Genomic DNA, 115,343 nt, shown 5'->3' with positions numbered 1-115,343 from the left:
AACGTTCGTAAGTAGCGGAAAATGCCGTACGTCAATGCGGCGCTGATGGCCAAATACACGAGAGCCCCACCGAGGACAAGTTCATTGCCGCCGGAGCGGACGTCATCGATAGCACCAAGGAAGGCGTCGACGATGACGTATAAGAGGACACCGTACTGGAACAAGATGATGAGCGGTTCAATCAAACTTTTTCCGAACGGGAACCGCTTGTCGGTCGTCAACATATAGACGCCGGCTCGAAGCGAAATCCAGCTCATGATGACGCTCAAAAACGAGTAGATGCCGTCAAATAAAATGAAAGCGGAAGACAGCCAATAACCGACAACGATGCCGGCGATAGCGAAAAAGAACGAGCAAATGACGGAGACGCGCAAGACGTAGCGCTCGAGTTGAGGGTCTTTTGGCATATGGGGCCTCCCTTTGAGTCGGACAAACGATAGCGACTACTCCTATTTTCCCGCTTCTACACAATCTTATGTTTCGAACATACAGTGTCGACAAAAAACACGCCTGACCTCATGTGTGAGGACAGGCGTGTATGAATTAAAGTGATTTGTAGCCGAGGAAGTGAGGTCGCCACTGCGGATCATGAATCGAGTTGATTTGCAGCATCTCGCCTCCGGCATGAATGAACGTCTCGTTGTCGAGCATGATGCCGATATGAGACGGTCCGTTGCGATACGTCCCGTGGAAGAAGATGATGTCGCCTCGTTTTCCGCTCGAGATGTTCGTCCGGCGATTCTTGAAATGGTTGCTATGCCAATAGCCGCTCACGTTCGTCCGTCCACCGATCTTACCGGCTTGGTTGCTCGCATAATGAATGAGCCCGGAACAGTCAAACCCACCATTGAGTGGAGACTGTGAACCCCATGTGTATGGTGTCCCGAGATGTTTGGCGGCAGCTGCAATCATGCGCTCGGTTTTCGTATTACCTCGTAAAGTCAACAACGGGTCTTGCTTGACCCGGATGGCCTGTTTCTTGACATAAACGGGTCGCCAGCTGTCTTGAATCAAATACGAATCGCCGTGAAGGGAGCGCGGATAGATTCGTCGATTCGCATCGAGGTAGCCGATCGGTTTTGTATCGTACGGATTCGCATAGAACGGTGTTTGTTTGACCGTATGGTAGTGGGCTTTGACGGAAACCGCCTTTTTTGCCACGGCTTTCGGTTTCGTTTTGGCAATATACGGGTTCAATACATATACTTTTTTACCGGATGCGAGACGGACTTGCCAAAAGTCGTCATCAATCGAGCGAAGGCCGACAAGCTTGGCACCGCGCGCTAACTTACCGGCTGGGCGAGTGTAGGCGATATCGCTCGAGAAGTAAGGCGTCTCACTGATTTGGGTATAGAACACGGTCCCGACCTTTGATTTCGGGAGCGGTTTATTCAGGCTCAAGTATGCCGTCGGGACGAAATAATACTTTGTCCCGATCATGACGCGTGTGTAATGTCCGCTCGTTCCATACGTCTCAATCAAGCGCCCACGATTGAAGTGAGTGATTTTCTTCGAAAACGTGGATGTAGTTTGGTACACGTCGACATCATTGAATTTAACATAACGTTTGCCCATCGCGTCATAGAGCGGGGGTTTCTTCGTGCTGGTCATACTTGTCAAGACGAATCGGTACTGCCCGCCCGTGAATACGCGCGTGTACTTGCCGTGCGTCCCGTAAATCGTCACAAGCGCGCCGCGTTTTAACGTTCCGACGGGTTTGAATGACTCGCTGTAAAGAGTGGTTGATTTGGTGATGTAGCGCTGGCCGGTCTTCAACGGGGCTGGTTTTTTCGTGCTCGTATGGCTCGTTTCAACAAATCGATATTGTCCGTTTACGAAGACACGGGAACGATTTCCAACCTGGCCGTAAATACTGATGCGTTGGCCTCGCTTGACGATGCCGACTCGAGTCGTCTGAGTCGCATCTGCGTACAAAGACGTATCTTTTGCGATGTACCGTTCCGTCGTTTTGACGGGGCGACTTGAAAGCGCACGCGCCGGTACATAGCGATAGTGTTCACCCGATTGGATGCGGAAATATCCGTTCGTTTGTCCAAAAACGGTGATGGTTTGTCCGAGTGGCAATTGACCCACGATGGGACCCGTACGCGGCGATGCATACAAGTCAGCATTCGATTTCACATAACGTGTCTCCTCAAGAAGCGGAGGCGCCGTATCGGCAAGCGCAGCACGTTGGACGAATCGAGCCGTCTCGCCGACGACGCGTAAAAGTTCGGCCTCGTCCCCTAAATCGTAGACGCTCACGGTCGCACCGTATGATAAAAATTCGACTGCATTCCCTGCTTCATCAAGTAGGTCCGTTTCAGAGATGACGGTTTTGGTGACCGATTCGACGAGGACCTCGTTCGGGACGTACCCGCTTTGTTCACCTACTGATATGTGGGCATGGGTATCGGACCGATCGAGAACGGTGACGGCTGTGCCTTTCAGTAACGTGACCAAGCTGTCGCTGTCTTCAATCGACACGAGGAGAGGTGTGTCGACCTTGATTAAGCGTGTGGTCGCTTCTGCAGAGACGGAAGCCACCAGTAATAAACTAAATAAGACAAGCAAACTGAATAAACGTTGATACATGATGTAGCCACCTCAGGTCTATAGTTTTCATTTATTATTATATCGACTCAGAAAAGGAAAATGTTAGAAAATGAAGTGGGATATTGTATCTTCTCTCCGATTTAGCATGCTAGAATAACAAAAAGCATTCGGAAAGTAGGGGAGTAATGAAATTTGTAGTCTTATTTGGTCCACAAGCCGTCGGCAAGATGACAGTCGGGCAAGAGCTCGCACGAATCACCGACTTAAAGCTGTTTCATAACCATATGACGATTGACCTCGTCAGTCCGTTCTTTAGTTATGGGACGGAAGAAGGACGCCGCCTCGTCCAACTGTTTCGCCATGAGCTGTTTGAAGCAGTCGCAAAAAGTGACTTGGACGGAATGATTTTCACGTTCGTCTGGGCGTTTGATTTAGAAGAGGATTGGGCGTATATCAAACAAGTGACCGATTTGTTCGAGACGAACGGGGCCGACATCTATTACGTCGAGCTCGAGGCGGACATCGAGGAGCGCCTCATCCGCAACCAAACGGAGAACCGGCTGACACATAAGCCGACGAAGCGGGACATCGCCTGGTCGGAAGGCGAATTGAAGCAGACGTCGACGCTGTACCGCTTGAACTCACAGGACGGGGAGCTCGACGTCGACAACTATTTGCGCATCAACAACACACATCTCGATGCGGCGACGGTCGCCGAACGAATCAAACATCACTTCCAGCTATAACGAAAACGAGCCCCGTAAAGGAGCTCGTTTTTGTTATGCCCACCAATCGGGGCGTTGATAGGATGTGAGTAGTTCTTTCTCGATGAGACGTTCGTCGAGGTAAGACGTGACGCTCGGGAGCACGGGATCGAGATTGGCCGGGTGGACCATCACTTCAATCGAGTCGCCCGGTTGAATCGAGTTGAGCGTCGCTCGTGATACGCCGTCACCGTAGAACAGGTCACTGAACCGTTCGGTCACCCACAAATCCCGGCGTGCGTCGAGTGTCGTTAAGGCCCGAAACGTCGTGCCATATTCTTCGGCGAGACGGACGATGACGTCTTGAATCGCCGGCCAGCCATGGACGTGATGATGACTGTCGAGGTGGTGGAGCGGAAGACCCGTCGCACGGAACGCCTCGATTTGGGCTTTCCATTCGAGATAGACAAGTTCCGGGTCTGGCGCCGCTTCGGTCAGAAAACGGTTCGTGTAGCGGAACGTGCCGTCTTCTTTCGTGAGCGGTGTGCTCGTCTCGGCGAGCGGCCGGCCCCACGTCAAGGCGAGATGTACCCCAACGTGTAGGGAAGGGTATTGCCTCGCGAGCACCACGGCCTCTTCAACGGCGTGACCGTTCATGATCATCGTCGCTGAATTGACGATGCCATGGACATGGCTCTCGATGATGCCGCTGTTCACCCCGGTCGTCAGTCCGAAATCGTCAGCGTTGATCAAGACAAACGTCTTATGCATTTTGGACGAGACCGAGCGCTTGATCGAGCACTTGGTCACCTTTCATGAGGCCGTATGCCATGTTGTCGATGACGGCGACCGGTACCGACACGGACGACTTGATTTTGCTTTCAAGATAGCGGACTTGTGGACCGATCAAGATGACGTCCACGTTCGTTTGTTCTTTCAAACGTGATTCCGGGATAGCGTCAATTGTCGCCTCTAAGCCACGGTTTGCGGCTTCAGTACGCATTTTTTCTACAAGGATCGATGTCGACATGCCTGCTGAACAGACGAGTAAGATGTTCATTTCGTTTCCTCCAATCGATTGAGTCGAGTGATCATGTCAATCATCTCGATGGCGAGTTCTTTGACGGTCATCGCCGTCATGAGGTGATCTTGGGCGTGGACGAGCAAGACGCTCATGTCGCTCGCTGTGCCGCGAGCTTCTTCTTGCAGCAGCTCGGTCTGCATCTTATGTGCTTCGAGAAACGCCGCATCGGCTTCCTTCATTTTTGCTTCCGCGGTTTCCACTTCACCGCGCTTGGCGGCAGCGATCGCCTCGAACGCCGACGAGCGGGCGTTGCCGGCGTGCAAGATGATCATGAATGATAGTTGTTGCATCGTTTCAGTTTTCAAGAAATTTTCTCTCCTTCGTTGACTTCAGCTTTATTCTTATTGATTTCGGCTGTCATCGCCTTGGCTCCTGCCATGACGAACGGGATATACATCGCCGTCGCGATCGTCAAGTTGACGAGTTGGAGCAAGACGCCGCGGACGCTACCGCCGGTGACGAGATAGCCGCTGATGATCGGTGGCGTCGTCCATGGTACGATGGCGACCGTCTTCGGTACCATACCGGTCGTCAAGGCGACGTACGACACGATGGTGAGCGTGACCGGGACTAAGATGAACGGGATCAACATGACCGGATTCAACACGATTGGGAGACCGAAGATGACTGGTTCGTTAATGTTGAACAGTCCAGCCGGTGCCGATAATTTCGCGACTTGGTGGTACGGGTGATTGCGCTGCTTCCGGACGACGATGAAGATAGCGAGCAGGAGTGCGAACGTCGTACCTGATCCGCCCATGAAGACGAACGTATCGAGGAACGGCTTTGTGACTGTGAACGGTACGTCATATGCCGACGCACCTGCTTGGAACGCGGCCAAGTTTTGCTCGATGAGCGGCAGATAAATCGGCTCGATGACCGAACCGATGATGTTCGTGCCGTGCAACCCGAAGAACCAAAGGATATGGTTCAAGAACGCGATGACGAGACCGGCCGCGAGCGAATCGCCGAACCCTTGGAGCGGTTGTTGGATGACTTTGAAGATGACTTCAAAAATACTGAGTTCGATTTGAAGCGTCATGAACAGCTGTACAGCGGCGACGAGCGTCAAGATGAGCATGGATGGGATGAGCGCCTGGAACGAACGGGTGACCCCGCCCGGCACACCGTCCGGCATCTTGATTGTCAATTTCGTGTTGATGAGATAACGGAACAGCTCGGTGACGACGATGGAGACGATGATGGCGACGAACAGTCCTTGCGCGCCGAGCCAAGCGAAGTTCAGCCCCCAGTCCTCGGTGACCGGAACGAGCATGATGTACGACGCGACCGAGAGGATCCCGGCAGCGAGTCCGTCGACCCCATACGACCGGGCCAAGTTATACCCGATCGAGAAGGCGACTAACAGCCCTAATATGGCGAACGAGGCGGTCCAAATGTTGCCGCCGAGTCCTTGCCAGTTGCCTTCACCGAAGGCGTTGTTCATCATGTCGACGAAGTCGAGCGAGAGGCCACCTAAGTTGATGGCAGGGAAGTTGTTGATGAGGACAGCGAGCGAGCCGACGATGATGAGCGGCATGACCGATACGAATCCGTCGCGGATGGCGACCAAGTGACGCTGGGAGCCGATGCGCCCAGCGATTTCGATAAATTTGTTCACGAATAAACCTCCTTCTGGAATTGTGGTAAGTACGCTTCATGTGCATCGAATAGCTCACGAAGAAGCGGATCGATTTTTTTCTCATCTTGGATGAGCGGGTTCATCAAGCAGGCGAGATAGGCGTCATGGTATGAACCCGAGATCGCCGCTTGAATCGCAAGTTGTTCAAACGTCTTCAAATTGGTAATGAGTCCTTTGATCGGGAGCGGGAGCGACCCGATGGCGATTGGACGCGGTCCCGACTTCGTGATGACGGCGTTCACTTCGATGACCGCGTCGTCTGGTAAATCGCGGATTGTGCCTCGATTCAGCGTGTTTACGGTTTGGATATCACCACGGTCGTTATAGATCGAGTCCATCAAGTTGCAGGCAGCGTCCGAATAATAGGCACCCCCGCGTTTTTCGAGCTCGTCCGGCTTCACGTCGAGCTCGATGTCCTTGTACTTCTCGAACAGTTGCGACTCGACTTGTTGAACGACCTCGGCCCGTGTCCCGTTCTGTTCGTATGCCGCTAAGTCTTTCGCGAGCACGTCCTTCGTCTGGAAGTAGTACTGGTGATACGGGTTCGGCAACATGCGGAGCGACTTCAAGAACGATTCGCTCCAACCGAGTCCGACGATGTTCGCGGGTGAATAATCCGTACCAGCGTTCAGTGACGCGAGCACATGGTCCGTGCGGTCAACCCCATCGACCCAGACGTGACGGCCGAACACGAAATGGTTTAATCCGATAAATTCGATCGCGACGTGTTCGACCGGTGTGTCTAAAATCTCAGCGACCGAGTTGCGCATATTGAACGGGATGTTGCAGACACCGATGACCTTGTTGTGCGCTGAATGGTTTAACACGGCTTCGGTGACGATGCCGGCCGGGTTCGTGAAGTTGACGAGCCAGGCGTCCGGGCAAATCTCGGCCATCTCATTGGCGAGTTCGATTAAGACGGGGATGGTTCGGAACGCTTTGAACAAGCCGCCGGCACCGTTCGTCTCTTGCCCGATAAAGCCGTGCTTGAGCGGGATACGTTCATCCAAGGCACGAGCTTTCAAACCGCCGACGCGAATCTGTGTCGAAACGAAGTCCGCGCCGTGCAGTGCCTCTTTTCGATTCAGTGTCCAACTGAGCGAGATGTCCGCTCCAGATTTTTGAATCATCCGTTCGGCGAGACGGCCGACGATGTCTAATTTTTCCCTCCCTTCCTCGATGTCGACGAGGACGATCTCCCGAACCGGGAACGTCGCTTGCCGCTGAATGAATCCTTCAATGATTTCGGGGGTATAACTCGAACCTCCACCGATGATGACAACCTTGACTGCCATAGTGCCAACTCCTCCTTTTGTGAAAGCGATTTCTTTTTGTTGTAACAAATATAACAAATGATACAACTTGTCGCAATATAAAAAGTACAAATAATACAAATTGTTTTTTGTATTTGCATTTGTATGTTTCCTGTATCACAATAAAGGAAAGAAGGATGATAGAAGGGGTGACAGCATGTCGCAATCGACGCTTCAAACCGCAATTAAAGAAGAGTTACTAGCCCGCATCAAGAGCGGCCATTATACAGAAGGGGAGAAATTCCCGACCGAGTACGCCTTATGCGAAGAATTCGATGTCAGCCGGACGACCGTACGCGGCGCTCTTAATCAGTTGACGACCGAAGGGTATCTCGTCCGCCAACAAGGGCGCGGCACGTTCGTCGCCGGAAAAAAAGTGCGACAGACGTTGTCGCACACGCCGAACAATTACGCGGCCCAGCTCGCCGTCCAAGGGAAACGTGGGCAAGTATCGCTCATCGAGTTGTCCGTCGTCTCGGCGAACGCGCAGCTCGCGAACGTGTTCACGCTCGACGAACAAGCGCCGATTCAAAAGATCGAGCGAATCCGTCACGCCGACGGGGAGCCGACACAGTACGAGGTGTCGTTCATCCCGTGGCAGATCGCGCCCGGTATCACGAAAGACCAGGCCGAGCACTCGCTCTTCCAAACGCTGTCGCAAGTGCACGACGTTCACGTCGCCAAGACGACCGAGTCACTCGAGATCGCACTCGCCGATGAGCGGGTAAGCAACTTACTCGACTGTCCGCTCGGCACGCCGTGCTTCTATATCGAGACGGTGACCGAGGATGTATCAGGGATAACAATTGAGTATTCACGGTCTTATTTTAGAGGGGATAAAACGAGCTTCGTCATCGAGCGGAGTTACTCCTGAAAAACACGCCGAGATTGGCGTGTTTTTTTCAGGTATTTACAAAAAGAGCCTTATATACATTCGAGGTTAGAATGTGTACAAGGCTCTTCATATTTGACTTGAATAAATAGGTTGAACAGATAGATGATTCATGTAGACAAGATTATTTCTTTCTTCGAACAAAATTACTCACAAATCAGGTATGAAATGAAATCAGTTTTCAAAGAGTTCAGCTTTCTCTTCTTTTGTAAGACCGCTGAAAAACTTCTTATGAATTTTCAAGCGTTTTTCTTTTATCGGGAACAGCTTTTCGAACCACGTGACGGCCATTGGCGTATGTTCTGGTTGAGCGTTGATTGTCGTTAAAAATCGTTCATATTCCTCGATGATTTCTTCAGTGATCGAGGAGAAGTCTTTGTTTCGGCTCACGTAGTCAGCTTCGGCAAGATCTCTTGCGGTGATGCTTGGTGAAATCGTTTTGACAACCCCATACTCGGACGGCATTCTTTTTTCATCTACAGAGACAAAATAGTAAATGTAATTTGGAAGGCGGAACAATCCTTTTTTTGTGTCTTTCGGTTGCGCGACATAGAGCCAAGCCCCTTTATCAGCATGGCAGTTCCAGTCAGGTTCATGGATGGCGACGAGCATTTTGTCATATGTTTTCACGATGCACCTCTGAGAAGGTATTTGTTTTATCATTTCGATTATAAAAGATATGATGAGAAGTAACTAGGGAAAGGCGGGATACGGTGCTATTCAAAAAGAAAACAGCAGAAGCGGCGGCAGGATCGAAACGGTTTCACGTCAAGTTGACGGAACAGTTGCCAGAATTCGGACAAATCACCATCATCGTCGACACGGCGACTGGCGTGAACTACGTCCAGACATGGGTCGGGACAGGTGGCGGTATTACGCCGTTGCTGGATCCAAACGGGGACGTCGTGGTCGACGACGTGTCAACAGATTGAGAAAGGATTGAAGACGCATGCACATCATCGAATTCAAAGACGTGAGTCACAACGACATCTTACATAACATCACCGGTTACTTTCGTGAAGGACGCATCACGACGTTTGTCGGACCGAGCGGAGCCGGGAAGACGACATGTTTGAAACATATTAACGGGCTGTTGTCGCCGGATGCGGGTGACATCTATTTCAAAGGTGAGAACATTCGAGACATCGACATCATCGCGCTCCGGAAACAGATCGGGATGGCATTTCAAAGCGCCCCGATGATTGACGGGACCGTATATGACAATTTGAATTTGCCGAAAGCGATCTTCGGCGAGGCACTCGACCGAGGCAAGGCCGAGGAGTTGCTCCGTAGTGTCGACTTGAACGACGCGATGCTCGATAAAGCCGTTAAGACGTTGTCGGGTGGGGAACGGAGTCGGGTCGCGATTGCCCGGACGCTCGTCAATAAGCCGGATGTGTTGCTGTTAGATGAGATTACGGCGAGCCTCGACTATCGGACGATGAAAGAAATCGAGCGGCTCATTCTCAAGCTCCAAAAAAACTTTGGCGTCACCGTCATTTGGATCACTCATGACCTCGATCAAGCACGGCGGGTCAGTGACGACATGTGGTTTTTACGTAACGGGGAATTGATCGAGTTCGGGGACGCATCGTTCATCGACACGTCGGACAATCCGATGATCGGGCGCTTCGTCAGGGGGGAAGAGCTATGACGTTCGTTGAATTGATGACGTCGCTCATTTTCGTGGCGATTCCGCTCGGACTGGCGATTTATTTAAAACTCGGACTCGAACGAGACATCGTCATCGCGACGGTGCGATCGATCGTCCAACTGCTCATCATCGGTTACATCTTGACGTTTGTCTTCGAGAGCGATAGCCCGGTCTTCATGTTGCTTATGATTCTCTTGATGATCGGGGCGGCGACGCAAAACATCATCAAGAAAGGCGATGGGATTCCGGGGATCACGGGCATCATCGTTCTCACGCTCGTCACGGTCGAGGCGTTGACGATGGGCCTCATGCTTGGGCTCGGTATCATCCCGTTCGAGCCGGAGAAAGTCATCCCAATCAGTGGGATGGTCATCGGCAACTGTATGGTGTTGTCCCTCTTATTTTTGAACAAGTTTAAAGACGAGGTCGAGCGGAGTGACGAAGTCATCGAGCTGATCTTGTCGATGGGCGGGGCACCGAAAATCGCAATCGAGCGGAGTTTAAAGAACGCTATCCGGACGAGCATGATTCCGACTGTCGAGGCGCAGAAGACGATGGGGCTCGTTCAACTCCCGGGTATGATGAGTGGACTCATCATCGGGGGGTCCGATCCGATGGAAGCGGTGCTGTACCAACTGCTCATCCTGTTCCTCATTTTAACGACGGCGACGATTTCAGCCGTCATGGTCGGCTACCTGGCATATCCACGTCTGTTCAACCAAAAACTGCAGTTTATCGGATTGACGTATCGGAAGGAGGAAACGACATGATTACAGGCATTCATCACGTACAAATGACAATCCCAAAAGGTGAAGAGGCGCGAGCGCGGGCGTTTTACTGCGGAGTGCTCGGACTTCGTGAAATCGACAAGCCGGAGTCGCTTCAAGGTCGAGGTGGATTTTGGCTCGAAGTCGGCGACCAAAGCGTCCATGTCGGTACCGAGGACGGAGTCGACCGAATGAAGACGAAAGCACACGTCGCCTATGCGGTGACGGATTTAGCGAAGTGGGGACGAAAACTCGAAGCAGAAGGAATCGAGCGGATTGAAGGGATTCCAATCCCTGGTTTCAATCGGTTTGAGTTCCGCGACCCGTTTGGCAACCGAGTCGAGATGATTCAGGCGATATGAGAAAAGGGAGCGCCCAGTGGGTGCTCCCTTTGTCGGCTTATGAGAGGCCGAACTGTTCCGTCGTTACTGTGCAGGCGTGCCTTGATGAAACCGCAGCTTCCAAATGCCGTCAATCTTGACCCAAATCGAGCTGCGGAGAGCGGCGCGACCGCTTTGATGGTTTTCCGTCCGATACGTAGCCAAAACGACATCATCACTTATGACCTCGAGGTTGAAGTCGGAGAGTGTGATGTCAACCTCTCCAAGATCCATCGTATTCGTGTCATCTGCTTTGTATAAGACGCGACCGGAGCTCCCGATTTCAAAAAAGTCTTCGGTCAACAGTTCACGCAACCGCTCTGGCGACGTCCGGACGGCAGTCGTCAACAACAGCCGTTCTTTCTCTTCGATCAATGGTGCGAGCATGCACGTCACTCCTTTCTAACAATGTTAGCCGTGTACCGTATTCATTTTCCCGACATTCATGACGATGACACCGAGCACTATGACGATGAGTCCGATGCTGTTGACGGTCGACAATACCTCTCCATAGACGAATACCCCAATCAGGCCCGTCGCGACCGTACCGAGTCCGGCCCAGACGCTATAGGCGATGCTGAGTGGGATCGTCTTCAAGACGAAGCCCATGAGCGTGAACGAGATGGCGAAACTCACCAAGAGAATCACGCTCGGCCACAAGTTCGTGAAGCCGTCCGACAGCTTCAGCATCGACGTGCCGAGCACTTCGAACGAAATCGAAAATAGTAAAAGTATATACCCTTTCACGCGTGTCCCTCCTTCATACTTTCATCAAGACGAGCCCGACGATGACAAGTCCAATGCCAATGACGGTCTGAATTCGGACTTGCTCCTTAAAGACGAGAAAACCGATCAACGCCGTCGCGGCCGTGCCGACCCCGCTCCAAAACGCGTAGGCGAAGCTGAGCGGGATGGATAGGAGGGCGAGTGACAACAAGTAAAACGCGGTCACATAGCCGAGAGCGACACCGAGGATTGGCAGTCGGTTCGTCGACGTCGCGTTCAGTTTTAACATGCTCGACCCGAACACTTCCGAGACGATGGCCCCAATCAAATAGACGAAGCCCATGTTAACTCGTTCCTTTCGACAACGCGTCGCACTTGTCACGAATGATACAAGCAGCCCGGTCTTTGAACGAGTCGCTATAGCCGTACGTCAGTGCGAACCAAAATCCGTCGCACAAGAGACGTAACTCGAGCACGCGGTCGGGGTCGCCTCCGTCAGCGGCAAATTGTTCGTCCCATCGCAGCGAGGCGTCCGCCCACAGTTTACCGCTCAGCTTGTCTTCTTGCGACGAGAGGAAGACGGCCGTCAATCCTGCATCGTCTGTTTTCATATAGTCGAGGGTCGCGAGGGCGTAGGCGCGTGTGAACGGATAAGGCCCTTCCGTCAGATGTTGACTGATCCGTGCTTCAAACTCTGCGATGGCCATCTCATTCATCTGTCGAAGTAGATTACTTTTGCTTTCGAAATGGTAAAGCACACCGCCTTTTGTGATACCGGCCCGTTTTGCCAATCGCTCCATCGATAGATGTTGAATGCCATCTTGTTGGATGATGGCAGCGGCGGTCCGTAATAGGGCTTGTTTCTTACTCATCGATTTTCCTCCTTACTATACTGAACGGTCAGTACAGTCAATGTAGCAAACTTATGTATGGGTTGTCGACAGAAGAAGTGAATGGGATAATTAGGAAAAAGGAGGGGGTTGGATGACGCAACGTCGTTATGCACCACTCTACACCACGCTCGCGCTTTTTTTGCTAACACCGCTAACGCTGTTCACATTGAACGGCCGCGTCTTTCCGAATTTAGACTTGATGACGGCAATCTGGGTGTACCTTGCTTTGGACCTTGCGTTACTCGCCACACTCATCTGGGGCCTATTCTCAAAAGACAAATTTGTAAAAGTGTTCAGCCTCGTAGCGAACATCGGGTTGATCATGCCGTTATCGATTTGGATTTTCCTGTTGCTCCTCGAGAATGGAATTTCGGAAGCATGAGGGGTGATAAACCAAACGTGCCATTTTTGATGCGGCCTGTCCCGTTCTTCATCTTGTTTGCTCTCTGCGGACCGCTCGCGTTGGCACTCGTCGTCATCTACTGGCGCGATCTGCCGGAAGATATTCGGGGGCCTCATCTGATGATTGCGATCATCTTTTCGCTATTTTTCATCGTGAAACTGCTTCCGGACGGCCTCCTGCAAATCATCCTCTTCTCATTCACATACACGTTCGTATTATTTCTCACCTACAGTATTCTCGGGAGAAAGCGAAATCAGAAAAACTGAACGCTACCCCTGCAGAAAGTGGTCTCGCATCACTTTCTTTTAATTTTGCATTAGATAGTGGGAAAAAGATTTCCAATCCCTTTTTGTAAATTTGGCATTGCACATCCTTTTTTTGTTTGTTATGCTTCTCAATGAAAACGACAATGATAATCATTATCAGTAATAAGGCGCCGATTTCTCTACATAGAACAGAATCGTGAAACGGTTGCGGGCTCACTGAGAAGGTCGTCATTCAAAAACAGATACATAGGGAGATGGAAAGAATGGGGAAATGGAAAGTAGCAGTCATGCTCACATCACTCGTCTTTACGCTAGCCGCATGCGGTAGCACGGACGAAACGAAAGACGCAGGAAACGCAGAAGCGGAAGCGACACCGAAGACGGTCGAGATCACGGACGCTCACGGCAAAATCGAAGTACCGGTCAATCCGGAGAAGGTCGTCGCGCTCGACAACCGAACGTTCGAGACGTTAGCGGAGTGGGACGTCGAACTCGCTGCAGCGCCGGTCGGCTTGATGCCAGCTGAATCACCATACGTCAAAGACGAAGACATCGTCGACGTCGGCATGCACTTTGAGCCGAACTTAGAAGCCATCGCTGGAGTCGACCCAGACGTCGTCATCGTCGGTCAACGTTTCGCCGACTACTACGAGGACATCAAAAAGTTGGTCCCTGAGGCGGCCGTCATCGACTTGAACATTGAACTTCCGGAAGATTCAGGCACACCAGGTGAGATTTTAGTCCAAGGACTTGAAGACACGACGCTCACGCTCGGTCAAATTTTTGACAAGAACGAAGAAGCGAAAGACATGGTCGCTGACCTTGACCAGTCAATCGAAGACGCGAAAACGGCATATGACGGCAAAGCGACGATTATGTCGGTCATCGTCTCAGGCGGAGACATCGGATTCTCAGCGCCAATCAGTGGTCGCGTATTCGGACCGATGTACGACATCTTCGGTTGGGTGCCAGCGCTAGAAGTTGAGAAAAAATCAGGTGATCACCAAGGGGACGAAGTATCGGTCGAAGCGATTGCTGAAAGCAATCCGGATTGGTTATTCGTACTCGATCGTGATGCACCGCTCGGAGACGCGGAAGGCGCAGTTCCGGCTGAAGACGTCATCGATAACGCACCAGCGCTTCAAAAGACGACAGCCGTGACGAAAGACCAAATCGTCTACGCACCGAAAGACACATACTTGAACGAATCGATTCAAACGTACTCAGAATTCTTTGAGAGCGTCGCAGCAGCGCTCGCGAAGTAACGAGGCCACGTTGTGCAGAATTCAATACTAGACAGGGTTGAGACCAGTGCTCAACCCTCCTTTTCTAACGTTTGGACGAAGTCGTTCATCTTCGCGTTGCTCGTCGTCTTGACGCTTGCGATTGTATCGCTGTTCACCGGCGTATACGACATCAGTAAAGCGGACGGCTTCGATATGTTTTGGATTACGCGTGTCCCGCGTACGGTCGCGCTCATGTTGACGGGTGCCGCGATGGCGATGGCGGGGCTCGTCATGCAGTTGATCACGCAAAACCGATTGGTCGAACCAACGACGACCGGGACGCTCGAATGGGCGGGTCTCGGGTTACTGACTGTCTATCTCCTCGTCCCGGCACCGTCGCTCATGATGCGTATGACGGGGGCAATCGTGTTCTCGTTCGTCGGGACGATGGTGTTCTTCTGGTTCTTACGCTCGGTCAAACTGCGCTCGTCCTTGATCGTCCCGATCATCGGACTCATGCTCGGAGCGGTCATCTCGGCGATATCGACGTTTCTCGGATTATTCTTCCGAGCGAGCCAGACGCTCGAGGGCTGGTTCGTTGGCTCCTTTGCCTCGGTCCAAGTCGGCCGCTACGAGTATTTATGGCTTATCATCATCGCGACGTTCTTCATTTTCTTGTTGGCGAACCGGTTGACGCTCGTCGGGCTCGGGGAAGATGTCGCGACGAGTCTTGGCGTCAACTATAACTTGTTGATGATGATTGCGACAGGATTGATTGCACTGTCGGTCGGGGTTGTCGCGACCGTCATCGGGAATCTGCCGTTTCTCGGTTTGATTGTCCCGAACCTCGTCTCGATGTTCCGTGGGGACGATCTCCGCAGCAACTTGCCGTGGGTATGTGTCATCGGGATGGGTGCGATTCTCGTCAGCGACTTGATTTCTCGGACGATTATCGCGCCGTTCGAATTGCCGGTGTCGCTTATTCTTGGGACGGTCGGCTCGGTCGTCTTTATCGCGATCTTGCTTAGACAACGGAAGACAGGAGGGGTTCGATGAGTACGGTCATGGAGAGAGAAGCTTACGAAGTGGACGTTCATCCGCTGAACGGGAAAGAACGGAGTGCGTCTGCGTTTCGCTCAAAAAAAGAAGAACGGCGCTATTGGATGTTCCTGATCACGTTCATCATCGGTGGACTCATTTGCGCGCTTGGACTGCTTGTCTACAACAACCCGGTTCCGTTCGATTCCCCTTCATTTTTACCGGTCGTCGAGCGGCGTGTCGTCGCCGTCGTCACGATGGTGATTGCCGCCCTCTGTCAAAGTCTCGCGACCGTCGCGTTTCATTCGGTGACGAACAACCGCATCATCACACCATCCTTGCTCGGATTTGATGCGCTCTACTCGACGATTCAGACGAGCATGATTTTCTTTTTCGGTGCTGGGGCTTTGGTCGGCTTCAGCGGGACAGGGGCGTTCTTGAGTCAAGTCGCTGTCATGGTGCTCATGAGCCTTTTATTGTACGGCTGGTTATTATCGGGGAAATACGCCAACCTGCAACTGATGCTCCTCATCGGAATCATTATCGGAACGGGGCTGAATTCGGTGTCGACGTTCATGCGCCGCATGCTCGCACCGTCTGAGTTCGATCTCCTGCAGGCGCGCCTCTTCGGGTCAGTGACGAATGCGGATGCCGCCTACTTCCCGATTGTGATTCCGATCGTCATCATCGTTGGCGTCTTGCTGTACGTGTTCTCAAATCAGTTGAATATCGTCGCACTCGGGAAAGACGTGGCGACGTCGTTCGGGGTGAACCATCGGCGGAGCGTCATCTATACACTCATTTTGATTTCACTCCTCATGTCGGTATCGACGGCATTGATTGGGCCGCTCACGTTTTTCGGTTTCTTGGTGGCGACCCTCAGTTATCAGGTCGCCTCCACGTATGATCATAAATACGTGTTCCCGATGGCGTTCGCACTTGGTTTCTTCGTTCTGACGAGCGCGTATTTCTTTATGTACCATATTTTCAATGCACCGAGTGTCGTGTCCGTCATCATCGAGTTGTTTGGCGGCGTGATTTTCTTAGCGGTGATTTTAAGGAAGAGGTCGCTATGATACAAATCGAACAAGTGAAAAAATCATATACGGACGACGTCCACATTGGACCGATCAATCTCACGATCCCAAAAGCCGGCTTTACCTCGTTGATTGGTCCGAACGGGGCCGGTAAATCGACGACGCTCATGATGATCGGCCGTCTGCTCAATTTAGACGAAGGTCAGATTCAAGTCGCCGGGATGGACGTGTCGAGTACGAAGTCGAAAGACTTGGCGAAGATTATCACGATTTTGCGCCAAGAGAACCATTTCGTGACGCGTCTCACCGTCCGGCAGCTCGCGGGGTTCGGCCGTTTCCCTTATTCGAAGGGACGGTTGACGCAAGAGGACGAGCGCATCATCTCAAAATATATCGATTTCCTCGACTTGACTGAGCTCGAGCATCGTTATCTCGATGAACTGTCGGGTGGACAACGCCAACGGGCATATGTTGCGATGGTGCTCTGTCAGGAGACAGAGTACGTGTTGCTCGATGAGCCACTCAATAACTTAGACATCGCTCGCTCGGTCCAGATGATGGAATACTTGCGACACGTCGCCGATGAATTCGGACGGACGATTGTCACGGTGCTCCATGACATCAACTTTGCGGCGAAATATTCTGACCGTATCTGTGCGATGAAGAACGGGAACATCGCGGCATTCGGGACGGTCGAAGAAATTATGGACGCAGACATCCTGTCCGACATTTTCGAGACGAAACTTGAAATCATTCAAGGTCCATATGGGCCGATTGCAGTCTATTAAAGGGAGGACGGAATTCGATGCAGATTTACTGGACACCGATTCTAAAGGTTGAGGAGGAAGCTCGGGATACATATACGTTCAAACTTGAACTCCCGGCAGACTTCACGTGGGAAGAAGGGGCGCACACACACTTCGCGCTCGAAGGCTTCAACAAAGAAGATAAACCGAACCGGACCTTGATTCGGCATATGTCGATTTCGACCCTTCCACATGAAGGAATGATTGGGATCACGACACGCGTCAAGCCGGAGTGCTCAACATTCAAGTCGATGTTGCGAGACATGAACATCGGGGACAAGGTCGCCATCTTCAAGACGCATTCGAACGTGCCGTTGAAGCGCGTTGGAAAGAACGTCTATCTGCTGTCGGCCGGCGTCGGACTTGCAACGTTTCGTCCGCTCGTACTCGCGTATTTGGCGAACGGAGAAGGCGTTCCGCATCTTCACTCGTTGAACGTCGACTCATCGAAGGATTACTTGTTTAGCGATGTGTTCGAATCGACGGATAGCTTTACGGCTGAGTTCGTCGACAATCGTCCGGACTATTACCAGCAGGTCGAGATGCTCGCCACGGACAAGGACGGCTTGTTCTATGTCGTCGGCAGCGATGACTTTTTGCATGAGACGATTGCTCTGTTGCGCCGGAACGGCGTCACTCCAAATCAAATCATCCTCGACAAGCACGACTTTCAAGTTGAAGACTTTTTAAAAGTGTGAAGCGTCAAAAAGGTGTATACAAAAACCGCTCTTTCGATTTTAATTTCGAAAGAGCGGTTTTGTATCGATTTATTCTACTAGTTGGTTCAAAAGCGCGATCATGTCTTCGCGTACGAATGATCCAAGTGATTCACTGAATGACTTCGTCATATGGTTACTATCGCTGTAACCGACAATATTCCCTACTACAGGACGGCAGACGTCATCTTCACAGATGTAATCTGAATAATCATAGTAGTATACATTGGACGGTTTATCTTCTAGTCGTTCCCAATCACTCACGGCGGGAAGTGTTTTTTCACGTTCCACGCTACACTCTTCAGCGTCACGCCCAAATTCAGCCAGACATTCCGGAACCTTTCGATCAAAGAAAGGAGTGTCTCGTATAGCGAAGACGGGAATGTTATTTGATTCCAAGGCACGGAATTGTTCGACGTAACCTGCTGGTACTTCTTTGCTATTCTTTTGACCGATATCTGCCGTTGTGACGACTAAATCAACATCTGCTTCGACAATCGCATCAATAATGTTCTTGTTCCATTCATTACATTCTGGATAGTCGCTACGACTCTCCGTACTGAGTCGGCAAGCGCTTTTCGTCATGTTCATCAGCAGGATGTTTTCTTCTTCGATGAACGTATCGAGTGCAGGATGCCAGTGACTAGAATGAGAACCACCGACAAGTGCTACCTTGTATTCAGGGTTTTCAGTATCCCCATACTCACAAGTGACGACGTCTGTTTCAGGGACACCGATATGACACCCATCAAAAAATGGGATGGGACGATCGTTCGTAATCTCAGAGTCAAATGGAATATACGGACGTTCTGGCGTATCCTGATAGGCCTCAGTAAACACAAGCGCGCCTGGATAATCTGGAGACGAGGCTAGCACAAGTTGTTCTTGCTGTTCCGCCTCGATTTTCAATTGCCAAGCAAAATTGAGTGCGAGAACAGGGAGCATGAAGGCGAGCAATGCCCCGATGACTTTTGGATGATAGTTCGTTTTCGTCTTGATTTTGCGAATCGGTCGCTCGACAATCGAAGTTGTCACATAAGAGAGCGCGAGTGACAACAAGATGATGAGGATCCCATCCACGATCGACACACGTTCTACTCCAAAGATGGCGTAATAGAACATGAGCAACGGCCAATGCCATAAATAAAAACCGTAAGACAAACCACCTAGCTTAGCGAGTGGCTTCGAACCAAGGAAACGTTGGACGCCATAAGTGCCACCGTTCTCACCGGCAACTAGAATCATAACAGCTGCCATCGTCGGCCATAATGCGACATAGCCAGGGAACACGCCGCCAACGTCTAACACGACGCCGACAGACACAAGTGCAAGGAAACCGAACCAACCCACAACTGTCGAAACCAGAGGGGATAAGCGGATTTTTGTAATGGTTAAGAATAGAATTCCACCTAGTGAGAACTCCCATACACGTGCGAATGTGTCAAAATAGGCCCAAGGCTGATTGTATTGGGTCATCCAAATGGAGTAAGCAAGTGAAGGAATGAACACGGCCACAAAAATTTTCAATAGCGTAGGCTTGATATCTGTCGTTTGCGTGCGCTTTACCCAATAAATAGCAAGCGTGATGAGGAAGAACCAAATCACATAAAATTGCGCTTGAATGGACATCGCCCAAAAGTGTTGGACAGGGCTCTTATCATTGGCTGAATCTAAATAGTCAACGGCACTAAACGCAAGCTCCCAGTTTTGAAAATATAGTGCAGAGGCCAACAGTTCCTGTACGGTCTGATCCCATCGTATGGTCGGGAGGACCACATAACTGATAACCGTCACGACGGCTAACACAAAAAAGGCTGCCGGAAACAGACGTTTAAATAAGCCGAATAAATAATCAAAAAAGTTAACGGTGCCGAGACGACGATAGCGCGATACGAGTGAGGCAGTTATTAAAAATCCTGAAACGACGAAAAAAACATCGACGCCTCCGGAAACTCGGCCTAACCATATGTGATAGACAGCTACAAGAAAAGCTGCTACCGCGCGAAGACCCTCAATTTCAGGTCGAAACTTTTTTGGTCCCTGAGGCGCAAGGGGTTTTGTTTGCGAAGATTGTGTGTCCATAGTGACTCCTTTATTCTAAAATTAATCGTTGATTTTTCACTATTTACCATAATAGCACATTCCCACAATTCGACAATGATTGCGCCTAAATCGTTATCATTTAGAAATATATATGACGATAAATAGATTCATTGGTTATGTCTGGATTTTGGTATTCACTTCACATTGCTCAAAAAATCGTAAAAAGATATCGCGACCGTTTGGGGTCCCAATCGACTCGGGATGGAACTGGACGCCGTACGTCGGGTGCGTGGGATGCTCGAGCGCCATGATGATCCCGTCACGCGTTCGGGCCGTCACGTTGAGTTCCGTCTCCAAGACGACGAGTGAATGGTATCGCATGACTTCGTAAGGATTCCCGTCAAACAAGACGCTCGGTGTCGTCTTGATCACGGACGTTTTCCCGTGCATGACTTGTTCGGCCCGGCCGACCGTGCCACCAAACGCTTCGGCGATGACTTGATGACCGAGACAGACCCCAAGAATCGGGATGTCACCAGATAGTTCACGAACGACAGCGAGTGAGACCCCCGCGTCCATCGGGCCACCTGGACCTGGAGAAATGATGATTCCTGAGGGAGCGAGCGCACGAATCGCGTCGACTGTCAGTTCGTCATTGCGGACGACCGACACGTCACTGAGCCGGGCGACATCTTGATATACGTTATATGTGAACGAATCGTAGTTGTCGATGAGTAAAATCATGCGAACACCTCCAGGAGTGATTTGGCTTTATGCAACGTCTCTTCATATTCCGAGACGGGGTCCGAGTCGAAGACGATGCCGGCTCCGGCTTGGACGTAGGCTGTTTGTTCTTGGACGACCATCGTTCGGATGGCGAGAGCGAAATCATAACCGCCACGGATATCGAGATAGCCGACGGCTCCGGCATACACTTCGCGTTTGACCGTCTCGAGCTCATCAATGAGCTGCATCGCCCGGATTTTCGGCGCTCCGGAGACGGTCCCGGCTGGAAGACAGGCACGCAAGGCGTCAATCGGATTCAAATCGTCACGAAGTTCGCCTTCGACCTCAGAGACGAGATGCATAACGTTTTTGAAGCGCTCGATTTCCATCTGTTTCGGGATTGTGACCGAACCGACCTTGGCGACACGGCCGATATCGTTACGGCCGAGATCTAAGAGCATCCGATGCTCGGCGAGTTCTTTCTCATCTTGAATGAGCTCGGAGGCATGCCGGACATCCTCCTCGACCGTCTTGCCGCGAGGACGGGTTCCGGCAATCGGATTTGTCGACACTCGATTTCCCTCGACACGGACGAGACTTTCCGGAGATGCCCCGAGAACGATCGCTTCACCTAGGTCGATATAAAATAGGTAAGGGCTCGGGTTTTGTTTCCGGAGCGTTCGATAGAAATGGAACGGGTCCCCGGTGAACGTCGCATCGATGCGTTGTGATAAGACGAGCTGAAACACTTCGCCTGCTAAAATGGCTTCTTTCGCCTGTAAGACGCGCTCGACGAACTCATCTTTGCTGGTCAATATTCGTTCACTCGTACGGACGACGGGTGCGAGCTCGTGCGTCTTTGCCGTCTCGAGGGATTGTTGGACATGTTGAAGTCGTTCCGTGGCATCGTCATCCCCGGTGTCGATCACGATGACCCGTTCTTCGACATGATCATACAGAACGACTGTCTCGTAACGCTGGAACAAGGCATCCGGCAAACCACGAGTCTCGCTCGGAGTGTTCGGGATTGGTTCATAGACGCGCTGCATGTCATAGCCGATATAGCCGACGGCACCACCGATGAACGGATAAGGCGCGTCCGGCGTGTCTCGTGTGATCAGTTCTGACAACAAGGCGAGCGGGTCGTCCGTGTGTCTCGTACCGGATGCATCGGTCACTTCGTTGCCGTTGGCGCGAATCGTCTCGACCGGATTTGAGGCGATAATGGAGTAACGGCCGTGCCTGCCTTCTGCGCGGCTCTCGAGTAAGACTTTTCGCTCGCCTGCTAAACGGTGAAAGATTGCCACCGGTGTCAGTTCGTCGCCGTTGATGATGAGTTGTTTCATATAAATAACCTCCTTATAATTTAAATGAAAAGGGGAAACGATGATGCACATCTTAAAACCGAATCAGTTTTCAGGAGATGCGCTCACTGAGCATATCGAGCTAGAAGAAGAATTAAGTCCGTTTCTGGATCGATCGGATGAGTTGAATCAAGCGTATTTCGATGCTGTGATACGAAACGCGAAGGGGTTGTTCGACACCTTGTTTCCAAAGGGTGAGGCCTTTACGCTCGTGTATCATGTTTATGGCGGTCACCCCGGCAACACCGGTATGTTCCGATTGATTCGCGACAAATCTCTCCGCTTTCAGACGACGGTGATTCGTTCCGAAGAAGAGGAGGAGACGCTTTGGACGTATATCGTGCCGATTACAGATCGAAGCCAACTCCATACGCCTCGTTTGTTGGAGGCGATTTGTCACCAAGACTTTCAATCGTTAAGACCACGACTGCGTGGCTGGGCAACGTCGTATCCTGCCGTATCAGACAGACGGGCATGTCTTATTCGTTTATGATGACCGTGGTGCCTATATCCGCGCCACGTCGCCAATGCACCTCCAAACGCTCAAACAAAAAATCCCCCGCCCGACATGTCTAAAAAAGACATGAAGGACGGGGGACCCGTGGTGCCACCTTCGTTGGGGAAATCCCCCCACTCATCGCGAACCATCATTCGCTATCCTCGGTAACGGGAGGACCCGTCAGAGCCTACGTATCGGTCTGAACGCTCAAAAGCCCATTCACGCAAGGTACGTCACCGGTTCGCATCGACCACCGGCTTTCTGAAGACGTTCCTTCGCGCTACTCTTCTTTCTCATCGCGAGTTCGTATGAATGTTATCGTTACTTTAACGGGATGAAGCAGGAATGTCAATATCGAAACAGGGAATTGTTGTGAGTGAGAAGAATAAATGTGGAGATCGCCGCATTGCAAATCGGATCGGATGGCCTCGTCACGAGGTGGGCGACTCTGATAGACGAGTATGTTATGATGGACGCGAAAGGTAGGTATATCAATGGAAACACTTAATTTGAAACAGCTTTCTGACAACCGGGCCGAACTACAAACAAAGGGCGACCTTGACGCGATGCGTGGCATCATGCACGATGAGTTTCGCTACGTCGATTCGAGCGGACGTCAGTTTGATAAAGAAACATTTTTAGATCAGTTCGTTGACCCGGCGTCGGTCCAGTGGATTTCGCAGGACACGGTCACGTTTGACGAGACGGTTTCAGGCGAGATCGCCCTCATCCAACTATTGCTTGAAGAACGCTTCATTCTTGGTACGAACGCCTATGAAGGCCGGTTTTGGGTGTTGCACGTCTATGTGAAAGAAAATGACACGTGGCTCTGGCAAGGTGGACAAGCGACGATGATCAACGAACTATAATATGCTCTCCAAATGGCGATTATCTGATTAAAGTTAGATTTCGAATCTGATTTTAAAAGGTAATTTAAATTTGGAGTTTTTTATTTTTTGAAACATTTTTTAAAAAAAGGTAAAAGTATTGATTTAAATCATATACTATTTATTGAAAAGAAATATAATAAACGAGATAACGTTTTGTTATGGAGATAGGAGGCAACGAGAGTGAAAAAAATAATCATTCTCTTATGTGTGTTTTGGGGTTGGAATACGTATGTATCGGCTGAAGATACGCTGATTGTTGAACGAGAAATAGGAGAACCTCTTGCGGGTGAAGAAATACTTTATGAAGGCATTGATCGTGTCATCGTATCCATTCCTGCCCCTTCTATCTCTACGAAAACGAATATAGAACAGTTAGATGAAGTGTTAGACGTTTCGGAAGACGGTGTCATCAAGCGCGAAGGGGTAGTGAGTCGCTATCAACCTTACATCGGTTCTCTAAACATCTCACCAGTTTGGTCGAATCATCGCGGAGAAGGTGTGACTGTCGCGATCATCGATGATGGAATCGATGTGAATCACCCAGAGTTTCGGGGTAGAATCGTTTCGCCTTACGACGCGACGAGAGATGTCTATCGAATGGTAGATAAAGGTGTACATGGAACGCATGTGGCTGGAATAATCGGTTCAACCTTTGATGATCAAGGAAACGTCGGAGTCGCCCCGAACGTGAGTTTGATGCCGATTGATGTGTTTGAAGGTGATGACTCTTCCATCTCAGATGTGTTAAAAGGAATTCACCATGCTGTATTAAATGGTGCCCGGGTTGTCAATATGAGTTTTGGTACGTATGAACGAAATGCCGCTCTCGAATCTGCTATTCGTGACGCAAGACGTCAAGGGCTGGTATTTGTGGGAGCAGCAGGTAATGAAGATACGGATGAACGCTTCTACCCGGCTGCATACAGTGACGTGCTGGCTGTAGGAGCTGTAACTGTGGATGACCAAATTACAGACTTTACGAACTATGGCACGTTTATCGATGTCGTTGCCCCGGGCGAAGATATTTATTCAACGTTACCGAACGGACGCTACGGATTTATGTCAGGCACGTCGATGGCCACACCGATTGCTTCAGGAATAGCCGCACTACTCATCTCGAAAGAGCCGAAATTATCACCTGGCATGGTATATGCAAGGTTGAAAGCAACCGCGGTTGATTTAGGAGAACCGGGCAAAGATGTACTTTACGGTTACGGCAGAGTGACAGGGAAGGCAACTAATTTCGCGTTGTCTGATTTTAATCTTTTGCGAGACATCACGCCACCGGCCAAGCCGTCATTAGGTAAACTAACGAACAAGAGTACTGCCATTACTGGGAAATCAGAAAGCGGAGGCACCGTTCAAATCTTCTATCGTGGGAAGATGTATACGCACTCCGCCAACAATGGCTCTTACCGAATGAATGTATCAAAATTGAAAGTCGGCTCACAAGTGACGATTGTTGCCCGTGACAAAGCATTCAATCCGTCCATTCCTATTACGCGAACTGTGTTTGGCGTATTCGATAAACCGAGCTTCCAGTCCGTATCTTCCACTTCGTCAAGCATTCGAGGAAGCGGTAAAAAATACGCAACTGTGCAAGCGTTCGTTGGCAATAAACCAATTAGCCGTGTTGTACGAATTAAAGGTAACGGACAGTTCGCAATCTCGATCCCGAAACAACAAAAAGGAAAAGTCATCGTGGTGAAAATGAAATCACCGCTCTACTTATCTGAGAGTTACTCACTTGTAGTCCGGTAATCAAAAAGCGGTGATGGCGTTTATTCCGACATCTGCTGACTACACAGTCAAAAACAAATCATAAAACGTACACGTAAGATGACTCCTGATAGACAGTGAGTCATCTTTTTCAATGATCATTTTTGATCAAATCCTCCAGTCATGTACATAATTGGAGGCGAGTGAAAACAATTGCGAAAGTAAAGAAATATTTAGAAAATAAAAATAAAAAATCAAAAAAATAATAAAAGAGTTATTTTTTATTTATGCTATATTTATCATGTAAGCAAATTTTTTGGGGAGGTAGATTTATGAAGAAAAAATGGATGGTCACTTCGCTTGGCGCGACACTCTTGTTTTCAACAATTTCGCCAACGATGTCAGCTCCGGTCGAGGCCAGTCAAGTCAAGTCATCGGTTATTTCTCTAGGTTCTACATACGCTTATGGGGGGAAACTTGTATTGCCAAAAACATACAAGTCTCAACCTGTTCGTTGGTACAAGTCAAAATTCAATGCGAAGTTAATTAATCAACCGCAAGTGATCAACGGATACATCGTGAAATCGAAAAAGCCAGTTTCGATTAAAGTGACAGTGGATAACTATCCAATCAGTTTTGTGAATCGAGTCGTGAAGGTGAACGTCGAACAAGGGGAAACGGCACAACTTCCAACTCGATTGAAAGCAAAATTTGCGAAGGGTACATATTTCGTCAATGTGAATTGGGGTCAGGTTGATACGTCAAAAGAAGGCGTTCAAACGGTGACGGGGACGTACACACGAAATAACACGACCATCACGATCGAAGCACAAGTCAACGTGAAACCGATGAAGACGTTCAAAGTAAACATTATGCATACGAATGATACACACGGACGTGTTGAGGCGTTCCCGAAACGGATGACGGCAATCAAGGAATATCGTGCCACTCATCCTGATGCATTGCTTCTCGATGCAGGTGATGTCTTCTCGGGTACACTTTACTTCAATGAGTACAAAGGACTTGTCGATGCTAAGTTAATGAACTATGCCGACTATGACTTGATGACGCTCGGTAACCATGAGTTTGATTTAGGCGGAGATGAGGATGGGAACCTCGAACTTCATAACTTCGTGAAAGTACTGAAGACGCCAATCGTATCGTCAAACGTTGATTTTTCAAAAGATGACTTGTTGTCAAATCTTTACCGCGATCAAATTGCAGAAGATGCAAAAGGCGGTAAAATTTATAAAACTTACGTCAAGGAAGTAAAAGGCGAGGACATCGGATTTATCGGATTGACGACGATGGACACAGCTGTAATCGCAAGCCCAGGTTCGGTTCAATTCTTGAACTATATCGAAAGTGCCAAAGCTGCGGTTGCAGAATTGGAAGCGGCAGGCGTCAACAAGATTGTCGCGTTATCGCACCTTGGTTATAACGATGATCCAAAAGTAGACAACGACTTATTGCTTGCTAAACATGTAGAGGGTCTTGACGTCATCATCGGCGGTCATTCACACGATGAGTTGAAACAGCCTGTCATCGTAAATGAAGACACGGAACCGACGGCCATCGTACAAGCATCAGAATACGGAAAACGTTTAGGGACACTTGAAGTCGAGTTTGATAAAAAAGGAAAACTCGTCGTCGTTCATGAAGAAATCAATGGAGTCGCTACCGTCGTCAAGCCGTTCGGACAGTTGGTGAACTTGGAAGGCGCGATTGCAGAAGATGCTGGAGCGAAGAAAATCATCGCCCCATATAAAGCACAAATTGACGCGATTATGAAACAAGAGATTGGTGCGAACGCAACGGAGCCATTGGCTACTCACGACGAGAACAATGTCCGTCTCGTGCGTAAACAAGAGACTGGAATCGGTAACTTGATTGCGGACGGTATGTTAGCTAAGGCGAAAGAACTCAACCCAGAGGTATCGGTCGCCTTCACGAACGGCGGCGGGATTCGTGCGCCAATCGATGCGGGCGCGATCACAGTAGGCGAAGTCATCACGACATTGCCGTTTGGTAATACGTTGGCGACGGTAACGTTGTCAGGGGAAGAACTCAAGGAAGTGCTCGAACGATCGGTATCGAACGCACCAAATGAACTAGGTGCTTTCCTCTCTGTCGCTGGAATGCGTTTTGAGTATGATAGTTCGCTTCCGACTGGTGCACGTGTCACGAAAGTGGAAATTAACGAAGCCGGTACGTTTGTCGAACTAGATGCTGCTAAGACGTATACAGTGGCAACGAACGCGTTCACAGCAAAAGGTGGAGACGAGTTCAAGACACTCGAAAAAGCATATGCTGAGGGACGTGTGACTGACCTTGGTCTTTCGGATTGGGAAAACTTCCGGGATCATCTTGTCAGCATTGGCGAAGTGACACCGAAAGTTGAAGGACGCGTAGTCGATACAAAAACACCGTAATGCTTTAGTACCGAAGAAGCCCCTTTTCATAGTAAGGGGCTTTTTATATTGCAATTAGATTAGCCTTGCCGATGCGCACCAAGTGATGCATACGGATTACGACAATCATTATATCCAATCTATGGAGAGGATATAAAAGTGAACAGGCAAACGTTTTATATGATGTATGAACGGGCATACGACGAAGGTACAAATCATTTAAACGAAGCGAAGGAGGCATTCGACTGATGAAACCGACGGATCCATTGACTTACAGACGTGGGTATCTCGTATATGAGAAGAGGATGGCTCCTGTTTCAATACCTGAGGCTTTATCACATTGGAACGTTCACGATATGAAGGACTATGTTCTTATATACGATCCATGCGTCCCATTTGACGTGATTGTGGACAATGAAGTGTTTTTATTAGGAACAGCCTGGCATGTCCATGGTAAACCTGTCGCGGAAGTGCTGCGGTCTTCTTATGAGACGAGCGAAGACGGGCTGTTCGATGAGCTTGATTTTGTCGCTGGACGATACTTACTGTTTTATCGCTCCGGTGCTGACGATTCTTTACATGTCACACAGGATGCTTTCGGGATGAAAAGTGTGTTTTATTCTGCGGACAAACGATGTCTCAGTTCCCACTACTCGTTATTACGAGAAGTGACGGGTTGCAAAGAACCGTTTGAAGACGTCTTGTCTCTATTAAAACGAAAGATCACCAACAATATGATTCCCGGTCATTTCACACCAGACCGCAACGTTCATATGTTGACCCCTAACCAGACGATGAATTTGAACTCGTTTTCATGGCGGCGCATCTTCCCGAGAGAAGCATATGAACCCATTTCGGTTGAAGAGGCGGTCGAAGCGATTGACGGTGCTGTCAGTCAGTTACTTCACCAAATCGATCAGCGCCTACTCGTCCCGATCACTGCGGGGCTAGATAGTCGCTCCACGCTTGCGCTGTTGCGTTGTGAGTCGAGCCATCAGTACTTCACTTACGGTAAAGCGTCGGTCCGGTCACTCGGTAATGATTTGCGCATTGCCCGGGAAATTGCTCGGCAGTTCCGAATGCCTCATACCACGTTGCATCTACGTGGGGACTTTGGCAAAACAAATGAAGAAAAAGAATTCATGTCACACCTTCGGAAAGTGACGATTCGAAGACATTCGTTCGAAGTGGCGTGGCAGTATTACCACCACTTTGATGATGACTATTTACATATCCGATCGAACGGATATGAGGTGGCACGTCGATATTATCGACAAGCGTTCGCCTTAACGGAAGACTTGTCTGTTGAAGGGATGGCCCGGACTTTTTCGCGTTTCGCGATCACTGACGAGACGGTATTCGATTTGTCTAGGCAGTTCATCCAACAGTCGCAATTGGCTGAACATCTAAACTATGATCCATATGATTTATATTACTGGGAACACCGGATGGGCACGTGGCATGCTTCACTACTGCTTGAGAGTGATCTCGCCCACGACTCGTTCATTTTGATTAATTCCCGTTACGTGTTGAAGCACCTGTTAAGTGTTCCGACTGACGCACAAGAACAAGGGCTCGTGCAAAAACGCTTGATTGAACGATATGCACCACATTTACTCGACTTCGCCATCAATTGATTGAACGGAATACATCAATTGATGATACGCGTCCTGCTCGCTAAGTGGAACGGATAGTCGAGACATGTCTCGTAATATATGATGTTTCTCGTACGAATTAGTCTCCGCGTAACGTAATAGGATATTCCATTGGGCGCTTATTTTTTTGCGTAACATGGTTGTGAGAGCCCCTCGACTCGAAGACAGTAACGAGTACAACTCTTGAATGACAGTTAGACGGTCCGTGACCGCGAATAAATACGTCGGTTGTTGACGCGACAATGAGTGTTGGCGGCGATGTCGAAAATACACGGCACGAGTTGGTGCGATTCGAATCTGAAATGATCGGTGTGCGAATAACGTGGAAAAATAGACAACGTCTTCTGCGCTTCGTAAATGGTGTTTGAAGGCGACCGTCTGAGCTGCTTCGGTCGGAATGAGTTTACACGTCGTCATCGTCAAAACACGATGAAGTCGGCTAAGTGCAACATCAAAGGAAGGTCGTTCCCCCGCTTCAACGGAACGGATGTCTTGTTCGATGGGGCTCTCATGGATTGCTCCGTTCGGAAGAACGTCGGTCAAGTGAGCGATGGTGATCCCGAGCAACGAAGCGTGGTTCAATAAGTCCTCGAGATATGTCGGTGAGAGTGTGTCATCGGCATCGACGAACGTCAAAAATTGAAACGAGGCTTTCGACATGCCTGTATTTCGCGCATGACTCGCTGAAGCGACGGGACTGTATAACAGACGGAGCGGTAACGTCTCATAAGCACGAGCTATTTCACATGTTCCATCATCAGGACCGTTTACGACTAATATGACTTCAAACAATGTAGAGTCCAGTGTTTGGGATGACAAACTGGTTAACATGTTAGAAATATGTTCTCGACTTTGATACGCCGGTAAAATGACACTGACACCGAATGGACGATGGAGAGATCGCCGCAAATCATGTTTTGACTCATTCATCATCATCACCTTGCAACTGAAGGGCTGCTGCTAACGCGGCATGGAGGTGGGCCTCGGTCGCTTGTTGTTTGGAGATTTCCCGACGCAAGTTTCGAATGACTTGACGATGGTTCGTCAAACGGTGTTGTAATTGCTCATTTTCAAGTTGAAGGTGCAAGTGGTCGCTCTCTAATTTTTCTTGGGCGATTAGAAGGTCATCAATCGTGTGACGCAATGAGCGGAGCTCCAATGACAAGTTTTTTGAGTTCATAATAGCCTCCTCGTTCCTTGATGGAAATTTGCTTCACTGTATAAAATTTGCTACGATACGAAAGATAATGTAAAAAAATTCGAATGTGACGTAAAAGGAGAATTCATAGACAGATGAATTATAAAAAAATTCTCAACGATTTGACAGAACACGTAGCCTGGGCGCAAAGCGAAACGCGTCGCGTGAAGGATATGAGCCATCTAGATTCTGAATCATTGAAGCGAATCAAACGGTTGCCACGACTTGATTATTCGTTGGACCAATTTAGAAAACGTAAAGAACGGGCTCCTAAGAAGTTGGAAATCGTACAAAAATATCATAATGCCAGCAATCGACATTACCTCACTCAGTTCAAACAGTCTATGGCGCTCATCGGTGAAAGTAACGGATCCCGCTATTATAAAGGATTGACGAAACCGAATGTCGCAATCGTTTGCTCTGAGTTTATGTATGAGTTTTATAAAGATGCAATGAACCTTCATTACGTCACTCCGACAAATGCGGAAGACATTTTCGCTGAACCGATCGACTTCTTCCTCATTCTAACATCTTGGAAAGGACTATATGAGGACGAATGGCGTGGGATTTCAAATCCAGACTCCGAAAAACGGGAAGCACTCTATCGCATTATCGACCATGCAAAATCACGTAATGTGCCTGTTGTCATGCAATCGACAGAAGATCCGAGTAACTACTCTCGCTTTATCGGGATTGCTCAACGGAGCGATGTCATCTTTACTGGAGATGAAGGGAAAATCTCGGAGTATCAATTAGATTGCGGTCATGATCGCATCGGGGTGCTTGAGTTTGGGGTAAACCCGAAATTACACAACCCAATCGGTACGCGGTCTGTCGAGAAAATTGACGGTGCGTTGTTCGCCGGTAGTTGGATGGAGAAGTATGGCGAGCGGACTGAAGATATTATGAAGTTGTTAAACGGCGTTTTATTAGCGGATAAACAACTCGATATTATCGACCGGAACTATTCGCTTAACGATCCACGTTACCACTTCCCTGAAGAGTTTGCTCCGTACGTAGCGCCAAGCGTAAATTACGTTGAATTGCAGAAGCTGAGCAAGAGCTATGACTGGGTGTTAAACGTCAACAGCATCAAATATAGTCCGACGATGTGTGCCCGCCGTGTCTATGAATCCCAGGCACTCGGTAATTTGATTTTGTCGAACTATAGTGTTGCCGTGAATAACTATTTCCCGAATATCTTTATTGCGACAAATGAGGCGGATGCGGAGTCGATCATGTCTATGTTCACTGCGGATGAACGCTATGAGCATCAAATGCATGGCGTTAGAAATGTGATGTCGCAACATACCGTATATCATCGTCTTCAGACTATCTGGAGCGCTTTAGGTCATGAAGAAGCGCAACTTGAAAAATCTGTACTCGTCGTCGGTAGTGGCCAAAACAAATTGGTGCAACAAGATTTCGAGCAACAATCGTATTCAAATAAGACGTTTGTCCGCGAAGAAGAAGTGACAGCAGAGCTAGTCGCTGCCTATGATATGGTCACGTATTTTAATGATCAATTTGCGTATGGACCTTACTATTTAGAAGATTTAGTGAATGGCTTCAAATATACGGACGTCGATTTCATCACGCAAGTCGTGTATAAAGAAGGCCATGAATGGAACGAAGGAATCGAACATGTGTACACGGATTCGTTCACGAGTCGCTACACGACACTCTATTGGACGGCGTCCGTACCTTATGACGTGATTTCGGGCCAAGAGAAGAATCATGATTTAAAAGGCTATGCCGTGGATCGTTTTAATTTGGAACGACGGATTGCTCAAGATGAGTCTGAACAAGAAATTCGTACAGACTATAAGATGACGGTCGTCATTCCGGTCTACAATAACGGAAAATACTTATACAATAAGTGTTTCTTAAGTTTAAAACGTAGCTCCATGTTTAAAGATATGGAAATCATTATCGTTGATGATGGATCATCTGACATTGAAACGATTCGTCAAATTCGTCACATCGAAGACAATTATGCGAATGTCACGACGCATTTGTATGAGATGGGTGGTAGCGGCAGTGCGTCAAGACCACGTAACAAAGGTGTCGAGATGTCGACGACCGACTACATCGTGTTCCTGGATCCTGACAATGAAGCAACGGAAGACGGTTACGCTTTCCTCTATCAACTGATGGAGCAAGACCCAGACCTCGACTTTGCAACCGGTCACATGAAAAAATTAGCGGAGAAAGAATCGCCAATCATGTTACCTAAGTCGTATCAGCAAGATCAACTTGTGTTGAATGATCCTCGCCAATACCTACTGGATCATAATTTCAGCGTACAGAGTATCCAGGCGATGGTAATTCGGAAATCATTCATCGAAGCGCATCAACTTGAGCAAGTTGTAGGGGCGGTTGGTCAAGATTCGTTATTCTTTACGGAAATGATGCTCAAAGCCAAAAAAGTCTTGTTGGTGAATAAAGTGATTCATGATTACTATGCTGCAGTGAGCGGGTCGACCGTGAATGCGATTACCACCAAATATTTTGAAAAGTGTCTGTTGCGTGAAGAAGCACGGGCGAAAGTATTCAAGGAAGAACATGTGCTTGACGCCTTCAACAGTCATCGTTTCGAAGTGTTCTTTGAACTTTGGTATTTGCGCCACTTGAAGCGGAGTAATCTACAAGACTTCAAGCACAATGTCACGATCTTGTATAAAATCTATGAATTGTTCCACCCAGAGACATTGAAAAACGAAAAGGTAGCCACATTTGTCGAATTGTATGAGAAGAACAACTTAGAACAATTGGCGAAACAATTTGGACCTGAGCAATGAATATGGAGGAACGAGCAATGAATGAACAGAATGATGTGTCAACCTTACAGCGTGAAAACCAACAGTTGCGTGAAGAGAAAGTGACAGTCGAGATGGAAAAAGAAGTGATTTTCAATCACTATGAAGAATTATTGAAACGCTATGAAACATTATCCGCGCTGTCTCAATATATGGCGAAAGAGCTTTCTGAAATTGCGCCACGTTATGAAGCGTTGAACAAATCCAAACTAACCAAAGTGACCCGGAAGTATTGGGAATTGAGACGGAAATTGCGTCGGAAGTGACTCGGGTCGTTGTGTGACAGGATAGACATGACTTTGTTATTAGTTTGTAGTTGCTTCTAAATATGGCGCGGAGTATAATTGCTATTGTTTTAACGAAGAGAAAAAAATAGTATATGAAGCAATTCATTAAAAATGAACAGTACTTTGGAGGTAACGACAATGAAAGTTTGTACGATCGGATTAGGATATATTGGACTCCCAACATCAGCAGTATTTGCACAATATGGAGTAGACGTCGTTGGTGTGGATATCCATCAATCGGTTGTCGATAAATTGAACCGTGGAGAAATTCACATCGAAGAGCCTGGTCTTGGAGATGTTGTTAAATCTGTGGTCGAAAACGGTAAATTCCGTGCTTCAATGGAACCGGAAAAAGCGGATGCTTTTATCATTGCGGTACCAACACCAAACAATGATGACGAGCATAAATCATGTGATTTAACGTATGTCCTAGATGCGACAAAACGTGTCTTACCTCATGTAGAGAAGGGGAACGTCATCATTGTCGAATCGACAATCGCTCCACGTACGATGGATGACTTTGTGAAGCCACTCGTAGAAGAAGCAGGGTTTGTAGTCGGAGAAGATATTTATCTTGTTCACTGCCCAGAACGCGTTCTTCCAGGCCAAATCCTTCATGAACTTGTTCATAACAACCGTATCGTCGGTGGATTGACGCCAGCATGTGCCGAAGCAGGAGCTCGTGTATACGGCACATTTGTTGAAGGTGAAATCATTAAAACAGATGCTAAAACGGCAGAAATGTCGAAGTTGATGGAAAATACGTTCCGCGACGTCAACATCGCCCTTGCGAATGAACTCGCTAAAGTATGTAACGCCCTCGACATTAACGTTCTCGACGTGATTGAAATGGCGAACAAACATCCACGCGTTAATCTTCATAGCCCAGGACCAGGTGTTGGTGGACACTGTCTCGCTGTAGATCCGTACTTCATCGTAGCGAAACAACCTGAACTTGCGAAAATCATCAAATTGTCACGCGATACGAACGTATCGATGCCTGCATACGTTGTTGAAAACGTTCAAAAACTTGTTGGCGACTCGAAAGATGCCAAGGTTGCTGCTTTCGGCGTAACGTACAAAGGTAACGTGGATGACATGCGTGAAAGTCCTGCGGTCGAGATTATCGAATTGATGCTCGAACAAGGAATGAATGTCGCTGTGCATGATCCGCACGTAGAAGTTTCATCATCGAAGCACTTTGATCTCGTTTCAAAAGAAGCTGCGTTACAAGATGCAGACATCGTCCTCATCTTAGTCGATCACAATGAATTCAAAGAATTGAACTTTGCTGAGTTGACATCAATGATGCGTCGCCCAATGATTTTTGATACACGAAATATTGTTAAAGCCGACCAAGATGAACAAGTCGATGTCGTGAATTACGGCAACCTCTATTCTTTTGTGAAAAAGGCTAATCTCACTGTCTGAGAGGTGGGCTTATGTTAAAAGCTCCTAAGCAAATATATTCTGAAATTCGGGAGAGTCTCTATTTAATATTGAGACTCTCTATGTATGAAACAAAAAGTATGTATTCGATGCAATACTTAGGGTTTCTTTGGGAATTAGTGACACCGATTCTTCAAATCTCGGTCTACTGGTTTGTGTTTGGTTTTGGTATCCGAGAAGGAAGAGATATAGATGGTGTCGCGTTCTTACCATGGTTGGTCAGCGGAATCATTGTATGGTTTTTTATCAGCCCAGCAATTACGACAACTGCCCGTTCCGTGTACTCGCGGATCGGGCTCGTTTCTAAAATGAGCTTCCCCCTCAGTACGATTCCGGCATACGTTTTATTATCGTTGCTCTATCGACACTTCGGGATGATTCTTGTCAGTTTCGTTTTGCTTGCCTTCTTTGGTTACTACCCAGGATTGCATACGTTCTGGTTGATTTATTTGTTAATTAGCGCTGTCGCCTTGCTTTACGCGCTCGCACTGTTGACATCAGCTTTAACAACGATCATTCGCGATTTGCAAAACTTGCTCATGTCCGTTATGCGTATGATGCTTTATTTAACACCGATTTTTTGGTTACCTACGGGTTGGGTTCAACAAGTACTTCAATTGAATCCCCTTTATTACCTCGTAGAAGGCTATCGCTCCATGTTTTTAGGCACGGATTGGATTGTGGAAAATTGGGAATGGGGCTTCTACTATTGGGGCATCGTCCTCATTTTGTTCTTCGTAGGCTCGAATGTGCATATGCGTTTCCGTCGTTACTTTATCGATTACATTTAAGGAGGGTATCTGATGACGTCACAAGTGAAATTTGAAAATGTTTCTAAGCGCTATACCCTCTATCGAAAACAGAGTGATAAATTAAAAGAGATTTTTACAGGGAAGACGAATGGCACACAATTTTACGCGCTTCGAAACGTTAGCTTTGAGGTTCCTCCTGGTGAGGTCGTTGGGATCATTGGAATTAACGGTTCAGGTAAGTCTACCATGTCCAATTTGTTAGCAGATGTCATGCCTCCGACACACGGACAAATCACATTGCGCGGGAAAACCGCACTGATTGCGATTTCGTCTGGTCTAAACGGTCAACTCACCGGCATGGAGAATATTGAGCTGAAAGGCTTGATGCTCGGGATGAGTAAAGAGCAAATTGCAGCATTGACACCTGAAATCATCGATTTTGCCGATATCGGGGAATTCATTCATCAGCCTGTAAAAACCTATTCAAGCGGAATGAAATCACGTCTCGGATTTGCCATCTCGATTAATATCGATCCTGACATTTTAGTCATTGATGAGGCTTTATCTGTCGGTGACCAAACGTTTACTGACAAATGTTTAACAAAAATGAATGAATTTAAAGACCAAGGGAAGACGATTTTCTTTATCAGTCATTCCGTTTCTCAAGTAAAACAGTTTTGTACACAGGCTCTATGGTTAGAGTATGGAGAAATTCGTGAATATGGTCCTGTCGAAGAAATTGTCGGAGAATATAACAAGTTCTTAAAATGGTATCGTCAATTAACCAAGTCCCAACAAAATCAATATAAAGAAAGTAAATTGACGCAACGTACGACAATCGTCGACTCGAATGATTTAGGTGAAACGATTGTATTACCAAGAACTCAACAAACAAAGGAGATGACGGGATGATTAAGGTAATGACTGTTTTTGGAACACGTCCTGAAGCAATCAAGATGGCCCCACTCGTACTTGAATTGAAGAAACGTGAAGGGGTAGAGCCGATTGTTGTGGTAACAGCACAGCATCGACAAATGCTTGATCAAGTCTTAAACTTATTTAAAATCACACCGGATTACGATTTGGATATCATGAAGGACAAACAAACGTTGTTTGACGTGACGACACGGGTCCTTCATGGGATGGACAATGTCATCAAAGAAGCAAAACCGGACATCGTGCTCGTGCATGGTGACACGACGACGACATTTGCGACTTCACTCGCGGCCTTTTACAATCAAACGGCTGTCGGGCATGTCGAAGCAGGTCTTCGGACTTACAACTTATACTCTCCGTTCCCAGAAGAAGCGAACCGACAGCTAACGGGTGTATTGGCAAATCTTCATTTCGCGCCGACCGATGTTTCAGCGGGTAACTTAATTTCTGAAGGTAAGCAACAGGACATGATTTACGTGACCGGGAACACGGCGATCGATGCGTTGAACACAACGGTAAATGATTCGTACACGAACCCGATCCTTGATGAGATCACTGCACAAGGACGTCGTCTTGTCTTGTTGACGGCCCACCGTCGTGAAAACCTCGGAGAGCCGATGCGCAATATGTTCCGTGCCGTGCGTCGTCTCATTGAAAAATATGATGATATCGAAGTGGTCTATCCGGTCCACATGAACCCAGTTGTTCGTGAACTAGCGAATGAGATTCTTCACGACCTAGACCGCGTGCAATTGATCGAGCCACTCGACGTCTTCGACTTCCACAACTTTGCGGCGAAATCACATTTGATTTTAACCGATTCAGGCGGAGTTCAAGAAGAAGCCCCATCACTCGGCGTACCGGTCCTCGTTCTACGTGACACGACGGAACGACCAGAAGGTGTTGCAGCAGGTACGCTTAAGCTCGCAGGTACCGAGGAAGAAACCATTTTTGGATTAGCAGACGAATTGCTATCTGATGAGAAGAAGCATCACGATATGTCGATCGCTTCAAACCCATACGGAGATGGACAAGCTTCAGCACGCATTGTTGATGCGATTTTGACGCACTTCAATAAATAAGTCCTCTCATGAAGGAGTAATCACTATGATGATTCGTAAACGATATATCCGTCCAGCTATTTACCACTATTTTCCGATGGGTGATAAAGACATGATGCACGCAACGGAAGAACAGTACCGGACAAAAATCAGTTTTCGCGATTACGAGGCATCTTCCTCGTTGTACGTTCAAATGTTCGATCAAAAATTTGACGTGCCACCGAGTAAAATTTATCGTCCTGATGCAAAATTGATGGATGCCAATCGTTTACTCGTGGAAGGCAGTTTTGAAGCGAATCTTCCGATTGGAACGCGCATTGAAGTCTACTATATGCAATACAACAAAACGAAACGGATTGTGAACTTGAAGAAACGGTACAATTTGAAGAGCGATACATTCTCATTCCGAGAGGAAATCGAATTGGAAAAAGGTGCTGAGTTCTTTAAACTCGCATTCAAGTTTTATTTGACCGACTCATCGTATGAAGAGCCATATATCGTGATGAATGACGCATGGCTCTCCTTGTTCGCAGATGAACCATTAGATGAGAAGGATGAGGAAGACGAGGAGGACGACGCACATGTTATTTAGTTCATCGGTATTTCTGTTTTATTTCTTACCGATTGTGCTTGGTTTGTACTTCGTGTCTCCCCGTTTTTTAAAGAACTTCGTATTGCTCGCGGCAAGCTTGTTCTTCTATGCATGGGGCGAGCCAAGGTTCGTCATGATTATGCTCGTCTCCATTTTGATGAACTATATGTTCGGGCTTTGGGTCGATCGATACCGACATGACGCCAAGCGTTTAAAAGCGACGATGGTTGCGATGGTCTTAGGAAATATCGGTATGCTTGGCGTCTTTAAATATGCCAGTTTTTTCGTGGAAAACACGAATTCGCTGTTCGGTCTGAATTTGAATGATCCAGAAATCCCGTTACCAATCGGGATTTCATTCTTTACGTTCCAAGCGATGAGTTACGTCATCGATGTGTATCGGAAAGACGGAAAAGTTCAAAAGAATCCACTAGACTTGGCGCTCTATATCGCATTATTCCCGCAGTTGATTGCCGGCCCGATTGTTCGTTATCAAACAGTGGCCGATGAAATCAATGATCGTCGCGAAACGTTGGACGATTTCGTTTCGGGCATTCAACGGTTCGTCATTGGACTCGGTAAGAAAATGATTTTAGCAAATAGTTGTGGCTATGTAGCAGACCAAGTGTTCAATAGCCCAGCAGGCGAAATTTCAACGACGTTAGCATGGATTGGTATTATCGCATATTCGTTACAAATATACTTTGATTTCTCGGGTTATTCAGATATGGCAATCGGACTTGGCCGGATGTTTGGTTTTCACTTTCTTGAAAACTTCAATTATCCGTACATCTCAAAATCAGTCTCAGAGTTTTGGAGAAGATGGCACATTTCACTCGGAAGTTGGTTCCGGGACTATGTCTATATTCCGTTGGGTGGAAATCGTTCCGGCCCGTGGAAGACTTATCGTAACTTAGCGATTGTGTGGACGCTTACTGGAGTATGGCACGGTGCAAGTTGGACGTTCGTCGCTTGGGGTGCCTACTATGGGATTTTCATCATGCTTGAACGAGCATTTCTCGGGAAATGGTTGGCACGGATTCCAGCTGCCTTGGCGCATCTATTTACATTGTTTGTAGTTGTCATCGGTTGGGTATTCTTCAGAGCAGACAATTTCCCATACGCCATCGAGTATTTGCAAACGATGTTCGCGTTAAATAACACGCCGTTGTTTGATTCGACGTCTCAGTTTTATTTAATGCAGTATGGAGCTGTATTGTTAATCGCTATGATTGCGGCTACACCGATTCCGAAATGGCTGACGATGAAGGTTCTAAAATATGAGGTCGAATCTACGAATGTCTCGTATCGAATCTTTACAGGTTTGATTCGAGCAGCAGGGATTTCTCTTTTATTCGTCATCTCCATTTCATTTATCGTGTCCAGTACCTTCAATCCGTTTATTTACTTCCGTTTTTAATCAAAGAGGAGTGCTGATATGCCAAACTTAAAATTATCTGATGACAGAGGCCGGAGTCCTAAAGCGAGAAAAGGTCAAAAATCATCTACGGTGATCAATCTATTGATTATGATGATTTTTCTTGGCACCCTTTTGTTAGGTCTTGCCGTGTATACATTAGGAGATGACCGTGAAATCTCTCACGTCGAAGGCCGTGAATTGGCTCAAAAACCAGACTTTTCTTTTACTAGTCTCTTTGAAGGTGACTATACGGAGCAATTTGAAACGTATACGAACGACCAAGTGTTTCAACGCGATCGTTGGGTATATATTAACGGTTTTGTGAGGAAAAATGGATTGCTTCAGCCGCTGAGTAACGGCATCTATGGTCTTCCAAGTGGCATGTTGCTTGAACCGGCTGAGAAAGTTCAGAATTTCGATGGGTTCAAAGAACCGTTCGGTCAATTTTCAAATGACATGAAACAAGCAGAGGTACCAGTCTGGTTCGCATCAGCTCCTAGTAAGGCATCTTTTGCGGATGCACAAGGACTGATTCCGAGTCATATCCCTTCGTACAATGATGAATCGCGAAAGGTCATGCATGGGGTTTTAGATGAAGTCGGGATTGAAGTGATTGATTTGTATGATTCATTAAAGGAAAACGATATAGAAGATGTTTACTTTAAAACAGATCATCACTGGTCAATCAATGGAGCCTATGTAGGATATGAGCAAATTATGTCCACGCTTCAACAAGAGTTTCCGGAATTAGAGACGTTACCGAAAGAACATTGGGAGTCAAAAAGCATGACCACTCCTTATTATGGGACGTACGCGCGAAAAGCTTCGCTTCCTTACGTGAAATCAGCAGATTATTTAGAGTACTGGGAGCCGACGGAAGGGTTTAATTCGCAAGTGTGCATGAGTTTTGAGTCATGCAACCGCGAAGTGATCGATCGAAATGAATTGAAAAAGACAGATCCGTTTGAAGATTACTATGGTGTGTTCATGGGTGGAAATTACAGCCACTTAAAAATCGAGCAAAAAAGTAAAACGAATGATCGTCATATCGTTGTCCTAAAAGATTCTTACGCCAATCCATTGCTCGGGTTGTTAGCGGAGTCCGTTGGAGAAATTACCGTGTTTGATGTGCGGTATACAAAGGATATCGATATTTCAGAATATATCGTTGAAGAAGACGTAGATGGTGTCATGTTCATGCACAATGACGTCATTAGTGGACTAGCTGAAGATTATTCGAATAGTTTTTAATGTTCACAACGTGCCAATCATCCACGCGATGATTGGCCTTTTTTTATGAAGACCAGCTATACTAACAGGTAGGCAGGTGAATCAAGTGAAACGACGACATGCAGACGGCACGTATCGTTACGTCCTCGTTCTCGGTGCGAAAGTAAATGGGATTCAACCGTCCCGTGCTTTATTGCACCGGATTGAAGCGGCGGCTGCGTATGCGAACAAGCATCCACACATCGAGCTGATTGCTTCCGGCGGACAAGGACCCGACGAAGGGATGGCCGAGGCGCGCGTCATTGAACGAGAGTTAATGAAACGTGGCGTTGATGAGGCGCGAATCCATGTGGAAGCAGACTCGACATCGACGTACGAGAATTTTTTGTTCAGCCGTTCGATTTGGGATGGAGAGCCTGGGTTGACGATTGTTACGAACGACTTTCACGTCAGGCGAGCCCAACTCGTCGGTAAGCTGTATTTTGGACTTGCGACCGATGCGCTCTATGCGAAGACGCCGGCGGCAACGAAATGGAAGTACGTCGTTCGGGAACAGCTGGCCTATGTAAAATTGTTCATCAACTATACGCGCTGGAAATGGCGGCCATGACAAAAGGGACTTCGTGATGAAGTCCCTTTTTCGTGTGATCACGTACCGATAATCATTCCACCGATGACGCCGACGATGACGAGCGCCCAAGGCGGCATTTTCCAATACGCGATCATGGCGAACAAGAAAGCTGCGAAGACGAAGTCGACCGCACCATTCACTGTGCTCGTGAAAATCGGCTGATAGAAGGCAGCGATCAAAATCCCAACGACGGCAGCGTTGACCCCGATGAGTGCACCGGCGACTTTCGGGTTGCGACGGAGCGCATCCCAAAACGGCAAGGCGCCGAGAATCAACAGGAACGCCGGCAAGAAGATCGCGAACGTGGCGAGCAGTCCGCCCGGGACGCCGTTGATGACGGTCCCGAGATAGGATGCGAACGTGAAGAGTGGTCCTGGTACGGCTTGAGCGGCCCCGTAACCGGCGAGAAACGCCTCTTCGCTCAAGAAGCCGGCCGGCACGAGTTCACGCTCGAGGAGCGGCAAGACGACGTGGCCACCGCCGAAGACGAGGGCCCCGGCGCGGTAAAAGCTGTCGAACATGGCAATCGATTGATGTTCGATTGTCTCCCGTAAAATCGGCGAGATGACGAGGAGCGCACCGAACAGACCGAGGAGCGTCGCCCCGAGCCGTTTCGAGAGCGGGAACGAAGCTGATTTGACGTCGAGATTTTGTGGTTTGAACAGCAAGAACCCGGCCAGACCCGCTAGCAAGATGACGAGCACTTGACTATAGGTTGTCTGCCACAACAAGACCCCTGCGAGCGCGAAAAACGCGATCGTCCGTGTCTTTGCGTCCGGTGTCAGTTTGCCGGCCATGCCGAGAATGGCATGGGCGACGATCGCGACGGCGACGACTTTCAGTCCATACAGCCAGCCCGCGTCCGAGACGTCAAAACCAGATACGAGCAAAGCGAACAAGATGAGTGCGATGACGGACGGTGACGTGAAGCCGATGAACGAGGTGATGCCACCAAGAATGCCACCGCGGACGATCCCGATACCAATCCCGACCTGGCTGCTGGCCGGGCCCGGCAAGAACTGACAAAGGGCGACGAGGTCGGCGTAGGCACGCTCGTCCATCCACTTGCGGCGACGAACGTATTCTTCATGGAAGTAGCCGAGGTGGGCGACCGGTCCGCCGAACGAGGTCAGGCCGAGCCGGGTCGATACGAATAAAATCTCAAGTAACGTCTTAAACGTTACACGTTGGTTAGACATGTGATTCACTCCTTAATTTCCTTGAACAGTTCATACGCTTTTTGACGGGCTTCAGCCAACACACGGATCCCTTTTTCCGTCGTCGTGTAGTTTTTGCGGATATGTCCATCGACGAGTTCATTCGTTCGGACGAGCAGGCCGTCCTGTTCCATGCTGTGTAAAATCGGATAGAGCGTGCCGGCACTGATCGAGTAGCCATGCTCTCGAAGTTCTTCGACCATCCACGCCCCATATACCGGATGGTCGGCAGCATGGTGCAAAATATGAATGTGAATGAAACCGAGGAACAACTTTCGAAGGACGCGGTCTTCCACGTTCATCATCTCCTTAAAATCGGTTTTCGATATCGGTTTTCGTAATCATGTTAACAAGAGGGAACAAATGATGCAACCCGCGAGGTGTCCTTTACAGAAACTTAATGTGCGCATATTCTGAAGAATTAAATCGGGAAATCTAGGGAATATATCCAAAATGGGGTAAACTTAAGGACATAATCCATCGCGAGGAGGAGTTACCGTGCTGAACCAGGATAAATGCCATGAATCTCTATTACGTCATTTGCCCCAAGGCTATGTCGAGTTCAAGGTTCTTTACGATGAGTCGAATCGCCCTGTCGATTATGTGTTCGTGGATGTGAACGAGTCATTTGAACGGATTATGCAGTCAAATCGGCGACGATTTATCGGTGGGCGGGTCACAGAGATTTTAAAAGACTTTGAATATAGTGAGCGGGAGTGGATTGATCAAATCGCGAAATCGATAACGAGTGATGAATCGATTTCCTTTGAACATTATTCGCGTCGCAATCAAGCCTGGTTTGAGCTGAGCATCTTCAGTGAAAGAGCCGATTATATCTCCGTGATTTTTCACGATATTACGTCATATAAACAAGAAAACAATGCGTTGAAACAACTCGTGAACGTGTCACAACGCTTCATCTCGAGTGGGCGCGATTTATTGATGAACCAACAGTTTTTAGATCAAATTCGTGAGTTCACTGGCGCTAAGGCGGTCGCCCTCAATTTAATGAATCCAGACGGGAAAACGTATTCGACCGTCGCCTTGAGCGGATTGAACGAGACGGTTGAGCGGAGCTTAGATGTGTTAGGGTTTCATCCGGTAGGGAAAAAATGGGGTGTGTATCCCGAGCATATTCGATTGAATGAAGCGGTCAATCCGATTGTATACGATCAGATTGAAGCGTTGACAGAAGGGATTTTACCGAGGCGGCTCGTCAAAAATCTCGTTCGCATTTTTGATCTTGGTCAAGTTATCATCTTTAAGATTGAAAAGGACGACGTCTTTTATGGCGACTTGACGATTGTCATGAATGCGAACCGTCAGGCGAATCGTCTTGGTTTGGTCGAACTTTACATTCACCATATCCTCGCACAGATGACACCAGACCATGATCCAGAAGAAGTGAAAGAATCGATGTTCAACGGATTCGCCACGGTCGATTTGGAATGCATCATGTCGTTGAGCACTCGAGATGTCTTGTATTTGAACAAAACATGGGAGCGGGTGCTCGGGCATTCGCTTGAAGAGTTAGAGAACATGAAGTTCCTCAGTCTTGTTCATCCCGATGATCGGGAGAAAACCGAGGCTGCGTTTGATGAATTATCACAAACAGGCGAACTGTTCCGTTTCGTCAATCGCTATCGGACGATTGACGAAGATTATCGCTCCATTGAGTGGCATTGCAAAGTTCAAGGGAACTATATTTATGCGGTTGCCAAGGATGTGACGGAGCGGGTTCAACTCGAGCAAAAACTTGCCGACCGAGACCGGCTGCTCACAAAGTTGTCTGATCAAATCCCAGGGGCCATTTATCAGTTTGAATTGAAGCAAGATGGCTCTTTTTCGTTCCCATTCTTTAGTCGAGGTTTCGAAGAAATGATTGGCATTTCGTCCGAAGAAGTGAAAGCTGACGCAAACACAGTATTTGCGAAGATGCACCCGGAGGACTATCCATATGTCATGGCGAGTATCGACGAGTCTTATCGCAACTTAACGATTTGGGATGCCGAGTTTCGAATCGTCACCGACGAAGGACGCACGGTTTGGATTTTAGGCTCTTCACGACCTGAACAGTTAGCAGAAGGTCACGTCCTTTGGCACGGATACATTGGTGATGTGACAGATAAAAAGAAATATGAGATGGAAATCGAATATTTAAGTTATCATGACCAATTGACTGGCGTAAAAAATCGTCGCTATTTTGAAGAGGCGCTTTTGACTTATGATACCGAAGAATTTTATCCGCTCGCGTTGATTATCGTCGATATTAACGGTCTCAAGCTCACAAATGATGCTTTCGGTCATCTCGTCGGCGATCGACTCTTAATTGAAGCGTCAGAGGTTTTAAAGAATGAGGTACGGAATCAAGACACGATCGCGCGGATCGGTGGTGACGAGTTCGTTATCATTTTGCCAAATACGGAACTCCATGAGGCGAAGTATTTGTCAGAACGATTGAGCCGTTTGTTATTGGCACGCTCGATTGAAGGGTTACCCATCTCGGCCTCGTTCGGTCAAGCCGTGAAACTGGATGACTCGCTCCCGATGACCGAAGTGTTCAATTTTGCCGAAGATACGATGTATCATCATAAAGTATCGGAGAAACAAAGCCGGCGCCACCACTCGATTCAGTTGATCATGCGGACGCTCTATGAGAAAATCCCGCGTGAGGAAGCGCACTCGCAACGAGTGGCGGAGCTTGCCGGTAAGCTTGGGGAAGCGATGCATTTATCGAGCTCCGAAGTAAACGAGTTGAAAACGGCGGCGATCTTACACGATATCGGAAAAGTTGCCATCAGTAACGATATCCTGGACAAGTCGACCGCTTTGACAGAAGCGGAGTGGCTTGAGATTAAACGTCACCCCGAAGTCAGTTATAATATTTTGAACACGGTTCCTGAGTATGGGACTTTGTCACAAATCGTTTTGGCTCATCATGAGCGATGGGACGGAAAAGGGTATCCGAAAGGAATTCGCGGGACGGATATTCCACTCGCCTCACGCATTATTTCAATCGCCGATACGTTCGACGTTATGGTGACGGGTCGACCGTACCGGCAAGCGAAGACGCTTGACGAAGCGCTAGCTGTGATTGAAGAGGAAGCGGGTCGTCAATTCGATCCTCAACTCGTGGAAGTCTTTTTCCAAAAGGTCGTTCCAACGTTACAACATTAAAAGATGAGACGCTCTGATCGAGTGTCTCATCTTTTTTGATGTCATGTGAGCGGTCGTTTTTTCAATACGATGACCGTTACCGTTAATACGACGAACGTCATACTGATCATCATGAGAACGGATCGGATTGGAAAATGGTCTTCATACATTTGCGCGACCCCATAGTTGAACCAGTACGTCGGCAAGAAGCGTCCGACGACTTGGAGCGTATCGGGTAGCCACGTCAGGCTGATAAAAGCGCCCCCCGTGATGGCAGCGGCCATCGTCACCGACGTTTGCCAAATATTCGCTTTCTCTCGATTCGTCGCCAAGATGGCGATGAGTGAACCGATGGCGAGGCAGACGAATAAATAGACGATGAACAACAGGGTGAGGACAGGCAGGTGGGCGAGAATGTCTTGTCGATAAAGTACGGCGCTGAAAGCGAGCAGCATGAGCACGTAGAGCAGTCCGACGGCGCAAAACGACAAGAACAGCGAACCGATGTAACGCCGTGGTGTGACCGGGGCCGCGAATAGACGCGAGTAAATCTTTTCGTCCCGGTCGTCGGCGACGAACAAAGGGATAAACTGTAAGAACGCCGACATCATGACGAACGATAAGAGACCGAGGAACGCCTGCGTCCGCGCCGTCGTCGCCACGCTCTGTTGGAACGGCTCACTCGAGAGGGTATAGCCGTTCTCGGTCTCGCGTTCGGCGAGTTCGGTGAAACGTTCCTCGTCAAACTCACTTGCGATCAATAGTTGTCGCTCACGGGACAGATATGAATTGAGTGCCTGCTCGATCAAGGCGGCGTCACTTCCCTCGGTCGCGCTGAAAGATAATCGCGGCGTCTCACCATTCAAGAGCGCCTCGGTGAATCCGTCCGGGATCATTAGGACGACATCCTGTCCTTGGAGTAACGCCTCATCCGCCTCGTCCGTATCAAGCGGGGTCACCGAACCGAATCGTCCTGCTTCTTCAATCACGCGACCAGCGAGTGTCCCGCCGTCCCGGTCGAGAATGCCGATCGAGGCGTTCAAGGCGGACGTCGAGTTGAGGAAAGACAGGATGAGCGCAAATCCGAACATGGAGACGAACGTGAACACCCAGAGCCCTTTTTTCCGGAGCATGCGTTTGGCGACATGCCTAAATAGCACCACGGCGATTTCCCCCTTTCCATAGCAACAGACTGAGGGCGGCTAAGACGAACAAATGGATGGCGAGCCAGCCGAGGCTCTGCCAAAACACGGCCGTGTCACCACCGCGTAGGAGCACCTGAAGTATCCCTTCCCGCATGAAGATTGGCATAAAGACGTACTGGGCCCATGGCGCGACGCTCAGTGTCACTTGGTCGAAACCGGGGACGTAGCCGCCGGAGAGAATCATGATGATGGCGACGAACCCGTTGACGATCGCGTCTTTCGTCGCGCGCGAGATACGGGGCAAGCTCGATATGAAGAAACCGAACGCGGTGCCATATAAAGCGAGGGCGAGCCAAGATAGGAACAATAGACTGAAGTGAACGTAGTCGAGTGAGAAGCTACGATACACGAAGTGACTGAACCAAAACACGAGCACGAGTTGCAGGAAGATGAGGGTGTACCGGCTTAAGCTTCGGGCCAGGCGATACTCGATCCGTTTGACGGGGGCGGCTTGAATCCGAAGATAGCTCCCGGTCATCGGCTGCTCCTCGCTAAGCATGCCCGTGATATAGAAAGCACCGAATAGCGCCGTCATGATGGAAATCGTGACGGTGAAATATTCGAGCGACGTCGGGGTTCGTCCTGACAAGTCGACGCTCTCGCTGTCGATGAACGTCTCAGGCGTGAACGGGGAGGAGACGCCCGCCTCGGCGAGCGTGATTTGCTGATTGGCAACGTCCGTGTATTGTCGAAGAATAGCTTCGATGACATCGAACTCGATCGTTGACGGTTCCTCGTAAAGAAGACGGACATCGGGACCGTCCAAATGGAGGATGACGTCGGCGTCACCATCGTTCACGCCGGTCTCGGCAGCGGCGATGCTATCGTACGGGACGAGATTGATGAATGCTTTGATGTCGTCGTCGGCGAGGAACGTCTCGAGCGGCACCCGGTAATCGTCGGTCGACTGCTCGACGTAAGCGACGTCCGTGACCGGGAGTGAGAAGTTGCTGTTGAAGATGGCTGACAGCATCGTGCCGAGTCCAAAGATGAGAATAATCGGGAAGATGAGCATCCAAAACAGGGTCGAGCGGTCACGCAGTTGTTGTTTTACATCGAATTTGATGAACGTCCAAAGTTTCATCGCGCTCACTCCCTCAGCGTCTTACCGGTCAGGGCCAGGAAGACGGTGTTGAGTGACGGGCGGTCGACCGTGATCGAGGTGAAACGGATCTGCTCGTCGTGAAGCACGTCAAGGAGTGGGGCGAGTGGGGTATCTTTCTCGAGCGACACGTCAAGAAAAGGTTCATCGTAATCGACTTTCTTCACCCGATCAAGCGACTCGAGTCGTTCCAAGAGGCCAGGGGTGAGGGCGTCGACTTTAATCCGAGCCGTCTCAAGCGTCATGACTTGATCTTTCAGTTCATCTTGCGTCCCCTCCGCGATAATCCGTCCCTCATCGACGATGGCGACACGGTCGCAGAGCATCTCGACTTCCTCCATATAATGGGACGTATAGATGATTGTCGCCCCGCGTCGATTCAACTCGCGGATATTCTCGAGGATCGTGTTACGTGACTGCGGGTCGATGGCGACGGTCGGCTCATCCATAAAGATGAGTTCTGGTTCATGGACGATGCCGCAGGCGATGTTGAGACGACGAAGGAGCCCCCCGGATAGTTCCGGCGGACGTTTCTTTTGGTGCGGGGTGAGTTCGACGAAGTCGAGGGCGGCCACGGTCTTTTGTTTCGCCTCGGCCGGCTTGAAGCCGTACAGTTCGGCGAAAAATTGGATGTTCTCGAAGACGGTCAGCTGATCGTACACGGAGACGTGCTGCGGGACGATGCCGACGCGTCGTTTGATCGTCAGTTCATCCTTTGGCATCGAATGATCGAAAATACGGATGGTGCCGCTGTCGGCAGGATATAAGTTCAGCATGACCGAGATGGCGGTCGTCTTGCCGGCCCCGTTCGGTCCGAGCAGACCAAATAGTTCGCCGGATTCGACGTGAAGTGAAAAGTCGTTTAAGGCAATCGTCTCACCGAACCGTTTCGTGACATGGTCGAGGGCGATGATGGACACGTTGACGCAACTCCTTTCAATTCAAGAACGTGAAATAGCGTACAAGGTTTTCTTCCCGTTTGCAGGAACTTCCGAACCCGTTGCCGAATGAAATGTAATAGTCGAATTATTCAGACAATTAATGGGAGTCGAAGTGAGGGATCGTGATGAAAAAGTGGCAGTTCAATAAAGAAGAGTCGAGTGAGAAGTTTCCAGATGAAATGGCGTGGGCGTTGTTTTGTACGGTCGAGCCAAAGCGGATGGACACGACACTCCCGTTCTATTATGACGAATCGGTGTTCCGCTTCTCGAACGGAACGGAGTCGTTCTACTTCAAAATCTCACCGAGTTATCATGAGTTCGAAGTGAACGTCAAAGACGCGTCGGGCGAGTTGCTTTACTATCAGTTGCTGCGAACGGTCGGGAAAGTGGAAGTGCTCGAAGATCGACGTGACCACGGCGAGCTGTTGATCGTCATGAACGAAGATCGGAATCGTACGGTGACGACGATTGAACTGACCGTCCGTCCCCGGTTCCGGGTGCTCGTCAAAGAGCACTATGTTTGAGTTTTCCTCAGAGTGGTACATCAATTAGACATGATATCACGAGGAGGAGATTTAGATGAAAGACGGACTCAACAAAAAAGTCGATGGTTTGATTGATAAAGCGGCAGGAAAAGCGAAAGAAGCGGTCGGCAAAGCGTCGGACAATCAATCGCTCAAACGTGAAGGGCAAAAAGATCAAGTGAAGGGGACGGCCAAAGAGAAGACGGGTCAAGCCCAACAAAATCTTGAAAGTCTGAAAGACGAACGCCGCTAAGCAAAGGGAAATCGCAATCCATGCGACTTCCCTTTTTTCATTTGGTCAAAAGACTTGGACGTGAATCGTCGATTCTAATGCGTTCTTAAGGTGAGACAGCAAGGTGGGTAACTGACAAAAACGAAAGAAGTAAAAGCTAAACTAGCGTATCCTTTAGTGAATTGTAGGTATATCATTTTATCGGGGAATTGGTCTGGAGTGAAAAGGAGAAACGAAATGAATTACGAGTTATTAGAAACAAGAACTCACGCCATTGCTTCCCGGATTCAACAGTTGGGTGGAGATGTTCAGGAAGTTGTAGTTGAAAACCCCATTTCTGAAGAGCAAATTTTTCAAATGGAGAAACGGCTTGGAGTCCAGTTGCCCGAGAGTTTTAAACGTGTTTTACAAGAGTTTTCTGGGGGATTCAGCTTTTATTGGTCTCTGCCTGAGGATTTAGTCACCCCACACGAGTTTAGAGATTCGGTTAGTAGCAACTTTCATTGGAGTATAGAAAGCCTTCCGCGATTGGAAGAAGAACGAAAAGAGTGGGTCAATCAAGTGTTTCCAAATGCGGAAGATAAGTACGACAAAATTTGGCACAACAAGCTCGTCTTTTGTGAAGTCGGAAATGGAGATTACATTGCCTTTGACTTAATAGACAGTCTCGATGAAGCTCCAATTATCTATTTGAGTCATGACGATGGAGAAGGCCATGGCTATCGATTAGCAAACACTTTCATTGAACTCATTGAAAGTTGGTCAAGCTTAGGATTTGTAGGATGTGAAGATAATCAGTGGCTCCCTTTTACAATGAATTCAACAAGCGGCATTCTAGCTGAGGGGGAGACTGCCAACCGATTTAAAAATTGGTTAGGACTAAATTTTTAAAATAAAACAGAGCATTGAATGGATTTCTTCAATGCTCTGTTATTATAATTTTGAAATATCGATTTAAGTTTCATTACCCAGCCCTTACTTATACAGTAAATACTCTTTCCGAATCGGTAAGAACGCATCGCGCTCGGCATCGACTTTCGCCATGATCGCCTCGAGCGACTCGCCGGCGAGGATCATATCTTTCACATAGGCGTTGCCGGTCAGCTTCGTGATGAAGTCGTTGACGAGGAACTCGAAGTCGTCCGGATACAAGTCGTGCGCCGTCTTGACCATGGCGATGCCGGTCTTGACCGCTTCGAACTTCGTCGGCTCGGTGACGTACACTTCGACGCCGTGCGACAGTTTGCCCGCGTTCTTCGAGAACGTCGGTGTGAACGAGGCAGCGCGGAACGTGACGCCTGGAAGCTCGAGTCCGTTTAACGTCTTGGCGTAGTCATGCGCCTTCACGTACGGGGCACCAATCAATTGGAACGGCTTCGTCGTGCCGCGCCCTTCCGACAGGTTCGTCCCTTCGAACAGACCGGTCGCCGGATAGACGTTGACCGTGTCCGTCGTCGGCATGTTCGGTGACGGCATGACGAACGGGAGTCCCGTATCCTCGTACAGCATCGAGCGCTTCCAGCCCTTCATCTTGACGACTTCGAGGTCGGCTTGCAGTTGGTACTCTTTGTTGAACAAGCGTGCCAGCTCACCGACGGTCATCCCGTGCTTGAGTGGAATCGGATAGAGGCCGATGAAGCTCGAATAGGCCGGGTCGAGCACCGGTCCTTCGACGCGGAGCCCGCCTTGCGGGTTCGGCCGGTCGAGGACGACGAACGGAATATCATTTTCGGCCGCTGCTTCCATCGCGTACGCCATCGTGTAGATGTACGTGTAGAAGCGGGTCCCGACGTCTTGAATGTCAAAGACGAGCACGTCGACGTCCTTGAGCATCTCAGCCGTCGGTTTCTTCGTCGCGCCGTACAGGCTATACACCGGAAGCCCTGTCACTTCGTCGATGTACGAGCTAATCGTCGATCCGGCTTGGGCATCACCGCGGACGCCGTGTTCTGGTCCGTACAGTGCCGTCAGTTCGAAATCATCCGAGTTGTGGAACAAGTCGACGATGCTCGTCATATTGGCATCGATCCCGGTCGGATTCGTGATCAGTCCGACCCGCTTTCCAGCCAAGAGCTCAGGACTGTCCATCAAGCGGTCGACCCCGAGCTCGACTTTCGGCTTCTTTGGGACGGACTTGGCATCGGCATCGAGTAACATGACAGATGATGTGACGAGTGTGAGGGCGGCTAGACCACCGATCCATTTCTTCATAACAATTCCTCCTTTATGAATGTAAGCGCTTTACCACTTACTCGAAAGTGTACCATTTTGTATTTTTAATTCAATTATATGTGATAAAAATAGGAAATTATATTTCTTAATTTGATTCATTGTACCTAAAAAGCCACCGGATTTTTCCGATGGCTTTCACATGATGCTTGCAGGTCATGATGAACGGCTGATGAACAACAACCGTTTCGAGGCGACGAAGAGCGTCACGGCAATCAATAAGATACCGCTGACGAGTGGCCAAACGAGTAAATTTTCGCCCATGAGCACTTCGGCCGATAACGAGCCGAGCCGCCATGGCATCCAATCCCATTCGAGCCAGCCGAGAAGAAGCGACATGATGAAGTGGAGGGCGAGCGTGATGACGAGGGCGACGAGGCCGCTCTCGAGCAACGCCGCGAACAAGAAGAAAATCGACAGCTGGACGACGAAATGGAGCATGAGCAGTCCGGTCGCGACCAAGAAGTCGGTGACGTCAAACGATTCGAACAAAACGATCGTGTAGTAGGCGGCACTCAATTGGGCGAGAGCGACGGCGATGACGGCAAGTAGCGAATAATGTCCCAATTTGCTGAGGACGATTCGTGTCGCCGGAATGTTGAGTGACTTGAGCCAGGCGAGCGTGCCGAGCGACCGTTCGTGGCTGAACGTATGCATCGCGGACAAGAGGACGACGAGCAGTCCGATTTGCCGCAACTGTTCGCTCGCCGACATGAGTACTTCTTCCGGTGATGGAGTCGGGATCTCGATGACTGCGCCGTCCGGCAAGTTGCCGCCCGAAGCCAAGATGTCCGGAAGGAAGTAGAGCGTGAGCGGCTGCATCGCCGCAAGCAACATCAAGGCGATTGGCACCCAAATCATCCGCTTATTGCGCCATGACTCTCTCCACTCTTGTTTGAAGATGGCCGTTTTCATCAGGCGTTCACCTCCAAGAACAGTGACTCGAGCGATGGATGCCCGACATGGAGCGATTGGAGCCGGAGACCACGTTCGAGGAGCATTTGGAGCAGGGCCCGTTCCGTCACGTCTTTTGTATCCGTCTCGAGCTCCCACGTCGTCCCGGAGCGGGTGACGTGATTGACGCCTGGGAGCGTCCGCCACTCGTCTTCCGTCACGATATCATTGAACAGACGGACTTGGATCGACGACTTTGAACCGAGCAAATCGGTCACGGTCCCTTCCATGAGGAGACGACCTTGCCGGAGCAGGAGCACCCAGTCGCTCGCTTCCTCGGCGTCGGGGAGCACATGCGTCGAATAGAGGATCATCCGCTCCCGCTTCAAATCACTTAATAAATCGAGCACTTCCCGGCGTCCGCGCGGGTCGAGCGCTGAGACAGGTTCATCGAGCAGTAACAGCTCCGGGTCATGCACGAGCGCCTGGGCGATGCCGAGCCGTTGCCGCATGCCGCCTGACAAGTGTGCCGCCGGTCGATCGACGGGCTCGAGTCCGACCCGCTTCAGCAGCTTGACCGGATCGATACCCGTCACCCCGGTCAACTCGGCCGCGTAACGAATCGTCTCGACCGGGGTGAGCGACGGATAGAGCGCCGGGCGCTGCGGCAGATAACCGATGCGGATGGCATCGTGCCCGACAATCTGTCCGGACGTCGGCGTCGTCACTCGGGCAATCATGTTGAGCAGTGTCGTCTTTCCGGCCCCGTTCTCACCGAGGAGCGATGTGCAGCCGGGTCGAAGCGAGAAACTGACGTCGTCGAGCGCGGTGAAAGAACCGAATTGTTTCGTCAGTTGCTTGACGTTCATCGCTTCGTCCGTCCCCATAGGAAGTAGACAATCGGTCCGAGGATGTTGATGAACAGGATGACGAGGAGCCACACCCACTTCGGTCCGTTCGTCTCTTGTCGCTTCAGCAAATCAATCAAGGCGACGACGAGCAAAATGAGTTGCAGCACGAGCAGCGGCAATAAAATGAGCAATAAATTTGAATCATTGGCAATATCCAATGGTGTTCCTCCTTCATAAATGAGTTCACTATCCCATTCCACACTTAGGACCTGTCTCCTGTATGGAATAGAAAAAAGCCCTTTCTCGGCTGAGAAAGGGTGACAATCATTTGACGATGATGACCGGCGCGAGTGCGCGTTTGGCCAGCTTATGGCTGACACTGCCGAGCACGAACTCCTGGAACGTGTTCAATCCGCGGGAGCCGACGACGACATACTCATACGGTTGATGGTTCGCGTATTTGACGAGCTCGACGTCTGGTTCGCCACGAAGTTCGATATATTCATAGTCGAGCCCAGCCGCGACGACTTGGTCGAAGAGCGGTTGTAACATCAATTTGCGCTTCGCTTCGAGATCGATTTTCCCGGTCGAGTTGAGCGCGGCTTCTTTCGATTCTTTGGCGCTGATGACATGGACGATGTCGATTGATGCATCTGATGCCTTGGCGAGCTGGATTGCTTTCTCAAGTGCCCGCTTCGAGTGGGCAGATCCGTCTGCCGCTAAAAATACCTTTCCCATAAAAACGTCCTCCTCTTTCACACGATCTACTTGTAGTATATGCGATTTTATAGAAGCATGGATATAAAAAGGGAGTGAACGCAAATGTCCACTCCCGTAAAAACGACATCAATGGCCGGCGTTTGCTTCTTGTTGCTTCAAGTGAAGCGCGAGCGTATTGAGCAGTTTCTCTGAATCTTTGTTCAAGTACAACAGTTCCGGCTCGATTCCGACTTCACGATATTTGAAGACGACTTTATCGATGGCACCGATGGCCGAGTCATCCCAAAGATGGGTGTTCGAGAAGTCGATCGTGACGTGTTTGACACCAGCTTCGGCGTCTTCAGTCACATCGAACTGATTGACGAACTCAGACGTCGAGGCGAAGAAGAGCTGACCGTTCACGATGTAACGAGCACGATCGGCGTCTACACTGCGATCAAGTTCGACTTTCGAAATTTTTGCGGCGAAAAGGATCGCTGCCGTCAAAATCCCGGCGAACACACCGAGTGACAAGTCGTGGGTGATGACCGTCACGAGCACGGTGACGAGCATGACGACCGTATCCGATTTTTGAGCGGTGCGCATCGCTTTGAGCGAGCCCCAGTCAAACGTCGCATACGAGACGAAGAACATGACGCCGACGAGGGCGCCGACCGGGATGAGCATCAAAATGTCGCTCATTGTCATGATCATGAGGAACAACGCGAGTCCAGCGACGAACGTCGACAGACGCCCGCGGGCACCGGATGAAACGTTGATGACCGATTGGCCGATCATCGCACAACCTGGCATCCCGCCGAAGAAACCGGCGATGATGTTCGAAATTCCTTGCCCGCGTGACTCGCGGTTTTTATTTGAATCTGTTCCTGTCATATCATCGACGATTTGGGCCGTGAGCAGTGACTCGATCAATCCGACGAAGGCGAGGGAGATCGAGTAGGGAAGGATGATCATCAACGTGTCAAACGTCAACGGGACGTTCGGGAATAAAAATTCCGGTAGCGTTGCTGAAATCGTTCCCATGTCACCGATGTTTTTCGTATCGAGACCGAGTGTGATGGCGAGCACCGTCATGACGACGATGGCGACGAGCGGGGCTGGAATCGCTTTTGTGACGCGCGGGAATAAGAAGATAATCGCGAGTGATGCAGCGACGATGGCCCAGATGATCCAGCTCTCGCCTTCAAAGTTTGACAATTGTGCTTGGAAGATCAAAATCGCGAGCGCATTGACGAACCCGACCATGACGGCGCGCGGAATGAACTTCATCAACCGGGCGATGCCGAGATAGCCGAGTGCGATTTGAATGATTCCCGTCAAAATACCGGCCGCGAGCAAGTACTCAAGGCCGTGGTCTGCTACGAGCGAGACGATGACGAGGGCCATCGCGCCGGTCGCGGCCGAGATCATGGCCGGACGACCACCGGCAATCGAGATGACCATGGCGATGATGAATGACGCGTACAACCCGACCATCGGATTGACTCCAGCGATGAGTGAGAACGCAATCGCCTCAGGGATGAGCGCGAGCGCGACGACGATCCCCGCAAGGACGTCAGCCCGGACGTTGCCGAGCCAATCTTGTTTAATCGTATTCAATTTTTCCAAAAGAACACACCTCTCTATATATTTTTTGACTTTGATCTCCGAGTCTCACGAAGATCAAACCCCGCATTATATGAAAGAAATGGTTCGACCGATACATGTTTTCACAACGTGTTTCATCATACCGGATTTTTTCTGAAAAGACAATTGCCTCGAATGAAAAACTATGGTAATTTCATAACGTAAAGGTTATATAACGTTTTTGTTATACAGAGAAGGAGAATGACGATGCATACGGTAGATGATTTAAGTAAAGTGCTCAAAGTGCTCGCCGACCCGACCCGCTTGACGATGCTCAAGCAGATGCAGGGCGGGGAGCAGTGTGCCTGCAGTTTTGTCGACTGTTTTGACATCTCGCAACCGGCCATCAGCCGTCATTTGAAGATGATGCGGCAAGCGGGACTGTTGTTGGAACGCCGCGACAAGCAGTGGATTCACTATCGGTTGAATGAGACGAGCCCGTTCTATGCGATCGTCGTCGATCTGCTCGACAAGATCGAGACGGTCGATGCGAGTTGTGACTGTGACACCGAGTGCGCGATTTAAGGAGGAGTCAACGATGAAGCTTGAAGTATTCGAACCAGCCATGTGCTGCCCGACGGGACTATGTGGTCCGTCGATTGATCCCGAACTGACGCGGATCGCCACCATCCATTACGTATTAAAACAACGCGGCTTTGATGTAGCCCGTTATAACCTCGCCTCCGAGCCGAATCGCTTCGTCGAGAACGCCCGTGTCCAAGCTGAAATCGCGAACGGACTCGAGACACTCCCGCTCACCGTCATCGACGGTGAAATCGTCAAACGGGGCGCCTATATGACGAACGAAGAAATCGCCCGATTGACGGAACTCCCGGTCGAGGCGTTCGCTGCGCAAGACGGCGAGAAACCGAAAGTGCGCATCACGCTCAAAAAATAAGGAGGCGCGTCATGATGAATCGCTTTGACTTCACGACAATCGATCCGTCCCGTTACGTATTTTTGACCGGGAAAGGCGGTGTCGGCAAAACATCGACGGCCTCGAGCCTCGCGTTGACGCTCGCTGACCGCGGCAAGCGCGTCCTGCTCGTCTCGACCGACCCGGCGAGCAATCTGCAAGACGTGTTCGAGATGGAACTCGACGAGACACCGCGCCTCGTCCCGGAAACAGGGCTCGCGATTGCCAACTTTGACCCGGAAGAGGCGGCGAAACAATACATGGAGCGTATGGTCGGCCCGTATCGCGGTGTGCTCCCGGACGTGGCCATCCAGTCGATGGAAGAGCAACTATCGGGTGCCTGTACGGTCGAGATCGCCGCGTTCGACCAGTTCACCGAGCTATTGACATCCGAGTCGGCACGTGAGACGTACGATCATGTCATCTTTGACACGGCGCCGACTGGTCACACGCTGCGGTTATTGACGCTGCCGAGTGCGTGGGATGAATTTTTAGAGACGAACACGACTGGTGCGTCTTGCCTCGGTCCGCTCGCTGGTTTAGCTGACAAGCAACTACAATATAAACGGGCCGTCGAAACGCTCACCAACGGCAACGAGACGACGTTATTGCTCGTCGCTCGTCCCGAGACGTCGACGCTTGTCGAGGCGGCACGTGCCGCGACCGAACTTCACGCGATTGGGATTGAACAGATGCAACTCGTCATCAACGGTGTCGTCGCTTCAGACGAAGCGACGGACCGCTACACGAAACGGTTCATCGAGCGTCAACAACAAGCGCTCCGTGAACTCCCGGAAGGCGTCGCCTCGCTCGAGACGTTCACGCTGTCATATGCGTACGAGAATCTCGTCGGTGTCCCGGCGCTCCGACGCTGGGTGAACGGGGAGACGGCCACCGTCCCGGATACACGTTATGACACGAGTCATTATGGCTCGATTGACCGACTCGTCGATGAAATCGAGATGGATGGACCGAGCGTCATCATGACGATGGGGAAAGGCGGGGTCGGCAAGACGACGCTCGCTTCGCTCGTGGCCGTCGCGCTCAGTGAGCGAGGACATGCCGTCCATTTGACGACGACGGACCCAGCCGCACATGTGGCTTTCACAATCGGTCTCGACGTCCCGGATACGTTCACCGTTGATGCGATTGACCCGAAAGTCGAAATCGAGAAGTACCGGATGGATGTGTTCCGGGAAGCGGGGGATATGAACGACGAGCAGCGCATGATGCTCGAGGAAGACTTGCGCTCACCTTGTACCGAAGAGATTGCCGTTTTCCGCGCCTTCGCCGATCAAGTGGCGAAAGCGAAAGACCGCTTCGTCGTCATTGATACAGCGCCGACCGGTCATACGCTTCTGCTCTTGGATGCGACCGAGAGCTATCATCGGGAACTTGAACGCTCGACCGGCGTCGTTCCAGAAGCAGTCCGCGAGCTGTTACCGAAACTGCGTGACCCGAAACAGACGCATGTCTTGATCACGACACTCCCTGAAGCGACACCGGTTTACGAAGCTGAACGGCTCGTCGCTGACTTAGAACGGGCCAAGATTCAACCGTTCGCCTGGGTCGTCAATCAATCGTTCACACCGCTCGATGTGACAAGCAAACTGCTGACGGCGAAAGTCGCGAGCGAGGCGCTATGGCTCGAGCGCGTGAACGCCTATCCGCGCCCGACGTTACTCGCATGGCAAGAACAACTGCCGGTCGGTTATCCCGCGCTCTCACAACTATTAAAGGAGGAAGTTACATGAACATCACGAATGAAGCCATCGACTTTATGAAAGCGGCATTAAGTGAAGAGGAAATTAAATCGGTTCGCATTTGTACCGAAGCCGGGTGCTGTGGACCGACACTGGGTCTTCACATTGCCGCGCCGGAAGCATCAGATGACGTGAAAGACTTCGACGGACTCACGTTCGCCGTTGCAAAAGATGCCGAAGCGATGGCAGAGAACGTCACGCTCGACGTCGAATCGACAGAAGACGACGTCAGCCTCGTGCTTCGCGGCCTGCAACAGACTTGCTAAACAAATAGAGAATTATTGGAGGAACTCATTGTGCAGTGGATTGCTAGTATCATCTTTTTAGTGACGCTCTTCCTCATCATCAAGCAACCGAAAGGCCTCGGCATCGGTTACTCGGCGATGGGGATGGCGGTCATCGCCCTACTCACCGGGGTCGTCAATTTGGATGACGTCGGTACCGTTTGGGACATTATTTGGAACGCGACGTTCACGTTCATCGCCATCATCATCATCTCGCTCATCTTGGACGAGATTGGATTCTTTGAATGGGCTGCCTTACATATGGCCCGAATCGCCAAAGGAGGTGGCGTCAAGCTGTTCGTCTATATCACGTTGCTCGGTGCGCTCGTTGCGGCGTTGTTCGCCAACGACGGAGCGGCGCTCATCTTGACACCGATTGTGCTCGCGATGGTACGGGCACTTAAACTACCGGATGCAGTCGTCTTGGCGTATGTCATGGCGTCCGGGTTCATCGCCGACACGGCGAGCCTGCCGTTCGTCGTCTCGAACCTCGTCAACATCGTCTCGGCCGATTTCTTCGGCATCGGTTTCGCCGAATATGCGGCGCGGATGGTGTTTGTCAACGTCTTCGCTGTGGCCGGAAGTTTGCTCGTCCTATATTTGTATTTCAAAAAGGACATTCCGAAGCAGTACGATTTATCAAAACTCGTCGAGCCGGCCTCGGTCATCAAAGACCATAAGATGTTCCGCTTGTCGTGGGTCGTGCTCGCACTTCTCGTCATCGGGTACTTCACGAGCGACATCATCGGAATTCCGGTCTCACTCGTCGCCGGTGTCATCGCCTTGTTCTTCCTCGTCATGGCGAACCGTTCGCCAGCGGTGAAGACACAGTCGGTTGTTCGCGGTGCGCCGTGGGCCATCGTCTTCTTCTCGCTCGGGATGTATATCGTCGTCTACGGTCTGCAAAACGCAGGGCTGACGCAAGTGCTCGCCAACTTCATCGACTGGTTCGCCGTGAACAACTTCAGCGCTACGTTCGGGATGGGCTTCTTGGCCGCTATCTTGTCATCGGTCATGAATAATATGCCGACCGTCATGATTGACGCGCTCGCCATCGATTTGACGAATACGACCGGTCAGATTCGGGAAGCCCTCATCTATGCGAACGTCATCGGGTCCGATCTTGGTCCGAAAATCACACCGATTGGGTCACTTGCGACATTGTTATGGCTCCACGTGCTCCGTACGAAAGGGCTTAAAATCGGTTGGGGTCAATACTTTAAAGTCGGCATCATTTTGACGATCCCGACGCTCGCCATCACGTTGCTCGGACTATATATCAGCCTACTACTTTACTAAGGAGTGTTTTTCTATGAAATTGGTCATCATCGGTTCAGTCGCTGCCGGTACATCGGTCGCGGCAAAAGCACGTCGTAACAACGAAGACGCACAGATTACCATTTACGACCGCGATTATGATATCTCGTATTCAGGTTGCGGCATCCCGTATTACGTCGGCGGCGAAGTCGAATCGCGTGACGATTTGACGCCTCGTGACGCGGCGTTCTTCAAAAAACGTTATCAACTTGACGTCATGACACGGCATAACGTGACGGCAATCGATGCCGACGCACAGACGATCACAGTCGAGAATCTCGAGACGGGTGAATCGTTCACCGACAGCTACGACCGCCTTGTCCTCGCGACAGGCGCCTCGAGCATCATCCCGCCGATCCCGGGTGTCGACTCGGACAACGTGTTCCCAATCCGTAACATTCAGAATGCGGAAGCGACACGCAACTTCGTCGACAGAACGAATCCGAAGCACGCGACGATCATCGGTGCCGGCTTCATCGGTCTCGAGATGGCCGAGCAGCTCAAACTGCGCGGTATCGATGTCACAGTCATCGAACGTTTCCCACAAGTGATGCCGCCGCTCGATAAAGACATGGCCTGCCGCGTCGAGGACCACCTCGAGAAGAACGGCATCGAGCTCATGCTCGGTGAGACGGTGACGGAGCTCGTCGGTGACGGTCACGTCGAACGTGTCGTCACGGAAAGCGGCAAGACGATCGACACGGATCTCGTCATCTTATCGGTCGGCGTCCGGCCGAACACACAACTCGCGAAGTCGATCGGGGTGACCATCGGGGAGACAGGTGCGATCGCCATCAACGAGCGAATGGAGACGAACGTGAAGAACGTCTATGCGGCGGGCGACGTCGCCGAAAGCTTCTCGCTCGTCACGGGTAAACCGATTTGGCGTCCGCTCGGCTCGACGGCTAACAAGATGGGGCGTGCGCTCGGTGACTTGATCACGGGCGGCGACCTTGAACATCGCGGCATCCTCGGCACAGGCATCTTCAAAGTGTTTGGCCAAGCGGTCGCGCAGACCGGTCTATCGGAACGTGAGGCACGCGAGCTCGGCTACGACATCGAAGTGCTCCATAACACGAAACCGGACAAGCCGGCTTATATGGGCGGGAAAGATATGACGATTAAAGCAATCGGCGACCGCGCGACACGCCAACTGCTCGGCGTTCAAATCGTCGGTTTTGAAGGCGTCGACAAGCGTATCGACGTGTTCGTCACGGCGATCACGTTCAAGGCGAAAGTCGATGACTTGTTCCATCTCGATCTCGCTTACGCGCCGCCGTTCGCGACGACGAAAGACCCGGTCATGTATACGGGCATGGCGCTCGCGAACAGTATGAATCAATCAGCGCGACTCATTACGCCGGGCGAGCTTCAGAAGCGGATCGATGCGGGTGAGGAGATGCAAATCATCGATACGCGCAAAGCGGCACAGTTCGAGAAGGCGTGTGTCGATTGCGCCGTCAACATCCCGCTCGGTGATTTGCGTGCGGCCGCCAAGGACATGGACAAAGATAAGCCGACCGTCGTCTATTGCAACGGTGGGGTGACGGGGAACGCGGCTCAAAACGTGCTCCGCAACCTCGGGTTCACTGACGTCTATAACTTGTCAGGCGGAAACAAGAACTATCAACTGTTTAAAAAGTACGGGAATTAACATAGACGACGTCCGAATCATTCGGACGTCGTTTTTTGGTATGCTGAATCATGAGGTGAATCAGATGAACTATAAGCTGTTACATGAAAAGTTCGAACGGAGAAAGCAGTGGCTCGTCTTTGAGAAGGAGGAGGTCGTCCGTCGGGTGATGGTCCGCTATAAGGCACGCGTCATCCCAAAAGCAGACATCATGGACTTGGTGAACGACGATCAATTGTCGTATGAACACATCTTCTGTTGTTTGACGATTGATGACCCGCGCATGATTGCTAAAATCTTTACGACGAAAGAAAAAAAGGACCACCGATGGGAACGGGAAGATAACGCGCGACGTGGGATGGTGTACAAACATAAGGATGAGGAACACCGACGCTACAATCAATTGATTATCGACGAGATGGAAGGACGTCGCCTTGACATCATATTCGAAAGCAAGGATGGGAAGTTTGTGACCGGCTTTTTGACGAGAGACATGTCAACTCAAGTTGCTTCGTACATTTACGCGCATACGGGCGGCGCCAAATTCACGGGACTCATCCCACGTTCATTGTGGCCGCCGGACGTAACGGATGAAGAGTTTAAACTGAGCTATCGCTGGTACTTAGAGTCGTTGGAAGAGTGGAAAAAGTTATAAGGGAACGTCGAGACGACCTACTAGCAGGCCGTCTTTTTATATGTAATTCGCCATCACATTCCAGTCCCAGGAAGGAGATAGGAGTCATTACCTATTCTTGAAAAAAACATTGTATTCCAAAAAGGAAACGTTTACAATTTTTGTGTAAGCGTTTTCCTAAAATCATGCTACAAGGAGGGACCCACATGGTCAACAAACGATGGAAACAGGTATGGGCAGTTGTGCTAACGTTTGCACTGGTGTTCTCAATGTTTCCGATGTCATCGTCCGCTCTCGATAAAGGTAAGTCGACGCTCGTCGTCGTTCATTATCAAGAGGCACCGGACAATCAAACAGATTGGAACTTATGGCTTTGGGCGAATAACCCAGATTATTTCCCGAATAAAGCTTTTGCCTTCAACGGCGAGGACGACTTCGGCAAGGTGGCGGCCTACGAATTCCCGGTCGATTCACCAGAAAAGCTCGGTCTCATCGTCCGTACGGACAACTGGGAGAAAGATAAAGGGTCTGAGAACGACCGCTTCATCACGAGCGATATGATTAAAGACGGCGTTGCCGAAGTATGGATCAAGTCAGGGGACTCGAAAATCTATACGTCGAACCCGGACGGGGAGACGGCAGCAACGGACGTGGATATGAAAGTTCATTACTTCCGTTACGACAATACATACACGGACTGGGGTCTTTGGACATGGCCAGACGGTGGAGACGGTCAAAGCATCAATTTCGATGAGACGGACGCATTCGGCGGCGTCGCGAACGTGACGTTCGCGAATCCGGATGCGAAGAAGCTCATCGGGCTCGTTACGAAAAAAGGGGAATGGGCCGAAAAAGATGGGGAAGACCGGTTCGCGCTTAGTACGGCGAAAGAAATTTGGCTCGTCGAAGGCGATTCGACGATTTACTATTCCGAGCCAGAAATCGATCGTTCACCGAAAATCATCTCGTTCGAGGCGGACACGTTCCGTCAAGCGGAGCTCACGCTCAACCGCGTCATTGACGAGAAGTTTTTGAGCGAGTTGACGGTCGAAGGTGCGACCGTTGAATCGGTTGAGAAGTCAGGTGACAAGTCGGTCACGGTCCGTTTCAGTGCCGACATCGACTTGGCGGCAGTCATCACGGCGAAACATCCAACGTTCGGAGACAAAGTGCTCCAAGCGGGCGACGTGCTTCGTTCACCGGAATTTGATGCGAAGTACGCCTATAGCGGCAAGCTCGGCGTGACGTACAAGCAGTCAAAATCACAATTCGTCTTGTGGGCCCCGACAGCTCAAGACGTGAAACTCGAACTATGGAATATGCCGAAAACGCGTCCCGCTTCAGATAAAGATTTGAAGAAGACGGTTTCGATGAAGCGTGGCGAGCGCGGCACTTGGATCGCGGACGTCCGCGGCGATTTGGACGGCATCGGTTATACGTACAACGTCAAACACGCGTCAGGCAGCGTTCGCGCGGTCGACCCATACGCGACGGCAGTCGGTGTGAACGGGGACCAAGGGGTCGTCGTCGACTTGAACGAGACGAAACCGAAGCGTTGGAACTCGATGAAACCAAAACTCAAGAAACGGACAGACGCGATCATCTATGAGACGCACGTTCGCGACTTGTCGATCTTTGATGTCACGTCAGACAAATACGATTCAGGCATCAAAAACAAAGGCAAATATCTCGGCGTCGTCGAGCCAGGGACACGTCTCCTCGTCAACGGCAAGAAGACAGCGACGAAGACAGGCCTCGACCATATGAAAGACCTCGGCGTCACGCACGTCCAGTTCATCCCGGTATACGACTACAACACGGCCTCGGTCGATGAGACGAAGCCGGATGCATCATACAACTGGGGTTATGACCCGAAAAACTATAACGCGCCGGAAGGCTCGTACTCGACGAATCCATATGACGCGAAAGTCCGGATCCGCGAGATGAAACAAATGATTCAAGGGCTTCATGACAACAACTTGCGCGCCGTCATGGACGTCGTCTACAACCACATGTTCGATGCCCAAGCGTCGAACTTGCACAAAATCGTCCCGGGTTACTACTACCGATACACAGCGGGCGGTGACTTTGCGAACGGTACGGGCGTCGGCAACGATACCGCATCGGAACGCAAGATGATGCAAAAACTGATCGTCGACTCGGTCGTCTATTGGGCGAAAGAGTACCATTGGGACGGATTCCGTTTCGACCTCATGGGCATCCATGACGTCAAGACGATGAACCAAGTCCGTTCGGCCTTAAACAAAATCGATCCATCCATTCTCGTCTTCGGCGAAGGTTGGGATCTTAGCACGCCGCTTGACCCGGCACTCAAGGCGAACCAGAAGAACGCATATCAGATGCCAGGTGTCGCGCATTTCAACGACAATATCCGTGACGGCTTGAAAGGTAGTGTCTTCATCGACACGGACAACGGGTTCATCAACGGAAAATCCGGTCTTGAGAATCGGATCAAGACAGGGATCGTCGGCGAGATCGACTATAGCCCTGGTATCAAAGGATTCACAAAAGAGCCGACGCAAGCGATCACGTACGTCGAAGCGCACGACAACCACACACTTTGGGACAAGCTCGAACTCACGAACCCAGAGACATCGGAAGCGGACCGGACGAAGATGCATCGCCTCGCGTCAAACATCCTCTTGACGAGCCAAGGCACGACGTTCATCCATGCCGGTCAAGAATTCATGCGGACGAAAGAAGGCGACCACAACTCATACAAATCGCCGGACCGCATCAACCAAATGGATTGGAAACGGGCGGCTGACCGCAAAGCGGACGTCCAGTACATGAAAGGCTTGATTGAGATGCGTAAAGACAACCCAGGTCTTCGCATGACGAAGGCGGTCGACGTGAAGAAAAACTTGAAATTCTATAAAGCCGAAGCGAACGTGATCAGCTACTCAATCGATGACAAAGCGCCAGGGCAGAAGAAAGACTTGTTCATCACGCACAACGCCAACGCCAAGACAGTGAAAGTGAAACTGCCGAGCGGGCAATGGAACTTGATTGTCGATGGGAAAAAAGCGGGCACGAAGACGATTAAACGCGTCTCGGGCACAGTCAACGTACCAGCTTACAGCTCGGTCGTCGTAAAACGAAAGTAATGAAGTAACCAGGGGCGACAGTGCCCCTGGTTCTTTTGTATGAGTTAAATTACACGAATGTGTAATTCCATGCTTCATTTCCATGATTCTCCAATATATGATTTGTTCATATTGCCCATTTTTTATATAATTTAGAGAAATAGGCACAGTTCAGCATGACATTCGTCACATTAAGGAGTGAAATGCATGGGATTCTTCCGAAACTGGAAACCTTTACTGGAAACGGATATTAAACAAATCGATCGGAATGAGCGCCTCAATCTTGACCCGCTCTTAATCAATCAATATCCGGACGCGGTCTACGTGCTTGATAGTGAAATGAATTTAATTGATTCGAATGAGAAGCTATCCCTTTTATTCCAGGGAAAGGAGAGCCGTTTTTTGTGTCCAGACGCTTGGATGAGTAAAGTGGAGACCGAACGTGTCGCTCTGTTTCATCAACGGGCACTTCAAGGTGAAACTGTCCATTACGAACTAAAAGCCGTCAATACGGATCAAAAACATATCTACCTGTCTGTGACGAATACGCCACTCTATACGGGACAACATATCACCGGTGTCTGTGGAATTATAAAAGATTTGACGACACAGACGGAATTACGCGAACAATATAATCGCATGGTTGTCAGTCGGTCGTTATTTGAGCGCATTCCGGGTCTGATTTTGATTGAGTTAGATCTTGAAACCGGAGAGTTTTACCACTCTCCACAGACTGGAAAATTGCTTGGCTTGTCTCAACGACAGCTCGACAAGATGGAACGGGAGCATTTTCGTAATTTAATTCATGAAGATGACCGTGACACGTTTGCGGCGGCCGTCAATCGATTGATTCAAAATCCGAACGAGTTTGAATATGAGACGCAGTTGCGTGCTTTCAATCCCATGAAGAAACGATGTTTGAATTTGATTGTAAAAGTCGGAGTGTCGAAAAATCGAAAAACCATCACATGGGCGATGTTTGACATCACTAATTTGACTAATGCGGAGGCAAAACTGACCGAAGAGCGTTCGAAAGTTAAACAGTTGTGTGAGATTGTCGATTCGGTAATTTTTGAGCGGTATTTCGAATCTAAGCAGTTCAAGTTTTTGACGCCCGGCTTTGCGCATGTGTTTGGCTACACGGAAGAGCAGTTCAATTCAAACCCGAACTACTGGCAACAAGTCGTCGTACCGGACGACATTCCAAAAATTCACCAGGCGCGAGAAGTGACGCTAAGTGGGAAGACTACGACATTCTCTTATCGGATTTTCGCTAAAGGGGAAGTGAAATGGATTGAAGAAAATCGAGAACCGATTTTCTCGGAATCTGGACAAGTCATTGGTTTACGGACGCTCGTCAAAGACATCACGCAGTTGAAAGAACAGCAAGATGAAATCTATCGACTTGCTTTACTCGATCCCATCACCAACATGCCAAACCGAGAGTCGATTACAGAGACTGTGTATGATTTGACGCAACAGCGCGAACCATTTACGTTGTTCTCGCTATCCTTTAATCGAATCTCAGAAATTAATCACACGTTCGGTTATGAGCTAGGGGATGAGTGGCGGGTTGTGACGGTCAATCGTTTGATTCGGTTATTACCTGAAGACGCGGTGCTTGGTCATCTAGATGCAGATAATGTGTTGATTGTCTTGCCGCGTCTTATGGAAGATACAGACGTACTTGCACTTGGGAAAGAGCTCGATACGCTTTCCACGCATCGTTTCCGTGTCGGTGTCTATGACTTGTTTGCCCGGATCTCGATTGGGGTGAGCCGTTATCCGGACGACGGCTCACAAGCAAGCGAGTTGATTCAACGTGCCTGTGTCGCCATGAACCGTGCCGATAAAAAGGTGGGGAGCCAGCTTGAACTGTACTCGTCGCAGATGGACATCGAATCGCTGAAACGCTATGAGTTGCTCCGTGATATGCGGAGCGCCCTCGAGACCGAACAGTTTTTCTTGATGTATCAACCGAAGGTGGACGTGTGGACGGGACAAATCGTCGGAGCCGAGGCGCTCATGCGTTGGACACATCCGACATGGGGATCAATCTCACCGGCTGAGTTCATTCCGCTCGCCGAGGAGAGCAGTCTTCACCTCGACTTGACGAACTGGTTGATTGAAGAAGTGTGCCGCTATGTAATGACCCTCCCGAACAAAATACCAATTTCGATTAACGTGTCGGCCAAGTATTTGTATCAAGAGCAGTTCGAACGTGTCCTCGAAGAGGCAATGAAGCGCTATGAAGTGCCGGTAAATTTTTTAGAAGTGGAAATCTCGGAGACGTCACTGTTAGAGGATGCCCAACAGATCACACAAGCGTTCGAACGATTGAATGAACTCGGCATCCCGATTGCGTTCGATGATTTCGGGAAAGGCTATTCTTCTCTTGCCTACTTGCAAGCATATAGCGCTCAAACGATTAAAATTGATCGGGTCTTTGCCCATCACGTCAGTCAAAATCGGAAAGCGCAAGGCATCGTTCGCAGTCTGCTCGTCATTGCCGAGGAGTTCGGGATGGACGTCGTTGTCGAAGGGGTCGAGTTGATGGAAGATCTACTATGCCTGCGAAAATTTGGATGTCAGATTATCCAAGGTTTTATTTTCAGTCGACCACTTAAGGGGACAGACTTTGAAGGAGCACTTGCGTCAGGAGCATTGACGCCGATGGAAGAACCGATCGAGATCATTCAATCATCGAACCATTTCATTCACGCGGGCATTACCATCACACGTCTGAGGGGGCAAAACGTTGAGGTAGGCACATCGCCAATCCTCATCATGCGGCATGACAATCAGGTCATTTCGTTTTACGGGTCAATTCGGCTCCCGGTTGACAGTGATTTAGGTTTGGTCATCTTGTTGAACGATGACAAAGAACCGTTTCCAATCCGCGTGAATCATTCAACTGAACTCGCCAACGGCCTGTATCAGTATGAGTCAACTTATGAACCGACAGTCGAACTTGAGAAGCGTTTGACCGCTTCAGAGAGTGAAAAACCGCGCGGATTCACGATTCAACAAGCAAAAGATTTGGTTGATCAAACCGACTGAAGGTGAGCCGGCAACGGTTCACCTTTTTTTGTACGCTAAAAGTAGAAACCCGTAGCAATTTTCTCTAAGATGGAAGGGACAGAATGAAAGAGGAGATACATGAAATGGATATACAGGCAGCCCGACACTTTTTCTCGCAACTAGAAGGTGATTATACGAACCGGCTCAACGAGATTGCAGAAGCAATCGAACGTACGGGAACGTATACGCTCACGACCGAAGAGTTGACGGAAGGCGCGAAACTCGCCTGGCGCAACTCGAACCGATGCATCGGTCGTCTGTTTTGGCAGACGCTCACCGTCCGGGATGCCCGGGGCGTGACGACGTTCGATGAGGTATTCGAGGCACTCGTCAGTCATTTACGTTACGCGACGAACGGTGGAAAAATTCGTTCGACGATGACCGTGCTCCCGAACGAGTTTCGGCTCTTGAACGCCCAACTCGTCCGGTATGCGGCATATGAGACCGAAGCCGGCATCGTTGGTGACCCGCTGTCGTTGTCAATCACGAGACAAGCCGAGCGGCTCGGCTGGATCGGGAGCGGAACCGCGTTTGACGTTTTGCCGCTTTTGATCACCGACGGGCGTGAGGTCCGACTGTATGAACTGCCGGACGATGCGGTGCTCGAAGTCGAAATCCGGCATGAGGCGTATGACTTGTTCGACGGACGAACGGTCAAATGGCACGCCGTCCCAGCCATCGCCGATATGGAACTCGAGATCGGTGGTTTACGCTTCACGTCGGTCCCGTTCAACGGTTGGTATATGGAGACCGAGATTGGGGCACGCAACTTGGCCGATACGGACCGCTATCATCTATTGCCACTCGTCGGCAAGTCGCTCGGGCTCGATACATCGAAAGAACGGACGCTTTGGCGAGACCGGGCCCTCGTCGAATTGAACATCGCTGTCTTGCAGTCGTTCGAACGGGCAGGCGTGACGATTGTCGACCATCACACGGCGGCGAAACAGTTCAAGCGATTCGAAAAAAACGAGCATGACGCCGGGCGTGACGTGACCGGTCAATGGAGCTGGCTCATCCCGCCGATGTCACCTGCCGCGACGCACGTGTTCCATCAACAGTACAATGACGAAATTGTGACGCCGAACTTGTTCTCGCGTTCAGGTTGTCCGTTTTCTGCGTTTCAAGCGAAGGCAAAAGAGGAATCTAAAGCCTAGACCCGAAATGAGAGGATGATGAACGTGGCAGTCCCAATCTGGAAACGCGCCGTAGCCAGTCAAATTGACCAATTCATTTTTCAGACCCCTGCGAAACTCGTCGAGAAGACGATTCGGAAGAAATTATTTCCTGGAAAAGACGTGAAACGGTACTACTTGCCGACACTCGTGACAATCGCCGGGGAAGTGTATTTCTTGCTTAACAAAAATGGGCAGACGATCGGTGACCAAGTCGTCGGTATCAAAGTCGTCAGCCAAGACGGACGCCCGCTCTCGCTCGAACAAGTCATGAAGCGGACGCTGTATAAAGACGTCGTCTATCCGGCGACACTTGGACTACCGCTCTTAAAGGCGCTCCAACAAATCAAGGCTGGCAAAGAGACAGAATTGCCGCACGATGAATTTGCCCATACCAAACTGATTTCGACACGATGAGTCGAAGGCTGAGACAGAGCGACGACGCGTCGCCCTGTCTTTTTTTACGAGAATCGGTCGGAAAGGAACGAATCCGAAAAATGAGGTATAATGAAAAAGGAAAAAATTGAACGATTAACGGAGGACTTTTGTTATGACCAAAATCGCATGGATTACCGATAGTATGGCCAATTTCTCGAAAGAAGAGGCGGCCCGTCTCGGTGTCGATATCGTCCCGATTCAATTGATCGTCGACGGTAGCGGTTACAGCGAAGTCGACTTGTCACTCGAGGATTTGCACCGCTACATGATTGACCAAAAGAAAGAAGCGAAGACGTCACAGCCAATCTTCGGTGACTTCATTGCCCGCTATGAACGGTTGAAAGAAGAAGGGTACGACTGCGCCATCGCCGTCCATTGCTCGAACGGCTTGAGCTCGACGGTGAAAAACTCGAGCGCGGCTGCTGAAGCGGCTGGCTTCAAAGTGTACACGGTCGACTCGCACGCGGCGCTCGAAGCGCAGCAAGAGCTCGTCCGTCTCGGACTCGCCGCCGAAGCTGAAGGTAAATCGGTCGAAGAAATCGTCGCCTTGCTCGAAGCATGGCGCGACAAAAAGAATTTCTTCATGATTATCGGCAACATGGAAACGATGCGCCGCGGTGGTCGCGTCTCGTCAGGCGAGATGTTCCTTGCCAATATCTTGAACATCAAACCGATTATCACGCTCGATGAGACGGGGAAAGTCATCCCGTTCAAAAAAGCACGGTCGCTCAAGAAGGCGTACGCTGAGATGGTGACCGAGCTCGAACGTCGCCACGCTGCGAATGGGATTCACAACAACCGCGTCTTCGTCCAGACGGCGCTCGCCCCAGAGATGCAAGACAATCTCGTCGCGCTCATCCAAGCGAAATTGCCAGAGATTGAAGTCGTCAAGACACGTTTCTGTCCGTCGATTGCGGTCCATGCCGGCTTTGAGACGGTCGGGGTGCTCTGGCTCGACGCTTAACTAGAACAGGAGGAAGTCTGATGGAAGCTGTCACCACACTTTCGGCATTACAAGACCGGATTGCGGGCTCGGATCAATTGCTCGTCTACGTCTCGCATCCGACCTGTAGCGTCTGCCACTCGCTGAAACCACAAGTCGAGGAGATGTTGACGGAGTTCCCCGATATCGAGGCGGTCGCGGTCGATTCGGACGAGGTGCCAGAAATTGCCGGCGCCTACTCGATTTTCACGGTGCCTGTCGTCCTGTTTTTCCTTGACGGCAGAGAAACGCTTCGACGGGCCAGGTTCGTCCCAATCGGGGAGCTGGCCCATCAACTTGAGCGTCTCCAAGCGATGCGCGGCTGAATCCACAGACATACGTCTGTGGATTTTTTTTTGGTTGTTCGCGTCTGTGACGGGGAATGAGAAGAGTAGCTGCGTCACTTGTTTGAACGAAGAAATGGGGAAACGTTGATGCAAATCATACGACACCCGGAATGGGTGGACACGAAGCTCACGCTTCATCTCGTGTCGCAAATTCTTGGGAAAATCAAACTTGGCCTGGCCCCTCAAGAACCACAGTGGGCCCACGTCACATTGCCGCTCACGGTGAACGGATTTTCGACCGGGCCGCTTTGGAACGGAGAGACGTTGTTCGAGGTGGACATCGATGTCGCGGCTGGGATTATCACGGTGCAAGTCGAGTCAAATCGAACGATGTTTCCACTCGAGGACGGGAAATCGCTCAAAACGTACTACACAGAAATCATCGGTACGCTTCAGGCGTCCGGCGTTCGACTCACGCTCAATCCGAAGACGCAGGAGATGCGAGAACTGCGATACTTGGACCGGGATGAGGCGCCGCTCGCATACGATGCCGATGCCGCGCAGAAAGGGGTGCGTTTGTTCCAATACGCCGCGCGGGAACAAGCGGCGTTTCTCGCCCCGCTCCGATGCCGGAAAGTAAAACCGGCCTTGTTTTGGGGCACGTTCGACGTTTCGTCGATGATCGTCTACGGGAAGTCCGAGCCGTTCCCGGAAGATAAACTGATCGAGAAGGCGGCGTTCGATGAGCACATGATCGAGTTCGGCTTTTGGCTCGGCGACGAGTCCGTCGACGTGCCAATGTTCTTCATCTTGCCGTATCCGTTCCAATACACCGAGCTCGGCTCGGAACGGATTCAACCAGCGGACGCCTACTATGACGCCAAGATGAGCGAATGTTTCTTGTCGATTGAAAAAATTGGTCGGTCGGGTGACGTCCAAGCGTTCTTTCGGACGTCGTTCGACCTGTTGAGTGGACAGCTCGGATGGGAAGGGTGTGAGCATTATTTCTTGCCGCTTCATATACCGCCGCAAGCAAAACAAGAGCCCACAGACGAAAGTCTGTGAGCTCTTGTTTTATTCTGCTGCGACTTGCGGCACGAGGTAAATCAAGCCGAACGGGTTATGGAGCAAGTTGTCGATTGACGTCCGCTCGTCTTCGCCCATCTCGACCGTGAACGTCTTCCCGTCCTCGAACGTGAAGCTGTCCCCGTCTCCGAACATCGATCCACCCGAGATGAGATGGAAGTTGAACGAATGGACGACGTGAATCGCGTCTTCGATCTCGAGCGTGGCCGGTACGGCGACGTCGGCGTGGCCGAACGCTTTCATGCCCCATGAGACGTAGGCATCTTCTTCTTCCGTGATGGCCGTCAGGAGCGAATAGTCGAGGGCGAGATCTTCTTCTTTCGACTCCTGCCATTCGTCTTTCGAATAGGCGACACCAGCCGTCTCGACCATGACGCCGAGTCCGCCGGCGTTCAAGATGGCGTTGGCCGCCCGACGCGCCGCCGCGATGTCCGTCACGTCATTGACGTCGACGATCAAATAGACGATGTGCGTATGGCGGGCGAGTCCTTTCGCGATTTTCGGCGTAAAGCCACCCGAGCTGGCATGGATCATCGCCTCGGCGAGGGCTGGGTCGCGCTCGACGACTTCGACCGTGAACGCTTTCCCGGTCTCGTCTTCTAACAGCAACAGGCCGGCCATCGTGTAGCCTTCACTATGTAAACTGATTTGTTCGCTGACTGCCTCGGCCGATGACCAGTTTCCTGGGATCGCGAGCAATACTTGTGTACGGTTCATAAGAATCATCCTCTTCTTCTAATAGTCAGGCCCCTCACAGGGAGAGGCCCGGTCTCTTCTCTTATTATGCCCTATTTGGCGACAAATTATTCTTGATACGTCTTTAATACTTCTTGAAGCGGGATTAGATCGATTTTGCGGCGGCTGATGAACGTGCTTGCGAAGAAGAGGAGCGTCACCGCGCCGAGCGTATATAGCAGATAAATCCACTCGAACTCGAGCGGCAAGACGAGGCCGTAGTCTTCCGCAAATACGATAAGGATGACCCGCAAGATGACGAGTGCGATTGGCACGCTGAGCAGTGCCGAGATGAGCGCATACATGAAGTAGCTATTGAGAATCATCGAACGGACCTCGCGCCGGTCGTACCCTATCACTTTCAAGAGCGAGATGACGTAATAATTTTTTTCGACGGTGAGCGCGGTCAAGACGAATAGGATACTAAAGGCGATCAAGGCAGACCCGCCAATCATGACGTTCATCATCAAGTTCATGTACTCATTGATGGACTGGGATTGCTCAATCAGGCCACTTCGTGAGATGACCGTCGGATAGTCCGTCGCGTTCGGCCGATCGGTCGCATAAATCCCGTTGAACAACTCGCGTGTCGTCCCATCCGATAAACGTTCGCTTAGCGTCGCTCGAGGCAGGTAGACGACGTCACCCGTATACTCGTCGGCGATGCCACGGATTGGGTACGATAACGTCTCGTTGTCGAGTTCGATGTCAATCGTGTCCCCGGTCTCGAGGCCGAGCTTCAAGGCGAGCGAGGCGTTCACGATGACCTCGTCGGAGGCGGGCGTCAAATCATCCCCATCCGCGTCGGTGAGGCGATAGAGTGTATTCGTGTCATCGAGTCCTTTCAACGTGACGAGTTTGTCTTCGACGAACGCGAACGGGTAGGTGAGGAACGGTTCTTGTCCGTCCTCGAGCGCCGGTTGCGCCGTCGTGTACGCTTCATATTCATAGTCGGCCTCATTCAACTCGCCGACCGTCATTCGGTCGACGGCCCCGTTCATCATGAGGGCGAAGACGATGAGGAGCGTCGAGAACAGGATACCGAAAAAGAAGATGATGAAGCTACCCGTGCTTTTGACGGCGTATAAATATTTGAATTTTGTTTTGCCTCGCGCGTTCCGGAGCAGACGGCTGATGATGCGACTGAGCCGGTTGAGCGAGACGTTGTCTCGAGGGGACAGCAAAGCGAGCGCACTCTCGCCCATGAGTTTATAGATGACAGCTCCCGCGACAAGTGCGAAGAAGAGGAGCGGGGCGAAGACGGCCGTCAAGAAGACGAGTGGGCTTTGGGCGATCGTGATCGACGGCAACAGATAGAAGTCGAGATATAGATTTTTGAGCGGTTCGGCGAAGTAGAGGCCGAGGAAGTAGCCGATGACGAGCATGAGCGTCGCAAACAACAAGATGAAGACTAGATACGGTAGGGCGATTTGGCGGCGGTTATAGCCGATTGCTTTCAAGAGGCCGATTTGGCCGCGCTCGGCCTCGAGCATGTTCGAAATCAGGATGGCGACGATGATGACGGCGATCGAGACGATGAACAGGCTCAAGCCGAGCGCCATCGCTTTGCCGGACGAGATTTCGCTATAAATAGCACCGCTACGCATGATGTTCTCCGTCTCCATGATCGAGATGACGAACGGGAGCTCGACGTCCGTCACGACCGTGCCGTCAGTGACACCGGCGAGCCGGAACGACTCTGTACCGACCACGTCGTCGTAAGCGGCGTCCGTCATCAAAAGAAGCGTCTGCGTGCCGGGGTCTAAGTTAAAGAAGTTCTCATCAAATAGCGGGAGCGTATAGTCAGGGAACAAGACGAACCCGCTCACCGTGAACGGTGTGCCGAGGTTGATCGTATCACCGACCTCAATCCCGTTCTTCTCGGCGTATTTCGCATTGATGGCGACCTCATCGTCTCGTTCAGGGCGTTGGCCCGCTTCGAGATACGAGACGTTAATCGTGTCCGTTTCTTTCAAGACGAGTCCGCGGTGTTCGCTCGAGCCGAACGGATAGTTGATCAACTTCGAGGCGCGCAGTTCGAACGTCGCGTCGTCCATCTCGCCCTCGACGGCGTCGATACGTGCCGCCATCACGTCATCAAATGCTGCCTCGTCGACACGCTGCAAGTCCGCAAGCGTGTAGCGGCCGGAAGCGATGAAGTTTGCCAACTCCGGCAGGGCAGCTTCTTCTTCCGTGACCCGGTTCAGCATCTCGACGGCGAAGTCTTCTTGGTTTGACGATGCAAGATACTCCTCGGTCGGTACCTCGATCCCGCTAATGCCGTAAAACATCATCGTGTATGTGAGCGAACTCATGACGATGATGACGGCGATGGCGAGGAGTTGCATCCATTTGCCAGTGAGCGTTTTCCACACGTTTTTATATAACATCTGTCTCACCCCCAATGGATGTCGCAAGCGGCTTTTCGGACCGGGTTATGCGTGTCCTCCACAATTCGGCCCGAGTTCATTTTGATGACGTCGTCGGCCATCTCGCTGATACCTGTGTTATGGGTGATGACGACGACCGTCTTGTTGTATGTCTCGTTCAAGCGCTCGAGCAGTTCGAGCACACGCTTTGAATTGTCCTCATCGAGCGATCCCGTCGGTTCGTCGCAAAAGATGATGGACGGATTTTTGGCGAGACTCCGGGCGACTGAGACGCGTTGTTGCTCGCCGCCCGACAATTGGTATGGATATTTGTCGCGGGCAGCCGCTAACCCGACTTGATTTAATAATTCCTCGATCGGGAGTGGGTCGGTCGATAAATCGGCCCCGATTTGAACGTTCTCATAGACGGTCAAGTTTTGGAGTAGATTATATTGTTGAAAGATGAAGCCGAGATGTTCGCGTCGAAACGCTGTCATCTGTTCGGACGATAAGTCCGTCAAGACGGTATCACCGAACGTGATTGTCCCGGATGTCACCGTGTCAAGTCCGCTGATGACATTCAACAGCGTGCTCTTGCCGCTGCCGCTCGGGCCGAGGATGACGACGAACGCCCCGTCATGGATTGTCAACTCGATGTCTTTCAGTGCCGTAGTCTCGATATCCCCGGTCTTATAGATTTTATTGACATGCTTGATGTGAATCATGCCGATTCCCCCTTTTGTCCGATATTGTCTTTTACCCGTTTTGAGCACATCGGGTAGGGGAATATGTGAAACTTCATAGGATTTCATTTTTGAAAAAATAGTGAAACCGTTTCACCTGTGATAAAATAATACTACCAGGTACTAATTCAGATTGAAGGAGAGCTAACACATGAAAATTGCTTATATTACGGACAGTACGGTCGTCCTTCCTGATTCGATTCAGAACCACCCGGACATCCACATCGTTCCTCTCTATGTCGTAAAAGGGGACCAACCGTATAAAGACGGAGTCGAAGTCGATGCCAAGACTGTATACGAATGGATTGACGCAGGTGAACGCGTTTCGACGAGCCAACCGGCCATCGGCGACTTCGTCACCTTGTATGAGGGGATCAAAGATCAATATGACATGGGCATCGCCGTCCACTTGTCGTCTGACTTGAGCGGTACGTATTCAGCATCGGTCCAAGGCGCAGAGATCGCCGAGTTCAAACTGCTCGCCATCGACTCACGGGCCGGCATCTATACGATGGGGCTCATGCTCGAAGAGTTGATTGAACGCGTCGAGCGTGGCGATGCTCTCGAGGACGTCGAGGCCTATATGAAACAACGAGTCGAGGACGTTCACATCGAATTGATTTTGCAAAACTTGACGCAAATGCAAAAAGGCGGGCGCATCTCGAAATCGAAAGCGCTCATCGGCAATATGTTGCAGTTGAAACCGGTGCTCCGCTTCGAGGATGGGCTCATCGTTCCATATCAGACGGTCCGGACGTATAAGAAGGCGCAAGCCCAGCTGTTCGAAGCGCTCCGTCAAGCGATCGATTCGGGCGAGTGCACGGATGTCTCGATTTTCCACGGGAACGTGCCAGAGTTGGCCGAGTCGTGGAAACGTGAACTCGGCGACAAAGCTAACATTCGGGTCGACACACTCGCACCGCTCCTCGGGGCCCACACGGGGTCAGGCTCAGTCGGTTTTTCGTTCTTAAAAGCAAAGTGATAACGGGATCGTGACGAGAGTTGCGGTCTTTTTTTATTGTCACAACTTTCAAACAACGGCTGGAATCTTCAACCAAAACCATTCATACTATGTAAGAATGACAATGAAAAGGGGGGAAGACGATGCGATTTCGGAAGTACCTCATCAGAAGCTGGTTCTCGTGGTCGCTCGTCTCCATGGGAATCGTCGCCTACATGTGGCACGGTATCGGTACGTTTGATTGGTCGTTGTTTTGGTTCATCTTCACACTCGGCGCCCTGTTCGTCATGAATCCGCTCAGGCGGCGGCACTTGCATTTCACGTTCCATGAGATGTTCGTCTTCATGACGTTTTTCCTATACGGCTTGCTCCCTGCTTTGTTGATGGGACAGCTCCTATTACTCACGTTCCAGGCCAGGACGTTCACGAACAAAGTCGGACGCCGGCGCTTTTTGCATTTCTATCCGCTCAATACGTTAATCGAAGTGATGCTGCTCGTCTTGCCTGGGCTCGTCTATTTGCGTCTCGGCGGACAGATTGGGTCGAACGTCCATTTGCTTGAACAGGGGACGGCGCTACTCGGCTTCTTTGCCGTCTTGTTCCTCGTCCTCGGATTCAGCTTCCTTCTTTCACGGTTCTTGATCGGGGAACGAATCCCGCTGCCGATCATGTGGCGTCTACTCCGTTTCGATTGGCTCGTCATTTCACTCGAGCTGTTGTTTACGATGGTTGCCATCGAGGCTTTTCAACTGTTCGGTTATACAGGATTGATGGCGACGTTCCTCATCCTGTCGCTCCTTAAGATGGGGTTGTCGAAAGCGACGGAGAACGAGGAGACGCAGTCGAAAGTCGATCAAGTCGAACGGTTGAAAGAACAGCTTTACCGAGTCGACGACGAGCAGCTACTCGTCGAGAAATTTTGGAACGGGCTCCGGGAAGTCGTTGAACTCGAACGCGGCTGGCTTCAAGTGAATCGGGACGGGCACCGGACGTTTTACGATATTAGCGGCCGCACGTCCACTCCCGTCGCCGACGCCTATACAGTCGAACGTCACCGTGATGCGGAAGAACCATACTTTGTGTATGATTCGCTCCATGAATGGCATCCCGACCTGCAAGCGCACCAAACCGAACTCCATCATTCGGCACTCGTCATCCAACCGGTGTCAAGCACGACGAACGCGGTCAGTTGCATGATCTCGACGACGGCAAACGGGGCTTATGACGGCGCCATCGCCGTCGAGATTCATCGTCTATTAAAGACGTTGTCATGGTCAATCGAACGGATTGATGAGCGAAACCGGCTCCAACATGAGAGTTTGACCGACCCGATGACCGGTCTCCCGAATCAGCGGGCACTCAAGCGCTGGACGAAAGAACGACTGAATGATGTCGGGTCGTATCCGTTGTCGGTGTTCTTGGTCGACCTCGACCACTTCAAGGCGATTAACGACACGTATGGCCACGCATTCGGCGATGAGGTATTGATTGAGGCAGGGGCATTGTTTACACGTCTCATCCGTAGGCGGGACCTCGTCACGCGATACGGGGGTGAGGAGTTCGTCTTCGTCTTTCCACGTATGGATGAGGCCGCTGCCATCGTGACGGGTGAGAAAATTCGCCAAGCGCTCCGCGCCCATCCGTTCGGCTCTGAAAGAATTCGCGTCCAAGTGACGGCGAGTATCGGCATCGAGACGATTCACGAGTACGAGGACCTCGACACGTTGCTCCGCCACGCCGACCGGGCCATGTACGTCGGGGCGAAATTTAACGGACGGGACCGTGTCGCCCATTACCGCGACACGTCGACGGAACGGATTCAATAATGATGAAGGAGAACACCGGCCCATCGGTGTTCTCCTTTGTGTCTGATCAATATGAACGATGCTTGGGCCGGTGTCCTCCGTTCCTGGGGCGCTGCGGAATGCCTCCGCAGCGCGTGCAACGCTTTACGGGGTCATCCTTGCATCGCTCCCCTAGGAGTTCGGGCACCGGCCGAGGCATCGTTGAACGGATGTTGAATCGAATTCGATTCGCTCGTTCCTCGGCGCCCCGACTCTTGCAGGACAGCAATCCGACGGAGACCCAGCAGCGTAAGCGATGCGGCTCCGAGATTGCCTGCAGAAAGCGTGGGCGCCGAAAGGACGAGCGACAACGGTACACCTACAAAATAAAGGAGGACACCGGATACCCGGCGTCCTCCTTATGAATGAAAGATTATAATTTCTGATTGAAGATGTCTGACTCGACCGCGTGAATCGCAGCCGACCATGAACCGTACCGATGCAGGATGGCTTTCGTGGACGGTTTATTGTTCCGTTTTGCCCATTCGCGATACGCTTCGAAGGAAAGAGAGAAGCCCATCTCGTGAATCGCTTCACGGAGAGCGTTCGAGAGCTCGGATTTTGAATAGGTCACACTCGCTTCAAGTCCGGCTTCGGCACAGGCATCATGCCACGAGCCGAACGTCTTGACGATATGGTAATGGCTCGGTGCTTTCGGATGAAGCTTGCGCCATTCCTGATACTTTTTGAGCGTGATGATCGATCCCATATCACGCGAGTAGAGCGCGAGCGTCTCGATGATGTCTTCGCGCGTATACTTCGGCATCTTATCCGGGAGGTCAACGGTCGCCTCTCCATGCCATTCGTAGCCGGCGATGGCGAGCGCCTCGGCCCATGACCCAAACTGTCGGATAATCGACTCGGGAGATGGCCAGCTTTGTTCCATCGCGAAACGACGATACACAGAGCGACGTGGACGTTCCTTCAGCAAGTCGCCGAGTAGACGGATACAGTGAATCATCCTCTGTTGCTCGGTAGACAAGTGGTGGGATTTAGTGGATAGCGTTTGACTCAATGATGGTTCCTCCTTCCATGGACTCATATCTGAACCGACAAAGATGACGAAATTGCTTCTACAATCATACTATCGGACAGTTTTTACATTTTATAAGTGCATTTTTCAAGTTTTTCATACCAATTTTGAAACTGGATAGGTCTAAGGTCTAGTATGAAATTAGAAAAAATGGTAACAGTTCTATTACAAATTTAATATTAAATGGGTTCAATTGTAAACAAAAAGTTTTATGGTGGCGGAAATGTCATATTCTGTACGAAAAAGTACCCAACTGGCCAATGGGGTCATCACCGTTGCACCAGTTGAGTACTCTTCTATAATAAATTTAATTTTCAGACTAATCAATGAAAGTTTTGAAAATAACGAATTTTTTTTGAAAGGCTGGTCAGTGAAACAGGCGGTCTGCTAAAATAATGGAATTGATGGTAAAAAGAAAAGAGGATATTACGATATGACAATATGGTTATTCTATCTACTGCTCGGTTTGATTCAAGGCTTCACAGAGCCGATCCCGATTTCGTCGAGCGGACACTTGGTCATCTTCCAAGAGCTGTTTGATATCGAGTTGCCGGGACTCTCATTCGAGATTTTCGTGAACTTTGCCTCACTCCTCGCCGTCTTGACGATTTATCGGAAAGACGTCGTCCGTCTCATTGTGAGTCTGTGGGTGTTCTTATTTAAGAAAGATCGCAGCGACGAGACGATGATTGACGTCAAGTTCATCGGGCTCTTACTCGTCGCGACCGTCCCGGCCGGTTTGCTCGGCGTCTTGTTCGGTGATTGGATTGGGGAGACGCTCGGCGGTGTCGCCACGGTCGGCTATACACTCATCTTGACCGGACTTGCGCTCTGGTTCATCCGCAATATGCGTGGAAACAAAGGGGACGGTGGCATCACGCTCCGGGACGCCATTTTGATCGGTCTGGCCCAAGCGGTCGCGCTCATCCCGGGGATCAGCCGCTCCGGCGCCACGATCGTCATGGCGATGCTCCTCGGCATCAAGCAAGAGTCGGCCCTCCGCTTCTCGTTCTTCCTCTTCATCCCGGTCAGTCTCGGGACGATGATTTTAGATGGACCGGCCTTGTTCACCAATCCGGAGACGCGTGAATTGTTCGGACCGCTCATCTTGGCGTTCATCGCCTCGTATGCGCTCACGGCGATCTCGCTCAAATGGTTCCAACACATTATGGCAAAAGGCGAGCTCAAATATTTCTCGTTCTATTGCTGGATCGTTGGACTCCTCGTCGTCCTATTCTTGGCTTGATTCAGACAGGCGCTGCTCACTCGAGCGGCGCTTTTTTGCGCATTTCATTTTGCTATCGATTGCATTTTGCGCTAAAGTGGAATCGTACAAACAAATATTCCTTCGGGGTCGGGTGAAAGTCCCAACCGGCGGTGATGGGCGCGAGCCTTAAGTCCGTGACCCGGGCGCACGTGTGCGAACGGTGGATCTAGTGCGATTCTAGAGCCGACAGTATAGTCTGGATGGGAGAAGGAAACAACACAGGTCCATGCGACCTGTAGTTCGTCGTACGTTTTTCTGTAAAGAAAACGCTTATTTGGCTTGCCCAAATGACGACGAGCGACTCCCACCGAGACCTTGAGGATGATTCCTTAAGGTCTTTTTGTTTGTACGAAACAAGGAGGGAGATTATGCAACAGTACATGCAACAAGCCATCCAATTGGCCAAGTCCGCCTCATCGACCGGCGTCAATCCGCGTGTCGGAGCCGTCGTCGTCAAGGACGGTCGCATCGTCGGTTTCGGGGCTCACCTGAAGGCAGGCGAAGCCCATGCCGAAGTCCATGCCATTCGCATGGCCGGGGCTGCCGCGTACGGTGCGACGATGTACGTCACGCTCGAACCGTGTTCGCATTACGGTAAGACGCCGCCATGTGCCGATTTGTTGATTGAGTCGGGTATCAAGCGTGTCGTCATCGCGATGGAAGACCCGAATCCACTCGTCGCAGGAAAAGGAATCGCCCGCTTGAAGGCGGCCGGAATTGACGTCGAAGTCGGTCTGTTCGAAAGTGAAGCCCAGGCGCTCAACGTGGCGTTCTTGCGTTCGCTCCAGACGAAGCGGCCGTACGTCATCTTGAAGACGGCGACGAGCCTCGACGGCAAAATCGCCCTCGACACCGGGGAGAGCAAATGGGTGACCGGGACGGAAGCGAGACGGGACGTCCATGCACTCCGGGCGACGGTCGATGCGGTGTTGACCGGTGTCGGCACTGTCCTTGCCGACGATCCAGGCTTGAATGTCCGGCTCGACCATGAGACGACACAACCGCTCCGGATCGTGCTCGACCGTGACTTACGGACGCCGCTCTCGAGCCAGCTCGTCCGGACGGCGAACGACATCCCGGTGCTTCTGTACACGACGTCGGACGATCAAGCGAAACGTGACGCGCTAGAGGCATATGGCGTCGAAATCGCAGACTACACCTCGCTCGAAGCGGTCTTACAAGACGTCTACACACACGGTATCGGTCGTCTGCTCATCGAAGCAGGACCGACGCTCGTCACATCGTTCCTTGACGGACGATTCGTCGATGAGTGGGTCATGTACCAATCACCCCGCGTGTTCGGCGGCAAGGGCGGGTTTTATCGCTCGCATCATGACGGGCCGCTCGAGACGATTGAACGGTTCGACGTCCGGTCGGTCGAGACGCTTGGGACCGACATCAAACTGATTATGCGAAAGGAGGAGTCCGATGTTCACGGGAATCGTTGAAGAAATCGGCAGTGTGAAGGCAGTGAAACGGAACGGTCCGTCACTCCGGCTCACGCTGAGCGGGAAGGTCGTATTAGAAGACGTGAAGCTCGGGGACAGTATTTCTGTCAACGGGATCTGTCTCACCGTGACGACGTTTGATCGCGACAGCTTCTCGGTCGACGTGATGCCAGAGACGCTCAAAGCGTCGAGTCTGGATGGCGTCCGCCCTGGTACACGCGTCAACTTGGAGCGGGCGATGCCGGCAAACGGACGCTTCGGCGGTCATTTCGTCTCGGGTCACGTCGACGGCATCGGTCGCATCGTCAAAAAACGGTCGCTCGCGAACGCTGTCTATGTCGACATCAGCTGCGAGCCGTCGCTCCTCCGGTATATCGTCCCGAAAGGATCGATCTCGGTCGATGGGACGAGCTTGACAGTGTTTGATGTGACCGAGCGCGGCTTCACGTTGTCGCTCATCCCGCATACGTACAGTGAGACGGTGCTCGGGATGAAACAGGCAGGAGACGCGGTCAATTTGGAATGTGACATGTTGGCTAAATATATGGAAAAACTCGTAAATCAAAAACCGATGACGCTTGAATCACTGGCGTCACAAGGGTATGGAAAGGCGGGATGGTAATGTTCCACACGATTAAAGAAGCCGTCGAAGACTTGTTGATGGGACGACCGATTATCGTCGTCGATGATGAGGACCGGGAGAATGAGGGGGACTTCGTCGTCCTGGCTGATCGAATGACAGCGGAGACGATGAACTTCCTCATCACGGAAGGAAAAGGGCTCGTCTGTGCCGCCTTGGCTGAAGAAGTGGCCGTTCGGCTTGATTTACAGCCGATGGTCGCGAACAGCACCGATCCGCACGGGACGGCGTTCACGGTCAGCGTCGATCACGTTGATTCGACGACGGGCATCTCGGCAAGTGAACGGGCCCATACGGTCCGCGAACTCGCGAATAGAAACGCCCGTCCGGCCGACTTTCAGCGTCCGGGCCATATCTTCCCGCTTATCGCCAAAAAAGGCGGCGTCTCGGTACGACGCGGGCATACGGAAGCGTCGGTCGACTTGGCGAGACTTGCTGGTAGTGAACCGGTCGCGGTCATCTGTGAAATCATCCGTCCGGACGGCGAGATGGCCCGAGTACCGGACCTCGAACGCGTCGCGGAAGAACACCATCTGAAGTTCATCACGATCGAGGCGCTCGTCCGCTATATGGAGACGGAACTCGTGAGTCGAGAGGCGGACGTATCGCTCCCCTCGGTGAAAGGGGACTTCCGACTAATCGGATATCGGAACGTCCTCGACCGGGAAGAACACGTCGCATTACTGAAAGGTGAGCTCGAACATGCGCCGCTCGTCCGGATCCATTCGGAGTGTCTGACAGGCGATGTGTTCGGCTCCTATCGTTGCGATTGTGGACCCCAACTCGATACGGCGATGGCGAAATTGGAAGCCGAAGGCGGTGTCATTTTGTATATGAGACAAGAAGGGCGCGGCATCGGTCTCCTCAACAAGTTAAAGGCGTACGAACTACAAGAACAAGGGCTAGATACGGTCGAGGCGAACATTGCGCTCGGTCTGCATGCCGATTTACGCGATTACCGGGTCAGCGCGGCGATGTTGCGTGACCTCGGGATCTCGAGCGTCCGTCTCATGACGAACAACCCGGAAAAAGTCGACGCCTTGGAAGCGTGCGGGGTTACGGTCATCGAACGTGTCCCGATTATCGTCGGTGCCCATGCGGCCAATGAGAAGTACCGAATGACGAAACAACAAAAAATGAACCATTTTGGAGGAGAAGAATAATGTTGCAATCATTTGAAGGAAACTTAGTAGGAAAAGGCTTGAAAGTCGGAATCGTCGTCGGGCGGTTCAATGATCTCATCACGATGCGCTTACTAGATGGAGCGAAAGACGCACTCAAGCGTCACGGCGTCGAACAAGACGACGTCGAACTCGCATTCGTCCCAGGCGCGTTCGAGCTTCCACTCGTCGCGAAGAAAATGGCGATGAGCAAGAAATACGACGCTGTCATCACACTAGGCGCCGTCATCCGCGGAGCGACGCCGCACTTCGACTATGTCTGTAGCGAAGCGGCGAAAGGTGTCGCCCAAGCGAGCTATCAATCGGAAGTGCCGGTCATCTTCGGTGTCTTGACGACCGAGACGATTGAGCAGGCAATTGAGCGCGCCGGTACGAAAGCCGGAAATAAAGGGTGGGAAGCAGCGACGGCGGCCATCGAGATGGCCAACTTGATGAAACAATTTTAAAAAAGAGCGACTATCGCTCCTCAGGCTGTTGAAGAACCAAGTCGCATATCGCAATTTGGTTCTTCTTTTTTATGTGTGCGAAGGGATTGGGGCGCTCTGTCCGACATAAACATAAAGAAATGCTATGGAGACGGTCGTGTCAAGATGATCGATGAACGCTTCCCGTCATTTGCCCGCCATCGAACGTGAAGCGAAGTCCGAGAAGTTTGTTTTTAGTTATTTATACCTAGTTAAAAATAGTTAAAAAGACTCAAAAATCCTGTTGGATAACCGATACTTATATATATGAGAATGATGGAGGGATTTGGATGAGGCACGTCATCATGGCACTGGAAAATGAGTTACGGAAGCAAGAAGAATTGCATCATTTGGTGTCTTTGTTACTCAATCGTTTTTTAACTACATCGTTGGACGATTTCTCGGAGCGGGTGAATCATTCTTTGGAAGAACTAGGACGTTACTTTCAAGCGGATCGGGTGTATGTATTTGATTATGATTTCGAAAAGAAACTTTGTCACAATACATTTGAATGGTGTGCACCAGGTGTCTCGTCCGAGTTGGATAATTTACAGAACGTCCCATTAGATGCGCTTCCTGAATGGGTGAATACCCATATGAAAGGCGAATCGATGTACATTCCTCAAGTCCAAGCATTACCCGTTGAAAGTGGGATCCGGCAAATTCTCGAGCCTCAACAGGTTCAAAGTCTTCTCGCCGTTCCGATGATGAGCGGGAATCACTGTCATGGTTTCGTTGGATTCGATTCAGTCATGCAAGAACGGACGTATTCGAAACATGAGCAAAACGTTCTAAAAGATTTTAGTAATGCACTTCTAGGTGCAGTCGAACGTCACCGGGTTGAAGCGCAACGTGAAATGATTCACCAGCAATTGATTGTCGCGAAACAAGAAGCGGAACGGGCCAACATTGCCAAAAGTGAATTTCTCTCCAACATGAGCCATGAAATTCGAACACCGTTAAATGTGATTCTTGGATTTTCCCATTTACTCAAACAAGAAGGATTAGATCAAAAAAATAAGCGACGTGTCGAAGATATTCTCCAAAATGGCGAACATTTATTGATGCTCATTAATGAAATTTTAGATATGTCGAAAATCGAATCGGGATATGTACAGATCGTGAAACAAACCATCTCACTTCCTGTCGTGGTCGAGGATCTGTATCGTATGTTCGAAATGATGGCGCATCAAAAAGGAATCGAGCTATTGGTTGAAGTCGACCAACATGTTCCGAATCAAGTCGTGAGTGACCCGACGAAAGTGAAACAAATCTTAATCAATCTCATTCATAATGCATTGAAGTTTACGGACCGAGGAAGAATCCGAATCAAGGTCTCGGCTTCCGCCAGTCAACTTTGTTTCATCATCACAGATACCGGTCGCGGAATCGAAGGGCAAGAACTGGAGCTCCTGTTCGAACCGTTTTATCAAAAGAAGTATACCGACCAACAGCAGGGAACTGGGTTAGGGCTTCCCATCAGCAAACAATACGCCACATTACTCGGAGGCGATCTTCAAGTGGAGAGTAGCGTTGGACATGGTAGTCGGTTTACATTCACGCTCCCGCTCGAACAGAATGAGAGAGTAGAGACCGCCAATTCAGAGTCAGAGACATGGACGGACGTTCGATTTTCAAACATGCACGTCCTAGTCGTCGAGGATACGCCAGCCCAACAAGATATTTTACAAGAACTACTCGAAGCGGTTGGCTGCAGAGTCAGTTTAACTTCCTTAGGCAACGTTGCGCTCGAAAAAGTTCGAACAGAACGCTACGATATGATCTTATTGGACGTCCGGTTGCCTGATTTAGATGGAATCGAAGTGGCCACTCGACTCAAATCGCATGCGAGTTGTCCACCAATCATTATCATATCGGCCAACGCGTTCGACGAAGATCGCCAAAAAGCCTTTGCGTCAGGCGCAAGTGCGTTTGTCTCGAAGCCATTTCATCCAAACCAATTGTTCGAGGTCATGGGTCGGCACAGAAATACCATCATCGTGGATTCACAAGCGATGTTGTCCGACGTGTACATAGCCATTCAAGAAGGGGATGTGGAAACGATTGAACACTTGGTGAGCGGTTACCGGATAGAGACACCTCATTTACAACCGATATGGGAAGCGATTGATCAATTTGATTACGAGCTCGCAAATCGTCTGCTTCATCGAGCGTTGAGGGGGGAAGCGGATGTGTGAAGCCAAAAAACGAATCGTGTTTGTGGTCGATGACACACCTGCCAACTTACGGCTGTTATACGACATTTTACATCAGGCCGATTACCACGTGCGTGTTTACCCGAACGGTAAATTGATGTTACAGGCGATGGAGCGAGTGCAACCCGACTTGATTTTATTGGACATCATGATGCCTGACATGGACGGATATGAAGTTTGTGAGATTCTTCGGAGACGATATAATCCAAATATCCCTGTCATCTTTCTAAGTGCGCTGACCGAGTCGTATGATAAAGTGCGTGCGTTTGAAGTGGGAGGGCAAGATTACATTACGAAACCCATTCACCCAGAAGAAGTATTGCTACGTCTGAACGCTCAATTAAAACATGTGAATGAACGCGAACGATTCTCGTACAATCTAGAAGAAAAAGACAAACAGTTACACGAGTATCAGGAGGGGCTAGTCAAGACGTTGCTCCGCTTATCTGGTTTGCGCGATAACGATACCGGTAATCATATTGAAAGAGTACAAGCGCTCGCGACAAGTTTGGCGGAGCTTCTTCTAACGGAATCGAGTGCACACGTTAATCCAATGTTCGTCGAAGCGATTCGCTTGGCAGCACCGCTACATGACATTGGAAAGATTACCGTCCCGGATTCAATCTTGTTAAAACAAGGTAGGCTTACTGAAGAGGAATGGCAACTTATGAAAGAACATGTTCGAGTCGGGGGCGAAGTGCTTGGAGAGCTCCATCGGCAATTTCCGGAAAATTCCTTTATCCAGATGGCGATGGACATCGCGCTCTATCATCACGAGAGATGGGATGGGCAAGGTTATGTCCATGGTCTATCTGAAGAAGCAATTCCGCTTGCGGCGCGAATTGTGAGCATCGTCGATGTATATGATGCGTTACGAACTATGCGGCCATATAAACCCGCTTATTCACATGTGGAGACACTGAAAATCATGGGTCAAATGGAAGGTGCGTTCGATCCTCACTTGTTCAATCTGTTTTTGAGTCACGATTTGCTTTTCTCCACTGTGTTTGATTCCATTTACGAGGCGGGACAGGTAGAGCGTAACGCTCAGATTCCGTTTACCATTTGATCGAGGCAAGAAGCGCGACCGCTTTGTCCTTCATAGATCCGCTATTCCAGACAAAAGCCCGGCTCGCATGAGCCGGGCTTTTAGATTAGAACGTCTCAGACGTCGTTTTCGCTTGCATGTGAAGCTGGATGTAATCCGGTCCGCCTGCTTTTGAGTCTGTTCCTGACATGTTGAACCCGCCGAACGGCTGGTAGCCGACGATGGCGCCTGTGCAACCACGGTTGAAATACAAGTTCCCGACGTGGAAGTTCTGACGCGCGTACTCTTGGTTCGAGCGGTCACGCGTGAGGACGGCACCCGTCAAGCCGTATTCCGTATTGTTGGCGATGTCGATTGCTTCTTTGAAGTCTTTCGCTTTCGTGAAGGCGACGATCGGTCCAAAGATTTCTTCTTGCATGAGACGTGCTTTCGGTGCGACGTCAGCGACAACTGTCGGCTCGATGAAGTAGCCTGTCGAGTCGTCCGCTTTTCCGCCGGCGACAATCTTGCCTTCTTCTTTGGCGACGTCGAAGTACGACGTGATCTTTTTGAACGCGGCTGCATCGATGACCGGACCCATGAAGTGTTCGTTCTTCTCCGTGTTACCGACCGAAAGTTCGTTCGTCAATTCGACGACGCGGTCGAGCACCGTGTCATACACGCTGTCGACGATGACGGCGCGCGAACAGGCCGAACATTTTTGACCTGAGAAACCGAACGCTGATTTGACGATCGATTGGGCCGCGAGTTCGAGGTCAGCTGATTCGTCGACGACGATCGTGTCTTTTCCACCCATCTCAGCGATGACGCGTTTGAGCCAGATTTGGCCGTCGTTCAATTTCGAGGCGCGTTCGTTGATGCGCAAGCCCACGTCACGTGAACCCGTGAAGCTGATGAAGCGTGTCTTCGGATGGTCGACGAGGTAGTCACCGACTTCAGCGCCCGGTCCTGGGATGAAGTTGAGGACACCTTTCGGAAGGCCTGCCTCTTCCATGACCTCGACGAATTTCGCAGCGACGATCGGTGTCGTCGATGCTGGTTTCAAGAGGATCGTGTTACCGGCGACGATGGCCGCGACGGCCGTCCCTGCCATGATCGCGAACGGGAAGTTCCATGGGCTGATGACGATCCCGACCCCGAGTGGGATATAGTCATAGCGGTTGTATTCGCCCGGACGGCTCTCGACTTTTTTACCTGGTTTGAGCTCGAGCATTTGACGTGCATAGTATTCCATGAAGTCGATCGCTTCTGCTGTATCCGCGTCCGCTTCGTTCCACGGCTTGCCTGCCTCTTTGACGAGGTAAGCCGAGAACTCGTGCTTACGCTTACGGACGATATTCGCCGCTTTGAACAAGACGTCGGCACGGACGGCTGGATCGACGTGGCGCCATGAGTCGAACGCTGTGAGCGCTTCTTGCATTGCGCGCTCCGCGAGCTCTTGGTTCGCTTTCGAGACATGACCGATGACTTCTTCTTTATGGGCTGGGTTATAAGACGTGATTTTGCCTTCCGTCGTAACTTTTTCCCCACCGATTACGAGCGGATAGTCTTTCCCGAGCTCACCGTTCACTTTCTCGATCGCCGCTTGGATGGCTGCGGCGTTCTCTTTGTTTGTAAAGTCTGTGAATGGTTCATGTTTGTATGGAATCATTCTCGTTCCCCCTTAAAAAGTGATCAAGCAGTTAAGCGCTTACGTCTGTATTGTATCGAAAATCTTGGTGAAATCCTAGTGAAACAATTTTCCAGAAAAGCGTGTCGTTTTCGCTCGAAATCGAGTCGTGGTAGGATGAGGGTACAGGACGTCTTGTGAAGGGAATGATTCGATGAACAAATGGATGATGCCGCTCGCGCTGACCGTGTTGCTCGCGGGATGCGGGACGGCGGACGAAGCGCCGACGGAAGAGACCGCTGAAGTGATGAAAGCGCCGCTTCCGGAAGCGGTCGAGACGGTGTATGCATCGTATCAACAAGCACTCGAAGACGGGGACGCAGCCGCACTTAACGCAATCGATTATGCGGGCGAGTTGACCGAGATCCCGGCGACGGGCGCGAAGACGCGTGAGCTCACACCGGGCGACGTATATGAAAGCTGGGTAAACGAAGATGGGGATGTCGCGTTCATCGTCCACGAGATGGAAGACGCGGACGGCAATGAACTGCCGAACCGCCTCTCGAAAGTCGCCATCAAAGAAGATGATGCGTGGAAACTCGTCGTCACGCCAGCCTTGCTCCCGGCTGACCTGATTGGTGAGGTCGGCGACATGTTGACGGGCATCGAGGCGAGCGAGTACGGGGTGAATGCGGAAGCGAACGCCCGTCTCGCCGATGTGCCAGAAGATGAGGCCGGTCCGATTTACGACCGAGTGAACGCCCAAACCGACTATGTGGCGCTCGAGGCCGACAATAACGTCTTCTTGCTCATGGCCGAGACACTCACCGTATCGGAGAACCAAGACACGATGGCCGACTATTTCGAAGCATACCGCACGTGGTACACCGACAATGAGGCGGCACTCCAAAAAGCTGCCGCGACGGAAGACCCGGTCGAGTATCTCGAAGTGCTCGAACCGCTCAAACAAAAATTAGAACAAGCGATCGACGGCTATGACGAGAACCTCGTCGACCCGTCGTTCGGATAAGGAGGAACCGATATGTTAGCACCAACATTTACATTGCCGAACCAAAATGGGGACATGATCTCGCTCGAGGACTATCGAGGACAGAAAGTCGTGCTATATTTCTATCCAAAAGACGCGACGCCCGGCTGCACGACCGAGGCATGTGATTTCCGTGACGCCGCGCCGAAGATGAACGGGGCCGTTGTCCTCGGCATCTCGGCTGACAGTCAGAAGAAGCATCAGAACTTCATCGCGAAGCACGACTTGCCGTTCGATTTGCTCGTCGATGACACGCATGAGGTGTCGGAGTTATACGGCGTCTGGCAGTTGAAGAAGAACTACGGGAAAGAGTACTACGGCATCGTCCGCTCGACATTCCTCATCAATGAGGACGGCTATATCGAACAGGAATGGCGCAGTGTGAAAGTGAATGGGCATGTCGACGAAGTCGTCGCGGCGCTCGCTACATGAATCGGGACGGCTTCCTTGACGGGAGGCCGTTTTTTAGTGACCTGGTCATTACAGATTTATTTCAAATACTAAAATTGAAAGCCAGGCGTTTCAAGATGCGAGAGAGGTATATTACAAAAATATTACGTGAATATCAGATGTTTGGCTATTTTGTCAACTTGACGAAGTTGAGAATGTTCTGAAAAATATGAAGGGTCAGTGAACGATAGAAATACATAGGGGGCATAACTAGCATGGAGCAATTTGAAGCATGGCTGACGAGTCTATCGAATCTCGTCTGGGGACCACATTTGTTGATTTTATTGATCGGGACAGGCATCTACTTGACGTTCCGGCTCGGATTCATTCAAGTGACACGGCTCGGCGTCGGGTTGAAAGAGGCGTTTATTCCGAAACAGAAGACGGACGCAGAAGTCGCGAAACAGAAAAAGCAGCGCGGTGATATTTCTCACTTCCAAGCGCTTATGACGGCGCTTGCCGCCACAGTCGGGACCGGGAATATGGTCGGCGTCGCGACGGCGGTCGTCCTCGGTGGACCAGGGGCCATCGTTTGGATGTGGCTCTCCGGTTTCATCGGGATGGCGACGAAATACGCCGAGGCGATTCTCGCTGTCAAATATCGCGTCGTCGATGAACGGGGTGAGATTGCCGGTGGACCGATGTATTATTTGGAACACGGCTTAAAGAAAAAATGGCTCGGCATGACGTTCGCCTTGTTCGCGTCAATCGCTGCTTTCGGGATCGGCAACGGCGTTCAGACGAACTCGATCAGTCTTGCCTTGAACACGTCGTTCGGGGTGCCGATGATTGCGACAGGTATCGGCATGATGGTCTTGACGGCGTTCGTCATTCTCGGCGGTGTCAAATCGATCGGGAAAGTCGTCGGGATTTTCGTACCGGTCATGATCTTCGCTTACGTCGGAGGCGGTCTCGTCATTCTCGTCATGAACGCGGAATTGATTCCGGGGGCGTTCGCGACCATCTTCTCGAGCACGTTCAGTGCGGAGGCCATCGGCGGTGGGGCGCTCGGTGCGGCCATCCGTTACGGGGTCGCCCGCGGCGTGTTCTCGAACGAGGCGGGTCTCGGTTCGGCACCGATTGCAGCTGCGGCGGCGAAGACCGATTTCCCGGGACGACAAGCGCTCGTCTCGATGACACAAGTGCTGATCGATACACTCATCGTCTGTTCGATCACCGGATTGACAATCGTTATGAGCGGTCAGTATACGGGCGGACTTCAAGGCATCGAGTTGACGCAAGCGTCGTTCGCTTACTTCCTCGGCCCGATCGGTGAACTGATCGTCACCATCTCACTCGTCTTCTTCGCCTTCTCGACCGTGATCGGTTGGTGCTATTACGGCGAACGATCGGTCTATTATCTGCTCGGGGAGAAAGCAATCGTCCCGTACCGGATGATGTATATCCTCGTCGCTGGACTTGGGGCGATGACGACGAATTTGAACTTGATTTGGGCCATCTCGGACGTCTTTAACGGATTGATGGCGATCCCGAACTTGATTGGTCTCTTATTCTTGTCGGGTGTCGTCGTGGCCGAGACGAAGCGTTTCGAGTTAGAACGGCAAAAAGAACTGCGGGAGTCGGCCGCTTGACCAAAAAGGAAGCATCCTCACGCGAGGACGCTTCCTTTTTTCATACTTTGAATTGACCGATCAACTCGCTCAACTCGTCCATTTTCTGTTGCGACATCTCGGTGGCCCGGTTCAACTCGCTGAAGCGGTCGACCGACATCGTCACTTTCTCGGCAATCTCTTGTGTCCCGAGCGCACCGTTGTTGACGGTGACGGCCACGTCTTGGATGACCCCAATCATATTCGAGGTCAACTGTTCGAGCTCGACAGCGGCGTCAGCGAATTCCGAGGCGGTCGCTTCAAATCGACCGGCGTCCTCGCTGTAACGTTCGGCCGCTTCCTCGAGCTGGTCATAATCTTTCAATACGTTCGTGTCGAGGAATCCGAGCATCTCGCTCGACGTGTCGTTCAAGTGGTCGACCGAGTGGAGAACGGTCGTCGAGATGGCCTGAATCCGTTCGACGGTCGACCGGCTCGTCTCGGCGAGTTTTCGAATTTCATCAGCGACGACGGCGAACCCGCGCCCTGCCTCACCGGCCCGAGCGGCTTCAATTGAAGCGTTCAAGGACAAAAGGTTCGTCTGGGCGGCGATGTCGAGAATGTCATTCGTAAGCGTCGCAATCTCCCGGACGGCTTTGGCGTCTTGCATCGCTTTTTTCAAGTTGACACGTGTCGACGACAGGACACTGAGTGCGGATGATTTCGCCTCGACGGCATGGTCACGCAACGCGACGGCCCGTGCGTCGACTTGTGCGGCTTCGACTTTTCGCTCAGCTGCCATCGTCACGATATGGTGGAGTGTCCGTTCCATGTCAGACGCCGAAGCGTTCATCTCTTGGGCGCTAGCGGCCGTCTGTTGCATGCCGGCCGTCAAATCCTCTGTTGTCGCGGCAGTGGCGGTCATATACGTATCAAGCGCTTTCAATTCGTCATACATGTGTGCGGACTGTTCGGTCACGCCATGCGACACGCCGTTCACTTGGAGAATCAAGTGACGGAGGTTAGCGATGAATTGATTGAAGTCACGGGCGAGCCCTGCGAACTCGTCGCGCCGTTTTACCGGGATCGCCGTCGTCAAATCGCCTTGGCTCGTGGCGAGCTCTCTCATCTTCACTTTGAACTCATTTAACGGCTCGAAAATCGATCGGAAAATGAACACCATCATGAGTACCGTGAACACGACGGCAGCAGCCATGATAATCATAAGCGTGAGCTGGACCTGTTCAAATAACGACTCACCATTCGCTGTGTCGGTACGGATTGCGTCGCGGTTCAAGTTGACGAGCAGGCCGAGTGTGTTGGACAAGGCGTCGGCGCTCGGTGTCGCCGTGTCACGGAAGTAGGCGTCGGCAGCGGCTTGTCCGTCTTCGTTCGAGATGCGGACGAGCTCGGTAATATTCGCTTGGAACGACGTCCATTGGTTCGTCGCTTGATCGAATAGCTCTTGGTCGGCCTGTGTGATAATCGTCGATTCATAGCCGACCATCTGTTGTTCGAGAATCGTGACGGCCGTCTGTAGGTCGCGTTCGATGTTTTGCTTCATCACCTCGTCTTCGACCAAAGCATGTCGGGTCATGTGACGACGAATCTCAAGCAGTTGCTTGTCGACTTGGTGAATTTGGTCCATCCCGGGCACCCAGGAGTCGGTCATGTTTTGTTGCGCCGCCTTAGAGGCGTTCAGCGCATAAAATGAGTAGCCGCTCACCCCGAGCAATAGAACGAGCAAGACGGTGAAAGCGACGATCAGTTTATTACGGATTGACATAGGGATCCTCCTCGAAAAAAAAGAATGCTTCTTTCTAAGCATAATGAGATTGAGGGACGGACCGAATAGGTGTTTTTGGAAACGAGTCAATATTACAGGGTCATTCCCTAACTTTTCAAAAAAGCGTTCGCTCTTGGAGAGATGGGATTTTCTTTTTTGTCTTATGAAAAAGTGGTATGATAATGGACGATGTATTGAAAACTGTTGGAGGTGGAACCTTTGGCTCGAATCACTGAAGCTGAAGTTCGGCACGTCGCCGGACTCGCCCGACTTGCGATCACAGAAGATGAAGTGACGCACTTCACGGAGCAATTGACAAAAATCCTCGAGTTCGCCGAGCAACTCGATGAATTGGATACGACGGGCGTCATTCCGACGACCCATGCCCTAGATTTGAAAAACGTACTACGCAAAGACGAGGTTCGTCCTTCACTTCCACGCGAGGAAGTCGAACGGATGGCACCTGATTGGGAGAACGGTCAAGTCCGTGTCCCAGCGGTCTTTGAATAAGGAGGCCCTTCATGAGTTTATTTGATCACGGTGTAGCCAAGCTACATACGCTTATAAAAGATGGCGAAGTCACGGTATCCGACCTCGTCAAAGAATCATTTGACCGTATCGAGGCGACCGACGATAAAATCGGAGCCTTCTTGACGCTAAACGAAGACGCGTTCGAACAGGCGAAACGGATGGACGAGCTCGCCAAGACCTCGGACAACCCGCTCTTCGGTTTGCCGATCGGCGTCAAAGACAACATCGTCACGAAAGGGACACGTACGACGTGTGCCTCGAAGTTCCTCGAGAACTTTGTCCCGGCCCATGATGCGACGGTCGTCGAGCGTCTCCATGACGCCGGTGCCGTCACAATCGGGAAACTCAATATGGACGAGTTCGCGATGGGTTCGTCGAACGAGAACTCGGCGTTCAAAGTCGTCCGCAACCCGTGGGACCCTACGCGCGTACCAGGTGGTTCATCAGGTGGTTCAGCGGCAACGGTCGCGGCCGGCCAAGTCTTGTTCAGCCTCGGCTCGGATACGGGTGGCTCGATTCGTCAACCGGCAGCCTATTGTGGCGTCGTCGGGATGAAACCGACGTACGGACTCGTCTCACGTTACGGACTCGTCGCGTTCGCCTCGTCGCTCGATCAAATCGGTCCGCTCACACGTACGGTCGAAGATAACGCTTACTTGTTGAACGCGATTGCCGGTCATTGCGACATGGACTCGACGTCAGCGACGGTCGACGTACCGGATTACACGAAATCGCTTCACGGCGACATCAAAGGTATGAAGCTCGCACTTCCACAAGAGTTCATGGCTGAAGGTGTGTCAGAAGGTGTCCGCAAACAGATTGAAGAAGCGGTCGAGACGCTCAAGTCGCTCGGTGCGACGGTCGAGACGGTCTCGCTCCCGACGGTGAAATATGCGCTCCCGACGTACTACTTGCTCGCGTCATCAGAAGCATCTTCGAACCTGGCCAGGTTTGACGGCATCCGTTACGGACGTCGTGCTGAGGCCGATGCGCTCGAAGAAGTGTTCACGTACTCGCGCGAACAAGGTTTCGGGGAAGAAGTGAAACGCCGCATCATGCTCGGGACGTATGCGCTCAGCTCAGGTTATTACGATGCGTTCTACAAAAAGTCGCAACAGGTCCGCACACTCATGAAGCAAGACTTCGCGAACGTGTTCGCCGACTACGATGCGATTATCGGACCGACAGCGCCGACGGTCGCGTTCAAACTCGGTGACCAGCTCGAAGATCCGCTCACGATGTATGCCAACGATATTATGACGATTCCGGTCAACTTGGCAGGCATTCCAGCCATCTCGGTACCGGCTGGCTTATCAGAAGGCCTCCCGGTCGGTTTACAGATCATCGGGAACCATTTCAGTGAACCAACACTCTACCGCGTGGCCCATGCTTTTGAACAAGCAAACGGCGGTTTCAAGATGCCACAGCTCTAAGGAGGACGTACGATGAACTTTGAAACGATCATCGGGATCGAGGTGCACGCCGAGCTGAGCACGAAGTCGAAGATTTGGTGTGGCTGCTCGCGCACATACGGTGCCGAAACGAATACACAGACGTGTCCGATTTGTCTCGGACACCCGGGCGTCTTGCCTAAATTGAACGAAGAGGCGGTCAATCTCGCCATCAAGGCCGCGATGGCACTCAATTGCGAAATCGCGACCGACACAAAATTCGACCGGAAGAACTATTTCTATCCGGATACGCCGAAAGCATACCAAATCTCGCAGTTCGATCAGCCAATCGGCTTCAACGGTCACGTCGATGTCGAAGTCGACGGTGAGATGAAGCGGTTCCGCATCGAACGCGTCCATCTCGAGGAAGATGCCGGGAAGATGAACCACACGGGCGAGAAACACTCGGTCGTCGACTTCAACCGCACCGGGTCACCACTCATCGAGATCGTCAGTGAGGCCGACATGCGCTCACCGAAAGACGCCGTCGCGTACCTCGAGCGCTTGAAAGAAGTGCTCTCGTTCGCAGGCGTCTCGGACGTCAAGATGGAAGAAGGGTCGCTTCGTTGCGACTGTAACATCTCGGTCCGTCCGTTCGGTCAAGAGCCGTTCGGGACGAAGACGGAGCTCAAGAACTTGAACTCGTTCTCGAACGTCTTGAAGGCGCTCGAGTATGAGGAAGACCGTCATCGCAAACTGCTCATCACGGGCGGCGTCATGCGTCAAGAGACGCTCCGTTTCGACGAGGCGGCGAAGAAGACGATCCTTATGCGTGTCAAAGAAGGAGCGGCCGATTATCGCTACTTCCCAGAGCCGGATCTCGTCCGTCTCGAAATCGATGAGGAATGGAAAGAACGCATTCGCGCCACGCTTCCAGAACTTCCGGTCGCACGCCGCGAGCGTTATATGAACAACTACGGCTTGTCGGCTTATGATGCCAAGGCACTCACGTCGACGCGGGAGTTCTCGGACTTCTTCGAAGCGACGACTGCTGCCGGTGCCGAACCGAAAGCGGCCGCGAACTGGCTCATGGGCGAAGTGCTCGGTCACTTGAACAAATCGGACGATACGATCGAGACGATGAAATTGACGCCGAGTTCGCTCGCGGAGTTGATTCGTTTGATTGGAGAAGGTACAATTTCTTCGAAGATCGCCAAACGTGTGTTCACTGCCATGATCGAAGAAGGCGCCGAGCCGAAGGCGTACGTCGAAGCGAACGGTCTCGCCCAAATTTCGGACGAGAACTTGCTCCGCGGCTACATCCTCGACTTGTTCGAAGCGCATCCGCAGATGATTGAAGACTTTAAGAACGGGAAAGACCGTGCCAAAGGCTTTATCATCGGGCAAATCATGAAGCAGACGAAAGGGATGGCGAACCCGGCACTCCTCGATGGCTTGTTCCACGAAGAGATCGCCAAACGCTAAACAGGCGGCGAGGCACTTGTGTCTCGCTTTTCGCTCGACTTGAGCATGGGGAGAGAACATTATGCAACGAAAACGCGCACGGGTCATCTATAACCCGACATCTGGAAAAGAAGTGATCAAACGGGAACTCCCGTACATTTTGAACCGCCTCGAGGATGCGGGTTATGAGACGTCGACGTACGCGACGAAAGCGATCGGCGACGCGACGCTCGAGGCCGTTCGGGCCGCTGAGGCCGAATTCGACTTGATTATCGCGGCCGGTGGGGACGGGACGCTAAACGAGGTCATCTCGGGACTCGCCCCGCTCGACACGCGTCCGACGATCGGGCTCATCCCGGTCGGCACGACGAACGACTTCGCCCGGGCGATGCGAATTCCGCTCAACGTCGTCGGTGCCCTCGACGTCATCTGTGACGGGTTCGAGATGCCGGTCGACCTCGGTGAGATTGAAGGAGAGAAAGGCGACATCCACTACTTCATCAATATCGCCGGCGGCGGCATCATGACGGAGCTGTCGTACGAGGTCCCATCGAAACTGAAGACGGCGCTCGGACAGCTCGCCTATTACGTCAAAGGGATGGAGAAGCTTCCACTCATCAAGCCGACGTATATCGAGCTCGAGCACGATGAGGGCACGTTCAGCGGCGAGGTCATGATCTTCCTTACGTCGAACTCGAACTCGGTCGGCGGTTTTGAGAAGATTTCGCCGCACGCGTCATTAAACGACGGACTGTTCGACTTGTTCATCTTGCGTAAGTGTAACTTGTTCGAGTTCATCCACGTCGTCCGTTTGTTGCTCCGTGGTGAGCACTTGTCGAGTCCGCTCGTCGAGCACGTCAAGACGGGACGCGTCAAGATGAAGACGACGACGGAACCGATGAGTCTCAACATCGACGGCGAATACGGTGGCGAATGCACGGGCGAGATGCGAAACTTGTTCCGTCACTTGACGGTGCTCGCGCCGAACGCGCGCATCCGTGAGATGGAAGACTTGAACGCCCAGTATGAACGCGAACAGATGATTAAACAGCTGTTCAACGTAGCGAACGAGAAAGCAGAATAACACGGCTCGGCGTGGCGCACACGCCGAGCTTTTCGTTCGCTTGGAACGGGTATGAACTAATACACACTATTTTTTGAATCGGGAAAGGAGAGACTCATGCTACCAGTCCAAAAGAATGACCGTCTCGACGTCCATATCCACGACCTCACGCACGAAGGCGCGGGCGTGGCACGCGTCGACGGTTACACGTTGTTCGTCCCGAATGCGCTCCCGGGGGAGACCGTGGAGATTGTCGTGACGAAGACGAATAAACAGTACGGGTTCGCCCGCTTGATCGATGTGAAGCAAGCGAGCGCGGACCGTGTCGAGCCACCGTGCCCGATTTTCTATCAGTGCGGGGGCTGTCAGCTCCAGCACTTCAGCTATGACGGCCAGCTCCGTCAAAAACGGGACCGTGTCGTCGATGCGTTGAAACGACTCGGTCAGTTCGACGTGCCCGTCCACGAGACAATCGGCATGCCGGAACCATGGCGTTACCGCAACAAGGCGCAAGTGCCGTTCAAAGACGAGGCCGGTCGTCTCATCGCGGGTTTCTATCGTCCACGTTCGCACGATATCGTCGAAATGAAGGAATGTCTCATCCAAGACGAGCGCAACGATGAGGCCGTCCAAGTCGTCCGTGACGTGCTCGCGGCGCACAATGTGCCGGCGTACGATGAAAAGACAGGTCGCGGCGTCATCCGCCACGTGATGGCCCGTTACGGGTATCATTCGGGTGAGTTGATGATCGTCCTCATCACGAAGACGACGAAAATCAAAGGCGTGAACGAGATTGTCGCCGACATCTTGAAGCGTATGCCGGACGTGACGTCGATCATGCAAAACGTCAACCCGGATAAGACGAACGTCATCTTGGGGTCGACGAACAAATTGTTATATGGCCATGAGACGATTGAGGACAAGATCGGTGGACTGACGTTCACGATCTCGCCACACTCGTTCTTCCAAGTCAACCCGGTCCAGACGGAGAAGCTATACGGCAAGGCGCTCGAATACGCGCAACTCACCGGGACCGAGCAAGTCGTCGACGCCTATTGCGGCATCGGGACAATCAGTCTGTTCCTCGCCCGGAAAGCAGCGCATGTGTACGGCGTCGAAGTCGTGCCGGAAGCGATCGAGGACGCGAAACAAAACGCGCTCGTCAACGAGATCGACAACGTGACGTACGCCTGTGGCGCAGCGGAAGATGTGCTGCCGCAGTGGAAGAAGGATGGCATCAACCCGGACGTCATCGTCGTCGACCCACCACGTAAAGGCTGTGCCGAGTCGTTCCTCGAGACGATGGTCGAGATGGCACCGAAGCGGATCGTCTACGTGTCGTGTAACGTCGCGACGCAGGCGCGCGATATGCGTTACCTCGCCGACCGTGGCTACAAATTAGTCGAAGTGACCCCGGTCGACATGTTCCCGCATACGGCGCACGTGGAGACGGTGGCGTGGCTAGAAAAAATAGAATAAACTGAAAAAAATGACCTTCGATTTGTGGAAATCGGAGGTTTTTTTAGGATCAAGACGATAAGGAGCGTGTGGATGAAGATTCAGCGTTATGTAGAGTTAGAACTTGATGAGACATTGAGTAATGAAATCCGTGAGTTGTTGGTGGTGTCATTTGAACCGCTCTATCCGAATCGTCGATATTTCAAGCAATTGCCTCACCTCCGTCTTCTCGCTTTTGGGGACGAAGGTCAAGTCGTTGGTCATGTCGGACTAGACTATCGAGTGATGAATTTGAACGGGGAACCGATTCAAGTTCTTGGTGTGATTGATTTATGCGTCAAAAAAGAGATGCAGGGCGACGGTATTGGTAAGGCGTTATTGGATGAGGTCATTGATGTAGGAGAGACGAATCAAGTCGATTTCCTTTTATTGTTTGCAGACCGACCTGATCTTTATTTACGAGCGGGATTCAACCATGTCGACAACATGTGTACATGGCTCCAAATCGACGATGAACGGCAGACGACACGTGGAATCGGGGAAGCATCCTTTGATGAGTTGATGATTCGGCCGGTCGGTGATAAAGCATGGACGGAAGGTCATTTAGATTTAGTAGGCTACTTGTACTGAGAACTAAAGATTTTCTTATGAAAAGGAGTGAAGAGGATGCGAAACGTGACAAAAGTGATCCTAGGTATAGTGGGAGTAGCCGTCCTGTTGATTGGGTGGTGGCTCATTTCGCCTATTTTCTTGAACGAGACGGTTGATGAGGGACTTCCGCCGACGTCAATTGACGCAACTGTAGATGAAGAGGGCGAAGGCGAGGAAGCGACGGAACCCCCGTCGTCTGAGGAGGGTGGAACCGCAACGGAGTTTACCGACTTGGCAGGAGTGTTCATGGATGGAGAAAAGAACTATGAAACGTCAGGGAACATTCAAACGATCCGTGCAGAAGACGGCGTGTACTTGCGCTTCGAAGATTTCCAAACGACAAATGGGCCCGACTTGTTCGTCTATTTGATTCAGCCGGGGATGGAGACGACAGAAGGGATTCGTCTAGGCGCGTTAAAGGGCAATACCGGGAACCAAAATTATTTGATTCCTGAAGATGTCGATCTCACGCAATACACGACCGTCGTGATCTGGTGTCGGGCGTTCGATGCAACGTTTGGTACGGGAGAGTTAAGTCCACAATAACGCGAATACATTAAAAGTTAAGGCCTTCATCTAATGACATTAGAAAAACAACAACCTTAGTGAGACCGATGCACGGTTCCATTGAGGTTGTTGTTTTTTTGAATTATGATTCATCATGGTCTGTAGAGAATGGCTTTTCTTCGTAACTAGAAACGTTGTACGAACCAATTGTGCGATATTTTTCAGAAAAAGTGCCACTATCTGACAAACTAGCAGAGAAGTCGATAGATAAAGCATCATTTATGATTTTGTGTAAATAGGTCGGATCTGGCGCTTCATTAATTGCGGCCATGACGAGGGTATTTCTAAGGTAACCAGCGTTATTAGAGAGCAGTTCTGCATTAAAAGGCAAATTATGATGTTGAGCGAAAAGTTTCATGAAAACAGAAACGGTACGGGTATTCCCTTCGCGAAAAGGATGAACCCGCCACAAATCTGTCATTAGCTTAGCGAAATAGATGGGCAGTCGTATATTTTGATGGGTCCATGTGATTTCTTGTTTCCAATCAAAGATAGATGCTAAGTCCGTTTGAATCTGCAAAGAATCACTGTAAATTACAGATATGCCGCCCAAAATTCGCTCATTTTTATAGATATTGATTGAGCGAAAAGCGCCGGCCCATTCATATAGTTCGTTGAATAGATGTCGATGGATTTGTTGTAGAGCATGATAACTATCGAAGTCTACTTTCGAAATGAGCGATTCGATTTCTAATATGTTTGCAATGATAAGTTGCGCTTCAACAGTAATCAGTTGTTGCTCGTCAGTTATCCCAAGTTTATTTATAAGCACACTTGTATTGGGCTAAACGTAAGGATCCATTAGGATTGCTGTGCTTTCGTATACTGCTCCATAATGGCTTGTTTAAACTGAGCTGAAGTGATCTCGCCATTTTCATATCGACTTAGCAATTTTTGTGTGAAAGGACTTGGTTTCCCCCCATCGATTGCAGCCATACCAACTGCAAATTTCACTTGTTTTTGACGTTCGATGTATGAGTTCTTGTCCACTTTTCTCACCCTTTTCACTTTGATTAACTTATTTACAATTATATCATACACGATGAACTATAAAATCGTTGTGCAACTTAGCGCGATTAGCTTGGACTCGTAGTCAGCACCCGAGGATTTTGTGAAGAAAGTGCTGTGTTTCAATTGACGAATGTTTGAAAAGAACAACAATCATTTAGCATGTACAATGGAGCGGATCGAATATTAGCACGAGCATAAAAATGAGTATGAAAGAGCCGTGTTCATGACGAAAGACTAAAAGACTCCTCAAGCAAGCAACCTTCAATCGTAGATTAGAGGGTTCTTGCTTCGTCATGATCGGAACGCGTGTACGAAGAGACTGCGTTTTGCGGCTAGTAGGGTCAAGCCGCTCCGCTCGGCAATTTCCTCGACGACCTGTTCGACTGTAAGGTGATTGGTCTCGATTTTGTCATGCGTGATGTCGTGATGAAAGGCGTAGAGACAGCGGTCAATTTGCGCCTTACCCCATGAATTGAACCATTCAAAGCGTTGATTCAAACGCTTGTTAAGTGTTCTCTTATCCGCGTGGAGAATATAATGGTCGACCCGAATCCCGTCACGTTGTAGGGCTCCGATGATTTCATCATAGTAGAGGCGGTCCACGATCGTCATCGGGACAACGATTACGCCATCGTATGAACGAGCAATCTTCGCCAACATCTCAGCATTAAACGCCCGCCATTCCGGATGACGTTGGAAGTCAGGCAGTTGCATGTCTTTGGGCAGATTGTCGCGAATGAAAAAACCGACTTGTTCCGGGTCATACAAAAAGGCGTTTGGCAACCGTTGTTGCAATTGTTTGGCGGCTGTCGTCTTGCCTGAACCGAAAGCGCCGTTGATCCAAACGATCATCTTTATCAACCCTTTCAAAATATGTTCTGTATTATCATTCTAATTGTCCTGACGATTGTCCTGTGAAAAATAAAAAAAGACGGACTGTCACGCAGCCCGTCTCATATTTACAGCACTCTTCTGACCGCAGTTTCTTGTTCAGGAGCAGTGTCTTCACGCATCGCGTTGATTTCTTTATATTCGTTCGTATCTTTCCACAACTCGTCTTTCAACGGATTGAGTTTGTATTTGACGATCCGTGTCACTTGCCAGACGGCGAGGACGACATTTAGCGCCAAACTGAGCAGGGCGATCGTCCAGTTCGCTGCCGGGTTGTACGACACACTCACGTTGAACGTGCTACCGACAGCAAAGAAGTAAGGGAACGTCATGACCCACATCATCCAAAATGTGAGCGTCTGGGCGCGGTTTTGCATCCATGTGCCTTTTGCCCAAAGCAAGGCGGGAACCGTCGCGGCGATGTTCAAAGCGAATCCTGAATAAAAGGCGTTGCCCGGTGCGCATGAATAGACGTAGGCGATGTTCCAGATGCCGTAAGCGACAATCCAAAGTTTCGTCTGGTCCGGCCAGAGCATGTCTTTTTTCTTACCGGATGTGGCAAAAATACCGACCCAGCCACAGATGAGGACCAAGTTCAAGATTCCCGCGACGGCGTTCACGTAGTTCCAACCGCCCGAGATGTAGTACATCCCATCGACCATACCTTCAAATCCCATGATACCGACTTGGAACTCTCGAACGACGGCCTCAGCGATGTTGAGTGCCAAAATACCTGGGACGAGCATCAAGTACCATGGATGTTTCTTATGATAATCCGTGAAGCGGATGACCATGTAAATCAAACTTCCGGCTAATGCTGAATACACTTTCACCCAATGGAACCACGAGGTGATTTCAGGATCGGCGGTGAAAAACCAAATCGGGGTCAAGGCGATTGGTACGGCCATAAACATGAAGATACTCGCTTTTTTGCTAGATCGGACGATTTCATTTAACCCGATCAATAGACCGAATACGACGAACCACATCACGACATTGTACCAAGGGATAGACTCAAAGAAGAACATACGATAACGCCCCTTTCATTTCTAAAGGATAGTGATGAAGCAACGATGAAAAGATGATGTCTTTAAACATACCGAACGTTCGTTATGTTTATGTGAAAAGTGTAACAAACTATTGGAAGCGTTGTCAATCTGGTTTGGTACGTCACAGTGACATGTCATAATTTGGACAAATCATTATGATATAATTAGCCATTATTACGTGAGGAGCGTCGGAGCATATGATGAACGAAGGAAAACAAAAGATATTAGAAGCGGCGCGAGCGACGATTATCGAAAACGGGATTCAAGGTACGACGCTTCGGGGAATCGCAAAAAAAGCAGGGTTTAGCACGGGGGCGATCTATCATTATTACAGTTCGAAAGAGGCTATTTTGTATGACGTGATGGACGAAGGATTAGGTGAGATTCGTCGAATCGCGACCGTCTCGATTGAGGACAAGAAAGAGGCCCGCGAAATCATTCAAGAAATCTTCGATGGGATGCAAGACCGGCTCAAAAAAGATGCGGAAAGCCGTCTGCAGTTTTATTTGGCCCATGAGGCGATGCTCGGGAATGTGGAGTTACAAAATAAGTTTATAGAAAAATACGAGGATTGGATCAATCGCGTCGAAGCCATCTTTGTGAGAGCATATGGCGTTGAACGCGGACCTTCGACGAGAGCGGTCGCCGCCTGGACGATGGCCGCAATTGATGGAATGGTGCTCCAAACGTTATTGAATGTTCAAGTTGTCGAGTCTGTTCATACGAATCGAATATTGGAGTATTTGCTGCAAGAAGGATTTGCGCACTTCTTTAAGCTCATCCAAGAAGATTAAAACACGGACATATATGCTTTTCTGTCTTTCGAAAATGGTTTTGATCTCGTCCTGATTCCACGGTCGAATCAATGCCATTTTTTACTTCATCCATGTTTCATCGTATAGTAGTGTAGGTTTGCTACGGTGATGTTGAGCGTAAACAGTTTAAGTAGAGAGTAGGTCATAAGATTGAATTCAAAACGAATACTAATCATTGATGATGAAGTGGAAATTGCGCAACTAGTATCGATTCATTTGCAAAATGAAGGATTCGATACGTTAATGGCCCACGATGGAAAGTCTGGGCTAGAGCTCTTTGAGAAACAGCCGTTCGATCTGGTCATTTTAGATATCATGATGCCAAAGTTAAATGGTCATGAAGTATTGACACATATTCGCAAAACAAACCTGACACCTGTCATTTTCTTGAGCGCCAAACAATCCGATCTTGATAAAATTAGCGGTCTAGTCATCGGGGCGGACGACTATATTACAAAGCCGTTCAATCCGTTGGAACTAGTGGCACGTGTCAACGCCCAATTGCGAAGAGCGTTTCAGTGGACGCAAACAATCGATGCCGGTTCGAAAGAAGTCATTCGACTCCAAAATATCGCCATTAACGCAGATGAACGAACAGTTTGTGTCAATGATCAAAAAATCGAGTTAACCCCGAAAGAGTTCGACATCTTATGGTTGCTAATGAAATCACCGAACCAGGTCTTCAGTTCAGAACAGCTCTTTAAAAAAGTGTGGAAGGAAAATTATTTTGAAGGTGCCAACACGGTAATGGTCCACATCCGAACACTCCGCAAAAAAATTCAAGACACGAATAAGTCTAAAAAACTAATCGAGACCGTGTGGGGTGTGGGTTATAAATTCAATGCATAATTTCTTTTATAGCTTTAGGACCCGAATCATTTATTTGTTTATAAAAAGTTTATTATGTGCTGCGGCCATCACGTTCACCGTATATAAATTACTCCAATTTTATTATCATCACTACGTTATGTATGAAGACAGTTATACGTATTATCGCCAAATGATGAGAGAGTTTGGTGACATTAATGCATTTTTGATTATATATATTCCGTTATCGATTCTGCTATTTTATTTATTTACCCGGACCTATTCAAACTATTTCACTGAAATCTCTGCCGGCATTCGTCATTTGGCGGATGGAGATTTTACGTACAATGTTCAGGTCGAGTCGAAAGACGAGTTTCGACAGATTGCCACGGATTTGAATGAGGCGAGTCGGTTGCTCCAAGAAGCGATCAATGCTCAAACCTTATCCCAACGGAGTAAAGAGACGTTGATTGCCAATTTGGCTCATGATTTACGTACTCCGTTGACATCTGTGATCGGCTATTTAAACTTGCTGAATGAGCAACGAGAGTTGTCGGGGGCCCAAAAAGATGAGTATACAAGGATTGCTTATACCAAGTCGGTCTACCTTGAAGAACTCATCGGGACATTGTTTGATGTGTCAAAGCTAGATTTATCCCTCCAAGTGATTGAAAAGACACCGATTGATATCCAGCAATTGCTCCTCCAACTACTTGATGAAATGGATGCACTCGTCGAAGAGCGCGATGTCTCCATCACAAAACAAATCGATTCAAATTTGTTCATCATGGGCAATGGCAAAGAGCTGGCTCGCGTATTTGAGAATTTATTGAGTAACGCATTATTTTACGGCGATTTAAGTCAACCAATCCGTGTGAAGGCAGAAAAACGAGACGTTGGAGTTCACATTCGAATTTCAAACCACGGTGCCCCAATTGAGAAAGAAAAACTACCGCATTTATTTGACATGTTCTATACTGTCGATCAAGTCAGAAATATACCTTCAAAACAAACGGGACTCGGCCTATACATCGCCAAGACGATTGTCGAGAAGCACGATGGGACAATTCAAGTTTGGAATGGTGATGGTCAAATTCATTTTGATGTCCTACTTCCTGTCGATTTAAGAAATATTTAAGAAATTCCCTAACATTTATTTAAGACCTCTTCTTTAAGCTAAGTGTAACAAGTGAAGGAGAGGTCTTATTCTATGAAAAAAATACTCGTCGCACTCATCGTTTCATTCATCGCTTATCAATTATTTCTTATGAAACTACCCGACTTGACGCAAGAGATATCGCTTCAGCACGCATCGGTCCATCACGGGGATCTGGTTCTTATAAACCGAGACGTGAAGTTGAAAGAGGAGCCTCAAAATTTAACGAGAATTCCTGAAAATATTTCGGAGAATCTCGTCGTGGACGCAGAGTTTTTGCTACAAGATCATGTCATCAAACCGTTACAAGAGATGTTAAAACAAGCAGAAAAAGATGGGGTTTGGCACTTTAAAATCAATAGTGCTTACCGCGATGCGACATTACAACAACAACTTTATGATGAAAATGGACCGAATTATGCACTTCCGGCTGGATATAGTGAGCATCAAAGCGGGCTCTCGTTAGATATTGGCTCCACGGAAGGAATGATGGATCATGCGCGTGAAGGGGCATGGCTTGAAAAAAATGCTCATAATTTCGGGTTCGTTGTACGGTATCCGAAAGGGAAAACCGATGTTACAGGAATCGAGTTCGAGCCGTGGCACTTTCGCTACGTCGGGCTTCCTCACAGCATCGTGATGAAGAAAAAAGATTTTGTCCTCGAAGAATATTTAGCGTATTTGAAAACAGAAAGAGAACATCAAGTGAGAAATGCCGGAACAACCTATTATATTCAATATGATCAGTCGGAGATGACGGATATCCCTGAGACGACCGACTTCGATATCTCGGGAGACAACACGAGCGGTTTTGTGATTACCTCTGTCGTTCATGAGTAATCATAGTTGAAAAGCGTGGCGAGAAATCATAGAATGAGAGCAGGTTTTTTTGATTGAAGATAAACTGTGATGGCTCGTTATGAAAGGAATTGAACTAAATCATGAAAGAAAATTTCTGGCGCAATCTTCCGCGTCCATTCTTTATACTTGCCCCGATGGAAGACGTGACCGATGTCGTCTTCCGCCACGTCGTCGCCCATGCCGGCCGACCTGACGTCTTTTTCACCGAGTTCGCGAACTCGGACAGCTATTGCCATCCAGAAGGGAAAGGTAGCCTGCGTGGACGCTTGACGTTTACTGAGGACGAGCAGCCGATAGTCGCCCATATTTGGGGCGACAACCCGGACTACTTCCGCGAGATGAGCATCGGGATGGCCGAGATGGGCTATAAAGGCCTCGACATCAATATGGGTTGCCCGGTTCCGAACGTAGCCAAGCGTGGGAAAGGGAGCGGACTCATCCTCCGCCCTGACGTCGCGGCGGAACTCATCCAAGCGGCGAAAGCTGGCGGAATCCCGGTCAGCGTCAAGACACGTCTCGGATTCGCGAAGCTCGACGAGTGGCGCGACTGGTTGACGCATCTCTTGAAGCAAGACATCGCCAACTTGTCGATTCACTTGCGCACACGCAACGAGATGAGTAAAGTCGACGCGCACTGGGAGATGATCCCGGATATCGTCAAATTGCGTGACGAAATCGCACCGGACACGCTCATCACGATCAACGGTGACATCCTCGACCGTCAGATGGGATTAGAGCTTGTCGAAAAGTATGGCGTCGACGGCGTCATGATCGGTCGTGGGATTTTCAAGAACCCGTTCGCGTTCGAGAAAGAGCCGCGTGAGCATTCGATGGAAGAGTACCTCGACTTGCTTCGTCTCCAACTTGACCTGCAAGATAAGTTCCAAGAGGACGTGCCACGTTCGATCTCGAACTTGCACCGTTTCTTCAAGATTTATGTGAAAGGCTTCCGTGGAGCGAGCGACCTCCGTGTGAAGCTCATGGACACGAAATCGACAGACGAAGTGCGGGCATTGCTCGACGCGTTCGTCGAGAACTATCACAAAGAAGAAGCCGCGCTTGCCGAGGCGGAGTCGACAGTCGAATAAGTTTTTGCAGGGGTTCAGTGTAAACTGGATCCTTTTTTTTGTAGTCAACGACCTAAAACTAGGATACACTAGATATATCGGAAGCCGATATATCGTCAGGCGAAGTAAAGGGGAGCAACTATGACACAATCAGCGGGGTCCGTCGCATTGACGGAAGCGGTTTATTACATTTTACTGTCGCTACAAGTTCCAAGACACGGATACGGAATCATGCAGTTCGTTCAAGAGTTGAGCCATGGTCGCGTTCAATTAGCGGCGGGGACATTGTACGGCGCGCTCAGTAGTTTGGTGGAAAAAGAGTGGATTGAAGCAGTGGAGATTGCGAGTGGACGCAAGAAAGAGTATGTCGTCACAGCTCAAGGACAAGCTGTGCTTGAAGGCGAACTTTTACGTCTTGAAGAGCTCGTTGCAAACGGAAAACAGTGGATAGGGGGAGATAAGTCGTGAAAACAAAAACGGTCTATCGTTTTTATGTGGATTACGAAAAAGAAGAGAAGTGGCTAAATGAGATGGCGGCACATGGGTGGTTGTTAGAACAGTTTAAATTCGGGCGTTATGTGTTTTGCGAGGGAGGGCCGGGCGCATATATGTATCGTATCGAATTGCTTGAAGAACTTCCGAGTCATCCCAAATCAAAAGCTTACTTTGAATTTTTAGAAAAGATGGAGATTGAAGTTGTCGAGACGTCCTTCCGGTGGATTTTTTTACGGAAACGCACAGAAGACGGGCCATTTCATCTCTATTCCGATTTTGATTCAATAATTCGACATGAACGTAGCATCTTGAAATTATATAGCTCTGTACTATTTATTAATCTAGCTGTCGTGTTCATTAATCTTCCAAATTCGATGACGGGTTGGATCACCTTTCCGAATCTCGCTATTGTTGTGATGCTTTCGCACTACGCACATACGCATCATCAGAAAATTCAAACGTTGAAAGGGCTTCGTGAAATCTCAGAACAAAGGTAAAAAAAGTATCAATGACGCAGTTTATTGAAGCGAATTAATTAGTTAAATATCTGCAACGACTATAAAAAAAGGAGAGTGATATGATGGGTAGCGAATGGCGTAAATCAGCGGTCGGACTTGGCCTTATTTTCGGAACGGCTGCCGGGATGATCATCTCCCTACTATTCGGTTTTACGGTTGCATACGGGATTGTTGTCGGCTCGATGGTCGGTTATTTGATCGGACTTGTTATTTCCATCAGCGCAATGAAACGATGATCCATACTTTTATATAACGAGGAGGCGTTAACATGAGTGAATTTCAATTTATAACGAGTACACAACCATTACAAGAAGTCGAAAATCCATACGTTGAATTTTTATCAATCAATGAGGCGATTAAAAAGGGGGTCATTTTGCCTGAGATGATTGCGGAGGATCAAGAACTCGATCGTAACGCAAAGATTTTGATGAACGTCGAGTCAGAAGAGCAACTCGACGAGATTGAGATCAAACGAGAACTTTATTATGCAGAGGAAAACGTCGAGGCGTACTCAAAAAAACCGCACGTCGCTGAATTGCGTTGGCGCTATTCCGATGCGAGAGCCGAACAACTCGTCGAGTATATAACCGACCACTTGAAGACGGCGGATGAAGTTGAGATTTGGAAAGTATGGGTCGATGAACAGACCGAGCCGAACGTCCAATCCATCAATCTCGACGAGTTGACGATCAATGCGCTACGTTTTTTAGGTGCAGATGGGTTTGAGAGGCCGGAGTGCCTTCGTGTCGTAAAATCCTGATACGAGTGTAGGCAGTGTATTGTCTTCCCGAACGAGATTTCTCGTTCGGGATTTTTGTTTTGTCTCCTCACTTGAAAAAAGACTGCTATATTATGAGAAGAAGAGTCAGGAGGGAACACCATGCACATTTTAATCGTTGAAGACGACCGGACAATCGCCTCCGGTCTTCAATATTCGCTCGAACAAGAACAATTTACGACGACGCTATGCCAGAACGCAACCGACGCGACACGTTTGATCGAACAACAGTTACATACGATCGACCTGTGTCTATTCGACTTGTCGCTGCCAGACGGGAGCGGCTATGACTTGTGTCGGCTCGTGAAGCAAAAACAGGATACACCCGTCATCTTTTTGACGGCGTTCGATGATGAAGTAAACGTCGTCATGGGACTCGATATGGGAGCGGACGACTACATCACAAAACCGTTCCGTGTCCGAGAACTCATCTCACGGATTCATTCGGTGTTGCGCCGCTACAACAAACAGGCTAGCTCATCCGTCCTGACAATCGGATCGATTGAAATCGATACGCAAGACGCTAAAGTTAAGAAGAACGGGGATGAGATTTTATTGACGGCGCTCGAGTATCGTTTACTGCTCATCTTCGGCAGACATACAGGACAAGTGTTGTCCCGGGCGCAACTGCTCGACCAGATTTGGGACATGGGCGGGGACTTTGTGAACGACAATACGTTGACCGTCTACATTAAACGGTTACGCGAAAAGCTCGAAGACGACCCACAGCGGCCGACGTTGATTAAGACGGTTCGTGGCATCGGCTATAAGGTGGAGGGTTAACATGCTACGAAATCGAGAAGTTCGAATCTATTTATTGAGTCTCTTTATGATCATTGGCTTGGCCGTGAGCGTCGCGCTGTTCATCTCGGTTGAGGCTACACTCCTTGTCGCGGTCTTATCGATTGTCTTCATTGCCGTGACCTATCGCTTCACGATGTGGCGCTATCGGGAAATCGAACAGCTCTCGAGCTATCTGCAAGAGATCAGCAACGGCAATTATCAACTCGATGTCCGCGACAACCGTGAAGGCGAGCTCAGTCTATTGAAGAGCCAAATCTATAAAGTGACGAAGATGCTGTCGGAACAAGGGACGCATCTTGAAGAGGACAAGCAGAAACTGACGGATGCCATCTCCGACATTTCCCATCAGCTGAAGACCCCGCTCACCTCGATGACCGTCATGGCGGACTTGCTCAGTGACCCACGGCTGTCAGATGACAAACGTCAAGAGTTCACGCATAACGTGCAGGTGCAGCTCGAGCGGATGGAGTGGCTCGTCTCATCGTTACTTAAACTGTCTAAAATCGATGCCGGGACGATTCAGTTCAAACGAGAACCGGTGTCCGTTCCCTCGCTCGTTCAAGCCGTGACGGAACCGATGCTCGTGCCGATCGATATCAACATGCAGCGGCTTCAGATCACGGGTGAGCGTGATGTCACGTTCGAAGGGGATTTAAAGTGGACGACCGAGGCGCTGATCAACATCTTGAAAAATTGCGTCGAACATACACCGGAACGAGGGGAGCTGTTCATCGAATTTAGCGAAAACACCCTGTATACGGAAATCATCATTCGCGACACGGGGAGTGGCATCGACAAACAAGACGTCCCGTATATTTTCCAACGTTTTTATAAAGGGATGAATGCGAGTGACGACAGCGTCGGCATCGGCCTCGCCATGGCCCACAGTATCATCACGAGCCAGCAAGGTGAACTGACCGTCAGCAGTGAAATCGGCGTTGGGACGGCGTTTCAAATTCGATTCTACAAAGCGATTGTCTAAGTGACGAAACAGTCACTTTCGAGTCACGGACGTGTCACACTCGCTCGGTACACTCAAAGTAGATCAAGTACTGGAGGGTGCAAACATGAACATATTAGAAGTGCAACACTTATCGAAAGTATACGGGAAAGATGAGATGGAAGTCAGGGCGCTCGATGACGTATCGTTCACCGTCAAAAAAGGCGAGTTTGTCTGTATCGTCGGACCGTCGGGCTCGGGGAAGTCGACGTTGTTGCATTTGCTCGGTGGTGTTGACGTGCCGACAAGCGGACAGGTGTTGATTGACAATACGGATATTTACAAGTTGGACGAGACACAGCTCGCCATCTTCCGCCGTCGTCAAATCGGTTTGATTTATCAATTTTACAACTTAATCCCGATTTTGACGGTCGAGGAGAACATCACACTACCGATGTTGTTGGACGAACAAAAAGTCGACGCTTCGCATTTGGAACGCATCATCGGCATCCTCGGGCTATCGAACCGGATGACGCACCTACCGAACCAACTGTCTGGTGGGCAACAACAACGCGTCTCCATCGGCCGGGCGCTCATTAGTAACCCGGCCATCATCTTGGCCGATGAACCGACAGGGAACTTGGACAGTCAAAACAGTGAAGAGATTATGAGCCTCCTGAAACTGTTCAACAAGAAGTTCAACCAGACACTGATCATCATTACACATGACGAACGGATCGCCTTGCAGGCCGACCGCATCATCTCGATTGAGGATGGGAAGATTGCGAAGAACGAGGTCGTCCGCTCATGAACATCATCCATAAAATGACGCTTCGCCACTTGCGTGAAAACAAGCGGCGCTCGCTCGTCACCATCATCGGGGTCATCATCTCGGTGGCGATGATCACGGCTGTGACGACACTAGGTTCGTCGTTCCTGGACTTGATGATCCGTCAAGACATTGCGGACAACGGGGAATGGCACGTCCAATACATCAACACGAATGAGGATCAGGTCGAGGCGATCCGGAAGAATGCATCGACGAAAGACGTCATTCTATCGAGTGACGGCTATGCGGAATTAAAGGATTCACAGAATGCCTATAAACCGTACTTATACGTCCGGAACTATAACACGTCCGGGCTCAAAAACTTTCCTGTCGATTTGACGGAGGGGAGACTCCCAAACAAAGAAGGCGAAGTCGTCATTTCTGAGGCCATCCGTCAAAATGCGCAAGTCACGTACAACATTGGGGATGAATTGACGATTGAAATCGGTGAGCGTGTGGATGAAGAATCCGGCCGTGTATTGACCCAAAACGAGGGTTTGGTCCGCGAAGGGGAGACGATTCTTGAGAAGTTGAAAATCGAGGATACGGTGACGTTGACCGTCGTCGGTACGATGGCGCGCCCGGCCTGGGAGCCGACTTGGTCGCCAGGGTATACGGTC

General features: G+C 50.3%; 116 protein-coding genes, 1 pseudogene, 1 riboswitch and 1 other annotated feature (2 of these 119 cut by a window edge). Of the genes and pseudogenes, 78 read left to right on the top strand and 39 right to left on the bottom strand.

Annotated elements, in window-relative coordinates:
* Together EVJ33_RS06755 and EVJ33_RS06750 are read right to left on the bottom strand one after the other, a co-directional pair.
* Window positions 1–407 carry the beginning of a cation diffusion facilitator family transporter gene (locus EVJ33_RS06755; protein ID WP_131435640.1) on the bottom strand. 505 nt of this gene lie to the left of the window's left edge, so only the first 407 of its 912 coding nucleotides appear in the window; it begins with the start codon at window positions 405–407; the stop codon falls past the left edge of the window.
* Between the two features lie 136 nt (window positions 408–543).
* Window positions 544–2,595: a C40 family peptidase gene (locus EVJ33_RS06750; protein WP_131435638.1), complete on the bottom strand. Its 2,052-nt coding sequence runs from the start codon at window positions 2,593–2,595 to the stop codon at window positions 544–546.
* A 146-nt stretch (window positions 2,596–2,741) separates the two neighbouring features.
* On the opposite strand from EVJ33_RS06750, the gene EVJ33_RS06745 reads away from it, so the two are divergent.
* Window positions 2,742–3,302, top strand: a complete 561-nt coding sequence (locus EVJ33_RS06745) for an AAA family ATPase (protein ID WP_131435636.1) — start codon at window positions 2,742–2,744, stop codon at window positions 3,300–3,302.
* A 33-nt stretch (window positions 3,303–3,335) separates the two neighbouring features.
* Here the strand turns inward: EVJ33_RS06745 and EVJ33_RS06740 are convergent, their stop codons facing one another.
* Genes EVJ33_RS06740 through EVJ33_RS06720 form a run of 5 tightly spaced genes read right to left on the bottom strand, consistent with a single transcriptional unit; the run spans window position 3,336 to window position 7,281 of the window.
* On the bottom strand, window positions 3,336–4,031 hold the full coding sequence (locus EVJ33_RS06740; protein WP_131435634.1) for a carbohydrate deacetylase: 696 nt from the start codon (window positions 4,029–4,031) through the stop codon (window positions 3,336–3,338).
* Window positions 4,024–4,320: a PTS sugar transporter subunit IIB gene (locus EVJ33_RS06735; protein WP_131435632.1), complete on the bottom strand. Its 297-nt coding sequence runs from the start codon at window positions 4,318–4,320 to the stop codon at window positions 4,024–4,026. Before EVJ33_RS06735 ends, EVJ33_RS06740 begins: the two co-directional genes overlap by 8 nt.
* The gene (locus tag EVJ33_RS06730) at window positions 4,317–4,634 is read right to left on the bottom strand and encodes a PTS lactose/cellobiose transporter subunit IIA (RefSeq protein WP_031200063.1); all 318 of its coding nucleotides are present in this window, start codon (window positions 4,632–4,634) and stop codon (window positions 4,317–4,319) included. Before EVJ33_RS06730 ends, EVJ33_RS06735 begins: the two co-directional genes overlap by 4 nt.
* A gap of 11 nt (window positions 4,635–4,645) precedes the next feature.
* A complete protein-coding gene (gene celB, locus EVJ33_RS06725) occupies window positions 4,646–5,965 on the bottom strand; it encodes a PTS cellobiose transporter subunit IIC (protein WP_131435630.1) in 1,320 nt (439 codons plus the stop codon).
* Window positions 5,962–7,281: a 6-phospho-beta-glucosidase gene (locus EVJ33_RS06720; RefSeq protein ID WP_131435628.1), complete on the bottom strand. Its 1,320-nt coding sequence runs from the start codon at window positions 7,279–7,281 to the stop codon at window positions 5,962–5,964. The genes celB and EVJ33_RS06720 overlap by 4 nt, the downstream gene beginning before the upstream one ends.
* Before the next feature lie 175 nt (window positions 7,282–7,456).
* On the opposite strand from EVJ33_RS06720, the gene EVJ33_RS06715 reads away from it, so the two are divergent.
* On the top strand, window positions 7,457–8,173 hold the full coding sequence (locus EVJ33_RS06715; RefSeq protein WP_131435626.1) for a GntR family transcriptional regulator: 717 nt from the start codon (window positions 7,457–7,459) through the stop codon (window positions 8,171–8,173).
* Between the two features lie 192 nt (window positions 8,174–8,365).
* On the opposite strand, the gene EVJ33_RS06710 is transcribed toward EVJ33_RS06715, so the two are convergent.
* Window positions 8,366–8,821 carry a hypothetical protein gene (locus tag EVJ33_RS06710; protein WP_131435624.1) on the bottom strand — a complete coding sequence of 152 codons (456 nt, stop codon included), beginning with the start codon at window positions 8,819–8,821 and terminating at the stop codon, window positions 8,366–8,368.
* A gap of 83 nt (window positions 8,822–8,904) precedes the next feature.
* Here EVJ33_RS06710 and EVJ33_RS06705 point away from each other — a divergent pair, with 83 nt between their 5' ends.
* From EVJ33_RS06705 to EVJ33_RS06690, 4 genes are read left to right on the top strand one after another with little or no spacing between them, the layout of a single operon-like run.
* The gene (locus tag EVJ33_RS06705) at window positions 8,905–9,123 is read left to right on the top strand and encodes a DUF6440 family protein (protein ID WP_131435622.1); all 219 of its coding nucleotides are present in this window, start codon (window positions 8,905–8,907) and stop codon (window positions 9,121–9,123) included.
* A 17-nt stretch (window positions 9,124–9,140) separates the two neighbouring features.
* Window positions 9,141–9,845, top strand: a complete 705-nt coding sequence (locus EVJ33_RS06700; RefSeq protein ID WP_131435620.1) for an ABC transporter ATP-binding protein — start codon at window positions 9,141–9,143, stop codon at window positions 9,843–9,845.
* Window positions 9,842–10,615 (top strand): ABC transporter permease, encoded by a 774-nt coding sequence (locus tag EVJ33_RS06695; RefSeq protein ID WP_131435618.1) that lies wholly within the window; start codon window positions 9,842–9,844, stop codon window positions 10,613–10,615. The genes EVJ33_RS06700 and EVJ33_RS06695 overlap by 4 nt, the downstream gene beginning before the upstream one ends.
* A complete protein-coding gene (locus tag EVJ33_RS06690; RefSeq protein WP_131435616.1) occupies window positions 10,612–10,974 on the top strand; it encodes a VOC family protein in 363 nt (120 codons plus the stop codon). The genes EVJ33_RS06695 and EVJ33_RS06690 overlap by 4 nt, the downstream gene beginning before the upstream one ends.
* A 63-nt stretch (window positions 10,975–11,037) precedes the next feature.
* Here the strand turns inward: EVJ33_RS06690 and EVJ33_RS06685 are convergent, their stop codons facing one another.
* The 4 genes from EVJ33_RS06685 to EVJ33_RS06670 are packed head-to-tail and all read right to left on the bottom strand — an operon-like array spanning window position 11,038 to window position 12,590.
* Window positions 11,038–11,379 carry a nuclear transport factor 2 family protein gene (locus EVJ33_RS06685; protein WP_131435614.1) on the bottom strand — a complete coding sequence of 114 codons (342 nt, stop codon included), beginning with the start codon at window positions 11,377–11,379 and terminating at the stop codon, window positions 11,038–11,040.
* Window positions 11,380–11,403: 24 nt separating this feature from the next.
* Complete coding sequence (locus tag EVJ33_RS06680; RefSeq protein WP_131435612.1) at window positions 11,404–11,739, bottom strand: DMT family transporter; 336 nt, start codon at window positions 11,737–11,739, stop codon at window positions 11,404–11,406.
* A gap of 13 nt (window positions 11,740–11,752) precedes the next feature.
* A complete protein-coding gene (locus tag EVJ33_RS06675) occupies window positions 11,753–12,061 on the bottom strand; it encodes a DMT family transporter (protein ID WP_131435611.1) in 309 nt (102 codons plus the stop codon).
* A gap of 1 nt (window position 12,062) precedes the next feature.
* A complete protein-coding gene (locus EVJ33_RS06670) occupies window positions 12,063–12,590 on the bottom strand; it encodes a TetR/AcrR family transcriptional regulator (protein WP_131435610.1) in 528 nt (175 codons plus the stop codon).
* Window positions 12,591–12,702: 112 nt separating this feature from the next.
* Here EVJ33_RS06670 and EVJ33_RS06665 point away from each other — a divergent pair, with 112 nt between their 5' ends.
* The 7 genes from EVJ33_RS06665 (at window position 12,703) to EVJ33_RS06635 (ending at window position 18,085) form a co-directional block, all read left to right on the top strand.
* Window positions 12,703–12,993: a hypothetical protein gene (locus tag EVJ33_RS06665; RefSeq protein ID WP_131435609.1), complete on the top strand. Its 291-nt coding sequence runs from the start codon at window positions 12,703–12,705 to the stop codon at window positions 12,991–12,993.
* Between the two features lie 17 nt (window positions 12,994–13,010).
* Window positions 13,011–13,280 (top strand): hypothetical protein, encoded by a 270-nt coding sequence (locus tag EVJ33_RS06660; RefSeq protein ID WP_236634555.1) that lies wholly within the window; start codon window positions 13,011–13,013, stop codon window positions 13,278–13,280.
* A 263-nt stretch (window positions 13,281–13,543) separates the two neighbouring features.
* On the top strand, window positions 13,544–14,545 hold the full coding sequence (locus EVJ33_RS06655; protein ID WP_201739672.1) for a siderophore ABC transporter substrate-binding protein: 1,002 nt from the start codon (window positions 13,544–13,546) through the stop codon (window positions 14,543–14,545).
* A 12-nt stretch (window positions 14,546–14,557) separates the two neighbouring features.
* The gene (locus EVJ33_RS06650; protein WP_131435603.1) at window positions 14,558–15,562 is read left to right on the top strand and encodes an ABC transporter permease; all 1,005 of its coding nucleotides are present in this window, start codon (window positions 14,558–14,560) and stop codon (window positions 15,560–15,562) included.
* Window positions 15,559–16,620, top strand: coding sequence for an iron chelate uptake ABC transporter family permease subunit (locus EVJ33_RS06645; protein WP_131435601.1), 1,062 nt, complete (start codon window positions 15,559–15,561; stop codon window positions 16,618–16,620). The genes EVJ33_RS06650 and EVJ33_RS06645 overlap by 4 nt, the downstream gene beginning before the upstream one ends.
* The gene (locus EVJ33_RS06640) at window positions 16,617–17,369 is read left to right on the top strand and encodes an iron ABC transporter ATP-binding protein (RefSeq protein WP_131435599.1); all 753 of its coding nucleotides are present in this window, start codon (window positions 16,617–16,619) and stop codon (window positions 17,367–17,369) included. The genes EVJ33_RS06645 and EVJ33_RS06640 overlap by 4 nt, the downstream gene beginning before the upstream one ends.
* 17 nt (window positions 17,370–17,386) lie before the next feature.
* Entirely contained in the window at window positions 17,387–18,085 is a 699-nt protein-coding gene (locus tag EVJ33_RS06635; RefSeq protein WP_131435597.1) for a ferredoxin reductase domain-containing protein, read from the top strand.
* Window positions 18,086–18,154: 69 nt separating this feature from the next.
* Here the strand turns inward: EVJ33_RS06635 and EVJ33_RS06630 are convergent, their stop codons facing one another.
* The 3 genes from EVJ33_RS06630 to trpE form a co-directional block, all read right to left on the bottom strand.
* Window positions 18,155–20,185, bottom strand: coding sequence for an acyltransferase family protein (locus EVJ33_RS06630; protein WP_131435595.1), 2,031 nt, complete (start codon window positions 20,183–20,185; stop codon window positions 18,155–18,157).
* 135 nt (window positions 20,186–20,320) lie between these two features.
* Complete coding sequence (locus EVJ33_RS06625) at window positions 20,321–20,890, bottom strand: anthranilate synthase component II (RefSeq protein WP_131435593.1); 570 nt, start codon at window positions 20,888–20,890, stop codon at window positions 20,321–20,323.
* Window positions 20,887–22,218, bottom strand: coding sequence for an anthranilate synthase component I (gene trpE, locus EVJ33_RS06620; protein WP_131435591.1), 1,332 nt, complete (start codon window positions 22,216–22,218; stop codon window positions 20,887–20,889). The genes EVJ33_RS06625 and trpE overlap by 4 nt, the downstream gene beginning before the upstream one ends.
* A gap of 43 nt (window positions 22,219–22,261) precedes the next feature.
* Between trpE and EVJ33_RS06615 the strand changes: the two genes are divergently transcribed.
* The 5 genes from EVJ33_RS06615 to EVJ33_RS06595 all read left to right on the top strand — a co-directional run bounded on the left by EVJ33_RS06615 (window position 22,262) and on the right by EVJ33_RS06595 (window position 29,392).
* A complete protein-coding gene (locus tag EVJ33_RS06615) occupies window positions 22,262–22,729 on the top strand; it encodes a DUF3885 domain-containing protein (protein ID WP_131435589.1) in 468 nt (155 codons plus the stop codon).
* A 90-nt stretch (window positions 22,730–22,819) separates the two neighbouring features.
* Window positions 22,820–23,041: a binding site (T-box leader), on the bottom strand.
* 188 nt (window positions 23,042–23,229) lie between these two features.
* Window positions 23,230–23,604: a nuclear transport factor 2 family protein gene (locus EVJ33_RS06610; protein ID WP_131435587.1), complete on the top strand. Its 375-nt coding sequence runs from the start codon at window positions 23,230–23,232 to the stop codon at window positions 23,602–23,604.
* A gap of 201 nt (window positions 23,605–23,805) precedes the next feature.
* The gene (locus tag EVJ33_RS06605; RefSeq protein WP_131435585.1) at window positions 23,806–25,386 is read left to right on the top strand and encodes a S8 family peptidase; all 1,581 of its coding nucleotides are present in this window, start codon (window positions 23,806–23,808) and stop codon (window positions 25,384–25,386) included.
* A 290-nt stretch (window positions 25,387–25,676) separates the two neighbouring features.
* Window positions 25,677–27,776, top strand: coding sequence for a 5'-nucleotidase C-terminal domain-containing protein (locus EVJ33_RS06600; RefSeq protein WP_131435583.1), 2,100 nt, complete (start codon window positions 25,677–25,679; stop codon window positions 27,774–27,776).
* Between the two features lie 398 nt (window positions 27,777–28,174).
* On the top strand, window positions 28,175–29,392 hold the full coding sequence (locus EVJ33_RS06595) for an asparagine synthetase B family protein (protein WP_131435581.1): 1,218 nt from the start codon (window positions 28,175–28,177) through the stop codon (window positions 29,390–29,392).
* On the opposite strand, the gene EVJ33_RS06590 is transcribed toward EVJ33_RS06595, so the two are convergent.
* Window positions 29,369–30,340 (bottom strand): glycosyltransferase family 2 protein, encoded by a 972-nt coding sequence (locus EVJ33_RS06590; RefSeq protein ID WP_161566906.1) that lies wholly within the window; start codon window positions 30,338–30,340, stop codon window positions 29,369–29,371. The two genes, EVJ33_RS06595 and EVJ33_RS06590, sit on opposite strands and share 24 nt — an antisense overlap.
* A complete protein-coding gene (locus tag EVJ33_RS06585; protein ID WP_131435577.1) occupies window positions 30,333–30,590 on the bottom strand; it encodes a hypothetical protein in 258 nt (85 codons plus the stop codon). The genes EVJ33_RS06590 and EVJ33_RS06585 overlap by 8 nt, the downstream gene beginning before the upstream one ends.
* 113 nt (window positions 30,591–30,703) lie before the next feature.
* On the opposite strand from EVJ33_RS06585, the gene EVJ33_RS06580 reads away from it, so the two are divergent.
* From EVJ33_RS06580 to EVJ33_RS06535, 10 genes and pseudogenes are all read left to right on the top strand, one after another.
* A complete protein-coding gene (locus tag EVJ33_RS06580; protein ID WP_131435575.1) occupies window positions 30,704–33,409 on the top strand; it encodes a glycosyltransferase in 2,706 nt (901 codons plus the stop codon).
* A gap of 17 nt (window positions 33,410–33,426) precedes the next feature.
* Window positions 33,427–33,693, top strand: a complete 267-nt coding sequence (locus EVJ33_RS06575; protein WP_131435573.1) for a hypothetical protein — start codon at window positions 33,427–33,429, stop codon at window positions 33,691–33,693.
* A gap of 159 nt (window positions 33,694–33,852) precedes the next feature.
* Window positions 33,853–35,145: a nucleotide sugar dehydrogenase gene (locus EVJ33_RS06570; RefSeq protein WP_131435571.1), complete on the top strand. Its 1,293-nt coding sequence runs from the start codon at window positions 33,853–33,855 to the stop codon at window positions 35,143–35,145.
* 11 nt (window positions 35,146–35,156) lie between these two features.
* Window positions 35,157–35,954, top strand: a complete 798-nt coding sequence (locus tag EVJ33_RS06565) for an ABC transporter permease (protein ID WP_058764376.1) — start codon at window positions 35,157–35,159, stop codon at window positions 35,952–35,954.
* A gap of 12 nt (window positions 35,955–35,966) precedes the next feature.
* Window positions 35,967–36,743, top strand: a pseudogene (gene tagH, locus EVJ33_RS06560) (teichoic acids export ABC transporter ATP-binding subunit TagH); the annotation flags it as partial.
* Window positions 36,744–36,823: 80 nt separating this feature from the next.
* Window positions 36,824–37,933, top strand: coding sequence for a non-hydrolyzing UDP-N-acetylglucosamine 2-epimerase (wecB, locus tag EVJ33_RS06555; protein ID WP_131435567.1), 1,110 nt, complete (start codon window positions 36,824–36,826; stop codon window positions 37,931–37,933).
* Window positions 37,934–37,958: 25 nt separating this feature from the next.
* On the top strand, window positions 37,959–38,504 hold the full coding sequence (locus EVJ33_RS06550; RefSeq protein WP_131435565.1) for a hypothetical protein: 546 nt from the start codon (window positions 37,959–37,961) through the stop codon (window positions 38,502–38,504).
* On the top strand, window positions 38,494–39,924 hold the full coding sequence (locus tag EVJ33_RS06545) for an MBOAT family O-acyltransferase (protein ID WP_131435563.1): 1,431 nt from the start codon (window positions 38,494–38,496) through the stop codon (window positions 39,922–39,924). The genes EVJ33_RS06550 and EVJ33_RS06545 overlap by 11 nt, the downstream gene beginning before the upstream one ends.
* An 18-nt stretch (window positions 39,925–39,942) precedes the next feature.
* Window positions 39,943–41,175, top strand: coding sequence for a DHHW family protein (locus EVJ33_RS06540; protein ID WP_131435561.1), 1,233 nt, complete (start codon window positions 39,943–39,945; stop codon window positions 41,173–41,175).
* Window positions 41,176–41,260: 85 nt separating this feature from the next.
* Window positions 41,261–41,764 (top strand): YdcF family protein, encoded by a 504-nt coding sequence (locus tag EVJ33_RS06535; protein ID WP_131435559.1) that lies wholly within the window; start codon window positions 41,261–41,263, stop codon window positions 41,762–41,764.
* Between the two features lie 38 nt (window positions 41,765–41,802).
* On the opposite strand, the gene chrA is transcribed toward EVJ33_RS06535, so the two are convergent.
* Window positions 41,803–42,984, bottom strand: coding sequence for a chromate efflux transporter (chrA, locus tag EVJ33_RS06530; protein ID WP_131435557.1), 1,182 nt, complete (start codon window positions 42,982–42,984; stop codon window positions 41,803–41,805).
* Window positions 42,985–42,989: 5 nt separating this feature from the next.
* On the bottom strand, window positions 42,990–43,298 hold the full coding sequence (locus EVJ33_RS06525) for a PadR family transcriptional regulator (RefSeq protein WP_131435555.1): 309 nt from the start codon (window positions 43,296–43,298) through the stop codon (window positions 42,990–42,992).
* 202 nt (window positions 43,299–43,500) lie between these two features.
* On the opposite strand from EVJ33_RS06525, the gene EVJ33_RS06520 reads away from it, so the two are divergent.
* On the top strand, window positions 43,501–46,179 hold the full coding sequence (locus EVJ33_RS06520) for an HD domain-containing phosphohydrolase (protein ID WP_236634553.1): 2,679 nt from the start codon (window positions 43,501–43,503) through the stop codon (window positions 46,177–46,179).
* Between the two features lie 41 nt (window positions 46,180–46,220).
* On the opposite strand, the gene EVJ33_RS06515 is transcribed toward EVJ33_RS06520, so the two are convergent.
* Genes EVJ33_RS06515 through EVJ33_RS06505 form a run of 3 tightly spaced genes read right to left on the bottom strand, consistent with a single transcriptional unit; the run spans window position 46,221 to window position 49,385 of the window.
* Complete coding sequence (locus tag EVJ33_RS06515; RefSeq protein WP_131435553.1) at window positions 46,221–47,321, bottom strand: ABC transporter permease; 1,101 nt, start codon at window positions 47,319–47,321, stop codon at window positions 46,221–46,223.
* Window positions 47,308–48,447: an ABC transporter permease gene (locus tag EVJ33_RS06510; RefSeq protein WP_236634552.1), complete on the bottom strand. Its 1,140-nt coding sequence runs from the start codon at window positions 48,445–48,447 to the stop codon at window positions 47,308–47,310. Before EVJ33_RS06510 ends, EVJ33_RS06515 begins: the two co-directional genes overlap by 14 nt.
* A gap of 5 nt (window positions 48,448–48,452) precedes the next feature.
* Window positions 48,453–49,385: an ABC transporter ATP-binding protein gene (locus EVJ33_RS06505; RefSeq protein WP_131435549.1), complete on the bottom strand. Its 933-nt coding sequence runs from the start codon at window positions 49,383–49,385 to the stop codon at window positions 48,453–48,455.
* A gap of 146 nt (window positions 49,386–49,531) precedes the next feature.
* Between EVJ33_RS06505 and EVJ33_RS06500 the strand changes: the two genes are divergently transcribed.
* From EVJ33_RS06500 to EVJ33_RS06490, 3 genes are all read left to right on the top strand, one after another.
* A complete protein-coding gene (locus EVJ33_RS06500; RefSeq protein WP_131435547.1) occupies window positions 49,532–49,930 on the top strand; it encodes a hypothetical protein in 399 nt (132 codons plus the stop codon).
* 55 nt (window positions 49,931–49,985) lie between these two features.
* Window positions 49,986–50,183, top strand: a complete 198-nt coding sequence (locus EVJ33_RS06495; protein ID WP_034778818.1) for a CsbD family protein — start codon at window positions 49,986–49,988, stop codon at window positions 50,181–50,183.
* 216 nt (window positions 50,184–50,399) lie between these two features.
* On the top strand, window positions 50,400–51,053 hold the full coding sequence (locus EVJ33_RS06490; protein ID WP_131435545.1) for an SMI1/KNR4 family protein: 654 nt from the start codon (window positions 50,400–50,402) through the stop codon (window positions 51,051–51,053).
* A gap of 84 nt (window positions 51,054–51,137) precedes the next feature.
* Here EVJ33_RS06490 and EVJ33_RS06485 read toward each other — a convergent pair whose 3' ends face one another.
* The 6 genes from EVJ33_RS06485 to EVJ33_RS06460 all read right to left on the bottom strand — a co-directional run bounded on the left by EVJ33_RS06485 (window position 51,138) and on the right by EVJ33_RS06460 (window position 56,464).
* On the bottom strand, window positions 51,138–52,373 hold the full coding sequence (locus EVJ33_RS06485; RefSeq protein ID WP_131435543.1) for an exo-beta-N-acetylmuramidase NamZ family protein: 1,236 nt from the start codon (window positions 52,371–52,373) through the stop codon (window positions 51,138–51,140).
* 174 nt (window positions 52,374–52,547) lie between these two features.
* Complete coding sequence (locus EVJ33_RS06480; RefSeq protein WP_131435541.1) at window positions 52,548–53,306, bottom strand: ABC transporter permease; 759 nt, start codon at window positions 53,304–53,306, stop codon at window positions 52,548–52,550.
* Window positions 53,306–54,154 carry an ABC transporter ATP-binding protein gene (locus tag EVJ33_RS06475; RefSeq protein ID WP_131435539.1) on the bottom strand — a complete coding sequence of 283 codons (849 nt, stop codon included), beginning with the start codon at window positions 54,152–54,154 and terminating at the stop codon, window positions 53,306–53,308. The genes EVJ33_RS06480 and EVJ33_RS06475 overlap by 1 nt, the downstream gene beginning before the upstream one ends.
* Entirely contained in the window at window positions 54,151–54,354 is a 204-nt protein-coding gene (locus tag EVJ33_RS06470) for a PLD nuclease N-terminal domain-containing protein (RefSeq protein ID WP_084592848.1), read from the bottom strand. The genes EVJ33_RS06475 and EVJ33_RS06470 overlap by 4 nt, the downstream gene beginning before the upstream one ends.
* 106 nt (window positions 54,355–54,460) lie before the next feature.
* Window positions 54,461–54,874, bottom strand: a complete 414-nt coding sequence (locus tag EVJ33_RS06465; protein ID WP_131435537.1) for a universal stress protein — start codon at window positions 54,872–54,874, stop codon at window positions 54,461–54,463.
* A 108-nt stretch (window positions 54,875–54,982) separates the two neighbouring features.
* Window positions 54,983–56,464 carry a SulP family inorganic anion transporter gene (locus EVJ33_RS06460; protein WP_131435535.1) on the bottom strand — a complete coding sequence of 494 codons (1,482 nt, stop codon included), beginning with the start codon at window positions 56,462–56,464 and terminating at the stop codon, window positions 54,983–54,985.
* A gap of 225 nt (window positions 56,465–56,689) precedes the next feature.
* On the opposite strand from EVJ33_RS06460, the gene EVJ33_RS06455 reads away from it, so the two are divergent.
* From EVJ33_RS06455 to EVJ33_RS06390, 14 genes are all read left to right on the top strand, one after another.
* Window positions 56,690–57,007 (top strand): ArsR/SmtB family transcription factor, encoded by a 318-nt coding sequence (locus EVJ33_RS06455; RefSeq protein ID WP_131435533.1) that lies wholly within the window; start codon window positions 56,690–56,692, stop codon window positions 57,005–57,007.
* Window positions 57,008–57,020: 13 nt separating this feature from the next.
* Window positions 57,021–57,380, top strand: coding sequence for an arsenite efflux transporter metallochaperone ArsD (gene arsD / locus EVJ33_RS06450; protein WP_131435531.1), 360 nt, complete (start codon window positions 57,021–57,023; stop codon window positions 57,378–57,380).
* A gap of 11 nt (window positions 57,381–57,391) precedes the next feature.
* Entirely contained in the window at window positions 57,392–59,152 is a 1,761-nt protein-coding gene (gene arsA, locus EVJ33_RS06445; RefSeq protein ID WP_131435529.1) for an arsenical pump-driving ATPase, read from the top strand.
* Entirely contained in the window at window positions 59,149–59,427 is a 279-nt protein-coding gene (locus EVJ33_RS06440) for a Fe-S cluster assembly protein HesB (RefSeq protein WP_131435527.1), read from the top strand. The genes arsA and EVJ33_RS06440 overlap by 4 nt, the downstream gene beginning before the upstream one ends.
* 30 nt (window positions 59,428–59,457) lie before the next feature.
* Window positions 59,458–60,744: an arsenic transporter gene (locus tag EVJ33_RS06435; protein ID WP_131435525.1), complete on the top strand. Its 1,287-nt coding sequence runs from the start codon at window positions 59,458–59,460 to the stop codon at window positions 60,742–60,744.
* A gap of 13 nt (window positions 60,745–60,757) precedes the next feature.
* Entirely contained in the window at window positions 60,758–62,416 is a 1,659-nt protein-coding gene (locus tag EVJ33_RS06430) for an FAD-dependent oxidoreductase (RefSeq protein ID WP_131435523.1), read from the top strand.
* A gap of 64 nt (window positions 62,417–62,480) precedes the next feature.
* Window positions 62,481–63,050, top strand: a complete 570-nt coding sequence (locus tag EVJ33_RS06425) for a hypothetical protein (RefSeq protein ID WP_131435521.1) — start codon at window positions 62,481–62,483, stop codon at window positions 63,048–63,050.
* Between the two features lie 185 nt (window positions 63,051–63,235).
* The gene (gene pulA, locus EVJ33_RS06420; RefSeq protein WP_131435519.1) at window positions 63,236–66,157 is read left to right on the top strand and encodes a type I pullulanase; all 2,922 of its coding nucleotides are present in this window, start codon (window positions 63,236–63,238) and stop codon (window positions 66,155–66,157) included.
* 186 nt (window positions 66,158–66,343) lie between these two features.
* Complete coding sequence (locus tag EVJ33_RS06415; protein WP_131435517.1) at window positions 66,344–69,196, top strand: EAL domain-containing protein; 2,853 nt, start codon at window positions 66,344–66,346, stop codon at window positions 69,194–69,196.
* A 104-nt stretch (window positions 69,197–69,300) separates the two neighbouring features.
* Window positions 69,301–70,374, top strand: a complete 1,074-nt coding sequence (locus EVJ33_RS06410; protein WP_201739671.1) for a nitric oxide synthase oxygenase — start codon at window positions 69,301–69,303, stop codon at window positions 70,372–70,374.
* Window positions 70,375–70,392: 18 nt separating this feature from the next.
* Complete coding sequence (locus tag EVJ33_RS06405; protein ID WP_236634551.1) at window positions 70,393–70,809, top strand: RDD family protein; 417 nt, start codon at window positions 70,393–70,395, stop codon at window positions 70,807–70,809.
* A gap of 133 nt (window positions 70,810–70,942) precedes the next feature.
* Entirely contained in the window at window positions 70,943–71,794 is an 852-nt protein-coding gene (locus tag EVJ33_RS06400) for a DegV family protein (protein WP_131435513.1), read from the top strand.
* Between the two features lie 20 nt (window positions 71,795–71,814).
* Window positions 71,815–72,138, top strand: a complete 324-nt coding sequence (locus EVJ33_RS06395) for a thioredoxin family protein (RefSeq protein ID WP_131435511.1) — start codon at window positions 71,815–71,817, stop codon at window positions 72,136–72,138.
* Window positions 72,139–72,246: 108 nt separating this feature from the next.
* On the top strand, window positions 72,247–73,164 hold the full coding sequence (locus tag EVJ33_RS06390) for a DUF5996 family protein (protein ID WP_131435509.1): 918 nt from the start codon (window positions 72,247–72,249) through the stop codon (window positions 73,162–73,164).
* A gap of 9 nt (window positions 73,165–73,173) precedes the next feature.
* Here the strand turns inward: EVJ33_RS06390 and EVJ33_RS06385 are convergent, their stop codons facing one another.
* The 3 genes from EVJ33_RS06385 to EVJ33_RS06375 form a co-directional block, all read right to left on the bottom strand.
* Window positions 73,174–73,902 (bottom strand): DUF4261 domain-containing protein, encoded by a 729-nt coding sequence (locus EVJ33_RS06385; RefSeq protein ID WP_236634550.1) that lies wholly within the window; start codon window positions 73,900–73,902, stop codon window positions 73,174–73,176.
* An 86-nt stretch (window positions 73,903–73,988) separates the two neighbouring features.
* On the bottom strand, window positions 73,989–76,310 hold the full coding sequence (locus EVJ33_RS06380; RefSeq protein WP_131435505.1) for an ABC transporter permease: 2,322 nt from the start codon (window positions 76,308–76,310) through the stop codon (window positions 73,989–73,991).
* A 5-nt stretch (window positions 76,311–76,315) separates the two neighbouring features.
* The gene (locus tag EVJ33_RS06375; RefSeq protein WP_131435503.1) at window positions 76,316–77,014 is read right to left on the bottom strand and encodes an ABC transporter ATP-binding protein; all 699 of its coding nucleotides are present in this window, start codon (window positions 77,012–77,014) and stop codon (window positions 76,316–76,318) included.
* A gap of 169 nt (window positions 77,015–77,183) precedes the next feature.
* On the opposite strand from EVJ33_RS06375, the gene EVJ33_RS06370 reads away from it, so the two are divergent.
* Both EVJ33_RS06370 and EVJ33_RS06365 read left to right on the top strand, forming a co-directional pair.
* A complete protein-coding gene (locus EVJ33_RS06370; RefSeq protein ID WP_131435501.1) occupies window positions 77,184–78,014 on the top strand; it encodes a DegV family protein in 831 nt (276 codons plus the stop codon).
* A 122-nt stretch (window positions 78,015–78,136) separates the two neighbouring features.
* Window positions 78,137–79,819 carry a GGDEF domain-containing protein gene (locus EVJ33_RS06365; RefSeq protein ID WP_131435499.1) on the top strand — a complete coding sequence of 561 codons (1,683 nt, stop codon included), beginning with the start codon at window positions 78,137–78,139 and terminating at the stop codon, window positions 79,817–79,819.
* Window positions 79,820–79,950: 131 nt separating this feature from the next.
* Here EVJ33_RS06365 and EVJ33_RS06360 read toward each other — a convergent pair whose 3' ends face one another.
* Window positions 79,951–80,148, bottom strand: coding sequence for a hypothetical protein (locus EVJ33_RS06360; protein ID WP_131435497.1), 198 nt, complete (start codon window positions 80,146–80,148; stop codon window positions 79,951–79,953).
* Window positions 80,149–80,210: 62 nt separating this feature from the next.
* Entirely contained in the window at window positions 80,211–80,852 is a 642-nt protein-coding gene (locus EVJ33_RS06355; protein ID WP_236634549.1) for a homing endonuclease associated repeat-containing protein, read from the bottom strand.
* A 451-nt stretch (window positions 80,853–81,303) separates the two neighbouring features.
* On the opposite strand from EVJ33_RS06355, the gene EVJ33_RS06350 reads away from it, so the two are divergent.
* The 7 genes from EVJ33_RS06350 to EVJ33_RS06320 all read left to right on the top strand — a co-directional run bounded on the left by EVJ33_RS06350 (window position 81,304) and on the right by EVJ33_RS06320 (window position 89,155).
* The gene (locus EVJ33_RS06350; protein WP_131435493.1) at window positions 81,304–82,116 is read left to right on the top strand and encodes an undecaprenyl-diphosphate phosphatase; all 813 of its coding nucleotides are present in this window, start codon (window positions 81,304–81,306) and stop codon (window positions 82,114–82,116) included.
* Window positions 82,117–82,210: 94 nt separating this feature from the next.
* Window positions 82,211–82,353, top strand: a riboswitch (FMN riboswitch).
* Between the two features lie 152 nt (window positions 82,354–82,505).
* Window positions 82,506–83,585, top strand: coding sequence for a bifunctional diaminohydroxyphosphoribosylaminopyrimidine deaminase/5-amino-6-(5-phosphoribosylamino)uracil reductase RibD (gene ribD, locus EVJ33_RS06345; protein WP_131435491.1), 1,080 nt, complete (start codon window positions 82,506–82,508; stop codon window positions 83,583–83,585).
* On the top strand, window positions 83,566–84,207 hold the full coding sequence (ribE, locus tag EVJ33_RS06340) for a riboflavin synthase (RefSeq protein WP_131435489.1): 642 nt from the start codon (window positions 83,566–83,568) through the stop codon (window positions 84,205–84,207). The genes ribD and ribE overlap by 20 nt, the downstream gene beginning before the upstream one ends.
* Window positions 84,207–85,388, top strand: a complete 1,182-nt coding sequence (gene ribA, locus EVJ33_RS06335) for a GTP cyclohydrolase II (protein WP_131435487.1) — start codon at window positions 84,207–84,209, stop codon at window positions 85,386–85,388. Before ribE ends, ribA begins: the two co-directional genes overlap by 1 nt.
* On the top strand, window positions 85,388–85,852 hold the full coding sequence (gene ribH, locus EVJ33_RS06330) for a 6,7-dimethyl-8-ribityllumazine synthase (protein WP_131435485.1): 465 nt from the start codon (window positions 85,388–85,390) through the stop codon (window positions 85,850–85,852). The genes ribA and ribH overlap by 1 nt, the downstream gene beginning before the upstream one ends.
* Window positions 85,853–86,160: 308 nt before the next feature.
* Entirely contained in the window at window positions 86,161–88,068 is a 1,908-nt protein-coding gene (locus tag EVJ33_RS06325; RefSeq protein WP_131435483.1) for a GAF domain-containing hybrid sensor histidine kinase/response regulator, read from the top strand.
* Window positions 88,061–89,155 (top strand): HD-GYP domain-containing protein, encoded by a 1,095-nt coding sequence (locus tag EVJ33_RS06320; RefSeq protein WP_131435481.1) that lies wholly within the window; start codon window positions 88,061–88,063, stop codon window positions 89,153–89,155. Before EVJ33_RS06325 ends, EVJ33_RS06320 begins: the two co-directional genes overlap by 8 nt.
* An 85-nt stretch (window positions 89,156–89,240) precedes the next feature.
* Here EVJ33_RS06320 and pruA read toward each other — a convergent pair whose 3' ends face one another.
* Entirely contained in the window at window positions 89,241–90,785 is a 1,545-nt protein-coding gene (pruA, locus tag EVJ33_RS06315; RefSeq protein WP_131435479.1) for an L-glutamate gamma-semialdehyde dehydrogenase, read from the bottom strand.
* A 172-nt stretch (window positions 90,786–90,957) separates the two neighbouring features.
* Here pruA and EVJ33_RS06310 point away from each other — a divergent pair, with 172 nt between their 5' ends.
* The 3 genes from EVJ33_RS06310 to EVJ33_RS06300 all read left to right on the top strand — a co-directional run bounded on the left by EVJ33_RS06310 (window position 90,958) and on the right by EVJ33_RS06300 (window position 93,833).
* Window positions 90,958–91,773 carry a nuclear transport factor 2 family protein gene (locus EVJ33_RS06310; RefSeq protein WP_131435477.1) on the top strand — a complete coding sequence of 272 codons (816 nt, stop codon included), beginning with the start codon at window positions 90,958–90,960 and terminating at the stop codon, window positions 91,771–91,773.
* 12 nt (window positions 91,774–91,785) lie between these two features.
* A complete protein-coding gene (bcp, locus tag EVJ33_RS06305; protein WP_131435475.1) occupies window positions 91,786–92,223 on the top strand; it encodes a thioredoxin-dependent thiol peroxidase in 438 nt (145 codons plus the stop codon).
* Window positions 92,224–92,456: 233 nt separating this feature from the next.
* Window positions 92,457–93,833, top strand: a complete 1,377-nt coding sequence (locus tag EVJ33_RS06300; RefSeq protein WP_131435473.1) for an alanine/glycine:cation symporter family protein — start codon at window positions 92,457–92,459, stop codon at window positions 93,831–93,833.
* A 40-nt stretch (window positions 93,834–93,873) separates the two neighbouring features.
* Here the strand turns inward: EVJ33_RS06300 and EVJ33_RS06295 are convergent, their stop codons facing one another.
* Window positions 93,874–95,577, bottom strand: coding sequence for a methyl-accepting chemotaxis protein (locus EVJ33_RS06295; protein ID WP_131435471.1), 1,704 nt, complete (start codon window positions 95,575–95,577; stop codon window positions 93,874–93,876).
* A gap of 219 nt (window positions 95,578–95,796) precedes the next feature.
* On the opposite strand from EVJ33_RS06295, the gene gatC reads away from it, so the two are divergent.
* The 7 genes from gatC (at window position 95,797) to EVJ33_RS06260 (ending at window position 102,681) form a co-directional block, all read left to right on the top strand.
* Entirely contained in the window at window positions 95,797–96,087 is a 291-nt protein-coding gene (gene gatC, locus EVJ33_RS06290; RefSeq protein WP_021066487.1) for an Asp-tRNA(Asn)/Glu-tRNA(Gln) amidotransferase subunit GatC, read from the top strand.
* A gap of 11 nt (window positions 96,088–96,098) precedes the next feature.
* Window positions 96,099–97,541, top strand: coding sequence for an Asp-tRNA(Asn)/Glu-tRNA(Gln) amidotransferase subunit GatA (gene gatA, locus EVJ33_RS06285; protein ID WP_131435470.1), 1,443 nt, complete (start codon window positions 96,099–96,101; stop codon window positions 97,539–97,541).
* A 12-nt stretch (window positions 97,542–97,553) separates the two neighbouring features.
* Window positions 97,554–98,984 carry an Asp-tRNA(Asn)/Glu-tRNA(Gln) amidotransferase subunit GatB gene (gene gatB, locus EVJ33_RS06280; RefSeq protein WP_021066489.1) on the top strand — a complete coding sequence of 477 codons (1,431 nt, stop codon included), beginning with the start codon at window positions 97,554–97,556 and terminating at the stop codon, window positions 98,982–98,984.
* A 61-nt stretch (window positions 98,985–99,045) separates the two neighbouring features.
* Window positions 99,046–100,047, top strand: coding sequence for a diacylglycerol kinase (locus EVJ33_RS06275; protein ID WP_131435468.1), 1,002 nt, complete (start codon window positions 99,046–99,048; stop codon window positions 100,045–100,047).
* Window positions 100,048–100,143: 96 nt separating this feature from the next.
* A complete protein-coding gene (gene rlmD / locus EVJ33_RS06270) occupies window positions 100,144–101,505 on the top strand; it encodes a 23S rRNA (uracil(1939)-C(5))-methyltransferase RlmD (protein WP_131435466.1) in 1,362 nt (453 codons plus the stop codon).
* Between the two features lie 72 nt (window positions 101,506–101,577).
* A complete protein-coding gene (locus tag EVJ33_RS06265; RefSeq protein WP_131435464.1) occupies window positions 101,578–102,114 on the top strand; it encodes a GNAT family N-acetyltransferase in 537 nt (178 codons plus the stop codon).
* Window positions 102,115–102,150: 36 nt separating this feature from the next.
* Window positions 102,151–102,681, top strand: coding sequence for a DM13 domain-containing protein (locus EVJ33_RS06260; RefSeq protein WP_131435462.1), 531 nt, complete (start codon window positions 102,151–102,153; stop codon window positions 102,679–102,681).
* Between the two features lie 103 nt (window positions 102,682–102,784).
* On the opposite strand, the gene EVJ33_RS06255 is transcribed toward EVJ33_RS06260, so the two are convergent.
* From EVJ33_RS06255 to EVJ33_RS06240, 4 genes are all read right to left on the bottom strand, one after another.
* On the bottom strand, window positions 102,785–103,474 hold the full coding sequence (locus tag EVJ33_RS06255) for a Fic/DOC family protein (protein ID WP_236634548.1): 690 nt from the start codon (window positions 103,472–103,474) through the stop codon (window positions 102,785–102,787).
* 29 nt (window positions 103,475–103,503) lie between these two features.
* Complete coding sequence (locus EVJ33_RS06250) at window positions 103,504–103,692, bottom strand: antitoxin VbhA family protein (RefSeq protein WP_201739670.1); 189 nt, start codon at window positions 103,690–103,692, stop codon at window positions 103,504–103,506.
* A 312-nt stretch (window positions 103,693–104,004) separates the two neighbouring features.
* Window positions 104,005–104,565: an AAA family ATPase gene (locus EVJ33_RS06245; protein WP_131435458.1), complete on the bottom strand. Its 561-nt coding sequence runs from the start codon at window positions 104,563–104,565 to the stop codon at window positions 104,005–104,007.
* Window positions 104,566–104,672: 107 nt separating this feature from the next.
* Window positions 104,673–105,632, bottom strand: coding sequence for a DUF5692 family protein (locus EVJ33_RS06240; RefSeq protein WP_131435456.1), 960 nt, complete (start codon window positions 105,630–105,632; stop codon window positions 104,673–104,675).
* A 218-nt stretch (window positions 105,633–105,850) separates the two neighbouring features.
* Here EVJ33_RS06240 and EVJ33_RS06235 point away from each other — a divergent pair, with 218 nt between their 5' ends.
* The 13 genes from EVJ33_RS06235 to EVJ33_RS06180 all read left to right on the top strand — a co-directional run.
* Window positions 105,851–106,447, top strand: a complete 597-nt coding sequence (locus EVJ33_RS06235) for a TetR/AcrR family transcriptional regulator (protein ID WP_131435454.1) — start codon at window positions 105,851–105,853, stop codon at window positions 106,445–106,447.
* Between the two features lie 171 nt (window positions 106,448–106,618).
* On the top strand, window positions 106,619–107,317 hold the full coding sequence (locus tag EVJ33_RS06230) for a response regulator transcription factor (RefSeq protein WP_131435452.1): 699 nt from the start codon (window positions 106,619–106,621) through the stop codon (window positions 107,315–107,317).
* Between the two features lie 34 nt (window positions 107,318–107,351).
* Window positions 107,352–108,413: a sensor histidine kinase gene (locus EVJ33_RS06225; protein WP_161566905.1), complete on the top strand. Its 1,062-nt coding sequence runs from the start codon at window positions 107,352–107,354 to the stop codon at window positions 108,411–108,413.
* A gap of 72 nt (window positions 108,414–108,485) precedes the next feature.
* Window positions 108,486–109,271: a M15 family metallopeptidase gene (locus EVJ33_RS06220; RefSeq protein ID WP_131435447.1), complete on the top strand. Its 786-nt coding sequence runs from the start codon at window positions 108,486–108,488 to the stop codon at window positions 109,269–109,271.
* A 101-nt stretch (window positions 109,272–109,372) separates the two neighbouring features.
* The gene (locus tag EVJ33_RS06215) at window positions 109,373–110,380 is read left to right on the top strand and encodes a tRNA dihydrouridine synthase (RefSeq protein WP_131435445.1); all 1,008 of its coding nucleotides are present in this window, start codon (window positions 109,373–109,375) and stop codon (window positions 110,378–110,380) included.
* 120 nt (window positions 110,381–110,500) lie between these two features.
* Entirely contained in the window at window positions 110,501–110,827 is a 327-nt protein-coding gene (locus EVJ33_RS06210; protein ID WP_131435443.1) for a PadR family transcriptional regulator, read from the top strand.
* On the top strand, window positions 110,824–111,351 hold the full coding sequence (locus tag EVJ33_RS06205) for a DUF2812 domain-containing protein (protein ID WP_131435441.1): 528 nt from the start codon (window positions 110,824–110,826) through the stop codon (window positions 111,349–111,351). The genes EVJ33_RS06210 and EVJ33_RS06205 overlap by 4 nt, the downstream gene beginning before the upstream one ends.
* 83 nt (window positions 111,352–111,434) lie before the next feature.
* Window positions 111,435–111,608 (top strand): hypothetical protein, encoded by a 174-nt coding sequence (locus EVJ33_RS15420; protein WP_161566904.1) that lies wholly within the window; start codon window positions 111,435–111,437, stop codon window positions 111,606–111,608.
* A 32-nt stretch (window positions 111,609–111,640) separates the two neighbouring features.
* Window positions 111,641–112,132 (top strand): hypothetical protein, encoded by a 492-nt coding sequence (locus EVJ33_RS06200; protein ID WP_131435439.1) that lies wholly within the window; start codon window positions 111,641–111,643, stop codon window positions 112,130–112,132.
* Between the two features lie 120 nt (window positions 112,133–112,252).
* Window positions 112,253–112,933 (top strand): response regulator transcription factor, encoded by a 681-nt coding sequence (locus tag EVJ33_RS06195; RefSeq protein ID WP_131435437.1) that lies wholly within the window; start codon window positions 112,253–112,255, stop codon window positions 112,931–112,933.
* A gap of 1 nt (window position 112,934) precedes the next feature.
* Window positions 112,935–113,936 carry a sensor histidine kinase gene (locus tag EVJ33_RS06190; protein ID WP_201739669.1) on the top strand — a complete coding sequence of 334 codons (1,002 nt, stop codon included), beginning with the start codon at window positions 112,935–112,937 and terminating at the stop codon, window positions 113,934–113,936.
* 85 nt (window positions 113,937–114,021) lie between these two features.
* The gene (locus tag EVJ33_RS06185) at window positions 114,022–114,705 is read left to right on the top strand and encodes an ABC transporter ATP-binding protein (protein WP_131435435.1); all 684 of its coding nucleotides are present in this window, start codon (window positions 114,022–114,024) and stop codon (window positions 114,703–114,705) included.
* Window positions 114,702–115,343: the start of an ABC transporter permease gene (locus EVJ33_RS06180; protein ID WP_131435433.1), read on the top strand. The gene runs 1,929 nt beyond the window's last position; the window shows 642 of its 2,571 coding nt (coding positions 1–642); the start codon lies at window positions 114,702–114,704; the stop codon falls past the right edge of the window. The genes EVJ33_RS06185 and EVJ33_RS06180 overlap by 4 nt, the downstream gene beginning before the upstream one ends.

The sequence above is a fragment of the Exiguobacterium sp. SL-10 genome (assembly GCF_004337025.1).
In the GTDB taxonomy this organism is placed as follows: domain Bacteria; phylum Bacillota; class Bacilli; order Exiguobacteriales; family Exiguobacteriaceae; genus Exiguobacterium.
The sequence above is the reverse complement of the archived record's forward strand: the minus strand, read 5'-3'. Positions and strand labels throughout refer to the sequence as shown.

Excerpts from the sequence above, each read along its gene's own strand:
- EVJ33_RS06750 (WP_131435638.1), bottom strand. The coding sequence starts at position 2,595 with ATGTATCAACGTTTATTCAGTTTGCTTGTCTTATTTAGTTTATTACTG.
- EVJ33_RS06745 (WP_131435636.1), top strand. The coding sequence starts at position 2,742 with ATGAAATTTGTAGTCTTATTTGGTCCACAAGCCGTCGGCAAGATGACA.
- EVJ33_RS06740 (WP_131435634.1), bottom strand. The coding sequence starts at position 4,031 with ATGCATAAGACGTTTGTCTTGATCAACGCTGACGATTTCGGACTGACG.
- EVJ33_RS06735 (WP_131435632.1), bottom strand. The coding sequence starts at position 4,320 with ATGAACATCTTACTCGTCTGTTCAGCAGGCATGTCGACATCGATCCTT.
- EVJ33_RS06730 (WP_031200063.1), bottom strand. The coding sequence starts at position 4,634 with ATGCAACAACTATCATTCATGATCATCTTGCACGCCGGCAACGCCCGC.
- EVJ33_RS06720 (WP_131435628.1), bottom strand. The coding sequence starts at position 7,281 with ATGGCAGTCAAGGTTGTCATCATCGGTGGAGGTTCGAGTTATACCCCC.
- EVJ33_RS06715 (WP_131435626.1), top strand. The coding sequence starts at position 7,457 with ATGTCGCAATCGACGCTTCAAACCGCAATTAAAGAAGAGTTACTAGCC.
- EVJ33_RS06700 (WP_131435620.1), top strand. The coding sequence starts at position 9,141 with ATGCACATCATCGAATTCAAAGACGTGAGTCACAACGACATCTTACAT.
- EVJ33_RS06695 (WP_131435618.1), top strand. The coding sequence starts at position 9,842 with ATGACGTTCGTTGAATTGATGACGTCGCTCATTTTCGTGGCGATTCCG.
- EVJ33_RS06690 (WP_131435616.1), top strand. The coding sequence starts at position 10,612 with ATGATTACAGGCATTCATCACGTACAAATGACAATCCCAAAAGGTGAA.
- EVJ33_RS06685 (WP_131435614.1), bottom strand. The coding sequence starts at position 11,379 with ATGCTCGCACCATTGATCGAAGAGAAAGAACGGCTGTTGTTGACGACT.
- EVJ33_RS06675 (WP_131435611.1), bottom strand. The coding sequence starts at position 12,061 with ATGGGCTTCGTCTATTTGATTGGGGCCATCGTCTCGGAAGTGTTCGGG.
- EVJ33_RS06670 (WP_131435610.1), bottom strand. The coding sequence starts at position 12,590 with ATGAGTAAGAAACAAGCCCTATTACGGACCGCCGCTGCCATCATCCAA.
- EVJ33_RS06665 (WP_131435609.1), top strand. The coding sequence starts at position 12,703 with ATGACGCAACGTCGTTATGCACCACTCTACACCACGCTCGCGCTTTTT.
- EVJ33_RS06655 (WP_201739672.1), top strand. The coding sequence starts at position 13,544 with ATGGGGAAATGGAAAGTAGCAGTCATGCTCACATCACTCGTCTTTACG.
- EVJ33_RS06645 (WP_131435601.1), top strand. The coding sequence starts at position 15,559 with ATGAGTACGGTCATGGAGAGAGAAGCTTACGAAGTGGACGTTCATCCG.
- EVJ33_RS06640 (WP_131435599.1), top strand. The coding sequence starts at position 16,617 with ATGATACAAATCGAACAAGTGAAAAAATCATATACGGACGACGTCCAC.
- EVJ33_RS06635 (WP_131435597.1), top strand. The coding sequence starts at position 17,387 with ATGCAGATTTACTGGACACCGATTCTAAAGGTTGAGGAGGAAGCTCGG.
- EVJ33_RS06630 (WP_131435595.1), bottom strand. The coding sequence starts at position 20,185 with ATGGACACACAATCTTCGCAAACAAAACCCCTTGCGCCTCAGGGACCA.
- EVJ33_RS06625 (WP_131435593.1), bottom strand. The coding sequence starts at position 20,890 with ATGATTTTACTCATCGACAACTACGATTCGTTCACATATAACGTATAT.
- trpE (WP_131435591.1), bottom strand. The coding sequence starts at position 22,218 with ATGAAACAACTCATCATCAACGGCGACGAACTGACACCGGTGGCAATC.
- EVJ33_RS06615 (WP_131435589.1), top strand. The coding sequence starts at position 22,262 with ATGCACATCTTAAAACCGAATCAGTTTTCAGGAGATGCGCTCACTGAG.
- EVJ33_RS06610 (WP_131435587.1), top strand. The coding sequence starts at position 23,230 with ATGGAAACACTTAATTTGAAACAGCTTTCTGACAACCGGGCCGAACTA.
- EVJ33_RS06600 (WP_131435583.1), top strand. The coding sequence starts at position 25,677 with ATGAAGAAAAAATGGATGGTCACTTCGCTTGGCGCGACACTCTTGTTT.
- EVJ33_RS06590 (WP_161566906.1), bottom strand. The coding sequence starts at position 30,340 with ATGAATGAGTCAAAACATGATTTGCGGCGATCTCTCCATCGTCCATTC.
- EVJ33_RS06585 (WP_131435577.1), bottom strand. The coding sequence starts at position 30,590 with ATGAACTCAAAAAACTTGTCATTGGAGCTCCGCTCATTGCGTCACACG.
- EVJ33_RS06580 (WP_131435575.1), top strand. The coding sequence starts at position 30,704 with ATGAATTATAAAAAAATTCTCAACGATTTGACAGAACACGTAGCCTGG.
- EVJ33_RS06575 (WP_131435573.1), top strand. The coding sequence starts at position 33,427 with ATGAATGAACAGAATGATGTGTCAACCTTACAGCGTGAAAACCAACAG.
- EVJ33_RS06570 (WP_131435571.1), top strand. The coding sequence starts at position 33,853 with ATGAAAGTTTGTACGATCGGATTAGGATATATTGGACTCCCAACATCA.
- EVJ33_RS06565 (WP_058764376.1), top strand. The coding sequence starts at position 35,157 with ATGTTAAAAGCTCCTAAGCAAATATATTCTGAAATTCGGGAGAGTCTC.
- wecB (WP_131435567.1), top strand. The coding sequence starts at position 36,824 with ATGATTAAGGTAATGACTGTTTTTGGAACACGTCCTGAAGCAATCAAG.
- EVJ33_RS06550 (WP_131435565.1), top strand. The coding sequence starts at position 37,959 with ATGATGATTCGTAAACGATATATCCGTCCAGCTATTTACCACTATTTT.
- EVJ33_RS06545 (WP_131435563.1), top strand. The coding sequence starts at position 38,494 with ATGTTATTTAGTTCATCGGTATTTCTGTTTTATTTCTTACCGATTGTG.
- EVJ33_RS06540 (WP_131435561.1), top strand. The coding sequence starts at position 39,943 with ATGCCAAACTTAAAATTATCTGATGACAGAGGCCGGAGTCCTAAAGCG.
- chrA (WP_131435557.1), bottom strand. The coding sequence starts at position 42,984 with ATGTCTAACCAACGTGTAACGTTTAAGACGTTACTTGAGATTTTATTC.
- EVJ33_RS06510 (WP_236634552.1), bottom strand. The coding sequence starts at position 48,447 with ATGAAACTTTGGACGTTCATCAAATTCGATGTAAAACAACAACTGCGT.
- EVJ33_RS06500 (WP_131435547.1), top strand. The coding sequence starts at position 49,532 with ATGAAAAAGTGGCAGTTCAATAAAGAAGAGTCGAGTGAGAAGTTTCCA.
- EVJ33_RS06495 (WP_034778818.1), top strand. The coding sequence starts at position 49,986 with ATGAAAGACGGACTCAACAAAAAAGTCGATGGTTTGATTGATAAAGCG.
- EVJ33_RS06490 (WP_131435545.1), top strand. The coding sequence starts at position 50,400 with ATGAATTACGAGTTATTAGAAACAAGAACTCACGCCATTGCTTCCCGG.
- EVJ33_RS06485 (WP_131435543.1), bottom strand. The coding sequence starts at position 52,373 with ATGAAGAAATGGATCGGTGGTCTAGCCGCCCTCACACTCGTCACATCA.
- EVJ33_RS06480 (WP_131435541.1), bottom strand. The coding sequence starts at position 53,306 with ATGAAAACGGCCATCTTCAAACAAGAGTGGAGAGAGTCATGGCGCAAT.
- EVJ33_RS06475 (WP_131435539.1), bottom strand. The coding sequence starts at position 54,154 with ATGAACGTCAAGCAACTGACGAAACAATTCGGTTCTTTCACCGCGCTC.
- EVJ33_RS06465 (WP_131435537.1), bottom strand. The coding sequence starts at position 54,874 with ATGGGAAAGGTATTTTTAGCGGCAGACGGATCTGCCCACTCGAAGCGG.
- EVJ33_RS06455 (WP_131435533.1), top strand. The coding sequence starts at position 56,690 with ATGCATACGGTAGATGATTTAAGTAAAGTGCTCAAAGTGCTCGCCGAC.
- arsD (WP_131435531.1), top strand. The coding sequence starts at position 57,021 with ATGAAGCTTGAAGTATTCGAACCAGCCATGTGCTGCCCGACGGGACTA.
- arsA (WP_131435529.1), top strand. The coding sequence starts at position 57,392 with ATGATGAATCGCTTTGACTTCACGACAATCGATCCGTCCCGTTACGTA.
- EVJ33_RS06440 (WP_131435527.1), top strand. The coding sequence starts at position 59,149 with ATGAACATCACGAATGAAGCCATCGACTTTATGAAAGCGGCATTAAGT.
- EVJ33_RS06430 (WP_131435523.1), top strand. The coding sequence starts at position 60,758 with ATGAAATTGGTCATCATCGGTTCAGTCGCTGCCGGTACATCGGTCGCG.
- EVJ33_RS06425 (WP_131435521.1), top strand. The coding sequence starts at position 62,481 with ATGAACTATAAGCTGTTACATGAAAAGTTCGAACGGAGAAAGCAGTGG.
- pulA (WP_131435519.1), top strand. The coding sequence starts at position 63,236 with ATGGTCAACAAACGATGGAAACAGGTATGGGCAGTTGTGCTAACGTTT.
- EVJ33_RS06415 (WP_131435517.1), top strand. The coding sequence starts at position 66,344 with ATGGGATTCTTCCGAAACTGGAAACCTTTACTGGAAACGGATATTAAA.
- EVJ33_RS06410 (WP_201739671.1), top strand. The coding sequence starts at position 69,301 with ATGGATATACAGGCAGCCCGACACTTTTTCTCGCAACTAGAAGGTGAT.
- EVJ33_RS06405 (WP_236634551.1), top strand. The coding sequence starts at position 70,393 with ATGAACGTGGCAGTCCCAATCTGGAAACGCGCCGTAGCCAGTCAAATT.
- EVJ33_RS06400 (WP_131435513.1), top strand. The coding sequence starts at position 70,943 with ATGACCAAAATCGCATGGATTACCGATAGTATGGCCAATTTCTCGAAA.
- EVJ33_RS06395 (WP_131435511.1), top strand. The coding sequence starts at position 71,815 with ATGGAAGCTGTCACCACACTTTCGGCATTACAAGACCGGATTGCGGGC.
- EVJ33_RS06390 (WP_131435509.1), top strand. The coding sequence starts at position 72,247 with ATGCAAATCATACGACACCCGGAATGGGTGGACACGAAGCTCACGCTT.
- EVJ33_RS06385 (WP_236634550.1), bottom strand. The coding sequence starts at position 73,902 with ATGAACCGTACACAAGTATTGCTCGCGATCCCAGGAAACTGGTCATCG.
- EVJ33_RS06380 (WP_131435505.1), bottom strand. The coding sequence starts at position 76,310 with ATGTTATATAAAAACGTGTGGAAAACGCTCACTGGCAAATGGATGCAA.
- EVJ33_RS06375 (WP_131435503.1), bottom strand. The coding sequence starts at position 77,014 with ATGATTCACATCAAGCATGTCAATAAAATCTATAAGACCGGGGATATC.
- EVJ33_RS06370 (WP_131435501.1), top strand. The coding sequence starts at position 77,184 with ATGAAAATTGCTTATATTACGGACAGTACGGTCGTCCTTCCTGATTCG.
- EVJ33_RS06365 (WP_131435499.1), top strand. The coding sequence starts at position 78,137 with ATGCGATTTCGGAAGTACCTCATCAGAAGCTGGTTCTCGTGGTCGCTC.
- EVJ33_RS06350 (WP_131435493.1), top strand. The coding sequence starts at position 81,304 with ATGACAATATGGTTATTCTATCTACTGCTCGGTTTGATTCAAGGCTTC.
- ribD (WP_131435491.1), top strand. The coding sequence starts at position 82,506 with ATGCAACAGTACATGCAACAAGCCATCCAATTGGCCAAGTCCGCCTCA.
- ribE (WP_131435489.1), top strand. The coding sequence starts at position 83,566 with ATGTTCACGGGAATCGTTGAAGAAATCGGCAGTGTGAAGGCAGTGAAA.
- ribA (WP_131435487.1), top strand. The coding sequence starts at position 84,207 with ATGTTCCACACGATTAAAGAAGCCGTCGAAGACTTGTTGATGGGACGA.
- ribH (WP_131435485.1), top strand. The coding sequence starts at position 85,388 with ATGTTGCAATCATTTGAAGGAAACTTAGTAGGAAAAGGCTTGAAAGTC.
- EVJ33_RS06325 (WP_131435483.1), top strand. The coding sequence starts at position 86,161 with ATGAGGCACGTCATCATGGCACTGGAAAATGAGTTACGGAAGCAAGAA.
- EVJ33_RS06320 (WP_131435481.1), top strand. The coding sequence starts at position 88,061 with ATGTGTGAAGCCAAAAAACGAATCGTGTTTGTGGTCGATGACACACCT.
- pruA (WP_131435479.1), bottom strand. The coding sequence starts at position 90,785 with ATGATTCCATACAAACATGAACCATTCACAGACTTTACAAACAAAGAG.
- EVJ33_RS06310 (WP_131435477.1), top strand. The coding sequence starts at position 90,958 with ATGAACAAATGGATGATGCCGCTCGCGCTGACCGTGTTGCTCGCGGGA.
- bcp (WP_131435475.1), top strand. The coding sequence starts at position 91,786 with ATGTTAGCACCAACATTTACATTGCCGAACCAAAATGGGGACATGATC.
- EVJ33_RS06300 (WP_131435473.1), top strand. The coding sequence starts at position 92,457 with ATGGAGCAATTTGAAGCATGGCTGACGAGTCTATCGAATCTCGTCTGG.
- EVJ33_RS06295 (WP_131435471.1), bottom strand. The coding sequence starts at position 95,577 with ATGTCAATCCGTAATAAACTGATCGTCGCTTTCACCGTCTTGCTCGTT.
- gatA (WP_131435470.1), top strand. The coding sequence starts at position 96,099 with ATGAGTTTATTTGATCACGGTGTAGCCAAGCTACATACGCTTATAAAA.
- gatB (WP_021066489.1), top strand. The coding sequence starts at position 97,554 with ATGAACTTTGAAACGATCATCGGGATCGAGGTGCACGCCGAGCTGAGC.
- EVJ33_RS06275 (WP_131435468.1), top strand. The coding sequence starts at position 99,046 with ATGCAACGAAAACGCGCACGGGTCATCTATAACCCGACATCTGGAAAA.
- rlmD (WP_131435466.1), top strand. The coding sequence starts at position 100,144 with ATGCTACCAGTCCAAAAGAATGACCGTCTCGACGTCCATATCCACGAC.
- EVJ33_RS06265 (WP_131435464.1), top strand. The coding sequence starts at position 101,578 with ATGAAGATTCAGCGTTATGTAGAGTTAGAACTTGATGAGACATTGAGT.
- EVJ33_RS06260 (WP_131435462.1), top strand. The coding sequence starts at position 102,151 with ATGCGAAACGTGACAAAAGTGATCCTAGGTATAGTGGGAGTAGCCGTC.
- EVJ33_RS06245 (WP_131435458.1), bottom strand. The coding sequence starts at position 104,565 with ATGATCGTTTGGATCAACGGCGCTTTCGGTTCAGGCAAGACGACAGCC.
- EVJ33_RS06240 (WP_131435456.1), bottom strand. The coding sequence starts at position 105,632 with ATGTTCTTCTTTGAGTCTATCCCTTGGTACAATGTCGTGATGTGGTTC.
- EVJ33_RS06235 (WP_131435454.1), top strand. The coding sequence starts at position 105,851 with ATGATGAACGAAGGAAAACAAAAGATATTAGAAGCGGCGCGAGCGACG.
- EVJ33_RS06220 (WP_131435447.1), top strand. The coding sequence starts at position 108,486 with ATGAAAAAAATACTCGTCGCACTCATCGTTTCATTCATCGCTTATCAA.
- EVJ33_RS06215 (WP_131435445.1), top strand. The coding sequence starts at position 109,373 with ATGAAAGAAAATTTCTGGCGCAATCTTCCGCGTCCATTCTTTATACTT.
- EVJ33_RS06210 (WP_131435443.1), top strand. The coding sequence starts at position 110,501 with ATGACACAATCAGCGGGGTCCGTCGCATTGACGGAAGCGGTTTATTAC.
- EVJ33_RS15420 (WP_161566904.1), top strand. The coding sequence starts at position 111,435 with ATGGGTAGCGAATGGCGTAAATCAGCGGTCGGACTTGGCCTTATTTTC.
- EVJ33_RS06200 (WP_131435439.1), top strand. The coding sequence starts at position 111,641 with ATGAGTGAATTTCAATTTATAACGAGTACACAACCATTACAAGAAGTC.
- EVJ33_RS06195 (WP_131435437.1), top strand. The coding sequence starts at position 112,253 with ATGCACATTTTAATCGTTGAAGACGACCGGACAATCGCCTCCGGTCTT.
- EVJ33_RS06190 (WP_201739669.1), top strand. The coding sequence starts at position 112,935 with ATGCTACGAAATCGAGAAGTTCGAATCTATTTATTGAGTCTCTTTATG.
- EVJ33_RS06185 (WP_131435435.1), top strand. The coding sequence starts at position 114,022 with ATGAACATATTAGAAGTGCAACACTTATCGAAAGTATACGGGAAAGAT.